The organism is Pedococcus ginsenosidimutans, from assembly GCF_039544395.1.
Taxonomy (GTDB): domain Bacteria; phylum Actinomycetota; class Actinomycetes; order Actinomycetales; family Dermatophilaceae; genus Pedococcus; species Pedococcus ginsenosidimutans.
Genome location: NZ_BAABLO010000013.1, coordinates 55,377 through 169,831, shown reverse-complemented (window position 1 = coordinate 169,831; position 114,455 = coordinate 55,377). Strand labels below are relative to the sequence as shown.

General features: G+C 72.9%; 102 protein-coding genes, 2 tRNA genes and 1 riboswitch (2 of these 105 cut by a window edge). Of the genes, 46 read left to right on the top strand and 58 right to left on the bottom strand.

Going from position 1 to position 114,455, the window contains the following annotated elements; genetic code table 11:
• Positions 1-152, top strand: the 3' portion of a protein-coding gene (locus ABEA42_RS17705; RefSeq protein ID WP_345505203.1) for a hypothetical protein. It extends 265 nt beyond the left edge of the window; 152 of the gene's 417 nt are visible here — the last part of the coding sequence; the start codon falls outside the window, past its left edge; the stop codon is at positions 150-152.
• A 27-nt stretch (positions 153-179) separates the two neighbouring features.
• On the opposite strand, the gene ABEA42_RS17700 is transcribed toward ABEA42_RS17705, so the two are convergent.
• Genes ABEA42_RS17700 through ABEA42_RS17685 form a run of 4 tightly spaced genes read right to left on the bottom strand, consistent with a single transcriptional unit; the run spans position 180 to position 5,058 of the window.
• Positions 180-1,499: a multidrug effflux MFS transporter gene (locus tag ABEA42_RS17700; protein ID WP_345505202.1), complete on the bottom strand. Its 1,320-nt coding sequence runs from the start codon at positions 1,497-1,499 to the stop codon at positions 180-182.
• A 52-nt stretch (positions 1,500-1,551) separates the two neighbouring features.
• Positions 1,552-1,755, bottom strand: coding sequence for a DUF6186 family protein (locus ABEA42_RS17695; RefSeq protein WP_345505201.1), 204 nt, complete (start codon positions 1,753-1,755; stop codon positions 1,552-1,554).
• Positions 1,752-2,282: a hypothetical protein gene (locus ABEA42_RS17690; RefSeq protein ID WP_345505200.1), complete on the bottom strand. Its 531-nt coding sequence runs from the start codon at positions 2,280-2,282 to the stop codon at positions 1,752-1,754. The genes ABEA42_RS17695 and ABEA42_RS17690 overlap by 4 nt, the downstream gene beginning before the upstream one ends.
• 49 nt (positions 2,283-2,331) lie before the next feature.
• A complete protein-coding gene (locus tag ABEA42_RS17685) occupies positions 2,332-5,058 on the bottom strand; it encodes a DNA translocase FtsK (protein ID WP_345505199.1) in 2,727 nt (908 codons plus the stop codon).
• A 340-nt stretch (positions 5,059-5,398) separates the two neighbouring features.
• Positions 5,399-5,511: riboswitch (SAM riboswitch) on the top strand.
• A gap of 41 nt (positions 5,512-5,552) precedes the next feature.
• Between ABEA42_RS17685 and ABEA42_RS17680 the strand changes: the two genes are divergently transcribed.
• Positions 5,553-6,995 carry an aminotransferase class V-fold PLP-dependent enzyme gene (locus tag ABEA42_RS17680; protein ID WP_345505198.1) on the top strand — a complete coding sequence of 481 codons (1,443 nt, stop codon included), beginning with the start codon at positions 5,553-5,555 and terminating at the stop codon, positions 6,993-6,995.
• 22 nt (positions 6,996-7,017) lie between these two features.
• Here ABEA42_RS17680 and ABEA42_RS17675 read toward each other — a convergent pair whose 3' ends face one another.
• A complete protein-coding gene (locus ABEA42_RS17675; RefSeq protein WP_345505197.1) occupies positions 7,018-8,703 on the bottom strand; it encodes a ribonuclease J in 1,686 nt (561 codons plus the stop codon).
• Positions 8,700-9,590: a 4-hydroxy-tetrahydrodipicolinate synthase gene (gene dapA / locus ABEA42_RS17670; RefSeq protein ID WP_345505196.1), complete on the bottom strand. Its 891-nt coding sequence runs from the start codon at positions 9,588-9,590 to the stop codon at positions 8,700-8,702. The genes ABEA42_RS17675 and dapA overlap by 4 nt, the downstream gene beginning before the upstream one ends.
• 149 nt (positions 9,591-9,739) lie before the next feature.
• Here dapA and ABEA42_RS17665 point away from each other — a divergent pair, with 149 nt between their 5' ends.
• The 5 genes from ABEA42_RS17665 (at position 9,740) to ABEA42_RS17645 (ending at position 12,750) form a co-directional block, all read left to right on the top strand.
• On the top strand, positions 9,740-10,531 hold the full coding sequence (locus ABEA42_RS17665) for a thymidylate synthase (RefSeq protein ID WP_345505195.1): 792 nt from the start codon (positions 9,740-9,742) through the stop codon (positions 10,529-10,531).
• A 63-nt stretch (positions 10,532-10,594) separates the two neighbouring features.
• Entirely contained in the window at positions 10,595-11,062 is a 468-nt protein-coding gene (locus ABEA42_RS17660) for a dihydrofolate reductase (RefSeq protein WP_345505194.1), read from the top strand.
• A 43-nt stretch (positions 11,063-11,105) separates the two neighbouring features.
• Positions 11,106-11,711, top strand: coding sequence for a GNAT family N-acetyltransferase (locus tag ABEA42_RS17655; protein ID WP_345505193.1), 606 nt, complete (start codon positions 11,106-11,108; stop codon positions 11,709-11,711).
• Positions 11,708-12,439: an AzlC family ABC transporter permease gene (locus tag ABEA42_RS17650; protein WP_345505192.1), complete on the top strand. Its 732-nt coding sequence runs from the start codon at positions 11,708-11,710 to the stop codon at positions 12,437-12,439. Before ABEA42_RS17655 ends, ABEA42_RS17650 begins: the two co-directional genes overlap by 4 nt.
• On the top strand, positions 12,436-12,750 hold the full coding sequence (locus tag ABEA42_RS17645; protein WP_345505191.1) for an AzlD domain-containing protein: 315 nt from the start codon (positions 12,436-12,438) through the stop codon (positions 12,748-12,750). Before ABEA42_RS17650 ends, ABEA42_RS17645 begins: the two co-directional genes overlap by 4 nt.
• A 31-nt stretch (positions 12,751-12,781) precedes the next feature.
• On the opposite strand, the gene ABEA42_RS17640 is transcribed toward ABEA42_RS17645, so the two are convergent.
• The 16 genes from ABEA42_RS17640 to ABEA42_RS17565 form a co-directional block, all read right to left on the bottom strand.
• Positions 12,782-13,150, bottom strand: coding sequence for a VOC family protein (locus tag ABEA42_RS17640; RefSeq protein ID WP_345505190.1), 369 nt, complete (start codon positions 13,148-13,150; stop codon positions 12,782-12,784).
• Positions 13,151-13,181: 31 nt separating this feature from the next.
• Entirely contained in the window at positions 13,182-13,547 is a 366-nt protein-coding gene (locus ABEA42_RS17635; RefSeq protein ID WP_345505189.1) for a hypothetical protein, read from the bottom strand.
• Positions 13,548-14,300: a 4-hydroxy-tetrahydrodipicolinate reductase gene (gene dapB, locus ABEA42_RS17630; protein WP_345505187.1), complete on the bottom strand. Its 753-nt coding sequence runs from the start codon at positions 14,298-14,300 to the stop codon at positions 13,548-13,550.
• Between the two features lie 98 nt (positions 14,301-14,398).
• Entirely contained in the window at positions 14,399-16,972 is a 2,574-nt protein-coding gene (locus ABEA42_RS17625) for an ExeM/NucH family extracellular endonuclease (protein ID WP_345505186.1), read from the bottom strand.
• Between the two features lie 129 nt (positions 16,973-17,101).
• On the bottom strand, positions 17,102-18,325 hold the full coding sequence (locus tag ABEA42_RS17620) for an NAD(P)/FAD-dependent oxidoreductase (RefSeq protein ID WP_345505185.1): 1,224 nt from the start codon (positions 18,323-18,325) through the stop codon (positions 17,102-17,104).
• Positions 18,326-18,490: 165 nt separating this feature from the next.
• The gene (locus ABEA42_RS17615; RefSeq protein WP_345505184.1) at positions 18,491-20,905 is read right to left on the bottom strand and encodes a polyribonucleotide nucleotidyltransferase; all 2,415 of its coding nucleotides are present in this window, start codon (positions 20,903-20,905) and stop codon (positions 18,491-18,493) included.
• Positions 20,906-21,084: 179 nt separating this feature from the next.
• Positions 21,085-21,354 carry a 30S ribosomal protein S15 gene (gene rpsO / locus ABEA42_RS17610; RefSeq protein ID WP_056884706.1) on the bottom strand — a complete coding sequence of 90 codons (270 nt, stop codon included), beginning with the start codon at positions 21,352-21,354 and terminating at the stop codon, positions 21,085-21,087.
• Between the two features lie 121 nt (positions 21,355-21,475).
• A complete protein-coding gene (locus ABEA42_RS17605) occupies positions 21,476-21,982 on the bottom strand; it encodes a helix-turn-helix domain-containing protein (RefSeq protein WP_345505183.1) in 507 nt (168 codons plus the stop codon).
• A gap of 294 nt (positions 21,983-22,276) precedes the next feature.
• Complete coding sequence (locus ABEA42_RS17600) at positions 22,277-23,434, bottom strand: acyltransferase family protein (RefSeq protein WP_345505182.1); 1,158 nt, start codon at positions 23,432-23,434, stop codon at positions 22,277-22,279.
• Positions 23,410-23,979: a GNAT family N-acetyltransferase gene (locus ABEA42_RS17595; protein WP_345505181.1), complete on the bottom strand. Its 570-nt coding sequence runs from the start codon at positions 23,977-23,979 to the stop codon at positions 23,410-23,412. The genes ABEA42_RS17600 and ABEA42_RS17595 overlap by 25 nt, the downstream gene beginning before the upstream one ends.
• 14 nt (positions 23,980-23,993) lie before the next feature.
• Positions 23,994-25,388, bottom strand: coding sequence for a dihydrolipoyl dehydrogenase (gene lpdA / locus ABEA42_RS17590; RefSeq protein WP_345505180.1), 1,395 nt, complete (start codon positions 25,386-25,388; stop codon positions 23,994-23,996).
• Between the two features lie 62 nt (positions 25,389-25,450).
• Positions 25,451-27,496, bottom strand: coding sequence for a penicillin-binding protein 2 (mrdA, locus tag ABEA42_RS17585; protein ID WP_345505179.1), 2,046 nt, complete (start codon positions 27,494-27,496; stop codon positions 25,451-25,453).
• Positions 27,497-27,534: 38 nt separating this feature from the next.
• Positions 27,535-28,023: a hypothetical protein gene (locus ABEA42_RS17580; protein WP_345505178.1), complete on the bottom strand. Its 489-nt coding sequence runs from the start codon at positions 28,021-28,023 to the stop codon at positions 27,535-27,537.
• Positions 28,020-28,853, bottom strand: a complete 834-nt coding sequence (gene mreC, locus ABEA42_RS17575) for a rod shape-determining protein MreC (RefSeq protein WP_345505177.1) — start codon at positions 28,851-28,853, stop codon at positions 28,020-28,022. The genes ABEA42_RS17580 and mreC overlap by 4 nt, the downstream gene beginning before the upstream one ends.
• A gap of 3 nt (positions 28,854-28,856) precedes the next feature.
• The gene (gene mreB, locus ABEA42_RS17570; RefSeq protein WP_425572114.1) at positions 28,857-29,900 is read right to left on the bottom strand and encodes a rod shape-determining protein; all 1,044 of its coding nucleotides are present in this window, start codon (positions 29,898-29,900) and stop codon (positions 28,857-28,859) included.
• Between the two features lie 50 nt (positions 29,901-29,950).
• A complete protein-coding gene (locus tag ABEA42_RS17565) occupies positions 29,951-31,210 on the bottom strand; it encodes an MFS transporter (protein ID WP_345505175.1) in 1,260 nt (419 codons plus the stop codon).
• Between the two features lie 68 nt (positions 31,211-31,278).
• Between ABEA42_RS17565 and ABEA42_RS17560 the strand changes: the two genes are divergently transcribed.
• Entirely contained in the window at positions 31,279-31,800 is a 522-nt protein-coding gene (locus ABEA42_RS17560) for a MarR family winged helix-turn-helix transcriptional regulator (protein WP_345505174.1), read from the top strand.
• A gap of 34 nt (positions 31,801-31,834) precedes the next feature.
• Here the strand turns inward: ABEA42_RS17560 and ndk are convergent, their stop codons facing one another.
• Positions 31,835-32,263, bottom strand: a complete 429-nt coding sequence (gene ndk, locus ABEA42_RS17555; RefSeq protein ID WP_345505173.1) for a nucleoside-diphosphate kinase — start codon at positions 32,261-32,263, stop codon at positions 31,835-31,837.
• Positions 32,264-32,307: 44 nt separating this feature from the next.
• On the opposite strand from ndk, the gene ABEA42_RS17550 reads away from it, so the two are divergent.
• Positions 32,308-33,000: a DUF998 domain-containing protein gene (locus ABEA42_RS17550; RefSeq protein WP_345505172.1), complete on the top strand. Its 693-nt coding sequence runs from the start codon at positions 32,308-32,310 to the stop codon at positions 32,998-33,000.
• Here the strand turns inward: ABEA42_RS17550 and ABEA42_RS17545 are convergent.
• Complete coding sequence (locus ABEA42_RS17545) at positions 32,906-33,298, bottom strand: DUF4233 domain-containing protein (protein ID WP_345505171.1); 393 nt, start codon at positions 33,296-33,298, stop codon at positions 32,906-32,908. The two genes, ABEA42_RS17550 and ABEA42_RS17545, sit on opposite strands and share 95 nt — an antisense overlap.
• Positions 33,299-33,473: 175 nt before the next feature.
• Here ABEA42_RS17545 and ABEA42_RS17540 point away from each other — a divergent pair, with 175 nt between their 5' ends.
• A complete protein-coding gene (locus ABEA42_RS17540) occupies positions 33,474-33,605 on the top strand; it encodes a hypothetical protein (RefSeq protein WP_345505170.1) in 132 nt (43 codons plus the stop codon).
• 150 nt (positions 33,606-33,755) lie between these two features.
• Here the strand turns inward: ABEA42_RS17540 and ABEA42_RS17535 are convergent, their stop codons facing one another.
• The gene (locus ABEA42_RS17535; protein WP_345505169.1) at positions 33,756-35,141 is read right to left on the bottom strand and encodes a bifunctional folylpolyglutamate synthase/dihydrofolate synthase; all 1,386 of its coding nucleotides are present in this window, start codon (positions 35,139-35,141) and stop codon (positions 33,756-33,758) included.
• A gap of 66 nt (positions 35,142-35,207) precedes the next feature.
• Between ABEA42_RS17535 and ABEA42_RS17530 the strand changes: the two genes are divergently transcribed.
• On the top strand, positions 35,208-35,537 hold the full coding sequence (locus ABEA42_RS17530; RefSeq protein ID WP_345505168.1) for an ArsR/SmtB family transcription factor: 330 nt from the start codon (positions 35,208-35,210) through the stop codon (positions 35,535-35,537).
• Positions 35,538-35,689: 152 nt separating this feature from the next.
• Here the strand turns inward: ABEA42_RS17530 and ileS are convergent, their stop codons facing one another.
• Positions 35,690-39,007, bottom strand: a complete 3,318-nt coding sequence (gene ileS / locus ABEA42_RS17525; protein WP_345505353.1) for an isoleucine--tRNA ligase — start codon at positions 39,005-39,007, stop codon at positions 35,690-35,692.
• A 582-nt stretch (positions 39,008-39,589) separates the two neighbouring features.
• Between ileS and ABEA42_RS17520 the strand changes: the two genes are divergently transcribed.
• The 7 genes from ABEA42_RS17520 to ABEA42_RS17490 all read left to right on the top strand — a co-directional run bounded on the left by ABEA42_RS17520 (position 39,590) and on the right by ABEA42_RS17490 (position 47,839).
• Positions 39,590-41,272 (top strand): hypothetical protein, encoded by a 1,683-nt coding sequence (locus ABEA42_RS17520; RefSeq protein ID WP_345505167.1) that lies wholly within the window; start codon positions 39,590-39,592, stop codon positions 41,270-41,272.
• Positions 41,269-42,159: a hypothetical protein gene (locus ABEA42_RS17515; RefSeq protein ID WP_345505166.1), complete on the top strand. Its 891-nt coding sequence runs from the start codon at positions 41,269-41,271 to the stop codon at positions 42,157-42,159. The genes ABEA42_RS17520 and ABEA42_RS17515 overlap by 4 nt, the downstream gene beginning before the upstream one ends.
• A 12-nt stretch (positions 42,160-42,171) precedes the next feature.
• On the top strand, positions 42,172-43,257 hold the full coding sequence (locus ABEA42_RS17510) for an energy-coupling factor transporter transmembrane component T (protein WP_345505165.1): 1,086 nt from the start codon (positions 42,172-42,174) through the stop codon (positions 43,255-43,257).
• The gene (locus ABEA42_RS17505; protein WP_345505164.1) at positions 43,254-44,993 is read left to right on the top strand and encodes an ABC transporter ATP-binding protein; all 1,740 of its coding nucleotides are present in this window, start codon (positions 43,254-43,256) and stop codon (positions 44,991-44,993) included. Before ABEA42_RS17510 ends, ABEA42_RS17505 begins: the two co-directional genes overlap by 4 nt.
• Positions 44,990-45,838 carry an ECF transporter S component gene (locus ABEA42_RS17500; RefSeq protein ID WP_345505163.1) on the top strand — a complete coding sequence of 283 codons (849 nt, stop codon included), beginning with the start codon at positions 44,990-44,992 and terminating at the stop codon, positions 45,836-45,838. The genes ABEA42_RS17505 and ABEA42_RS17500 overlap by 4 nt, the downstream gene beginning before the upstream one ends.
• Positions 45,835-47,190, top strand: a complete 1,356-nt coding sequence (locus ABEA42_RS17495) for an FAD-binding oxidoreductase (protein WP_345505162.1) — start codon at positions 45,835-45,837, stop codon at positions 47,188-47,190. Before ABEA42_RS17500 ends, ABEA42_RS17495 begins: the two co-directional genes overlap by 4 nt.
• 112 nt (positions 47,191-47,302) lie before the next feature.
• Positions 47,303-47,839, top strand: a complete 537-nt coding sequence (locus ABEA42_RS17490; protein WP_345505161.1) for an NUDIX hydrolase family protein — start codon at positions 47,303-47,305, stop codon at positions 47,837-47,839.
• A 168-nt stretch (positions 47,840-48,007) separates the two neighbouring features.
• Here the strand turns inward: ABEA42_RS17490 and ABEA42_RS17485 are convergent, their stop codons facing one another.
• The 3 genes from ABEA42_RS17485 to eccCa all read right to left on the bottom strand — a co-directional run bounded on the left by ABEA42_RS17485 (position 48,008) and on the right by eccCa (position 53,247).
• Positions 48,008-48,457 carry a hypothetical protein gene (locus ABEA42_RS17485; protein WP_345505160.1) on the bottom strand — a complete coding sequence of 150 codons (450 nt, stop codon included), beginning with the start codon at positions 48,455-48,457 and terminating at the stop codon, positions 48,008-48,010.
• 70 nt (positions 48,458-48,527) lie between these two features.
• A complete protein-coding gene (locus ABEA42_RS17480) occupies positions 48,528-49,289 on the bottom strand; it encodes a lysophospholipid acyltransferase family protein (protein ID WP_345505159.1) in 762 nt (253 codons plus the stop codon).
• A 34-nt stretch (positions 49,290-49,323) separates the two neighbouring features.
• Entirely contained in the window at positions 49,324-53,247 is a 3,924-nt protein-coding gene (gene eccCa / locus ABEA42_RS17475) for a type VII secretion protein EccCa (RefSeq protein ID WP_345505158.1), read from the bottom strand.
• Positions 53,248-53,497: 250 nt separating this feature from the next.
• Between eccCa and ABEA42_RS17470 the strand changes: the two genes are divergently transcribed.
• Positions 53,498-55,033 (top strand): ubiquitin family protein, encoded by a 1,536-nt coding sequence (locus ABEA42_RS17470; protein ID WP_345505157.1) that lies wholly within the window; start codon positions 53,498-53,500, stop codon positions 55,031-55,033.
• 7 nt (positions 55,034-55,040) lie between these two features.
• A complete protein-coding gene (locus ABEA42_RS17465) occupies positions 55,041-55,832 on the top strand; it encodes a hypothetical protein (RefSeq protein ID WP_345505156.1) in 792 nt (263 codons plus the stop codon).
• 30 nt (positions 55,833-55,862) lie between these two features.
• Here ABEA42_RS17465 and ABEA42_RS17460 read toward each other — a convergent pair whose 3' ends face one another.
• From ABEA42_RS17460 to ABEA42_RS17425, 8 genes are all read right to left on the bottom strand, one after another.
• Positions 55,863-56,321 (bottom strand): hypothetical protein, encoded by a 459-nt coding sequence (locus ABEA42_RS17460; RefSeq protein ID WP_345505155.1) that lies wholly within the window; start codon positions 56,319-56,321, stop codon positions 55,863-55,865.
• Between the two features lie 4 nt (positions 56,322-56,325).
• Complete coding sequence (locus tag ABEA42_RS17455) at positions 56,326-57,072, bottom strand: hypothetical protein (RefSeq protein WP_345505154.1); 747 nt, start codon at positions 57,070-57,072, stop codon at positions 56,326-56,328.
• Positions 57,069-58,010, bottom strand: a complete 942-nt coding sequence (locus ABEA42_RS17450; RefSeq protein WP_345505153.1) for a hypothetical protein — start codon at positions 58,008-58,010, stop codon at positions 57,069-57,071. The genes ABEA42_RS17455 and ABEA42_RS17450 overlap by 4 nt, the downstream gene beginning before the upstream one ends.
• A gap of 162 nt (positions 58,011-58,172) precedes the next feature.
• The gene (locus ABEA42_RS17445; protein ID WP_345505152.1) at positions 58,173-59,630 is read right to left on the bottom strand and encodes a WXG100 family type VII secretion target; all 1,458 of its coding nucleotides are present in this window, start codon (positions 59,628-59,630) and stop codon (positions 58,173-58,175) included.
• Positions 59,630-61,033 carry a S8 family peptidase gene (locus tag ABEA42_RS17440; protein WP_345505151.1) on the bottom strand — a complete coding sequence of 468 codons (1,404 nt, stop codon included), beginning with the start codon at positions 61,031-61,033 and terminating at the stop codon, positions 59,630-59,632. Before ABEA42_RS17440 ends, ABEA42_RS17445 begins: the two co-directional genes overlap by 1 nt.
• A gap of 29 nt (positions 61,034-61,062) precedes the next feature.
• Positions 61,063-61,695 carry a hypothetical protein gene (locus ABEA42_RS17435; protein ID WP_345505150.1) on the bottom strand — a complete coding sequence of 211 codons (633 nt, stop codon included), beginning with the start codon at positions 61,693-61,695 and terminating at the stop codon, positions 61,063-61,065.
• A gap of 150 nt (positions 61,696-61,845) precedes the next feature.
• Positions 61,846-62,124, bottom strand: coding sequence for a WXG100 family type VII secretion target (locus ABEA42_RS17430; RefSeq protein WP_345505149.1), 279 nt, complete (start codon positions 62,122-62,124; stop codon positions 61,846-61,848).
• 3 nt (positions 62,125-62,127) lie between these two features.
• Positions 62,128-62,427, bottom strand: a complete 300-nt coding sequence (locus ABEA42_RS17425; RefSeq protein WP_345505148.1) for a WXG100 family type VII secretion target — start codon at positions 62,425-62,427, stop codon at positions 62,128-62,130.
• Positions 62,428-62,642: 215 nt separating this feature from the next.
• Here ABEA42_RS17425 and eccD point away from each other — a divergent pair, with 215 nt between their 5' ends.
• The 5 genes from eccD (at position 62,643) to valS (ending at position 70,443) form a co-directional block, all read left to right on the top strand.
• Entirely contained in the window at positions 62,643-63,995 is a 1,353-nt protein-coding gene (eccD, locus tag ABEA42_RS17420) for a type VII secretion integral membrane protein EccD (RefSeq protein ID WP_345505147.1), read from the top strand.
• A 144-nt stretch (positions 63,996-64,139) separates the two neighbouring features.
• Positions 64,140-65,033, top strand: coding sequence for an LPXTG cell wall anchor domain-containing protein (locus ABEA42_RS17415; RefSeq protein ID WP_345505146.1), 894 nt, complete (start codon positions 64,140-64,142; stop codon positions 65,031-65,033).
• A gap of 136 nt (positions 65,034-65,169) precedes the next feature.
• Entirely contained in the window at positions 65,170-66,510 is a 1,341-nt protein-coding gene (gene eccB / locus ABEA42_RS17410) for a type VII secretion protein EccB (protein WP_345505145.1), read from the top strand.
• Between the two features lie 5 nt (positions 66,511-66,515).
• Entirely contained in the window at positions 66,516-67,748 is a 1,233-nt protein-coding gene (locus ABEA42_RS17405; RefSeq protein WP_345505144.1) for a S8 family serine peptidase, read from the top strand.
• Between the two features lie 73 nt (positions 67,749-67,821).
• The gene (gene valS / locus ABEA42_RS17400; RefSeq protein WP_345505143.1) at positions 67,822-70,443 is read left to right on the top strand and encodes a valine--tRNA ligase; all 2,622 of its coding nucleotides are present in this window, start codon (positions 67,822-67,824) and stop codon (positions 70,441-70,443) included.
• Here the strand turns inward: valS and ABEA42_RS17395 are convergent.
• The 3 genes from ABEA42_RS17395 to ABEA42_RS17385 all read right to left on the bottom strand — a co-directional run bounded on the left by ABEA42_RS17395 (position 70,374) and on the right by ABEA42_RS17385 (position 72,790).
• Positions 70,374-71,075 (bottom strand): hypothetical protein, encoded by a 702-nt coding sequence (locus ABEA42_RS17395; protein ID WP_345505142.1) that lies wholly within the window; start codon positions 71,073-71,075, stop codon positions 70,374-70,376. The two genes, valS and ABEA42_RS17395, sit on opposite strands and share 70 nt — an antisense overlap.
• 87 nt (positions 71,076-71,162) lie before the next feature.
• Positions 71,163-71,762 carry a maleylpyruvate isomerase N-terminal domain-containing protein gene (locus ABEA42_RS17390; protein ID WP_345505141.1) on the bottom strand — a complete coding sequence of 200 codons (600 nt, stop codon included), beginning with the start codon at positions 71,760-71,762 and terminating at the stop codon, positions 71,163-71,165.
• A complete protein-coding gene (locus ABEA42_RS17385; RefSeq protein ID WP_345505140.1) occupies positions 71,759-72,790 on the bottom strand; it encodes a sigma-70 family RNA polymerase sigma factor in 1,032 nt (343 codons plus the stop codon). Before ABEA42_RS17385 ends, ABEA42_RS17390 begins: the two co-directional genes overlap by 4 nt.
• A 302-nt stretch (positions 72,791-73,092) precedes the next feature.
• Between ABEA42_RS17385 and ABEA42_RS17380 the strand changes: the two genes are divergently transcribed.
• The 5 genes from ABEA42_RS17380 to ABEA42_RS17360 are packed head-to-tail and all read left to right on the top strand — an operon-like array spanning position 73,093 to position 77,336.
• Positions 73,093-73,830 (top strand): DUF4129 domain-containing protein, encoded by a 738-nt coding sequence (locus tag ABEA42_RS17380; protein WP_345505139.1) that lies wholly within the window; start codon positions 73,093-73,095, stop codon positions 73,828-73,830.
• On the top strand, positions 73,827-74,327 hold the full coding sequence (locus ABEA42_RS17375; RefSeq protein ID WP_345505138.1) for a hypothetical protein: 501 nt from the start codon (positions 73,827-73,829) through the stop codon (positions 74,325-74,327). The genes ABEA42_RS17380 and ABEA42_RS17375 overlap by 4 nt, the downstream gene beginning before the upstream one ends.
• Entirely contained in the window at positions 74,327-75,340 is a 1,014-nt protein-coding gene (locus ABEA42_RS17370) for an AAA family ATPase (RefSeq protein ID WP_345505137.1), read from the top strand. The genes ABEA42_RS17375 and ABEA42_RS17370 overlap by 1 nt, the downstream gene beginning before the upstream one ends.
• The gene (locus ABEA42_RS17365; protein ID WP_345505136.1) at positions 75,337-76,749 is read left to right on the top strand and encodes a DUF58 domain-containing protein; all 1,413 of its coding nucleotides are present in this window, start codon (positions 75,337-75,339) and stop codon (positions 76,747-76,749) included. Before ABEA42_RS17370 ends, ABEA42_RS17365 begins: the two co-directional genes overlap by 4 nt.
• Positions 76,746-77,336 (top strand): hypothetical protein, encoded by a 591-nt coding sequence (locus ABEA42_RS17360; protein ID WP_345505135.1) that lies wholly within the window; start codon positions 76,746-76,748, stop codon positions 77,334-77,336. Before ABEA42_RS17365 ends, ABEA42_RS17360 begins: the two co-directional genes overlap by 4 nt.
• Positions 77,337-77,408: 72 nt before the next feature.
• Here ABEA42_RS17360 and clpX read toward each other — a convergent pair whose 3' ends face one another.
• A complete protein-coding gene (gene clpX / locus ABEA42_RS17355) occupies positions 77,409-78,683 on the bottom strand; it encodes an ATP-dependent Clp protease ATP-binding subunit ClpX (RefSeq protein WP_345505134.1) in 1,275 nt (424 codons plus the stop codon).
• A 314-nt stretch (positions 78,684-78,997) separates the two neighbouring features.
• Here clpX and ABEA42_RS17350 point away from each other — a divergent pair, with 314 nt between their 5' ends.
• The gene (locus ABEA42_RS17350; protein ID WP_345505133.1) at positions 78,998-80,083 is read left to right on the top strand and encodes a TerC/Alx family metal homeostasis membrane protein; all 1,086 of its coding nucleotides are present in this window, start codon (positions 78,998-79,000) and stop codon (positions 80,081-80,083) included.
• Positions 80,084-80,122: 39 nt separating this feature from the next.
• Here the strand turns inward: ABEA42_RS17350 and ABEA42_RS17345 are convergent, their stop codons facing one another.
• From ABEA42_RS17345 to ABEA42_RS17335, 3 genes are all read right to left on the bottom strand, one after another.
• Complete coding sequence (locus tag ABEA42_RS17345; protein ID WP_345505132.1) at positions 80,123-80,788, bottom strand: ATP-dependent Clp protease proteolytic subunit; 666 nt, start codon at positions 80,786-80,788, stop codon at positions 80,123-80,125.
• A gap of 8 nt (positions 80,789-80,796) precedes the next feature.
• Entirely contained in the window at positions 80,797-81,450 is a 654-nt protein-coding gene (locus ABEA42_RS17340) for an ATP-dependent Clp protease proteolytic subunit (RefSeq protein ID WP_345505131.1), read from the bottom strand.
• A gap of 115 nt (positions 81,451-81,565) precedes the next feature.
• The gene (locus tag ABEA42_RS17335) at positions 81,566-82,816 is read right to left on the bottom strand and encodes an MFS transporter (RefSeq protein WP_345505130.1); all 1,251 of its coding nucleotides are present in this window, start codon (positions 82,814-82,816) and stop codon (positions 81,566-81,568) included.
• 62 nt (positions 82,817-82,878) lie between these two features.
• On the opposite strand from ABEA42_RS17335, the gene ABEA42_RS17330 reads away from it, so the two are divergent.
• Positions 82,879-83,952, top strand: a complete 1,074-nt coding sequence (locus ABEA42_RS17330) for a LacI family DNA-binding transcriptional regulator (protein ID WP_345505129.1) — start codon at positions 82,879-82,881, stop codon at positions 83,950-83,952.
• Positions 83,953-83,996: 44 nt separating this feature from the next.
• Here the strand turns inward: ABEA42_RS17330 and ABEA42_RS17325 are convergent, their stop codons facing one another.
• Positions 83,997-84,482 carry a hypothetical protein gene (locus tag ABEA42_RS17325; protein WP_345505128.1) on the bottom strand — a complete coding sequence of 162 codons (486 nt, stop codon included), beginning with the start codon at positions 84,480-84,482 and terminating at the stop codon, positions 83,997-83,999.
• A gap of 170 nt (positions 84,483-84,652) precedes the next feature.
• The gene (tig, locus tag ABEA42_RS17320; protein ID WP_345505127.1) at positions 84,653-85,990 is read right to left on the bottom strand and encodes a trigger factor; all 1,338 of its coding nucleotides are present in this window, start codon (positions 85,988-85,990) and stop codon (positions 84,653-84,655) included.
• A gap of 328 nt (positions 85,991-86,318) precedes the next feature.
• Here tig and ABEA42_RS17315 point away from each other — a divergent pair, with 328 nt between their 5' ends.
• From ABEA42_RS17315 to ABEA42_RS17305, 3 genes are all read left to right on the top strand, one after another.
• Positions 86,319-87,515, top strand: a complete 1,197-nt coding sequence (locus ABEA42_RS17315; protein WP_345505126.1) for a S53 family peptidase — start codon at positions 86,319-86,321, stop codon at positions 87,513-87,515.
• A gap of 93 nt (positions 87,516-87,608) precedes the next feature.
• Positions 87,609-89,033, top strand: a complete 1,425-nt coding sequence (locus ABEA42_RS17310; protein ID WP_345505125.1) for a dihydrolipoyl dehydrogenase family protein — start codon at positions 87,609-87,611, stop codon at positions 89,031-89,033.
• 110 nt (positions 89,034-89,143) lie between these two features.
• Positions 89,144-90,100 carry a zinc metalloprotease gene (locus tag ABEA42_RS17305; protein WP_345505124.1) on the top strand — a complete coding sequence of 319 codons (957 nt, stop codon included), beginning with the start codon at positions 89,144-89,146 and terminating at the stop codon, positions 90,098-90,100.
• Positions 90,101-90,152: 52 nt separating this feature from the next.
• On the opposite strand, the gene ABEA42_RS17300 is transcribed toward ABEA42_RS17305, so the two are convergent.
• Positions 90,153-90,223: transfer RNA gene (locus tag ABEA42_RS17300), tRNA-Gly, on the bottom strand.
• A gap of 90 nt (positions 90,224-90,313) precedes the next feature.
• Here ABEA42_RS17300 and ABEA42_RS17295 point away from each other — a divergent pair.
• Positions 90,314-90,387 (top strand) — tRNA-Pro (locus tag ABEA42_RS17295).
• Positions 90,388-90,509: 122 nt separating this feature from the next.
• On the opposite strand, the gene trmB is transcribed toward ABEA42_RS17295, so the two are convergent.
• Both trmB and ABEA42_RS17285 read right to left on the bottom strand, forming a co-directional pair.
• Positions 90,510-91,265 (bottom strand): tRNA (guanine(46)-N(7))-methyltransferase TrmB, encoded by a 756-nt coding sequence (trmB, locus tag ABEA42_RS17290; protein WP_345505123.1) that lies wholly within the window; start codon positions 91,263-91,265, stop codon positions 90,510-90,512.
• 86 nt (positions 91,266-91,351) lie between these two features.
• Entirely contained in the window at positions 91,352-91,900 is a 549-nt protein-coding gene (locus ABEA42_RS17285) for a hypothetical protein (RefSeq protein ID WP_345505122.1), read from the bottom strand.
• Positions 91,901-92,095: 195 nt separating this feature from the next.
• On the opposite strand from ABEA42_RS17285, the gene ABEA42_RS17280 reads away from it, so the two are divergent.
• On the top strand, positions 92,096-92,599 hold the full coding sequence (locus ABEA42_RS17280; RefSeq protein ID WP_345505121.1) for a DUF4395 domain-containing protein: 504 nt from the start codon (positions 92,096-92,098) through the stop codon (positions 92,597-92,599).
• A 92-nt stretch (positions 92,600-92,691) separates the two neighbouring features.
• On the opposite strand, the gene ABEA42_RS17275 is transcribed toward ABEA42_RS17280, so the two are convergent.
• The 3 genes from ABEA42_RS17275 to ABEA42_RS17265 form a co-directional block, all read right to left on the bottom strand.
• Positions 92,692-93,783 carry a PP2C family protein-serine/threonine phosphatase gene (locus ABEA42_RS17275; RefSeq protein WP_345505120.1) on the bottom strand — a complete coding sequence of 364 codons (1,092 nt, stop codon included), beginning with the start codon at positions 93,781-93,783 and terminating at the stop codon, positions 92,692-92,694.
• Positions 93,784-93,916: 133 nt separating this feature from the next.
• Positions 93,917-94,384 (bottom strand): ribose-5-phosphate isomerase, encoded by a 468-nt coding sequence (locus tag ABEA42_RS17270; RefSeq protein WP_345505119.1) that lies wholly within the window; start codon positions 94,382-94,384, stop codon positions 93,917-93,919.
• 16 nt (positions 94,385-94,400) lie between these two features.
• A complete protein-coding gene (locus ABEA42_RS17265) occupies positions 94,401-95,027 on the bottom strand; it encodes a mycothiol-dependent nitroreductase Rv2466c family protein (RefSeq protein WP_345505118.1) in 627 nt (208 codons plus the stop codon).
• 114 nt (positions 95,028-95,141) lie between these two features.
• On the opposite strand from ABEA42_RS17265, the gene pepN reads away from it, so the two are divergent.
• The 6 genes from pepN to ABEA42_RS17235 all read left to right on the top strand — a co-directional run bounded on the left by pepN (position 95,142) and on the right by ABEA42_RS17235 (position 103,216).
• On the top strand, positions 95,142-97,700 hold the full coding sequence (pepN, locus tag ABEA42_RS17260) for an aminopeptidase N (protein ID WP_345505117.1): 2,559 nt from the start codon (positions 95,142-95,144) through the stop codon (positions 97,698-97,700).
• On the top strand, positions 97,693-98,631 hold the full coding sequence (locus tag ABEA42_RS17255) for a mechanosensitive ion channel family protein (protein ID WP_345505116.1): 939 nt from the start codon (positions 97,693-97,695) through the stop codon (positions 98,629-98,631). The genes pepN and ABEA42_RS17255 overlap by 8 nt, the downstream gene beginning before the upstream one ends.
• A complete protein-coding gene (locus ABEA42_RS17250) occupies positions 98,628-99,026 on the top strand; it encodes a globin (protein ID WP_345505115.1) in 399 nt (132 codons plus the stop codon). The genes ABEA42_RS17255 and ABEA42_RS17250 overlap by 4 nt, the downstream gene beginning before the upstream one ends.
• 81 nt (positions 99,027-99,107) lie before the next feature.
• Positions 99,108-100,835 (top strand): glycoside hydrolase family 13 protein, encoded by a 1,728-nt coding sequence (locus ABEA42_RS17245; RefSeq protein ID WP_345505114.1) that lies wholly within the window; start codon positions 99,108-99,110, stop codon positions 100,833-100,835.
• 132 nt (positions 100,836-100,967) lie between these two features.
• A complete protein-coding gene (locus tag ABEA42_RS17240; RefSeq protein ID WP_345505113.1) occupies positions 100,968-101,762 on the top strand; it encodes a glycerophosphodiester phosphodiesterase in 795 nt (264 codons plus the stop codon).
• Positions 101,759-103,216 carry an MFS transporter gene (locus ABEA42_RS17235; RefSeq protein WP_345505112.1) on the top strand — a complete coding sequence of 486 codons (1,458 nt, stop codon included), beginning with the start codon at positions 101,759-101,761 and terminating at the stop codon, positions 103,214-103,216. Before ABEA42_RS17240 ends, ABEA42_RS17235 begins: the two co-directional genes overlap by 4 nt.
• A 33-nt stretch (positions 103,217-103,249) precedes the next feature.
• Here ABEA42_RS17235 and ABEA42_RS17230 read toward each other — a convergent pair whose 3' ends face one another.
• Both ABEA42_RS17230 and ABEA42_RS17225 read right to left on the bottom strand, forming a co-directional pair.
• A complete protein-coding gene (locus tag ABEA42_RS17230; RefSeq protein WP_345505111.1) occupies positions 103,250-103,876 on the bottom strand; it encodes a hypothetical protein in 627 nt (208 codons plus the stop codon).
• Positions 103,873-104,328: an acyl-CoA thioesterase gene (locus tag ABEA42_RS17225; protein ID WP_345505110.1), complete on the bottom strand. Its 456-nt coding sequence runs from the start codon at positions 104,326-104,328 to the stop codon at positions 103,873-103,875. Before ABEA42_RS17225 ends, ABEA42_RS17230 begins: the two co-directional genes overlap by 4 nt.
• A gap of 49 nt (positions 104,329-104,377) precedes the next feature.
• Here ABEA42_RS17225 and ABEA42_RS17220 point away from each other — a divergent pair, with 49 nt between their 5' ends.
• The gene (locus ABEA42_RS17220) at positions 104,378-106,498 is read left to right on the top strand and encodes a RecQ family ATP-dependent DNA helicase (RefSeq protein WP_345505109.1); all 2,121 of its coding nucleotides are present in this window, start codon (positions 104,378-104,380) and stop codon (positions 106,496-106,498) included.
• Here ABEA42_RS17220 and yczE read toward each other — a convergent pair.
• Positions 106,487-107,173, bottom strand: a complete 687-nt coding sequence (gene yczE / locus ABEA42_RS17215; protein ID WP_345505108.1) for a membrane protein YczE — start codon at positions 107,171-107,173, stop codon at positions 106,487-106,489. The genes ABEA42_RS17220 and yczE overlap by 12 nt on opposite strands.
• Positions 107,174-107,235: 62 nt before the next feature.
• Between yczE and yczR the strand changes: the two genes are divergently transcribed.
• Both yczR and ABEA42_RS17205 read left to right on the top strand, forming a co-directional pair.
• Positions 107,236-108,687 carry a MocR-like transcription factor YczR gene (yczR, locus tag ABEA42_RS17210; protein ID WP_345505107.1) on the top strand — a complete coding sequence of 484 codons (1,452 nt, stop codon included), beginning with the start codon at positions 107,236-107,238 and terminating at the stop codon, positions 108,685-108,687.
• Between the two features lie 64 nt (positions 108,688-108,751).
• The gene (locus tag ABEA42_RS17205) at positions 108,752-109,705 is read left to right on the top strand and encodes an acyl-CoA thioesterase (RefSeq protein ID WP_345505106.1); all 954 of its coding nucleotides are present in this window, start codon (positions 108,752-108,754) and stop codon (positions 109,703-109,705) included.
• A 30-nt stretch (positions 109,706-109,735) separates the two neighbouring features.
• Here the strand turns inward: ABEA42_RS17205 and treZ are convergent, their stop codons facing one another.
• The 3 genes in view from treZ to glgX are tightly spaced (at most 17 nt apart) and all read right to left on the bottom strand, a layout consistent with a single transcriptional unit that may run on beyond the window.
• Positions 109,736-111,562: a malto-oligosyltrehalose trehalohydrolase gene (gene treZ / locus ABEA42_RS17200; protein ID WP_345505105.1), complete on the bottom strand. Its 1,827-nt coding sequence runs from the start codon at positions 111,560-111,562 to the stop codon at positions 109,736-109,738.
• A complete protein-coding gene (treY, locus tag ABEA42_RS17195) occupies positions 111,549-114,038 on the bottom strand; it encodes a malto-oligosyltrehalose synthase (RefSeq protein ID WP_345505104.1) in 2,490 nt (829 codons plus the stop codon). Before treY ends, treZ begins: the two co-directional genes overlap by 14 nt.
• Positions 114,039-114,055: 17 nt before the next feature.
• Positions 114,056-114,455: the 3' end of a glycogen debranching protein GlgX gene (gene glgX, locus ABEA42_RS17190; RefSeq protein WP_345505103.1), read on the bottom strand. 1,766 nt of this gene lie beyond the right edge of the window; 400 of the gene's 2,166 nt are visible here — the last part of the coding sequence; its start codon lies off the right edge, out of view; its stop codon occupies positions 114,056-114,058.

Here is a 114,455-nt window from a genome sequence, read left to right as displayed (position 1 = left end):
CCGACCCGCAGACCTGCTGGCTGCTCGGGGTCGTGGCCGGGGCGCAGGGCCGGGCCGACCTGGTCAGCCGCCTCGGCTCAAGCGCCGCTGGCGGCGACTGCCAGGTGTACGCCGCGCGAGGCGCGCGCGGGCAGTCCCTCGACGGGGGCTAGGCGCCTCGTCGCGTCCCAGGGGGACGGTCAGGCCGGGACGACCCGTCCCCGCAGCGTCAGCGTCGCGACGACGAGTGCCAAGGAGGCCGTCAGCGCCATGACGAGGGTCATCGGGACGGCCGAGCCCGAGCCCATGGCGCCGATCAGCGGTGCCGCGGCCCCACCGATGACGAACTGTGCGGCGCCCAGCAGGGCTGCGGCCGTGCCCGCGGCCTCGCCGTGGCGCGTGAGCGCGAGAGCCGGCGTGTTGGGGAGGGTCAGGCCGCAGGCGAAGAGGATGAACCACAGCGGCGCCAGGATGAGGGGCAGGCCGCCGAAGCCGGTGGCGGCCGAGGTGAGCATGAGCAGCGCGGCGACGGCCCCGATGGTCACGCCCGCACGCACCAGCAGCCGCGGCTCGAACCGCCGCAGCAGGAACGGGTTGACCTGCGAACCGGTGAGGAACCCCAGCGAGTTGAGCCCGAAGACCAGGCCGAACTGGGCGACGCTCAGGCCGTAGATGTCCTGCAGGACGAACGACGAGCCGCCAATGTAGGAGAACAGCGTCGCGAACATCAGGCCGCTGATGAGCACGAGCCCGACGAAGGTGCGGTCGCGCAGCAGCGAGCCGTAGGTGGCCACCACCGGGCGGAAGGCCAGCCGGCGACGCCGGTGCACCGGCAGGGTCTCCCGCAGCGCGAACGACGCCAGCGTCACCATCATCGTCCCGGCGACGGCCAGCAGGACGAACACGCCTCGCCACGACGTGACCTGGAGGATCGCGCCACCGAGCGTGGGGGCCAGCACCGGGGCCAGGCCCATCACGAGCATCAGGCGCGACAGCATGGTGGCGGCAGCCGACCCGGCGAACTGGTCGCGCACCATGGCCATCGAGACCACGGCGACCGCGGCGTTGCCGAGCCCCTGCAGGACGCGACCGACGGTGAGCACCTGGATGGAGGGCGCGAACGCACAGAACACCGACGCCGCGATGTGCAGCGCGAGGCCCGCGATGAGCGGGCGCCGACGACCCACGGCGTCGGCGAGCGGCCCGACGAGCAGCTGGCCGAGCCCCATACCGAGAAGGATGCCGGTGAGGGTGAGCTGGACGGCCGACTCGGACGCACCGAGGTCGCGGGTGATCGCGGGCAGCGCCGGCAGGTAGGTGTCGATCGTCAGGGGCCCGATGGCGATGAGCGCCCCGAGCACGAGGACGAACCGGACGTAGGCCCCGCCCGAGGGGGTGTCGTCGACGGGCCGCCCCGCAGCGGTGGCGGTCGGGTGGTCGTGGGTGCTGTCGTCGGCGCTGGTGTCGGTGAGGGTCTCGGTGAGGGTCTCGGGGGCTGCGGTCTCGGGGGCTGCGGTCACAGGGTGCGCAACGACGGGACGTGCACCATCCATTCCGTCGGGGGCGCCGGTCTCACGCGGCGAGCAGGAAGTGCCACCCGAGCCACCACCACACGAGCAGCAGGAGCAGCTGGCCCGCGCGGGTGCGCGCAGCCCTCCGCACGACGTCCGACACCCGTGGCACCAGGTCGGGACGACGCGATGCGACTGCCGCCAGGACCACGAGGCAGGTGAGCAGCGCGACGTTGGCCGCCGCGGTCAGGGCCCGGGTCGTCACCGCCGGCTCCCCCGCTCGGCGAGGGCCCGCAGGAGGACCCACCCGACCAGGACCCAGCCGACCGCCACGACCACCCGCACCGGCCGTCCCTCGAGCAGGGGGTCGACCAGGGTGCTCAGCGTCGGGTGGTCCGGGTTGTCTGTCTGCGCGTCCGGCTGGGAGAGCAGGTCACCCAGCTCGAGCAGGCAGCCGGCGAGCAGCGGGACGGTCCAGACCCAGGCGTGCGCGGTCGGCAGCCGCGGCGCTGGTGCGCCCTCCCCCGCCCGCAGCACCACCACGAGGCCCACCACGCCGACCGTGGCCAGCGCCAGCTGGACGGCCGGGGACGCGCGTGGCGCCACGGCCACGACGAGCCCCACGACCGCGGCCGCCACCGGCCCTGCCCACCTCCCGGACAGCCACGGGGGCGGCGTCCGTGGCGGCAGGTCGCGCCGCAGCAGCACGAGCATGAGGACGGCGGTGCCGAGGAAGACCGCCACGTCGACGGCGTTGGCCCGCGCGACGTGGACCACGGCGGCGCCCAGCACGATCCCCAGCGCCGGTCCGGGCCGGGCCCGGGGACGCCTCGGCGGAGACTCAGTCCCGGCCAGTGAGCTCCCAGGCGTCGGCCGGCTCCTCGACCTCCTCGCGGCCGGCGTACTGCGCCGCCACGGGGTCGTTCGCGTAGCGCGCGTCGGGCGCGTAGCCGGGCGAGTAGGTGCCCACGGAGACCTCGTCGGTCCGCTCGGCGTCGACCGGCGGGGCAGGAGCCACGGCGTCGGCCGGGGCCTGCCCGTCGAAGACCGGCTCGGGGTCGGGCACCTCGTCGCCGCGCATCAGCGCCAGCGTCGTGGGCAGGTCGTCCGGCTTCACGAGCACGTCGCGGGCCTTGGAGCCCTCGGACGGGCCGACGACGCCGCGCGACTCGAGCAGGTCCATGAGGCGACCCGCCTTGGCGAACCCGACCCGCAGCTTGCGCTGGAGCATCGACGTCGACCCGAACTGCGTCGTGACGACGAGCTCGGTCGCCTGCAGCAGCAGGTCGAGGTCGTCGCCGATGTCGTCGTCCACCTGCTTCTTCGCCGCGACGACGGTGACGTCCTCGCGGTAGCTGGGCTTGAGCTGGTCGGTGACGTGCTTGACGACGTCCTGGATCTCCGACTCGGTGACCCACGCGCCCTGCACGCGCATCGGCTTGCTCGAGCCCATCGGCAGGAACAGCGCGTCGCCCTGGCCGATGAGCTTCTCCGCGCCGGGCTGGTCGAGGACGACCCGGCTGTCGGCGAGCGAGGAGGTCGCGAACGCCATGCGCGAGGGCACGTTGGCCTTGATGAGGCCGGTGACGACGTCGACCGACGGGCGCTGCGTGGCGAGCACGAGGTGGATGCCGGCGGCCCGTGCGAGCTGGGTGATGCGGACGATCGACTCCTCGACGTCACGCGGGGCGACCATCATGAGGTCGGCGAGCTCGTCGACGATGACGAGGAGGTACGGGTAGGGCTGGATGACCCGCTCGCTGCCCGGCAGCGGCTTGACCTTGCCGGCCTTGACCGCCTTGTTGAAGTCGTCGACGTGCTTGAACCCGAACTGGGCGAGGTCGTCGTAGCGCGTGTCCATCTCCCGCACCACCCACTGCAGGGCCTCGGCGGCCTTCTTGGGGTTGGTGATGATCGGGGTGATGAGGTGCGGGATCCCCTCGTACGCGGTGAGCTCGACGCGCTTGGGGTCGACCAGGACCATGCGGACCTCGTCGGGCGTCGAGCGCATGAGGATCGAGGTGATCATGGAGTTGACGAAGCTGGACTTGCCGGCGCCGGTGGCTCCCGCGACCAGCAGGTGGGGCATCTTGGCCAGGTTGGCGATGACGTAGCCGCCCTCCACGTCCTTGCCGACCCCCATCACCATCGGGTGCTCGTTGCCGCGCGCCGCCTGGCTGCGCAGCACGTCGCCGAGGCTGACCTTCTCGCGGTCGGTGTTGGGGATCTCGATGCCGATGGCCGACTTGCCCGGGATCGGCGACAGGATGCGGACGTCGGCCGAGGCGACGGCGTACGCGATGTTCTTGGACAGGGCGGTGACCCGCTCGACCTTGATGCCGGGGCCGAGCTCGACCTCGTAGCGCGTCACGGTCGGGCCGCGGCTGAAGCCGGTGACCTGGGCGTCGATGTCGAACTGGTCGAGGACCTGGGTCAGCGCCTCGACGACGCGGTCGTTGGCCGCGCTGCGCGACTTGTGCGGCGAGCCCGGCTCGAGCAGCGCGTTGTCGGGCAGCGTGTAGGTGATGTCGCCGGCGAGGGCGAGCTGCTCGACGCGCTGCGGCAGCGGGGTGGTCGGGGGCGCCTCGAGGGCGACCTTCTCGACCACGGGCTGGCGCGCGGGCACGGCGGCCGCGGCGGCACCGGGTGCGAGGACGCCGGGGGCAGTGGGTCGCTTCTCACCGGGGCGCAGCCCCTTGCCGTCGGGGACGACCACGGCGGCCTTCTCGAACGCCTCGTCGCCGTCGAGCGGTCCCTCGGGCTCGATGACCCGACGGCGCCGGCGCGGCTTGTCCTCGACGACCTCGACCGGCTCCGGCTCGGGCATCCCGCGGTGCAGCAGGTGGTCACGCAGCTCGGCGAGCCGCTCGGGGATCATGTGGACGGGCGTGGCGGTCATGACGAGCAGGCCGAAGAACCCGAGCATGAGCAGGATCGGGACCGTGCCGTAGACCGACACCGCCGCCTCGAGCGGGCTCGAGGCGAGGAAGCCGATGATGCCGCCGCCCTCGCGCATCCCGTCGGCCCCCTGGGGAGGGGTCGGGATGCCCTGCGAGACGTGGGCGAGGCCGCAGGCGGCGAAGACGAGGGCACCGAGGCCGATCCCGATCCGCGACGTCGCCCCGTCGTCCTGGGGGGCACGCAGCAGCCGGATGCCGAGGAACAGCAGCAGGAGGGGCACGGCGTACGCGACGCGCCCGAAGGTGCCGGCCACGACTGCGTGGATGACGTCGCCGACCGAGCCCTCGAAGGCCCACCACTCACGGGCCGCGACGAGGATCGCGAGGCCGAGCAGGGTGAAGCCCACGCCGTCGCGACGGTGCTCCGGCTCGAGCTCGCGCGCGCTGCTCCCGACCCGCCGGACGGCGCCGCCGGCCACGTGCGCCATACCCATCCACGTGCCGCGGACGGCGCGCAGCGGCAGGGGCAGGCCACCACCGCTCGCCTTGCCCCGCGCGGGCTGCTTGCGGGGAGTGCTGGACCGACGGTTGGCAGGGCGCGTGGCAGTGCCCTTGCGCGCCTGCCCGGCCGAGGAGGAGCGCGTCGGGGTGGACGGACGTGTGGCCATGGTCCGCAGGCTACGCGACGGCCACACCGGACACACGCGTCACACGCGTCGCAGGCTGCTCAAAATGCCACCGCCGCTCTCCCCCGAACGGGTGAGGGGCGCGCATCACTTCGGACACGGACCGGTCCCAGCCCTGTGCACCGGGACGCGCCGGTGTCACTCTGGGGCTGCGTCTGGCGGGGCCTGCGCCGACGACCGCGGATCCTCACGGAGACCGCTGGGCGTCGGCGCAGGCGCACCAGCCCCGCCCTCTCCTCCGATCCCGGCACGTCTCAGATGACGGGAAGGTCCGTCCGCCTGCTGGAGGCGCCGCACGACGGCCGCTACCGTCGTCGACCAAGGTCATGAGTGTCAGCGCGTAGCCCCGGCTTGCTGACCAGCAACCCTCCACCGCGGTGGGGTGCTCCGGGTGACGACCGGGCCGTCTGCACCAGCAGCCGGCAAGCGCGGACCCGAGCCCAGCCCGGGTCCACCGGACCCAGGAGCTGATCTCCGTGTCGATAGCCAGCACCCCGCCCACCACCGTCGAGGGCACGCCGGCCGCAGCGGCCGTCCGCCGCACCGCTCCCCTGGCCCACGCCCGGGAGCACCTGCGCGCGGTCCCCTCCCTCCCGCTGCCGACCGCGGGCGACGCCGAGTCCCCGGTGGTGCCGGCGGTGCTGTCCGCCGGGCTGCCGGTCCCGACGCTCGACGGCCCCACCGACTACGCCAACTTCGACCACGCGGCGTCGACCCCTGCCCTGGTCAGCGTCAAGGCCGCCGTGGACACCGCGCTGCGGACCTACTCCTCGGTGCACCGCGGCAAGGGCTGGGCTTCCGCGGTCACGAGCGGCTGGTACGAGCAGGCCAGGGCCGAGGTCTCCGCCTTCGTCGGCGCCCGCGAGGGTGACGAGGTCGTCTTCACCCGCAACAGCACCGACTCCTTCACCCTGCTCGCGCGCTCGCTCCCCCGCGACACCTCGGTGTTCGTGTTCGAGTCCGAGCACCACGCCGCACTGCTGCCGTGGAAGGCGCGCCAGACGGTCCGCATCCCCGTGCCCGGCAGCGCCGCCGACGCGGTCGTCCTGCTCGAGGAGGCGCTGCGCACGCGGCACGGCCGGCACCGGCTCGTCGTCCTCACCGGCGCGTCCAACGTCACCGGCGAGCTGTGGCCGGTCCGCGAGCTGGCCGCCGTGGCCCGCCGCGCCGGCGCCCGGGTCGTCCTCGACGCGGCGCAGTACGCCCCGCACCGCCGGGTCGACCTCGACGAGCTCGGCGTCGACTACGTCGTGCTGTCGGGCCACAAGCTCTACGCCCCGTTCGGCGCCGGCGTCCTGGCCGGCCGCGCGGACTGGCTCGACGCCGCCGCGCCCTACCTCCCCGGAGGCGGCGCCACGAGGTCGGTGACCGAGCGAGGGGTGCAGTGGCACACCGGCTCCGCGCGGCACGAGGGCGGCAGCCCCAACGTCATCGGGGCGATCGCCCTGGCCGCCGCCTGCCACGCGCTGCGCGAGCACGCCGAGGCCATCGAGGCCCACGAGGACCGGCTCGGCAAGGCCCTGCTGGAGGGGCTGCGCGAGATCGACGGCGTGCAGACCTACTCGCTGTTCGGGGACGAGCACGAGCGGGTCGCCGTCGCGACGTTCACCGTGGACGGCCTCGACTCCTCGCTCGTCTCGGCCGCGCTGTCGGCCGAGCACGGCATCGGGGTCCGCGACGGCAAGTTCTGCGCCCACCTGTGCGTCGACACCCTGCTCGACGACCCGTACTCGGCGGGGCCGGACACCGCCGTGCGCGCCAGCATCGGCCTGGCCACCACCGCAGCGCACGTCGAGCGGCTGCTCACCGCGGTCGCCGACCTCGCCGCGCACGGGCCGCGGCACGAGTACGCGCACGGCAGCGAGGGGTGGGTGCCGGTCGACGACACCCGAGACCTGGCCCCCGCCCGCCCCTGGTAGGGCGGGCGGACCGCGGCCGGCGTCAGGCCTGGATGACGACCGGGATGATCATCGGGCGGCGGCGGATCTTGCCACCGACCCAGCTGCCGACCGCGCGTCGCACGACCTGCTCGAGCTGGTAGGAGTCGGTGACGCCGTTGCCGGTGGCGTCAGCGAGCGCCTGCTCGATCTTGGGGCGCACCTGGCGGAAGATCTCGTCGTCCTCGGCGAAGCCGCGGGCCTGGATCTCCGGGCCTGCCGCCACCTTCCCGGTGGCCGAGTCCATGACGACGATGACCGAGATGAACCCCTCGTCGCGCAGGATGCGGCGGTCCTTGAGCAGCGCCTCGTCGAACTCGCCGACCGACGAGCCGTCGACGTAGACGTAGCCGCAGTCGACCGCCCCGACGACCTTCGCCCTGCCGTCGACGAGGTCGACGACCACGCCGTCCTCGGCCAGCACCACGCGCTCGCGGGGCACGCCGGTCTGCACGGCCAGCTCGGCGTTGGCGACCAGGTGGCGCCACTCGCCGTGGACCGGCATGACGTTGCGGGGCTTGACGATGTTGTAGCAGTAGAGGAGCTCGCCGGCGCTGGCGTGCCCCGAGACGTGGACCTTGGCGTTGCCCTTGTGGACGACGTTGGCGCCCAGGCGCATGAGGCCGTTGATGACGCGGTAGACGGCGTTCTCGTTGCCGGGGATCAGCGAGGACGCCAGCAGGACCGTGTCGCCCTTGCCGACGTCGATGCGGTGGTCGCGGTTGGCCATCCGCGACAGGGCGGCCATCGGCTCACCCTGCGAGCCGGTGCAGATGAGGACGACCTGGTGGTCGGGGAAGTTGTCGAGCTTCTTGACGTCGACCAGGACGCCGTCGGGGACCTTGAGGTAGCCGAGCTCGGCCGCGATCCCCATGTTGCGCACCATCGAGCGACCCACCATGGCGACCTTGCGCCCGGCCTTCTCCGCGGCGTTGAGCACCTGCTGGACACGGTGCACGTGCGAGGAGAAGCAGGCCACGATGATGCGGCGCTCGGCGTCGCGGAAGACCTTGTCGATGGCCGGGGCGATGTCCTTCTCCGGGGTGGTGAACCCCGGGACCTCGGCGTTGGTCGAGTCGGTCATGAACAGGTCGACGCCCTCCTCACCGAGGCGGGCGAAGGCGCGCAGGTCGGTGAGGCGGTTGTCCAGCGGCAGCTGGTCCATCTTGAAGTCGCCGGTGTGCAGGATCGTGCCGGCAGGCGTGCGGACGAACACGGCGAGGGCGTCCGGGATCGAGTGGTTGACGGCGACGAACTCGCAGTCGAAGACCCCGAGCTTCTCGCGCATGCCCTCCTTCACACCCAGCGTGTAGGGCGTGATGCGGTGCTCCTTGAGCTTGGCCTCGACCAGCGCCAGGGTCAGCATCGAGCCGACGACGGGGATGTCCTTCTTGAGCTTGAGAAGGTAGGGGACGGCACCGATGTGGTCCTCGTGGCCGTGCGTCAGCACGATCGCCTGCACCTGGTCGAGCCGGTCCTCGATGTACTCGAAGTCGGGCAGGATCAGGTCGACGCCCGGCTGGTGGTCCTCGGGGAAGAGCACCCCGCAGTCGATGATGAGCAGCTGGCCCGCGTGCTCGATGACGGCCATGTTGCGGCCGACCTCGCCGAGGCCGCCGAGGGCCACGACGCGCACCCCGTCGGGGGCGAGCTTGGGGGGCAGGTTGAGCTCGGGGTGGGGGTGGCTCACAGCAGACCAGACTCCTTGAGTCCCGTACGGAGGATGTCGAGGTGCTCCGGCGGCGACTCCACCAGCGGGAGGCGCACCGTCGCGTGTTCGATGACGCCGAGCTCCACGAGCGCGGCCTTGGCCATGATGGCCCCCTGGGACGTGCTCATGATCGCGTCGACCGCAGGGACGAGCCGCCGGTGGATTTCGCGGGCGGTGGCCAGGTCGCCCCGGTCCACCGCCTCGATCATCGCGGCGTACTCGCGTCCGGCGACGTGGCCGACGACGCTGACGGTGCCCACTGCCCCGAGGGACAGCCAGGGCAGCGTCGTCGCGTCGTCGCCGGAGAAGTAGATGAGGTCGGTGGTCGCCATCACCTTGGTGGAGGCCCACGGGTCGCCCTTGGCGTCCTTGACGGCGACGATGCTCGGCACGGTGGCCAGCTCGCGCAGCGTCTCGGTGGTGAACGGGATGCCGGTGCGTCCGGGGATGTCGTAGAGCATCACCGGCAGGTCGGTGACCTCGGCGACCGCGCGGCAGTGCGCGACGACCCCGGCCTGGGTGGGCTTGTTGTAGTAGGGCGTGACGAGCAGGAGCCCGGTGGCACCGGCGTCCGCGGCGCGGCGCGCCATGTCGACGCTGTGCGCGGTGGCGTTGGAGCCCACGCCGGCGACGACCTCGGCCCGGTCGCCGACGGTGTCGGCGACCAGCCGCACCATCTCCAGGCTCTCGTCCTCGCTGAGCGTGGCGGACTCGCCGGTGGTGCCGTTGACGACGATCCCGTCGTGGCCGGAGGCGACGAGGTGCTCGGCCAGCCGGCGTGCGCCGTCGGTGTCGAGGCTCCCGTCCGGGCGCATCGGGCTGACCATGGCGGTCAGGAGTCGACCGAACGGTGAGGCTGTACTCATGACCGCAGGCTATCGCCCCGTGGCGGGAGCCCCGGTCCCCGGCGTGTGCGGTGGGCAGGAATGGCGCCATCCCTGCCCCCGGTGGCCGGATCCCTCCGCCCCGCGGTACGGCGCCACCCCGCGTCGGTGCGCGGTGTTAGGTTGCCGTCGTGCAGCAGTACCTGGACCTCCTCGACCACGTCATGACGCACGGGACGGACAAGTCCGACCGCACCGGCACCGGCACCCGCTCGGTCTTCGGCTACCAGATGCGGTTCGACCTCTCCGAGGGTTTCCCGGTCCTCACCACCAAGAAGCTGCACCTCAAGTCGATCATCGGCGAGCTGCTGTGGTTCCTGCGCGGCGACTCCAACGTCCGGTGGCTGCAGGAGCGCGGCATCACGATCTGGGACGAGTGGGCCGACGAGAACGGCGACCTGGGGCCGGTCTACGGCTACCAGTGGCGGTCCTGGCCGACCCCGGACGGCGGCCACGTCGACCAGATCGCCAAGGTCATCGAGTCGATCCGCACCAACCCCGACAGCCGGCGGCACATCGTCTCGGCGTGGAACGTCGCGGACGTCGACTCGATGGCGCTGCCCCCCTGCCACACGATGTTCCAGTTCTACGTCGCCAACGGCAGGCTGTCGTGCCAGCTCTACCAGCGGTCTGCCGACATCTTCCTCGGCGTCCCGTTCAACATCGCCTCCTACGCCCTCCTGACGATGATGGTGGCGCAGGTCTGCGACCTCGAGCCGGGCGACTTCGTCCACACCCTCGGTGACGCCCACCTCTACTCCAACCACGTCGAGCAGGCCCGACTGCAGCTCACCCGCACTCCCCTGCCGCTGCCCCGGATGCGGATCGCCCCCGGCAAGCAGATCGACGAGTTCGAGCTCGGCGACTTCGAGCTCGTCGGCTACGAGGCGCACCCGTCGATCAAGGCCCCCATCGCCGTCTGAGCAGCCGGCCCGGCAGCGTCCGGGCTGGTGGGCGGCACCGGGCCGCGGCCTACGCTGTCGTGCATGACGAACGTGACCCTCATCGCCGCTGTCGGCCGCAACGGCGTCATCGGCGCCGACAACGACATGCCCTGGCACCTGCCCGAGGACTTCGCGTTCTTCAAGCGCACGACCATGGGCCACCCGATGGTCATGGGGCGCAGGACGTTCGACTCGATCGGGCGCGTGCTCCCGGGCCGGCGCACGATCGTCGTCACCCGCCAGCGGGACTGGTCCCACCCCGACGTCGAGACCGCCCACTCCCTCAGCGAGGCGCTGGCGCTCGCCGGCCCGGCGACCGAGGTCTTCGTGTGCGGTGGGGGGCAGGTCTACGCCGAGGCCATGCCCTGGGCGCACCGGCTCCTGGTGACCGAGGTCGACCAGTCCCCCGAGGGTGATGTGAAGTTCCCCCCGATCGACCCGGCGCAGTGGCGGGAGACCGCCCGCGAGGACCGCGAGGGTTTCAGCTGGGTGACCTACGAGCGCACCTGAGGGGCCGGACGTCCCGCGCGGGCCGGGTGCGAGGATGGCGTCCATGAGCTCCGAGCACGACCACCCGCACGACCACACCCACCCGACCGGTCCCCTCGCCGACGCGAGCGTCCGCATCGCGCGTGAGACCGACGCCCCCGCCGTGGGGTTCGTGCAGGCGGTCGTGTGGCGCGAGGCGTATGACGGCGTCGTGCCGCCCGAGGTGCTCGAGGCGTTCGAGCCGCAGGCCTTCGCGAGCGCGTGGCGCCAGTCCCTGGCCAACCCGCCGCAGGGGGTCTACCGCCTGCTGGCGGCGTGCGCCGGGGACCAGGTCGTGGGCTTCGCCTCGATCGGGCCGAGCCAGGATCCCGACGCCGACGCGGCGACGGGTGAGGTCTCGGCCCTCGCCGTGCACCCCCAGGCCCGCCGGGCCGGGCACGGCTCGCGCCTGGTCAACGCAGCGGTGGACACCCTGCGCGGGGCCGGTGCCGAGTCCGTGCACGCGTGGGTGCTCGCCGGCGACGAGGCGACCCGCGCCTTCCTCGCCGCCTCGGGGCTGCACCCCGACGGCGCCTTCCGCGACCGCGTGGTCTCCCCCGCCGGCGACACCGCGCGCGAGGTGCGACTGGTCGCCGACATCCGGCCCGACGGGCCCGCCACCAGCCCGTGACCCTCGCCCTCGAACCGGCCCGCCGCCGAGCCGTCCTGCGGCAGTCGCTGTCCGTGGCCGTGGCCACCGGGGCCTACGGCGTGAGCTTCGGCGCCCTGTCCGTGGCGGCCGGGCTCGACCTCCTGCAGACGCAGGCCCTGTCGCTGCTGCTGTTCAGCGGCGGGTCGCAGTTCGCCTTCGTCGGGGTCCTGGCCGCCGGGCCGGCGGGGGCGCCCGCGGCCATCGCCACCTCGACCCTGCTCGGCGTGCGCAACGGCCTCTACGGCCTCCAGGTCGCACGACTGCTGGGCGCCCGAGGAGCCCGTCGCGTCGCGGCGGCCCAGCTCACCATCGACGAGTCGACGGCCGTCGGGGTCGCCCAGCCCGAGGCGGCTGCGGGGCGGCTCGGCTTCTGGGCCACCGGCGTCGGTGTCTTCGTGCTGTGGAACCTCACGACGCTCGTGGGCGCGCTCGCCGGCGACGCGATGGGAGACCCGCGCCGCTACGGCCTCGACGCAGCGGCGGCCGCTGCCTTCTGCGCACTGCTGTGGCCGCGGCTGCGTTCGGTGGACGCCTTCGCCATCGCCGCCCTGGCGGCGGTCGTGGCGGTCGTCCTCGCCCCGCACGCGCCAGCCGGGGTCCCGGTCCTCGTCGCGGCCACCACCGCCCTCGTCGCCGGTGCCTGGCGACGGGCCCACCACGACCCCGTGCCACCGCACCACTGGGCCGACGAGGAGGCAGGCCGATGAGCACGTGGACCGCGGTGCTGGTCGCGTCGGCCCTCGCCTTCGCGCTCAAGTACGCCGGGCACCTGGTGCCGGCTAGGTGGCTCGACGGCGACCGCACGACCCGCATCACCTCGGCGCTGCCCATCGCCCTGCTGGCCGCGCTCGTCGGCGTGCAGACTCTCACCTCGTCATCGGGTGCGGTCGTCGTCGACTCGCGTGCCGCCGCCGTGGGCGTGGCGGTCGTCGCCCTGCTGCTGCGGGCGCCGTTCATCGTCGTGGTGGTGCTGGCCGCCGCCGTCGCGGCAGGGCTGCGGCTGCTCGGCCTCCCCTGACGACGTCCGCCGACGGCGTCCCGTCAGCGGGTCACGGCCACTCGAGGGCGTCCTCCACGAACCGGTCGCCGGTCTGAATGCCCACGACGCAGAACACCACGCCGCCCGGGTCCTGCATGACGACGTAGCCCTGGCGCTCCTCCACGACCGTCGCGCCCAGCAGCCGGAGGCGGTGCACCTCCGCCGGCACGTCGTCGGACTCGATGTCGAGGTGGATGCGCGGGCCGCCGGACTCCAGTCGCTGCACCTCGAGGTTGAGGGTGCCCACCTCCCCGACGGAGGCGTACGCACCGTCGGGGCGCGGCCGCGTCCCCTGCACCCCCGCCCAGAACGCCAGGCTGGCGTCGTAGTGCTCGCCGTCGTGGTCGATGAGGACGATGCCGATGCGTGAACGGTGCATGGGCCCACCGTATGCCGCGCGGCGGCGCTGGTCAGCCCTGTTCGGCCTGCGAGGCCCGCGAGGCCCGCCAGGCCCGGACCGCGGCGCGGTAGTGCGCCTGTTCGCCCTTGCGGTCGCGGGCGACGCGGCACTCCTCGGCGCGCTCGAGCTCGCGCGCCCAGTCGCCGTGGGCGCCGGATGCGTTGGCCTGGGCCATCATCCGGGCCCCGTCCCGGGCCACCCGCACGAGCGGCAGCATCGCGGCCAGGGCGACCAGCGGCACGAGGATGACGGCGAGGCCGAGCAGCACCGCGACGGGGCGGCCGTCGGCGACGAGCTCGACACCGCGCCACCCGATCGTGGCCGCGTAGAAGGCGAGGACGACGAGCGTGACGAGGGCGGTGACCTTCTCGCGCACTCAGTCGTCCAGCCCGAGGACGTGCTCGAGCCCGACGGTGAGGCCCGGGTGGTCGCCGATGGCCCGGACCCCGGCCAGGACACCCGGCATGAACGAGCTGCGGTCGAAGCTGTCGTGGCGCAGGGTGAGCATCTCCCCCTCGCCGCCGAACAGCACCTCCTGGTGGGCGACGAGCCCGCGCAGCCGCACCGAGTGCACCGGCACGCCGTCGACCCGGGCGCCGCGCGCGCCACCGGGGTCCTGCGTCGTGGCGTCCGGCACGTCGCCGAGACCTGCCTCGGCCCGGGCGGCGCCGATCAGCGAGGCGGTCCGGGCCGCGGTGCCCGAGGGCGCGTCGACCTTGGCCGGGTGGTGCAGCTCGATGACCTCGACCGACTCGTAGAAGCGCGCCGCCTCCTGCGCGAAGCGCATCACGAGGATCGCGCCGATGGCGAAGTTGGGGGCGATGAGCACACCGACCCCCGGGTGCTCTGCGAGGGTGCCCCGCAACGACTCCAGCCGCGTGTCGTCCCAGCCGGTCGTGCCCACGACGACGTCGACCCCGCGGTCGACGCAGTGGGCGACGTTGCCCGGCGAGGCGTCCGGGACCGAGAACTCCACGACGACGTCCGCCCCGGCGAGGTCGCCGAGGTCGTCGCCCTGGTCGAACCGGCCCACGAGCTCGAGGTCGTCGGCCGCCTCCACGGCCCGGCACACCTCGCCGCCCATGCGTCCGGATGCCCCGATGACTGCCACCTTCGTCGTCGCGCTCACGTCCGCCAGCGTAGCGATGGCGGGCCCGACCCCGTGGGCCCGGACCCGCCATCGACGACTCCGTCGGTCCTCGCGACGTGGTCGCGGGGACGGACGTCCTACTTCACGAAGGCCTTGAGGCCGAGCACCACCGGGTCGTGGTCCGAGGACCGGTAGGGGCCCGGGTCGTGGAAGTCGGTCGAGTGGTAGTTGTACCGGCTGTACTCGAGCGCCACGGACTCACCGGAGTTGATGTTCCAGTGGTCGGCACCCGTGGACATCCTGAGCCCGGCCTCGTTGACGAGGATGTGGTCCAGCGAGCCCGACAGGCCGGAGAACGAGTACGAGTACCGGCCCGGGTCGAACGTCGAGCCCACGTCGGTGTAGCCCGCCTTGTAGAGGACGTCGAGCGGGTCCTCCATCGTGTAGGAGTTGTAGTCCCCGGCCATCACGATGGCCTTGGCGCCGTACTCCGCGGCGACGCCGGGCACCCAGTCGCGCAGGGCCTGCGCCTGCAGGATGCGGCTGGTCACCGAGGCACCCTGGCCGTCACCGCTGTCCTGGTCACCGGGGAAGGGGCCCGCCGATCCCTTGGACTTGAAGTGGTTGACCACGAAGAGGAACTTGTCGCCCTTGCCGGTCTTCTTCTTGAACGTCTGCGCGATCGGCTCGCGGGCGTTGACGAAGGCCTGGCCGTCGCCGCTCTGTTCGCCCAGCGCGCGGGAGCGGTCGACGCGCATCACGGTGGCCGGCTTGTAGATCATGGCCGTGGTGATGAAGTCCTGCTGCGAGGTGGGCGGCAGGTCGGTGGACGAGGGCACGAACGCCCAGGTGCCGGCGCCCGCCTTGGCGTTGAGCGCCGCGACGAGCCGCGACAGGGTCTCGTCGCGGGAGTGGCCGAACTGGGCCGAGTTCTCGACCTCCATGAGCCCGACGACGTCGGCGTCGAGCGCGTTGATCGCCGACACCTCCTTCTCCGTCTGCCGGGCGAGGTCGGCCGCGTCCCACGCGCCGCGCCGGTCGCAGCCGTCACGCACGGTGTCCCCGCTGCTGTCGCGGTCGTAGTAGGCGACGCAGGACGGGTCGGCGTCACCGAGGTCGGTGAAGTAGTTGAGCACGTTGAACGAGGCGACCTTGAGGTCCGGGGTGCCGAGCTGGCTCAGGTCCTTCTCGTCCGGCGCCGCGGTCCGGGTGTTCGCGAACGTCACCGGGGAGGTGGCGTTGTCCGGGCCGACGACCTGGGCGGTCGGCTGGAAGCGCCACAGGTTGAACCGGTAGTCCACGACCACGGGAGCCGTGAAGGTGGCGGGTGCACCGACGCGGACAGGCTTGGTCGTGGAGACGTAGGCCGGCGTCTTGTCCGCGTTGAGCAGGCACGGCACCGGTCGGGCACCGCACGTCGAGGCGGAGTAGCTGCTCGCCGTGAAGTTCGTCGAGGAACCGTCGTCGAGGGTGACCAGGCGCTTGGCGTTGTCGGCCACGACGGCGGCGGACTCGGCGCTGCCGGGCTTGGCCACCTCGGTGTTCTGCAGCAGCGGCGTGGTGCCGACCGCGAGGCCGACCTCGCCGTACTGGTTGGTGCCGAAGGTGTTGGTGACGGTGTAGGCGCCGGTGGGCTGGAACAGCATGCCCTCGATGGACTCACGAGCGCTGTCGCTGGTCGGCCACCCGGTGGTGAGCGCCTGGACGGGGCTGAACTCGCTGCCCGCGTCGACGACGTCGGACGCCGTGGTGGAGATCTCGGTGAGGCCGCCGAACTCGCTGACCCTGCCGGTCACCTTGACGAAGTTGCCGACCACGGCCTCGGGCGACAGCGTCCCGGGCTGGAAGACGTAGACGCCGTCCGACGCACCGTCGGTGCGCGGCTCGGGGCCGGTGCCCTGGGTCTGGAGGAAGAAGCCGTTGAAGCCACCGGTGGGGTACGCAGCGGTCACGACGCCCTCCACGGCGACCGTCTCACCGACGAGCGGCGAGGTCGCGCCGGGCCCCTGGACCTCGGCGATCGTCGCCGTCCGCGGCCCGGTGGGGGCCGGGGTGCACGCGTCACCACAGGCGGTCGGGCTCGGGGCCGCGAGGGCGAAGTCGGCCTTGTTGTCGGCGGTGTTCACCGGCGCGGGGGCGGCCTTGCGGGAGGCGCCCGAGGTCGCGCTGGTCGTGGCGGTGGGACCGGTCCCCGCGTAGTCGTTGGCCGCGGAGCCGAAGCCGACGAAGTCGACGACCTGCGGAAGCGCCGAGCAGGGGTTGGTGCCCGTCTTGATCGTGCAGCTGGGCAGCGGCTGGGCGGCGCTGACCAGGGCCACCTTGCCGGCGCCTGCGGCCATCGCGATCGAGCCGTCGACGTCGTAGGGCACCTCGGTGGTGCCACCCGCGCCGGCCCCTTCACGGACGACGTAGGTGGCCCCGGCCGGCAGCGTGCCCTTGAGCCCGGTGGCCTGGAAGCTCGTCCCCGTCGACGACGCGTACTGCACCGACCAGCCGTCGAGCTTCACCGGCGCCGTGCCGGTGTTGACCAGCTCGACGAAGTCGTTCTTGTAGGTGGCGCCGGTGTTGCCGCCTCCGCCGTACACCTCGTTGATCACGACACTGGCCGTCGGCGACGGTGCGGCCTGCGCACCCGTCGCCACGGAGACCACACCAGCGGTGAGCGCGATCGCGCCCGCCGCCCCCATCAGTTGCTTGCGGCGTTCGCGCACAGCAGTCCTCCACACCCGAGTTGTTCCCGAAGAAAGCGCCGCCCATGGATGCGGGCCCGGCGCCAAGGGTGCAGTCAAACATGGACAGATGCCCTTGAGGAGGTATGGAAGGCGTCCAGAAGGTAAAGGTCAGGTCAGGTTCTCCAGGGGCACATCGGCGTCGGCAAGTTTCGCCCGGTCGACCCGGGTGCGCGAGCGGATCAGGCCCTTGACGGCGTCGCCGACGTCCCACACGTTGACGTTCATCCCGGCGGTGACCACCCCGTCCCGCAGCCAGAAGGCGAGGAACTCCCGACCGGCCAGGTCGCCCCGGACCACGACCTCGTCGTCGGGGCTGCCGAGCCCGTGGTACTCCAGCCCCAGGTCGTACTGGTCGCTGAAGAAGAAGGGCAGCTGCGGCTCAGGACCCTGCTGGTCGAGCATGGCCGCGGCGACCAGGGCCGGCTGGTCGAGCGCGTTGGCCCAGTGCTCGACCCGGACCCGGCGACCGAGGAACGGGTGCTCGACGTTGGCGACGTCGCCGGCGACGAAGACGTCGGGGTCGCTCGTCCGCCCGACCGCGTCCGCGAGCACCCCGTTGTCGACCTCGAGGCCGGCCCCCTGCGCGAGGCCGACGTTGGGGGCCGCACCGATGCCGACGACGACCGTGTCGGCCGGCACCGTCGTCCCGTCGCCCAGCCGGACCCCGGCGACACGGCCGTCCTCCCCCGTGATCTCCTCGACGCTCACGCCGGTGCGCAGGTCGACGCCGTGCTCCCGGTGCAGGTCGGCGAACACCTGGGCCACGGTCGGCCCCAGGACGCGCACGAGGGGCAGGTCCAGGGTCTCCAGCACGGTGACGTCGGCGCCGGCCTCCCGGGCCGCGGCGGCGACCTCCAGCCCGATCCAGCCCCCACCGATGAGCACCAGCCGCTGCCCGGGGCGCAACGCCTCGCGGAGCCGGTCGCTGTCCTCGATGGTGCGCAGGCTGAGTACCCCGTCGAGGTCCGCCCCGGGCAGGGTCAGGCGACGAGGGGAGCTGCCGGTGGCCAGGAGCAGCCGGTCCCAGTGGAGTCGCTCGCCGCCCTCGGTCACGACCTCGTGGGCGTCGCGGTCCAGGGCGGCGACCACGGTGCCCGTGCGCACGTCCACGTCGTGGGCGGCGTACCAGTCACGGTCGTGGACGAACGCGTTGTCGAGGCCCTCCCCCGTCTTGAGGTAGTCCTTCGACAGCGGCGGTCGCTCGTACGGCAGGTGGTCCTCGCCCGCGAACAGCACCAGCCGCCCCTCGAAACCCTTGTCCCGCAACGCCTCGACGGCCTTGGCCCCTGCCAGACCCCCACCGACCACCACGAACGTCCGCTCATCAGCCATGGGCACAGCCTTCGACGCCCGGGGCCGGAGCGCAACCCCCGGGGCACCGCAGCCCCGGGACCGGGCGTCCCCTGACGCCCCTGACTCCCCTGACTCCCTGACGCCGAACGGGCCGGCACACCGTGAGGTGTGCCGGCCCGTTCGGGACGTGCTGTGGGTACTGCGTCAGCTGGCGTCCTCGGACGTGGCCGTGGCCGCGCCATCGGGGGCGTCGCCCTGCTCGCCCCGGTCGCCACGCTCGCCACCGCGACGACGGCGGTTGCGGCTGCGCCCACCCTCGCGACGCTCGCCGCGCTCCTCGCCGGACTCGTGCGAGTCGCCGGACGTGGCCTCGGCGTCGGTGGTGTCGTCACCGGCTGCGTCGGCAGGGGCGGACTCGCCACCCTCGCCCTCGGGCAGGACGGCGGCCAGCGACAGCTTGCCGCGCGGGTCGACCTCCTTGAGCTCGACCTGGACCTTCTGGCCCACGGCCAGGACGTCGTCGACGTTGTCGATCCGCTTGCCACCGACGAGCTTGCGCACCTCGGAGATGTGCAGCAGGCCGTCCTTGCCGGGCAGCAGGGAGATGAACGCACCGAACGTCGTGGTCTTGACCACGGTGCCCAGGAATCGCTCGCCGACCTCCGGCATCTGCGGGTTGGCGATGGCGTTGACCATCGCACGCGCCGCCTCGGCCGACGGGCCGTCGGTCGCACCGATGTAGACCGTGCCGTCGTCCTCGATCGAGATCTGCGCGCCGGTCTCGTCCTGGATCTGGTTGATCATCTTGCCCTTCGGCCCGATGACCTCGCCGATCTTGTCGACCGGGACCTGCACCGCGATGACGCGAGGAGCGAAGGGGCTCATCTCGTCCGGGGTGTCGATGGCCTCGTTCATGACGTCGAGGATGTGCAGGCGCGCGTCGCGGGCCTGGGTCAGCGCGCCGGCCAGGACCGACGCGGGGATGCCGTCGAGCTTGGTGTCGAGCTGGATGGCGGTGACGAACTCGCGCGTGCCGGCGACCTTGAAGTCCATGTCACCGAACGCGTCCTCGGCGCCGAGGATGTCGGTCAGCGCGGCGTACTGCGTCTGGCCGTCGACCTCGTCGGACACCAGGCCCATGGCGATGCCGGCGACCGGGGCGCGCAGCGGCACACCGGCGTTGAGCATCGACAGGGTCGAGGCGCAGACCGAGCCCATGGACGTCGAGCCGTTGGAGCCGAGGGCCTCGGACACCTGGCGGATCGCGTAGGGGAACTCCTCACGCGTGGGCAGCACGGGCATGAGCGCCCGCTCCGCCAGCGCGCCGTGGCCGATCTCGCGGCGCTTGGGCGAACCCACCCGACCGGTCTCACCGGTGGAGTAGGGCGGGAAGTTGTAGTTGTGCATGTAGCGCTTGCGCGTCACCGGGGAGAGGGTGTCGAGCTGCTGCTCCATGCGGAGCATGTTGAGCGTGGTGACACCCATGATCTGGGTCTCGCCGCGCTCGAACAGGGCCGAGCCGTGCACGCGCGGCAGGACCTCGACCTCGGCGCCGAGGGCGCGGATGTCGGCGAGGCCACGGCCGTCGATGCGGACCTTGTCGCGCAGGATGCGCTGGCGGATGAGCTTCTTCTGCACGGAGCGGTAGGCGGCGGAGATCTCCTTCTCGCGCCCCTGGAACTCCTTGCCCTCACCGGCGAGGGAGGCCTTGGCGGCCTCCTTGATCGCGTCGATGCGCTCCTCGCGCTCCTGTTTGCCGGCGATGGTGAGCGCCTGCGTCAGGTCGTCCGAGGTCGCGGCCTCGACGGCGGCGTACGCGTCGTCCTCGTAGTCGAGGAAGATCGGGAACTCCTGGACGGGCTTGGCGGACTTGCTCGCCAGCTCGGCCTGGGCCTCGCAGAGGACCTTGATGAACTTCTTGGAGGCCTCGAGGCCCTCGGCGACGACCTCTTCGGTCGGGGCCTGCTTGCCCTCGTTCTTGACCAGGTCCCAGGTGGACTCGGTGGACTCGGCCTCGACCATCATGATGGCGACGTCGTCACCCGCGATGCGGCCGGCGACGACCATGTCGAACGTCGAGCGCTCGATGTCCGAGAAGTTCGGGAAGGCGACCCACTGGCCGTCGATCAGGGAGACGCGGACGCCACCGATCGGGCCGGAGAAGGGCAGACCCGAGATCTGCGTGGAGGCGCTGGCCGCGTTGATGGCGAGCACGTCGTACTGGTGGTCGGGGTTGAGCGCGAGCACCGTGATGACGACCTGGACCTCGTTGCGCAGGCCCTTGGTGAAGGTGGGGCGCAGCGGGCGGTCGATCAGGCGGCAGGTGAGGATCGCGTCGGTGGAGGGGCGGCCCTCACGACGGAAGAACGAGCCGGGGATCTTGCCCGCGGCGTACATCCGCTCCTCGACGTCGACGGTCAGGGGGAAGAAGTCGAATCCCTCGCGCGGGCTCTTCCCGGCGGTGGTGGTGGAGAGGAGCATCGTGTCCTCGTCCAGGTAGGCGGCGACGGCGCCGCCGGCCTGCTTGGCCAGGCGTCCGGTCTCGAACCGGACCGTGCGGGTGCCGAACTTGCCGTTGTCGATGGTGGCTTCGGCGAACTGGATCTCTGGACCCTCCATTGGGCCCTCCTTCTGTATCTCTCAACATCCACGCGCATCGTCGTTGTGCGCGGGCTTCCTTCTGGTGGTGCTGGGTGGTGCGTGCACGCGACTGCGCGTGCAGGTCGTACCGGGCCGGTGTCGGAACCGGCCCCATGCGACAGGGACGGCCCTCGTGGAGGACCGTCCCTGTCGGATGTTCAGCGGCGCAGACCGAGGCGCTTGATCAGCGAGCGGTAACGCTCGACGTCGACGCTCTCGAGGTAGCGCAGGAGCCGGCGGCGCTGGCCGACCAGCAGGAGCAGGCCGCGGCGGCTGTGGTGGTCGTGCTTGTGCTGGCGCGAGTGCTCGGTGAGGTCGAGGATGCGCTGCGTCAGCAGGGCGATCTGGACCTCCGGGGAACCGGTGTCGCCCTCGTGCGTGGCGTAGTCGGACATGATCTTCTGCTTGACGTCGGTGCTCAACGGCATGGGTCGACACTGCTCCTTCGTGGAATCGTTGCGCGGTGCCTCAGGGCTGGTTCACCTGGGCGCTCTGGATCCGCGGCCGGTCTACGGCGGTCCCAAGGCTACCAGCGGCCCACGGCCCGCCCTAATCGTCCTGTCCGACGCTCCGAGGACCCGCTGCCCTCCTCGCTGCCCGCGCCGCGCGCAGTCGCTGCTGTCTCAGGGCGAGCTCGAGGGTCGTGGGGTGCTCCCGGTCGCCCACGTCCTCGGCCGGGCCCTGCGCAGTGCCCCTCAGGTGGTACCAGGCCCGGGGCGGGTGGCGGTCGTACCGCGGTGACCTGATGGCCTCTCGCGGCAGCCGGTCCGGAGGCTGGACCTCGAGGTGCGCGGGAAAGCGTCGACCTGCATTGTCGCGCACTGCGTCCTCGGGGAAGGGCAGAACCTCGTGCCCGGCGTCGTCGAGCACGGCCAGCCGCAGGCCCGCGAGCGACAGGGCCCCGGCGAGCACCTGCTCGGGCACTCGTCGGGCTCCGCGCTCGTAGCTGGCCAACGTCGAGTGGGCGAGACCCAGCCTCTGGGCCATCTCGCGCTGGCTCAGCCGCGCTCGCCGCCGAGACCTGACCAGGTACCCCGCCAGTTCCAGTTCCCCCACTGTTGCCCCCGTCCGCTGAAGGCCTTCTCCAGAAGCCCTCGGGGACCACGATCGCGCCAGGGTCTGACAGCGCGGCTCCAGTGACCCCGCCACTGCCCGCCCCTGGTGCGGCGGACGGCGCCAAGGGGTGGTGAGCCGGACCTACGTCACTGGGCACGGAACGCGCTCAGTGACGTAGGTCCGCGGTTACCGCCCGGTTGCTCGGGACGCGGGTCGCGTCCGTCCAGCTTGCCCGTCGGCGGCCACCACGGACGGGGTGCCGCGAGCAGTTCCGCACCCAGCCCGGCTGTGTGGTCAGGTGCGGGCGTAGAGGCGGCGGCGGGCCGGGCGCTCGACGGCCACGTGCAGCAGCCACGCCGCGGCGCCCAGGGCGGCGATGACGGCGAGCAGCGCGAGGGCGGCCGACCACCAGGCGTCGTCGCCCCACTGCCGCAGGCCGCGCACGACCGGCTGGAGCAGGTAGTGCGTCATGTACAGGCAGTAGGAGGCCTCCCCCGCCGCCACCATCCACGTGGTGGAGAGCCAGCGCGCCGTCCAGCCGGAGGACGCCGCCAGGGCCGCGACCGACACCCCGAGCACGGGCGCCATCCAGTAGTCGCCCGACGAGGCGCCGGGCACGAGCGCGACGACGAGCAGCCCGAGCGGGAGCAACGGCAGCAGCCGGCGCAGCGAGCGGCCGCCCCGTACCCAGGCCAGGCAGAGGAACGCGCCGCCGAGGAACTCCCCGAGGATGCGGACGAAGAACAGGTGCTCCAGGTTGCCGTTGGGCAGGGCGAACAGGGCATAGGTACCGAGCATCGCGGCGTACGCGAGCGCCGCGAGCGGGAGGAACGTCCGCGCCCGTCGGACCCTGCCGACGGCCAGGAACAGCAGCGGCGACAACAGATAGGCGAACCACTCGGAGCTGATCGACCAGGCGGGGCCGTTGAAGCTGGGCCGGTCGTTCCACCAGTTGTGCACCATGAACAGGTTCTGGACGTAGGCCTCCCCCGTGCGCCGGTGACCGCCCTCACCGACGCCGAGGGCGCCGGCCGCGACGGCCATCGCCAGGTCGACGTGGAGCGTGATGACGTGCACGGGCCACACTCGCGCGAACCGGTTCTGCACGAAAGCCCGCGTCCTGCGCCAGGAGAACGAGCGGAGCACGTCGGCGTAGTTGTACGCGAGCACGAAGCCGCTGAGGGGGAAGAAGAGGTCGACGCCGAGGTACCCGGCGGCGAGGAGCCGGTCGAACGGCGCCAGCCAGGGGGCGAGCGCCTCGAGGTCGGTCCGGTAGTGGAAGAGCACCACCCACAGCGCGGCGAGCGCCCGCAGGCCGGTGAGGGCCGGGAGAGGAGGCCTGCGGCGAGCTGCCGGCGGGCGGGCCGGGGCCCGGTCGGCCGCGGCGACCGGCTCGACTCCGGCCTCGACCTCCGGGGCGCCCGGGCTCAGGACTGCCCTCCCGCGGGCCACTCGTCGGCGAGCAGGGCGTAGACGGCGAGGTCTGTCCACCGCTCCTTGAACCAGGACGCCTTGACGAAGACCGCCTCCCGCCGCATGCCCAGGCGTTCGCAGACGCGCGCGGACGCGGTGTTCTCGGGTTCGAGCTGGGCCCAGACGCGGTGCACGCCCACCTCGCGGAACGCCGCCTCGGTGATCGCGCGGGCCGCCTCGGTGGCATACCCCTGTCCCGCGACGTCGGGGGCGAACACCCAGCCGATCTCCGCCTGCCGTTCGTCCTTGCCGTCGAGCCCCTCGAGCAGGATGAGCACGTCGCCGATGACCCGGCCGTCGAGCTCGACCGCGAGGGTCAGGTTCGGCGAGGTCAGTTCGATGCGCCCGGCGGTCGCCCGTTCCGCGACCAGGTCGGCGACCTGCTCGCGGGTCTTGGGCTCACCCGGGATGTAGCGGACCACCGACGCCACCGACCGGTAGGCGAAGACGTCGTCCTCGTCGCCGGGGCGGAAGCTGCGCAGGGTCAGCCGCTCGGTCGTGATGGGCAGGCTGACGCGGGGCACGGGACCGGACTCGCTCAGAGGTTGATCATGTGGCCGGCGATGCCCTCGACGGCCTCCTTGACCGCCTCGGACAGCGTCGGGTGGGCGAACACGTTGCGCGCCACCTCGTCGGCCGTGAGATCCCACTTCTGGGCCAGGGTCAGCGCGGGCAGCAGCTCGGTGACGTCGGGGCCGATGAGGTGGGCGCCGATGATCTCGTTGTGCGTGGCGTCGGCCACGACCTTCACGAAGCCGACGGCGTCGCCGAGCCCCATCGCCTTGCCGTTGGCCGAGAACGGGAACTTGGCGACCTTGACGTCGTAGCCCTTGTCCTTGGCCTGTGCCTCGGTGTAGCCGAACGAGGCAATCTGCGGCTGGCAGTAGGTGGCCCGCGGGATGAAGTCGTACTCGACCGGCATGGTCTCGGCGCCGGCCATCGTCTCGGCGGCGACGACGCCCTGGGCCTCGGCGGTGTGGGCCAGCATGAGCTTGCCGGTCACGTCACCGATCGCGTAGACGTTCTCGACGTTCGTGCGGCAGTGGTCGTCGATGACGACGGCACCGCGCTCGGTGGCGACCCCGATGTTCTCCAGGCCGTAGCCCTCGAGGCGCGGCGCGAAGCCGATCGCCTGCAGGACCTTGTCGGTCTCGATGACCTTCGACTCGCCGCCGGCGGCCGGCGACACCGTCACCTTGACCTTCTCGCCGCTGTCGTCGATCGACTCGACCTTCGTCGAGAGCATCACCGTGATGCCGAGCTTCTTGTAGTGCTTGAGCAGCTCCTTGGAGACCTCGGCGTCCTCGGTCGGCACCATGCGGTCGAGGAACTCGACGATCGTCACGTCCACGCCGAAGTTCTTCATCACGTAGGCGAACTCGACGCCGATGGCGCCCGAGCCGGCGATGACGATGGAGCCCGGCAGCTGGTCGGTGAGGATCTGCTCCTCGTAGGTCACGACGCGGTCGGACAGCGTCGTGCCGGGGATCAGGCGCGTCGTCGCACCGGTCGCGATGATGAGCTTGTCGAAGGTGATCGACTGCTTCTCACCGGAGTTCAGCGCCACGTCCATCGACGTGGGGCTGGTCAGGGTGCCCCACCCGTCGATCTCGGTGATCTTGTTCTTCTTCATGAGGAAGTGGACGCCCTTAACGATGCCGGACGACACCGAGCGCGAGCGGGCGTGCGTGACGCCGTAGGACATCGTGGCGTCGCCCTCGATGCCGAACTTGTCCTTCTCGTGCTGGAGGATGTGCGACAGCTCGGCGTTGCGCAGCAGCGCCTTGGACGGGATGCACCCGACGTTGAGGCAGACACCGCCCCAGTACTTGGACTCGACCACCGCGGCCCTGAGGCCGAGCTGCGAGGCGCGGATCGCCGCGACGTACCCACCAGGACCAGCACCGAGAACAACGACGTCGAAGTCAGCCATGGTGGCAGCCTACTGAGTGCCCCGACGGGGTCTCACCTCGGCCGGGACGAGCGGGGATCCGCCTACGGGGACGGCAGGGTACGGAGCACGTCGTGGATCTCCCGTGCGGCAGGGGCCGCGGTGGTGGCCCCGGTCCCGCCCTGGGCGACGACGACGGCGACGGCGTACCGCGGCCGGTTCGCCGGGGCGTAGGAGACGAACCACGAGGTGTCCTGCGCACCGAACACCTCCGCCGTGCCGGTCTTGCCGGCGACCGGCCACTGGCGCAGCGGGAACCCGCGGAACGCCTCCTTCGCGGTGCCCTCCTCCACGACCCCCTGCAGGGCGTCGTGGAGGAACGCCAGCGTCCCGGCGGGCAGCTGCACACGGCTCGTCAACGGCGCCGGCAGCGGCTGGAGCCGTCCCCCGGGAGCCTCGAAACCCGCGGCGACGCGAGGGGTGACCAGGGTGCCCCCGTTCGCGATCGCGGCGTACACACGCGCCATCTGCAGCGGCGTGACGGTCGTGTCGCCCTGGCCGATGGCGAAGTTGGCCGCGTCCCCGGCGCGGAACTGGAAGCCGGTCCGGCAGTTCTCCACCGCCAGCTGCTCGAGGTAGGCCGCGCGGCCCGGGTCCTTGGTCGCGACCTCCGGGTAGCCGGACCGGGCCCGTGCGCAGGTGTCCGCCCTGGTCGCCTCCCACGTCCGCAGCTTCCACGCCCGGTCGGGGATCCGGCCGGCCTGCTCGTCGGGCAGGTCCACCCCCGTGCGGCTGCCGAGCCCGAAACCGGTGGCCGCCGCGACGAACGGGTCGGCCGCGTCGGTCCGCGCCGACAGCCCACCCTGGGCCAGCCACGACCGGTAGGCGAAGTCGTAGAAGATCGTGTCGCAGGACACGACGATGCCCTTGCGCAGGCTGATGGGCCCGTAGGCACGGGACTCGAAGTTGGCGAAGCGCCGCGTGCCGATCGTGTAGCTCGAGCTGCAGTCGTAGGTGCCGCGCAGCGAGTTCCCGGCGGCCACGGCCGCGGGGAGGCTGACGACCTTGAAGGTCGAGGCGGGCGGGTAGGCGCCTGCCGTCACGCGGGACACCAGGGGCGTCCCGGCGGCGGCGTCGGTGAGGCCGGCGAGGTCGCGGGTGGAGATGCCGCCCGTCCACACCCGGGGGTCGTACGCCGGGTAGCTTGCTGCCGCGACGACCGCGCCGGTGCGCACGTCGAGGACCACCGCGGCGCCGGAGTCGGCGGCGAGCCCGCGCCGGTGCGCGGCGGCCGCCGCGTCGCGCAGGGCCCGCTCGGCACCTGCCTGGACCCGGGCGTCGAGGTTCGTCACCAGGTCGCTCCCGGGGACGGCGGGGGTGCTCGAGACCACCGAGGTCGCGACGCCACGCGGGTCCACGGCCACGGTCTCGCGGCCGGGCACCCCCCGCAGCTGGGCGTCGTACTGCTCCTCCAGGCCGGCGCGTCCCACCAGGTCGAGGTCGCCGACCAGGCCGCCGGAGCGGGCCACCTCCTCGGCGTCGGAGCGCCCGAGGTAGCCGAGGACGTGCGCCGCGTTGACCGACGCCACCGCCGGGTAGTCGCGCACGGGCAGAGCAACGACGGCCACGCCCGGGAACAGGTCGGGACGCTCGAGCAGGCCCAGGGCCAGCCGGGGGTCGGCGCCGGTGACGAGCGGCACGGGGACGTAGGCCGACCCGCCCCAGCACACCGGCGCGGCCGGGGCACCGGGGGTGCCGCAGAGCTGGGTGCGACCCCAGAGCTGGGCGACGGGCAGGTGCAGGGCCGCTGCCACGCGGGCCACGAGCGCGTGCCCGCCGTCCGGGGCGTCGGCCAGCACCTTGCGCGAGACGGTCACGACGGTCTCGGTCGTGTTGTCCACGAGCGGGGTGCCGTGGCGGTCGAGGATCCTGCCGCGGACGGCGGCCTCGACCACCGTCCGGGTGTTCACGGTCGTGGCGGCCCGGGCGTAGTCCTCGTGGTCACCGACCTGGACCTGGCCGAGCCTGCCGAGCAGGGTGCCCATGAGGCTGAGGGCGACCAGCCCGAACACCCAGACCCGGGCCAGGTGCTGGTCGGGGCGCCGGAGGGTCCCGCCCACGGCCAGTGCGGGGGGCTGTGGGCGGACCACCCGCGCACGCCTGCGCCCCACCCACGGGCGACGCACCCTCACGCCGGCCGCCCCGCGGCGAGGCGGCGCTCGGCCCTGACGAGCACGGGCACGACGAGTGCGCACAGGGTGGTGGTCAGCACGAACGAACCTGCCACGGTCGGCAGCGACACCGGCGCGCCCGTGGCCACCGCCACCGCGACCCGGCACGCGGCGAGCACGGCCGAGGCGGCGCCACCGACCGCTGCGACCCAGCCCCACGGGACCACCCCCTCACGGCGTCCCGCGCCGGCGAGCAGCCCGCACGCGGCATACGCCAGCGCCCCGGTGCCGAGCACGGCCGCACCGGGAGGGACGAGGTCGACCACCCAGCCGGCGGCGAGCCCGAGGAGCAGGCCGCCGCCGGTGCCTGAGCGCAGGGCCCCGGCCACGACGACCGGCAGCACCAGGTCCGGCAGCAGCACCGACGTCCGCGAGCCGAGGGTGGCGAGGGCCAGGGCGGCCACGAGGACGAGCACCGCGCGCAGCAGGGCGGCCGGCGCGCTCACCCGGCGGCCCCGGTCGCAGGGGTACGGGGCGTGGTGCGGGGCGACCCGACGAGGACGCCCACGACGTCGAGGGCTGCCAGGTCCGCTGCCGGGGTGACGGAGGCGCCCGGCACGAGCTGGGCCGGGTCGGTGTCGACGCCGGCCACGGTCCCCACCCGCAGCCCGCGTGGGAACGGACCGCCGTCGAGGCCACCGAGCGTGGTCACGGCGTCCCCACGCGTGAGGCGACCACGCTGGACGGCGCTGAGGTCGAGCTGGCCGGCCGGGCGCCGACGGCTGCCCTGGGCGCCGCTGCCGACCGACCCGAGGACGCCGGACGGCGACACCCTGACCGACACGGTGAGGTCGGCGGCACCGAGCAGCAGCACGTCGGCCGTCCACGGCGACACCGAGACGACGCGTCCCACGAGCCCGTCCGCGTCGACCACGGCGACGTCGGCGCGCACGCCGTCCCGCGAGCCGGCGTCGATGGTGACCCGCTCCGGTCCCCCGGCACCGACCCGTCCGACGGCCACGACCCGTGCCGCGACGAACCGGCGGCTCCGGGTCTCCGGCGCCGCGAGCAGCCGGGCGTACGCCGCGGCCTCCAGGCCGTGCGCGCGGTCGAGGTCGGCGTCGGTGGCGGTCCTGACCGAGTCCCGGGCAGCTGCCGACGGCCCGGAGCCCGTGCCGCGTGACACGAGCCGTTCCAGCGGGCCGAGGACGGCGCCTCCGGCGGCACGTACCGCGCCGGGGCCGGGCGCTCCGGCCAGGTCGAGGCCGGCGGCGACCACGGTGAGCGCGACCAGGGCTGTCGCGAAGCGGCGCGGTCGGGTGTCGGGTCGGGGCATGGGTCAGAGACGGCGCGAGTCGACGAGCACGCGCTCGAGGGTCCCGAACTCCTCAACGCACCGCCCGGAACCCCGCACCACCGCGCGCAAGGGGTCGTCGGCGACGCGGACGGGCACCCCGAGCTCGTGCCGCAGCCGCTCGTCGAGGCCGGTCAGCAGGGCTCCCCCGCCGGTGAGGGTGACCCCGCGGTCGAGGACGTCGCCGGCGAGCTCGGGCGGACAGACGTCCAGGGTGGCCCGCACCAGCTCCACGACCTGCAGCAGGGGACCCTCGATGGCCCGGCGCACCTCGCTGCTCGTGACCGTCACGGTCTTGGGCAGTCCGGTCACGAGGTCCCGCCCGCGGACGCGGGTGCTGGTCTCCTCGCGCAGTGGGAACGCCGACCCGACCGCGACCTTGATGTCCTCGGCGCTGCGCTCGCCCAGCAGCAGGGAGTACTCGCTCTTGACGTGGGCGATGATCGCCTCGTCGATCTCGTCGCCGCCCACGCGCAGGGAGCGCGAGGTGACGATGCCGCCGAGGCTGATGACGGCCACGTCCGTGGTGCCGCCCCCGATGTCGACGACCATGGAGGCCGCCGTGTCGTTCACCGGCAGGTCGGCGCCGATCGCAGCAGCCATGGGCTCCTCGATGACGTAGACGCGGCGGGCACCGGCCCGCACGGCGGCGTCCTCGAGGGCACGCCGCTCCACCCCGGTGACCTCACTGGGTACGCACACCACCATCCGGGGACGGAACAGCCGCGACGGGCGCACCTGGTCGACGAAGTAGCGGAGCATGCGCTCGGTGACGTCGGCGTCGCTGATGACCCCGTCCTTGAGCGGGCGGACCGCCCGGACGTGGCCGGGCGTGCGCCCGAGCATCTCCTTGGCGCGCGTGCCGGCGGCCAGCAGGGACGACGTGCCGGCCTCCACGGCGACGACCGACGGCTCGTCCAGGACGACACCGCGGCCGCGCTCGTAGATGAGGGTGTTGGCGGTCCCGAGGTCGATCGCGAGGTCCCTGCCCAGCGACGTCCAGCTCCTCGTCGTGCCCACGGCCGCGATGCTACGCGGGGCGCACGGAGCCGCCCGGTCGCCGCGCCGGTGGGGTGCCGTCAGGCGACGAGCTGGGCGGTCTCCACCGGGCGAGGGGCAGCCGCCGGGGCCTTGAGGACCGCCCGCAGCCGCCAGGCCCCGAACACGGCGAGCAGGCTGATGGCCACGTGGACGCCGATGAACAGGCCGCCCAGGCCCGCACCCAGGATGACGCCTGCCACCAGCGGCCCCACGGCGGAGAACCCGGTCTGCAGGGCGGTGAACATCCCCAGGGTGGTGCCGACCAGGCCCGACGGCGCCAGGCTGGCCGTGAGCGGGTTGAGCACGGGTGCGTACATCGTCTCGCCGACGGCGAAGATGCCGAAGGTCGTCACGAAGAGCACGGCGGACAGCTCGGGGGCCAGCGAGGCCGCGGCCAGCACGAGCCACGAGAGCGTCCAGATGGCCCCGACGCCCATGAGCAGGGCCGCGCCACTGCGACGCGCGGTGAGGCGCACGACGAGCATCTGCAGGGCGATGATGACGACGCAGTTGACGGCGGCAGCCAGGCCGATCGTCGTCTCCTCGACGTGCAGCACGGTGAGGGCGTAGGCCGGCAGGCCGGACTCGAACTGGGCGTAGAAACCGAGCGCGAGGGTCACGGTGACCAGGGCCGTCCAGCGCAGCGCCGGGATCGACCAGACAGCGCGCAGGGCCTCGCGCGGACCCGCCGTACGCGTGGTGTCGCGGACCAGCTCGGAGTCCTTGCCCATGCCCGGCTCGCGGCCCCAGCGCGCCAGCCCGGCGACGACGAGCAGGGCACCGGACAGGAGGAACCCGGCCGCGGCGGTGACGAAGGCCGGCCACATGCCGTCGTGGCTGTCGAGGTCGACGACGTACCCGGCGGCGAACGCGCCCACGGCCATGCCCAGGGCCTGGCCGGTGAACTGCCAGGCGAAGACGCGGCGGCGGTCCTTGCCGCCGACCCAGCGCAGCACCAGCACCGACTGGGCAGGACCCGCGGCGGTGATGCCGAGGCCGAATACGAACATCCCGACGAGGAACGCCGTCGGGCTGTCGGCCCAGACCAGCGAGGCCGCACCCGCTGCGGCGACGACCTTGGACGCGACCGCGACGAGCACGGGCGACAGGCGGTCGGCGAGCCGGCCGCCGATCGGCGCTGCCAGCAGGGCGCCCACGGAGAACAGGCTGGACGCCGCGGCGGCGACGAGGGAGCCCCAGCCGCGCGTGGTGGCGGCGTAGGCGTACTGGTAGGGCAGGACGGTGCCCCAGCCGAGCATGGCCACGGCGGAGGCGAGGATCAACAGACGGGTGCGCATTGCTTGGTCAACAGTTCTTCGAGTTCAAATATTTCGATTTCGAAAGACTAGCATGCGAGGATGACGCCATGGCAGCGAGGAAGCGGCAGGCCCGCACGGTCCGGGAGCAGTACCAGGACGCGGTGGCCAGCTACGTGGCGGCAGGCGGCGACGAGTCGGTGCAGCGCGTCATCACGGCGGTCAACTCACTGAGCCACAAGCTCGACCAGTGGTACACGCGCCAGCTGGCCGACCTCGACCTCTCCCACGGCGAGTGGTCGGTCATCGCCTTCCTCGCGACGTCCGAGGGCGCCCCGGTCACCCCGACGCAGCTCGCGGACGCCGGCAACGTGGCGGCCTCGTCGATGACGCACCGGCTGGACAAGATGACCGAGCGCGGGCTGGTCCGCCGCTCCCCCGACCCCGCCAACCGCACCCGGGTCCTGGTCGAGCTGACGAGGCAGGGGTGGGAGCTGTTCGAGGCGGCGGTGCGCGAGGCCAACGTCGTGGAGTCGGACGTGCTCGCGGGGCTCAAGCGCGAGGAGCGCGACCAGCTGGCCGCGCTCCTCGAGGTGGTGATCAGCGGCCTCGACGACGTCGAGACCGGCTAGGACCCGCGGACGGTGGGCGCCGCGGGCCGGGACGTCAGAGGCCGGGGAACCAGATCGCGATCTCGCGGGCGGCCGACTCCGGGGAGTCGGAGCCGTGCACGATGTTCTCCTGCACCTTCTTGCCCCAGTCGCGGCCGAGGTCGCCACGGATCGTGCCCGGCAGCGCCGCCGTCGGGTCGGTTGCGCCGGCGAGGGCTCGGAAGCCCTCGATGCAGCGGTTGCCCTCGATGACGATCGCCGTCACCGGGCCGCTCGACATGAACTCCACCAGCGGCTCGTAGAAGGGCTTGCCCTCGTGCTCGGCGTAGTGCTCCGCGAGCTGCTCGCGGGTGGGGGTCGTCACCGCGAGCGCGGCGAGGGTGTAGCCCTTCGCCTCGATGCGGCGCAGGACCTCGCCGGAGAGGCCGCGGGCGAAACCGTCGGGCTTGACCAGGACCAGGGAACGTTCGATCTGCGTCGTCACGCGCGTCAGCCTACCCAGCCGCAGGCACCCGCTAGCGTCGCGGTGTGCGAGGGACGGGTGGGCGCGGGCGGGCGGTCCCGTATGCCGCATGGCTGGCCCAGCCGGGCTACCTCGCCGCCGAGGTCCTGCTCGCCTTCCTGGCCGGCGTCCGCTACTCCCTGGCCGACGACACGATCAGCGCCCTCGGCACCGGCTGCAGCTCCCCCGCGGCATCCGGCTGCTCGTCGGCGCCGTGGGCCATGAACGTCGTCTTCGTGGCGTTCGGCGCCCTCCAGGCGCTCGGTGCCACACCCCTCCTGCGCACGGGCACCCCGCGGGAACGGGTGGTCGGCTGGCTCTGGGTGGTCGCCGGGACCTTCTCGGTCGGCGTCGGCCTGGCGCCGGTCGACGCCCACCCGACGCTGCACTCCGTGGTGGCGCTGCCGGTCTTCGTGGCCCAGCCGCTCGCCCTGCTCCTGCACGCGCGGTGGCTCGCTACGGGGCGGATCCGGGTGGTCGGGACCGCGCTCGGGGTGGCGGCGGTCCTCGGGGCCGTGACGTTCGCCGTCCTGCTCGGCGCGGACCACTGGTCCGGCGCCGCCGAGCGGCTCGCCATCTGGCCGGCCAAGCTGTGGCTGCCGCTGGCCGCCCCACTCGAGGCGCTCAGGTCGCGGCGGCTTCCCGCTCCCGCCGGGCCTGCTCCCGCTCGACCCGGTGGCAGACCACCAGCGAACCCACCCACAGCACCAGAAAGATGAACCCGACGACGACCATCGCGGGGACCACGAACCCGGCGGCGAAGGTGGCGGCCTGGATGAGCCAGCCCAGGGTCACGCCCCACGGCCTGCGCATGAGCCCGGCGGCGAGGAAGCACAGCACCGCCAGCCCGACCCCGACCCAGAGCCACGCGCTCCCGGTCGCATCGCCCCGTGCGTCGGCGATCCCCCGGGCGACCAGCGCCCCGAGGAACACCACGATCCCCTGCCCCGCCAGCACCGTGGCCAGCATGCGCCAGGTGAACTTGCCGAGGCTGCCGTAGAGGACGACTCCCTTCACCGGCGGTTCCGTCCGTTGTCCCGGAACTTGGTCAGCAGCCAGAACGCGACGGCGACCAGGGCCACCAGCAGGACCAGCTTGGCGAGAGGGGTCATGGGACGAGGGTATTCGGTGCCGACGGGCGTAGTGTCAGTGCACGGAGCCACTCAGGCTTCCTAGCGCTGGGAGCACAGCCATGGCCGACAAGTCACCCCGACAACACCTGGCCAAGAAGGCGAGCAAGTCCATCAAGGAGAAGCGCGCCGAGAAGCACGCGAAGGCCGACGCCAAGAACCACAGCGACGTGGGGTCGATCGGCAAGAAGTAGCCGACCCCCGGGGTGGGCTCCTCACGGCGCCCGCCCCGGACCACCCCGCGTACGCCGCACCGGACCGCGTACGCCGCGCCGGACCGCGTACGCCGCGCCGGACCGCGTACGCCGCCCCGGACCGCCTGCGCCGCCCCGGGACGCCGCGCCTCAGACCGCGGTGCTGCCCAGCAGCATGCGCACCTCGGCCGCCGTGGTCACCGAGCCGGTGGCCACGACCCCGCCGCTCATGCCGCCCTCGTCGGCCAGCCCGGCGGCGACGTCGAGGGCGTCCGGCAGGTCCTGGACGACGGTGACCCGGTCGTCGCCGAAGATGTCGCGGGCGAGCTCGCCGAGGTCGTCCGGGCGCATGGCCCGCGGTGAGGTGGTGCGCGAGACCACGACGTGGTCGAAGACCGGCTCGAACGCCTCGAGCATCTCCGTGGCGTCCTTGTCCTTCAGGATGGCCACGACACCGACGACCTTCGCGAAGGTGAAGGAGTCCTCCAGCGCCTGCCGCAGCGCCAGCGCGCCGGCCGGGTTGTGGGCAGAGTCCACGATGACCGTGGGCGAGCGGCGCACGATCTCGAGGCGGCCGGGCGAGGCAGCGCGCGCCAGCCCGGCCCGGACGATGTCGGGGTCGAGCCGCTGCTCCCCACCGCCGAGGAAGGCCTCGACCGCGGTGAGTGCCAGCGTGGCGTTGTGGGCCTGGTGCGCGCCGTGCAGCGGCAGGAACAGGTCCTCGTAGTCACCACCCAGGCCGCGCACCGAGATCTGCTGCCCGCCCACCGCCACCTCGCGGCTCAGCAGCCCGAAGTCGTTGCCCTCGAACGTCATCCGCGCGCCGACCTCCTGCCCGCGCTCGACGAGCACCTGGGTGACGTCGGGCTCCTGCGTCCCGATGACGGCCACCGCGTCGGTCTTGATGATCCCCGACTTCTCGGTGGCGATGTCGACGACGTCGTTGCCGAGGAAGTGCTGGTGGTCGAGCGAGATCGGCGTGACCACGGCGACCGAGCCGTCGGCGACGTTGGTCGCGTCCCAGCTCCCGCCCAGGCCCACCTCCACGATGGCGACGTCGACGGGGGCGTCGGCGAACGCGGCATAGGCCACGGCCACGAGCACCTCGAAGTAGGTCATGCGCGGGCCGCCCTCGGCGAGCGAGCGCGCGTCCACCATCTCCACGAAGGGCAGCACCTCCTCGTAGGCGGCGAGGAACTTCTCGGCGCTGATCGGCTCCCCCGCCAGCGCGATCCGCTCCCGGACGCTGTGCAGGTGGGGTGAGGTGAAGCGCCCGGTCCGCAGGCCCATCTCGGTGAGCAGCGTGTCGATGATGCGGGTCGTCGACGTCTTGCCGTTGGTGCCGGTGAGGTGGATGACCGGGTAGGTGCGCTGAGGGTCGCCGAGCAGCTCCATCACCGCGGCGATCCGGTCGAGGCTCGGCTGGAGGTCGTGCTCGGGTGCGCGGGCGAGGATCGCCTCCTCCACCTCGCGCATGCCCTTGACGAGCTCGAGCTTGCGGGCGGCTTCTCGCTGGGTGGCATCGGGGGCAGGCATGCGCCCATCATCCCTGCGGCGACCACTCGTTGACATGTGACCAAATAGTCACCTAACGTCGACGGGGTGCAGGACGACCTCGTGTTCAAGGCCCTGGCGGACCCAACCCGGCGCCTGCTGCTCGACACCCTCCGGGAGCGGGGCGGGCGCACCCTCGGCGAGCTCGAGGAGGTCGTGGTCGAGCACACGCCGATGACGCGGTTCGGGGTCAGCAAGCACCTTCGCCTGCTCGAGGAGGCCGACCTCGTCGTGACCGTGCGCCGCGGCAGGGAGAAGCTCCACCACCTCAATGCGGTCCCCATCCAGCAGGTCCACGCCCGGTGGACCGCCAAGTACACCGAGGACCGGCTCACGACGGTCGTCACCCCCGAGCACGAGCCCGAGGGGCAGGCCTGAGCCCTCCGCCCACCGCGCCCCACCGCGCTGGGCGGTCTTTGCGGGATCCGGCGGGCCTGGACCCGCCGGATCCCTCAAAGACCCCGGTGCCGCGCGACGGCTGGGTACGGCGCGGAGCCGGTCGCCCGGCCGCCGCGCCGTACCGCTGCGCGTCAGCCCAGCTTCATCACCTTGATGCGCACGGGCTCACCGTCGCCGACGGTCGCCTGGGCGACGTCCGCCCGCTCGGGCAGCGCCTCCAGCTGCGGCGCGCTGCCGAACTGGGTGGCGAGCGTCTCCTCGACGATCAGCGACTGGTGGGCGACCGTGGCCTCCCACACCGCCTGGCTGCCCGTGACCGTCAGCGAGATGCGGTCGGTGACCTCGAGCCCCGCGTCGCGGCGAGCCTGCTGCACGGCGCGGACGACGTCCCGGGCCAGGCCCTCCTGGGCGAGCTCGGGCGTCACCTCTGTGTCGAGCACGACGAACCCGCCACCGGGCAGCATCGCCGTGGCCTGCGACCCGCCCTGGGCGCCGGCGTCGACCACCGTCTCGAGGGTGTACTCGCCCTCGACGAGGGCGAGCCCGCCGGAGGTGACGGTGCCGTCCTCGGCCACCGACCAGTCGCCGGACTTGCTGCCCTTGATGGCCTGCTGCACGTCGCGTCCCAGTCGGGGGCCGGCAGCGCGGGCGTTGACCGTGAGCCGCTGCGTGATGCCGAAGTCGGACTGGCTGGCCTCGCTGATGTCGCGCAGCGTCACCGTGCGGACGTTGACCTCGTCGGCGACGATCGCGCCGAAGTCCTTCAGGGACAACGCATCCGGGACGACGACCGTGAGGTCGGCCAGCGGCAGACGGGTCCGCAGGCCACTGGCCTTGCGCAGTGAGGACGCCACGGAGCAGACCTCGCGCGCACGGTCCATGCCTGCGACGAGGGCCTCGTCGTGCGGCAGGTCGGTGGCGTCCGGCCAGTCGGTGAGGTGGACCGAGCGCCCACCGGTCAGGCCGCGCCAGATCTCCTCCGTGGTCAGCGGCAGCAGCGGTGCGGCGACCCGGCAGACCACCTCGAGGGCGGTGTAGAGGGTGTCGAAGGCCTGCTCGGCCCCCGATCCCCCGCCAGTGCCCGTCCCCGCGCCGGCGCCGGTGTCCCAGAACCGCTCGCGGGAACGGCGGACGTACCAGTTGGTGACGACGTCGAGGAACCCACGCGTCGTCTCGCAGGCGTTGGCCACCTCGTAGCCGTCGAGCTGGTCCTGCATCGTCTGCACGTACTGGCCGAGCTTGGCCAGCAGGTAGCGGTCGAGCGGGTCGGTGGAGGCCGTCGACCACTTCGCCTCGTAGCCCGCACCACCGTTGAAGGCGTTGGCGTACAACGAGAAGAAGTACCAGGTGTTCCACAGCGGGATGAGCACCTGGCGCACCCCGTCACGGATCCCCTGCTCCGTGACGACGAGGTTGCCGCCGCGCAGGATCGGGCTGCTCATGAGGAACCAGCGCATGGCGTCGGCCCCGTCACGGTCGAACACCTCGCGCACGTCGGGGTAGTTGCGCAGCGACTTGCTCATCTTCTGGCCGTCGGAGCCCAGGACGATGCCGTGGCTCACGCACGACGAGAACGCCGGGCGGTCGAACAGCGCGGTCGCGAGGATGTGCAGCGTGTAGAACCAGCCACGCGTCTGGCCGATGTACTCGACGATGAAGTCGCCCGGGAAGTGGTGCTCGAACCAGTCGGCGTTCTCGAACGGGTAGTGCACCTGCGCGAACGACATGGAGCCGGAGTCGAACCACACGTCCAGGACGTCCTCGACCCGGCGCATGGTCGACTGCCCGGACGGGTCGTCCGGGTTGGGCCGAGTCAGCTCGTCGATGAACGGCCGGTGCAGGTCCTTCACCTCGACACCGAAGTCGCGCTCGAGCTCCTCGAACGACCCGTACACGTCGACGCGCGGGAACTCGGGGTTGTCGGACTTCCAGACGGGGATCGGGCTGCCCCAGAAGCGGTTTCGCGAGATCGACCAGTCGCGGGCGTTCTCCAGCCACTTGCCGAACTGGCCGTGCTTGACGTGCTCGGGCACCCAGGTGATCTGCTCGTTGAGCTCGAGCATGCGCGCCTTGATCTTGGTGACCTCGACGAACCAGCTCGAGACCGCCATGTAGATCAGCGGCTGCCGGCAGCGCCAGCAGTGCGGGTAGGAGTGGTCGTAGGTCTCGCGGCGCAGCAGCACCGTGCCCTCGGTCACCGCACCCGTCTCCCCCTCACCGCGCGTGCGGTTGCGGAGGTGCTCGATGACCATCGGGTTGGCGTCGAAGACCTGCACGCCCTCGTAGTCGGTGACCGGGTAGGTGAAGCAGCCGTCCGGGCCGACCGGGATCACCGGCTCGATACCGGCCGCGTCGGTGACGAGCTTGTCCTCCTCACCGAAGGCGCCGGCGGTGTGGACCAGCCCGGTGCCGTCCTCGGTCGTGACGAACTCTGCCGGGAAGACGCGGTGCGCCTTGTCGTGGCCGAGGTAGTAGTCGAAGGGCGGCGTGAACGAGCGGCCGACGAGGTCGCTGCCCTTGAGCCGCTCGACGACCCTCGACTGCGGATCCTTCTCGTCCGGCCCGAACAGGTCCTTGGCGTAGGCCGCGAGCCGCGCCTCACCGATGACGTAGCGCTGCGTCGTGCCGGTGACGTCGGACTCCACCACGACGTAGTCGATGTCGGGCCCGACCATGATCCCCAGGTTCGCCGGCAGGGTCCATGGCGTGGTCGTCCAGACCAGGGCCAGCTCGCCCGTCTCCAGACGCAGGCCCACGGTCACCGCAGGGTCCTGGCGGTTCTGGTAGACGTCGTCGTCCATCCTCAGCTCGTGGTTGGACAGCGGCGTCTGGTCGTTCCAGCAGTAGGGCAGCACGCGGAAGCCCTCGTAGACCAGGCCCTTGTCGTGCAGCTGCTTGAACGCCCAGATGACCGACTCCATGTAGTCGGGCTCGAGCGTCTTGTAGTCGTGGTCGAAGTCGACCCAGCGCGCCTGACGGGTGACGTAGTCGCGCCACTCGTCGGTGTACTTGAGCACCGAGCTGCGGCAGGCCGCGTTGAACTTCTCGATGCCCAGCTCGAGGATCTCGTCCTTGGTCTTGATGCCGAGCTGGCTCATCGCCTCGAGCTCGGCGGGCAGCCCGTGGGTGTCCCAGCCGAACCGGCGCTCGACCCGGCGGCCGCGCATCGTCTGGTAGCGCGGGATGAGGTCCTTGACGTAGCCGGTGAGCAGGTGGCCGTAGTGGGGCAGACCGTTGGCGAACGGAGGCCCGTCGTAGAAGACGAACTCGTTGTCGCCGTCCTCGCCGGCCGAGCGGTTCTCCACCGACGCGATGAAGGTGCCGTCCTCGTCCCAGTACCTGAGGATGCGCTCCTCGATCTCGGGGAACCTCGGGGAGGCGGTCACGCCCTGTGCGGGGGTGGCGGCGTCGCTGCCTGGGGTGGCGCTGGAGACCTTGGGGTAGGCCATGGTGTCGGCGGTCCTCACGTCGTTCGTGCTGCTTCGCACGAGGACGACGGCGCCGGGCTGTCCCGGCGACACCGCGGTGCCACCTCGCTTGCCGCAGTCGCGTGCCGGGGGCACGCGGCGTACGACCGCTCTTGCCGAAGGCGATGACGGGCCCACCCGTCCGGTTCTAGTGGGGACCGTCGCGCGCGGCGGTCCTGTTCTTCCGGAGGCTCACCGGTGATGGCCGGGTCGACGCCTGTGGGGCCAGTCTAGCGGGCCGTGGGCGAGGTCACGCGCGAGCAGGCGGTGGGCCGCGCGGGCAGGTGTAGGGTGAGCCCGTTGCCTTCGGGTGACACCACGACGCGCCATCAGGGGAAGCCGGTCCAAGTCCGGCGCTGACCCGCAACCGTAGGCCACCCGCGAGGGTGGCGAGCCGGAATGCCTGGAGCGCGGAGCGGCTCCATTTCCGTCGAGGTACGCGGGGCGGAGCCCGGACACCAGGTCCGAGGCCGCCCCCCGTTGTCGCGCGAGCGACGCGGGGGTCTTGTCTTTCTCCAGGTGCCGGTGCACCCGTCGCGACACCGCTCGCATTGAAGAGGCACCATGCACCGCACCACTGTCAGCGCCCGTCCGGCCGCTGCGTTCGCCCTGGCCCTCGCCGCCAGCCTGGTCGTGCCCGGCACGGCGTTCGCCGCCACGACCGACCCCACCACCACGCCGGTGACCACCACACCGCCGAGCACGAGCACCACGTCCGGCACGTCGTCCACCGGCACCACGACCGGCACGTCGACGACGTCCGGCCCGACCGCGAGCGGCTCGACCACGAGCCCCTCCAGCACCACCGCACCGCCGACCACCGCCTCGACCACCGGGCCGACCACCGCCTCGACCACCACGTCGAGCACGACCACGGCGGCTCCGAAGGTCCGCGCCCGCAGCGCCAGCCCCTCGGCCTCGGTGGACACGGCCATGGGCGTGACAGTCCCGTTCGGCCTCGCGAGCGGGGCGGGCTCGGCCCGCGTCGCCGGCGGCACCGCCGAGCAGGCGGGGTACGCCGCCGGCTTCATGGTGCGCACGCTCGCCGGCAACGAGGACCACTACAACTACCCCGGGGGCGAGTCCTTCGACGGAGGCAACACCGTCGACGCGATCCTCGGCCTCGACGGGGCGGGCCTCGGGAGGACCGAGGCCGATGCGGCCTTCGCCTACCTGAGGAAGAACGTCGGCGGCTACATCGGCACCGACTACTCCTCGCTCTACGCGGGCCCGACCGGCAAGGTGCTCGTCGCCGTCGTCGCCCACGGCGGCGACCCTCGCGACGTCGGCCCGAAGCACGTCGACCTGCTCGCGCAGCTGCAGTCCTCGCTCGGCGCGGCCGAGCCCGGCCGCTACTCCGACCTCCCGGTGACCGGCTGCGGGTACGACCCGTGCGACTACTCCAACACCATCGGCCAGGCGCTCGACATCATCGGCGTCGGACGGGCCACGGGGTCGGCGCCGAAGGAGGCCGTCGACTACCTGCTGGCCCAGCAGTGCACCGACGGCGGCTTCCGCGGCGAGCTCGCGGCAGCCGGGGGCGCCTGCACGAGCGACCTCGACGCAACGGCCTTCGCTGCCCAGGCCGTGACCGGCCTGCGTGGCGCTGACGACGCGGCAGCCACGCGTGCCCTGGCGTTCCTCGCCGGGAAGCAGGCCGCCAACGGCGGGTTCCTCAACGGCGACGGCCAGTACAACGCCAACACCGCGGGTGTCGCGGCCCAGGCGTTCGCGGCCGGTGGCCGCCGTGCCGAGCTCGCGCTGGCCCAGGGCTTCCTGGCCTCCCTGCAGCTCGACTGCCGGGCCGACGAGAGCCTGCGCGGCGGCGTCGCCTTCACTGCCGCGGACCGCGCGATCCTCACGTCGACCCCGACGACCGACAAGCAGAAGACCGCGTTCGACGACGCGGTCGACCGGGCCCTGCGCGCCACGCCGCAGGCCACCCTGGGGCTGGCCGGCGGCGACCTCCTCGGCGTCAGCGTCGACGGCGCCAGCACCGCGGTCCCGGCAGAGGACTGCCCGACCGCCCCGACGTCGACGACCTCGACCGCCACGACGTCGACCGCCCCGGCCGGCAGCACCACCGCGGCCGCCGCACCGGTCGCGACGCCGGCGGCCTCGGCGGCACCGGGCGCGCTCGCCTTCACCGGGGCCGACGTCGCCCTGACGGCCCTGCTCGGGCTGGTCCTGCTCCTGCTGGGTGCGGCCGCCCTGGTCCTGGCCCGGCGCAAGGGCGCGCACGCGTGATCCGCGCCCTCGCCCGCCTCATCGCAGCCGCCGCCCTCGTCGCGGCCGGTGGCCTCACCCTCCCGGGTGGGGCCGCCCGGGCCGCCGCCGGGGCCTGCTCGGGGACCACCGGGGTCACCGTGGTCATCGACTACGGGTCCTCGTCGGCCACCCTGTGCGCCGCCGACTCCTCGAGCGCCATCCGGGTCCTGACCTCGGTCGCGTCGGTCACCTACCCGCCGCAGTACCAGGGGACCGTGGTCTGCCAGATCAACGAGGTGCCTGCCCAGACGTGCCCCCGGATGCCCCCGGGCAACGCGTACTGGGCGTTCTTCCACGCCCCTCGCGGGGGTTCGTGGACCTACAGCAGCAGCGGGGTCGCGAGCTACGACCCGGCCCCCGGCACCGTGATCGGCTTCGCGTTCGGCGCCGGTGGAACCCCGAGCTCCGCACCGCCGGCGCCCACTCCCACCTCGACCCCGAAGCCGAGCCCCAGCCCCACGCCCAAGCCGCCGTCGAGCACGTCCAGCACGCCGCGAAGCACTCCGCCGCAGCCCACGTCCACCGGCGGTGGCACCCCGGGCCGGGGCGCCACCACCCCGCAGGCGCGCAGCACCTCGGCCACGTCGCCCGGGTCCGGCACGTCGACGCACGGTTCGGGCACGACGGGTACGGCGACGAGGTCCGCCACCACGCGGGCCACCACCTCCGCGACCGCGACGCCGGGGCAGCCGGCCTCCTCCGCCGGCGGGCAGCCCTCCCCCACCAGCGACGACCAGGCCCCCCAAGCGGCCGAAACCACCGACGACAGTGGCTCGCCGACGACCCTGCTCGCCGGGCTGGGCCTCGTCGGTGTGGTCGGGGCCGGTGCCGCGTACCTCACCCTGCGCCGCCGCGCGCACGGCTGACCGCCACCCACCATGCCGTCCCTGCTGCCCACCGCCCTGCCTCGCCACCTCCACCCGGTGGCGTGGTGGGTGTGGGCCGTGGGGCTGGCCGTGGCCTGTTCGGGGACGACGAACCCGTTGCTGCTGCTGCTCGCCGTGAGCGTGGCCGCCCTGGTCGTCGCGGCGCGGCGCGGCTCCTCACCCTGGGCCCGCGCCTTCCGCCTCTACCTCCTCCTCGGGGCGTGGATCGTCGTGCTGCGGGTGCTGCTCCACGTGCTCGTCGGCTACAAGGTCGGCCAGACCCGGCTCTACACCCTGCCCAGCGTCGACCTCCCGGGCATCACCCTGCTCGGACCGCTCTACCTGGAGGGGCTGCTGGCGGCGGCGGTCGAGGGACTGCGCCTCGCCTCGCTCATCGCGTGCATCGGGGCGGCCAACGCCCTGGCCAACCCCAAGCGCCTGCTGCGGGCGCTCCCGGGCGCCCTCCACGAGATCGGCACCGCCGTCGTCATCTCGGTCACCGTCGCACCGCAGCTCGCCGACAGCGTGCACCGCGTCCGCCGCGCCCGGGTGCTGCGCGGTGAGGGCGGCCGCGGGCTGCGGTCCGTGGGTCGCGTGGCGCTGCCGGTGCTCCAGGACACCCTCGACCGGTCGCTGCTGCTGGCCTCCGCCATGGACTCGCGCGGTTACGGCCGCCGGCCCGAGCAGGCCGCCCGCGCCCGCCGCCTCACCGGCGCCCTGACGCTCACCGGCCTGCTCGGGGCCGCGGTCGGCACCTACGGGCTGCTCGACGCGACGGCTCCTGCCGCCGTCGGCCTGCCCATGCTCGCCGCGGGGGTCGTGCTCTGCGGCGTCGGGCTGGCAGTCGGCGGCCGGGCCGTGCAGCGGACCGCCTACCGGCCCGACCCCTGGGCCTGGCCGGAGTGGCTGGTCGCGGGCTCGGGGATCCTCGCAGCGGTCCTCGTCCTGCTCGTGGCCCACCGCCAGCCGTCCGCGGTCGTGCTGCCGCTCGCCCCGTTGCGACCGCCGGCGCTGCCGCTGCTCGCGGTCGTGGGCCTGCTCGCCGCGGCGCTGCCGGCGTTCGTCGCCCCTGCTCCCCCGGTCAGGGGCACCCGATGAGCGGCGCACACGCACCGGCCGTCGTCTTCGACGCGGTGACGGTCCGGTACGCCGACAGCCCGGCTCCGGCCCTGCGGTCTGCGTCGTTCGTGGTCGAGGAGGGCGAGCTCGCCGTCGTGGCCGGGCGCACCGGCGCCGGCAAGTCCACCCTGCTGGGCGCCGTCAACGGCACGGTCCCGCACTTCACCGGTGGCCACCTCTCGGGCAGGGTCACGGTCGCGGGCCTGGACACACGCACCCACCGGCCGCGCGACCTGGCCGACGTCGTGGGCGTCGTCCGCCAGGACCCGCTGGCCGGGTTCGTCACCGACACGGTCGAGGAGGAGCTGGCCTACACCCTCGAGCAGCTCGCGGTCGCCCCCACCGCCATGCGGCGCCGGGTCGAGGAGGTGCTCGACGTGCTGGGGATCGCCGACCTGCGCGACGCCCCCCTGTCCGACCTCTCCGGTGGCCAGCAGCAGCGCGTGGCCATCGGGTCGGTCCTCACCGCTGGTCCCCGTGTCCTCGTCCTCGACGAGCCCACCTCGGCCCTCGACCCCGCCGGCGCCGAGGAGGTGCTGGCGACCCTGTCGCGGCTGGTGCACGACCTCGGGCTCACCGTGGTGGTCTCCGAGCACCGGCTCGAGCGGATCGTCGGGCTGGCCGACCACCTGCTGCTCGTGCACGACGACGGCACCGTCACCGACGGCGAGCCGGCGGCGCTGCTCGCCACGGCGCCCCTGGCACCGCCCGTGGTGCACCTGGGCCGGTGGGCCGGGTGGGACCCCCTTCCCCTCACCGTCCGTGCAGCCCGGCGCGAGGCGCGCGACCTGCGCACCGCGCTGGAGACGTCCACGCCGCCTCCGGGTCCCGCCGTACCCGCACCGCCGGCTGCCGCCCCGGTCCTGCTCGAGGGACTCGGCATCAGCGTCCGCCACGGTGACGTCACCGCCGTCGACGGCATCGACCTGGGCCTGGCCGGCGGCGAGGTGGTCGCCCTCATGGGTCGTAACGGCTCCGGCAAGTCCTCGCTCCTCTGGGCGCTCCACGGCACCGGACCGCGCAGCGCCGGGGCGGTAGAGGTCCGCGCCGGGGACACCACGGTCGACCCGTCCCGCGAGTCACCGGCGCAGCGGCGTCGGCACGTCGGGCTCGTCCCGCAGAGCGCCGGTGACCTGCTCTACCTCGCCACGGTCGACGCCGAGTGCCGCCAGGCCGACCACGAGGCGCGGGCCCCCGCAGGAACGGCCCGCGGCCACCTCGACCGCCTGGCGCCCGGGATCCCGGGCGACCGCCACCCGAGGGACCTCTCCGAGGGGCAGCGCCTGGCCCTGGTCGTCGCCGTGCAGCTCACGGCCGCCCCGGACGTCCTGCTGCTCGACGAACCCACCCGTGGCCTCGACTACCCCGCCAAGGAAGCCTTGACGCGCCTGCTGCGCCGCCTCGCGGAGGACGGCGCCGCCGTGCTCGTCGCGACCCACGACGTCGAGTTCGCCGCCGGCGTCGCCGATCGCGCGGTCGTCATGGCCGGTGGTGCCGTCGTCGCCGACGGCCGGGCCCGTGACGTCCTGTGCGACTCCCCCGCGTTCGCCCCGCAGGTCGCCAAGGTGCTCTCCCCCCAGCGCCTGCTCACCGTCGCGGAGGTGCGCCGGGCCTTCGCCGCGCCCCCGTCCGCCGATGGTGCCCGCGACCTCGGCGGGGCCGGCGGCGGTGCCGGCGGCTCCGCGCCGTACCCCGTGCTCGGAGGCAGACGGTGAACGGCTCCCGCCTCGGCGCCGTCGCCCTGCGCCCCCGCTCGACCATCGCCCTGCTCCTGGTCTCGGTGGTGGGCGTGCTGGCCTTCCTCTGGCCGCTGTTCGCCAGTGCCGACTCCCGCCTCGGACACAGCACCGACGCCCCGCTGCTCTTCGCCCTCCTGCTGCCCCTGCTGCTCGCGGTGGTGCTCTTCGAGATCAGCGAGGGCGGCCTCGACGTCAAGGCCGTGGCGATGCTCGGCGTCCTGTCGGCGGTCGGCGCGGCCCTGCGCCCGCTCGGTGCCGGGACCGCGGGCCTGGAGACCGTCTTCTTCCTCCTCGTGCTCGGCGGCCGCGTCTTCGGTCCCGGTTTCGGTTTCGTCCTGGGGTCCACCACGCTCTTCGCCTCCGCCCTGGTCACCGGGGGGGTCGGCCCGTGGCTGCCCTACCAGATGCTCGGCGCCGCCTGGGTCGGGCTCGGTGCGGGGCTGCTGCCGCGGGTCCCCGACCGGTGGGAGGTGCCGCTGCTGGCGGTGTACGGCGCGCTGGCAGGGCTGCTGTACGGCGTGGCCCTCAACTTCTCCTTCTGGCCGTTCTCGACCGGACTCGGCAGCCACCTGTCGTTCGTGCCCGGCGCCGCCCCCTGGGACAACCTGCGCCGCTTCGCAGTCTTCTCCCTCGCGACCTCGGCCTGGTGGGACGTCGGGCGGGCCGTCACCAACGTCGTCCTCATCGCCGTCACCGGCCGTGCGGTGCTCGCGACCCTGCGACGAGCCTCGCGGCGCGCGGCGTTCGACGCGGAGGTGCGGTTCGACGCCGAGGTGGGGCTCGAACCCGAGCCGGCACCGCGGCATACGCTGTCGGCGTGACCCTTCCACCATCGCTGCTGGACCGATCCGTCACCGACCCGGACGTCAAGGCGACCTACGCCGTCGACGAGTCCGTGGGTGCCATCGCGCCGGACACCTTCGAGGTGGTCCGCGCCCGTGACCTCGGCGACGTGGTCGACGTGCTGACGCACGCGCAGGCCACAGGCACACCCGTCGTGCCGCAGGGTGCGCGCAGCGGGCTGGCCGGCGGCTCGGTCGCCCTGCGCGGCGGCATCGTCCTCAGCCTCGCGGGCCTCACCGACATCACCGAGCTCGACCCGGTCGAGGCAACGGCCGTGGTCCAGCCAGGGGTCCTCAACGCCGACCTCAAGGCGGCCGCCGCCGCAGAGGGCCTGTTCTACCCACCGGACCCCGCGTCGTCGGCGTTCTGCACCATCGGCGGAAACGTCGCCACCAACGCCGGCGGCCTGTGCTGCGTCAAGTACGGCGTCACCGCCGACTATGTGCGAGGGCTGCAGGTGGTCCTCGCCGGCGGCGAGGTCATCCGGACCGGGCGCAGGACCGCCAAGGGCGTCGCGGGCCTCGACCTGACCGGGCTGTTCGTCGGCTCCGAGGGCACCCTCGGCGTGGTCACCGAGGTCGTCGTCAAGCTCGTGCCCGCCCCGGACCCGGCCCTGACGGCACTCGCGACGTTCGGCTCGCTGTCCGCGGCCAGTGACGCGATCGTCGCGCTGCGCCGCGAGCGCCACCGGCCGAGCCTGCTCGAGCTGCTCGACGACGTGTCCATCGCGGCCGTGCAGGCCGTCTCCGACTTCGGCTTCCCCGGCGACTGCGCCGCCGTCCTCATCGTGTCGGCCGACCGCCCGGGGCACACCGGGGAGGACATCGCCCGCTACGCCGGGCTGCTCGAGGCGGCGGGCGCCACCGAGGTCGCCGTCGCCGACGACGCGCAGGAGAGCGACGCCCTCCTCGCCGGGCGGCGGGCACTGCACCACGGGCTCGTGGCCAAGGGGACCCACTTCATCGAGGACGTGTGCGTGCCCGTCCAGCGGCTGACCGAGCTCATCACCGCCGGCCACGAGATCGCCGCGCGCACCGGGGTCGAGATCTCGATGTCGGGGCACGGCGGCGACGGCAACCTGCACCCGTCGTTCTTCTACGACCCCGCCGACGAGGCCAGCCGGCACCGCGCGGAGGAGGCGTTCGGCGAGCTCGTCGCGGTGACCCTCTCGATGGGCGGCACCATCACCGGGGAGCACGGGGTCGGGTCGCTCAAGGCCCGCTGGCTGCCCGACGAGGTGGGGGCTGCCTCGCTCGAGCGCCAGCGCGCGGTCAAGGCGCTGTTCGACCCCCGAGGCATCCTCAACCCCGGCCGCGTCTACTGGTCCTAGCGCCTCACGGGCGTCCGCCCAGCTCCGGCGGCCCACCGCCGGGCAGGTGCAGCGGCTCCGGCCAGTGGGGCGGCGACGCCTCGAACCCCACCGGGCTGGTAGAAACGAGGACATGAGCCACCTCGAACTCGACCGCAGTGAGTCCTGGCTGTCCCACGAGGAGCTCGACGCCGCACGACAGCGGGTGCCGATCCTCTACGTCGACGCCGTACCCGTCCGGGTCGACGACCGCGGCGTCCTCACCGCGGTCGGGCTGCTCCTGCGGGCCTCCGACGGGCAGATGAACCGCGAGCTCGTCTCGGGTCGGGTGCTCTACCACGAGCGGGTGCGTGACGCGCTGGTGCGCCACCTGGAAAAGGACCTCGGGCCGATGGCGCTCCCCCAGCTCCCGGCGAGCCCGCAGCCGTTCACCGTGGCCGAGTACTTCCCGACCCCGGGTGTCACCCCGTTCCACGACCCCCGCCAGCACGCGGTGTCGCTCGCGTTCGTCGTCCCCGTGCAGGGTGACTGCCGACCCCAGCAGGACGCGCTCGACCTGGCCTGGCTCACGCCGCAGGAGGCCATGGCGCCCAGCCTGCTCGCCGAGATGGACAACGGCCACGGCGTCCTGCTGCGCCAGGCGCTGGCCCACCTCGGCCACCCCGTCTGACCGGGGGCCGCACGCCACCACTACTGGCGCGACGTCCGTCCTGGTGGCGAGGAGGAGCCAGTCGCCACGACTATTGCCACCACGCCGGACCCGGTGGCACCAGGTGCTCCTCCGTGTCCGGCCACGCCGCCGGCCCCACGAGTTCGCGGTAGGGCCGGACGGCAGGCGTCAGCTCTTCTTGATGCTGAGGCTGAGGTCCTTGTCGAGGACGAGCAGCTTGACCTCGGTGCCGTTGCCCGAGGCCGTGATGGTGCCGGACCCGAGCGAGTCGCTCCACGACTTGGCGCTGACGGCCCAGCCCGCACCGGGCAGGGCCGTGACGAGGCCGTCGTACGCCTTCTTGCCGTCGGGCACCGTGTAGTCGGCGATGGTGAGGGTGTCGCTCTGGACGGCGTCGCCCTGCGCCTTCGCCCCGTCCGGGAGCGGGAACCCGTCGGGCAGCTCGGCCGCGGCGCCGGCGCTGCTCGAGCTGGAGCCGGAGCCGCTGGGAGCGTTGCTGCTCGAGGCGGGCCGGCTGGCCTGCACCGTCGTGTCGGCCGAGCCGCCGGAGCCCCCTGAGCAGGCCGCGAGCGCGGCCACGGCGCCCAGCCCCACGATGGTGGTCACGAGTCGGTTCATGGTGTTTTCCCCCTTGTGTCGGTATTGCCCGACTCACCCTAGGGGGTGTGCGGTGACGCTGCCCGCAGGCTCAGCCGGAGCGGCGACGCTGGCTGCGCACCCGGTTGGCGCGGTCGACGCGGTCGAGCTCGTCGGCCTCCTCGATGGTGGGCGCCGTACCGCCGAGGCGCGCAGGCAGCAGGTGCTTCTCAGAGTCCGGCCACGCCGGGTAGGCCGCCTGGTCGGCGTCGAGCTGCAGCTGCATCACCGCCTTCATGCGCTCGGTGACCGCGGCGGCGTCCTCGTCCTTGCCGACGGTGATCGGGGCGCCGACGGTGATGAGCAGGGGGAACCCGTGCCGGCCCATCCGCTTGGGCTGGCCCTTGGTCCACACGCGCTGCGATCCCCAGATCGTGGTCGGCAGCAGCGGCACCCCGGCCTCCTGCGCCAGCCGCGCCGCCCCCGACTTGAACGCCTTGAGCTCGAAGGAGCGCGAGATGGTGGCCTCGGGGAAGACGCCCACGATCTCGCCACGGCGCAGCGCCGACAGCGCGGTCGCGAACGACTCGGTCCCGGCCTCGCGGTCGACGGGGATGTGCTTCATACCCGTCATGAGCGGGCCTGCCACCGGGTTGGACCAGATCGACTGCTTGGCCATGAACCGCACCAGCCGCCCCACCTCGACCCCCACGAGACCGGCGTAGGTGAAGTCGAAGTAGCCGGTGTGGTTGATCGCCATGACGGCGCCACCGAGCCGCGGCACGTTCTCGAGGCCGTTGATGCGGATCTTGAGCCCCTGGGCGGCGAAGAGCCCGCGGGCGGCGCCGATCACGGTGCGGTAGACGGGTTCCATGCGCCCACCCTAGGGGTCGTCGGCTGAGTGGTTGCTACCCGTGCCTCGACGGCGTCCACGCGAGCTGGACGACGTTGTTGCCGGTCTCGCGTGACACGAGGCGACCACGGCCGGGCACCGCGGGCACCGCCTTGATGTTGCCGATGAGCGGACCCTCGTCGGGGCTGCCCGACAGGAGGATCCCGGGGGTCGCGAGGTCGCGCAGCGTCTGCATGACCTGCTCGTACGACGCGCGGGCCGCACCGCCGGAGCGACGGGTCAGCACGAGGTGGAGCCCGACGTCGCCGGCCTGCGCGAGCAGCGGGACCAGCGCGGCGAGCGGGCTGCCGGACGAGGTGACGACCAGGTCGTAGTCGTCGACGAGGACGAACACCTCGGCGCCGCTCCACCACGACCGGTTGCGGAGCTGCTCGGGCGTCACGTCCGGGCCCGGCAGCCGGCTGCGCAGGTATGCCGCGAGCTCCGGGATGTTCGCGAGCGCCTGGTCCTCGGTCGTGAAGTAGTCGCGCAGGTACTCGTCGGGGATCTCCCCGAGCAGGGACCGGCGGTAGTCGACGGCGAAGATCTGCGCCTGCTCGGGCGTGTAGAGGCGCATCACCTCGTGAGCCACGGTGCGCAGCATGCCGGTCTTGCCCGAGTCGCTGTCGCCGAAGAGGTAGAGGTGCGGCTCCTCCACGACGTCGAGGCCGATCGGCGCGAGGTTGCTCTCGTCGATGCCGAGCAGGATGCGGCGGTCGCCAGCACCTGCCATCTCCCGGACCCGGTCCAGCCGGATCTCGTCGGGCAGCAGGCGCAGCTTGGGGCCGGCCGGGCCCTGCCACGCCGCGTTGACCCGGTCGACCATGTCGTCGACACCGGAGCCGAGGCTGCCGACGTCGCCGCTGCCGTCGATGCGCGGGATGGCGGACAGGAAGTGGTGCCGGGTGGCCTCGACGCCGCGGCCCGGGCGTCCCTTGGGGACGTTGGCAGCGACCTTGCGGTCGATCTCGGAGTCGCTCGGGTCACCGAGGCGCAGCTCGAGCCGGGTGCCGAAGACGTCCTTGACGGCGCTGCGGAAGTCCATCCAGCGGTTGGTCGTGGCCACGAGGTGCAGGCCGAAGGTCAGGCCGCGGCCGGCGAGCTCCTGGATCTCCATCTCGAGCTCGTCGAACTCGGCGCGGATGGTGGGCCAGCCGTCGACGACGAGGAACACGTCGCCGTACCCGTCGTCCGCCCGTCCCTCTGCGCGCCGGCGCCGGTAGGTCTCGATCGAGTCGATGCCCTGCGCGCGGAAGTAGGCCTCGCGCTTGTCGACGATGCCGCGCAGCTCGGCGAGCGTGCGGCGCACGACGTCGGGCTCGTTGCGGCTCGCCACGCCCGCGACGTGGGCGAGCTTGACCAGCGGCGAGAAGGTGCCGCCGCCGAAGTCGAGGACGTAGAACTGGGTCTCCAGCGGCGTGGTCGTCAGCGCGAGCGAGGTGACCAGGGTGCGGGCCAGGGTGCTCTTGCCGCTGCGCGGCCCGCCCACGATGGCCACGTGGCCGGCGGCGCCTCCGAGGCCGACGCTGAGGGTGTCGCGGCGCTGCTCCAACGGGCGGTCGACGATGCCGATCGGCACGACGAGCGACCCGGCGTCACGCCAGCGGCGCGAGACGAGGCCGAGCTCGGGGTCCGGGGCGAGGTCTCCCATCAGGGTGTCGAGGGCGTCGGGGACGTCCAGCGGCGGCAGCCACACCTGGTGGGCGGGACGGCCCTTGCCGCGCATCTTGGACACCGCGATGTCGAAGGTCGCGCGGTCCTCGCGCGGTCCGGCCTCGATGACCTGCGGCTCCGGGGTGTCGTTGAGACGAAGGACCGGTGCGGCCGAGAACGGCACGATGTCGTTGGTGGCGCCCGTCCGGTCGCTGGCCGCCCGGCGTCGGGCCGGCGGCGGGCCGGAGACGTATGCGGCCTTGAACTTGATGAGCGTCGTCTGGTCGGGCTTGAGGTAGCCCAGACCCGGGACGGCCGGCAGCTCGTAGGCGTCGGGGACACCGATGACGGTGCGGGACTCCGCGGCCGAGAAGGTGCGCAGGCCGAGGCGGTAGGACAGGTGCGACTCGAGGCCGCGCAGGCGACCTTCCTCCAGGCGCTGGGAGGCGAGCAGCAGGTGCATCGACAGCGAGCGGCCGAGGCGACCGATCGCGACGAAGAGCTCGACGAACTCGGGGCGCGCGTTGAGCAGCTCGCTGAACTCGTCGGCGACGATGACGAGCGCGGGCAGCGGCTCGAGGTCGGCTCCGGCGGCGCGGGCCTTCTCGTAGTCGGTGACGTTGGCGAAGTTGCCCGCCGAGCGCAGCAGCTCCTGGCGGCGGACCATCTCACCGTGCAGGGCGTCCTGCATGCGGTCGACGAGGCTGAGCTCCTGGCCGAGGTTGGTGATGACCGCCGAGACGTGCGGCATGTCGGCCATCCCGGAGAAGGTCGCGCCGCCCTTGAAGTCGACGAGCACGAAGTTGAGGGCCTCCGAGGAGTGCGTCATCGCGAGCGCCAGGACCAGGGTGCGCAGGACCTCGGACTTGCCGGAGCCGGTCGCACCGATGACCAGGCCGTGCGGGCCCATGCCCTGCTGGGCGGACTCCTTGATGTCGAGGGAGACGACCTGCCCCTGCGCGCCGAGCCCGATGGGCACGCGCAGCCGGTCGCGCTGCAGCCGGGGGCGCCACGCCGCCTCTGGGTCGTAGTCGCGGACGTCCCCCAGCCCGAGGAGGTCGACGAGCTCGGTCGAGCTGGTCATGGCGTCGCGGCGCTCGGGCTCCGCGCCCGCGTACAGGGGTGCGAGCCGCCGCGCGGCCGCCTCGGCCTGAACGATGGAGAGGGAGTCGGCGAAGCCCTGCGCGGGCTCCGAGGTGACGGTGATGATCTGCATCGGCACCCGGCCGGCGTAGGGGCCGGACTGCTGCGGCTGGCCCAGGGCGAGTCGCATCCGGCCCTCCTGGCCGAGCTCGTCCCACCGCTCGGGCAGGTGCAGCACGGTGATGCCCATGACGCCCTCGTCGGTGACGATGGCGTTGCCCGGCGGGACCTCGCCGCCGTCGACGACGATGAGCACGTGCGGCAGGGTGCGCTGGTCGGCGCGACCGAAGCGCGGGCGCTCCGACAGGTCCGCCGGCAGCATCGGCTCGAGGTCGGCGAGGGAGGTGGCGACCATCCGGGCCGGCCCGACGCCGTCCCGCTCACGCTGGCTGTGCGCGTGCGGCAGCCACTTGACCCACTCCCACTCGGGCAGCGACTCCGCGGCCGTGACCACGGCGATCTGGAGCTGGTCGGGGGCGTGCTGCGCGGCCGCGGCGGTCATGATGGCGCGTGCCAGCGAGCGCACGGGCTCGGCGTCACCCGTCACCTCGAGGCGCGAGAAGAACGGCAGCGACACCGACGCCGGGAGGTCGGGCTGCACGCGGTGGGTGGACATCAGGCGGTGCAGCGCCGAGGCGGCCACCGGGTCGAGCTGCGCCATCGGCGGGGTGTCCGGTGCCTCGAGCGTGATGCACAGGGGCTGGTTGGTGCGGCCGAACCGCACCCGTAGGAAGTCGTCGTCGCTCGCCGAGCGCTCCCAGACCCGGGTGCGCTCCTCGCAGAGGGCGGCCAGGGCCTCGGGCGAGGGGTTGTTCCACAGGGCGGCCGCGCGCTGGCGGTTGGCCGCCTCCCGCACGGTCTCGCGGACCTCGCCGAGGTAGGCGAGGTACTCCCGGCGGGCCTCACTGATCCCCGCGGCGTGCTGCTGCCGCTGGCGGTAGCCGTTCACCCCGACGAAGCCGAGGGAGGCGATGAGGAACATGCCGGCAGCGATGTAGGCCTTGGCGCTGGGCTGGGACAGGGCGACGAACGCGATCGACCCCACACTGCCGAGCATCGGCACGGCGTTCATGAGCAGGGAGCTCGCGCCCTCGCTCGGCGTGATCTCCGGAGGGGGCTGGAGCACGATGCGGCCGGAAGGCACTTCGGGCGCCTCTTCGCGAGGTCCCCTCCGCAAGGTCACTGACATGGTGGTGTGCGCCCTCCTCGGCGTGTAGGCCCGTCCCGCCGTGTCACCTGGCCTCCCCCGTCGTCGGCCGGCTCACGTCCACAGCAGGCCAAACGTACCGTGTCCGACCGGGACGAAGGGCGCAGGCGCGTACTCACGGGACAATCAGGCACTATTGTTCGCGGGGAGTCCGCTGGGGAGCGACGCGAGAAGGGGAGGGCCGAGGGTGAGTGACGAGTCGTCGCACCGTATCTCGCTGCTCGCCGACGACCGGCGCTACGACCTCGTCGCGCCGGCCAACGCGCAGGTGGGCGACCTGCTCGCCGCCCTGGGCATCGCCCCGCGCAACAGCCCCTATGCCGTGGCCACCCCGGCCGGGCGGGTCATCGCCCTGGGCGAGGTCCTCGGCGACGCCGTGCCCGAGGGCACGCTCCTGACGGTCATCCGGGCCACCACCCACGAGGTGACGCGCGACGTCCTCAACCTCGACCGCTCGGCCGTTGCCGGTGGAGCCCGGTCCCCCGAGGGCCAGGGCGGCCGCTACACGCCGCCGTCGGAGGCGACCATCGCCCGGCGAGAGCTGAGCGAGGTCACCCGGCGCCGCGACGAGCTGGCCGTCCCGGTCGAGTCGGGCGCTGCGGCGCCGGTGTCCACGTCCCCCGCGGTGACGACGGCTCCCGTCGCCACCGACACCCTCCTTCGCTGGTCTGGCGCCGGCCTGGCCGCGGTCGCCGTCGCGCTCCTCGGGACCGGCGCGTTCCGCGACCACTCGACGCCGGACGTCGTCCTAGCCGCCGTCACCGCGGGGGCTCTGTTCCTCGCGGGGCTCGCCCTGGCGACCGACGCCGACGGGTCCCCCGCCGCGCGGCTCTCCCGGCTGGCCGCCCCCGTGTTCGGCTTCGGCGCCGGGCTCGCCCTGCCCGTGGCCGACTCCCCCAGCTCCGGGCGCATCGCCGTGGTCGCCGCCTGCACCCTGGCCACCACCTTGGCGGGGGTCGCCCGCATCACCGGTGGCCCGGCCGACCGGGCGTCCCGCGCGGCCCTGACGACCCTGGCGGGGGTGGGGGCCCTCGGCGTCGTCGGTGTCGTCCTGGGGTGGCCGGCCTACGCGGTCGCGGCGGTCGCTGCGGGCCTCGTCCCGGCAGCCACCCGGCTGCTGCCCTCTGTGGGCTTCGAGGTGCCGGACGAGCAGCTCGTCGACGTCGAGCGGCTCTCCACGACCATCTGGACCGCCCGCGAGCAACGACGGGGGCGGTTCCGCCGGCTGCGGCCCACCGAGATCGACGGCGTCTTCCTCGCGGCCCGCGAGACCGTGGCGGCCGGCACGGTCTGGGCCTGCCTGGTCGCCCCGGTGGCCCTCGCGGTGCTCGTCGCCACCCCGGGACGCTCCGCCTGGTCCGCCTGGGGCGCCGTCGGCCTGTGCGGCGCCGTGACGACGTCCATGGGCCTGCAGTCCCGCACCGTCCGCGACCGACTCCCCCGCTTCGCCCTCCTCACCGCCTCGGCCGCGGCAGCCCTGCTCGGCACGTATGCCGCGGGGCAGCGGCTCGGCACCGGCGCCGGTCTCGGGCTGGTGCTGTCCGCCGTCGTCCTCGGGGTCGTGGCCATCGCCTCAGCCATGGCCCTGGCCCGGGGCTGGCACTCGACGCGCCTCTCCCGCCTCGCCGACATGCTCCAGGGCCTCGCGGTCGTGCTGAGCCTGCCGACAGCGGCCCTGGCTGCCGACGGGTTCGAGGCCATGCGACGGATGACCTCCGGGTGAGCGCGACGTGAGCAGCGACGGACAGCCCCTGACCCGTACGACGGACGACAGCCCCGACCGATCCGACAGGGCTTCGGCGGCCGACGGCGCTGCCGGCACCACCCGGGGCGGCGCGGCCGAGAAGCCCTACCGCGGCATGCGGCTGTGGGGCCGGGTCCTGCTCGTCCTCGCGGCCCATGCGACGCTCTTCGCCGCCACCTGGTGGTCGCTGCACCCGCGAGTGGGCGACCACAACACGGTCCCGGGGCGCGTCAACCTGCTGCTCACCGCAGCCGCCGCGGTCGTGTTCTGGCTCGTGCTGCTGCAGGTCAGCTCGAAGGTGCCGTTCAAGGCCCTGTGCGTGCTGTTCCTCCTGGTGCCCTTCGCGACGTTCCTGGTCCAGTACGCGGGCTTCCGGCTGTGGACCACCGAGGTGGTGCAGACCCGCGGGGAGGTCGTCGTCACGCAGTCGGACCGGTTGTTCAACGGCTCGAGCCGTGTCTGGGTCCGCGACGCAGAGGGGGCCGAGACGACGGCCTGGTCGACCATCGGCGAGCGCGGCGTCAACGACTACACCTTCGCCACCATCGCCGTCGGCCAGCGCTACCTGCTCACCGAGGACCCCACGGGGCTCTCGGTGCCCAGGATCCAGCCGCTGGGCTACGACCCGGCGGACTACCGCGACGACGCCTGGCGCTGGTCGGCGGTCGCGCTCCTGCCCGTGCTGCTCACCGAGGCGGCATGCGTGTCGGCGCTGACCCGGCGCCGCAGCCAGCTCGAGGCCATGGACGACAAGCCGACGCGGCGCCGCACCGCCTGACCCACCGCACCAGCGGCGCGGCCAGGCGGGTCAGTCCAGCGTCGGCAGCGGCCGCGCCTGGATGCGGGCGACCTGCTCGCGGATCTCGCGCAGGTGGGCCTGGGCCGCGCCGTACGCCACCTGCAGGTCCTGCGCCGAGTCCGCGTCGCTGTCGAGCTGCTCGCGCTGGTACTCCGCGATGGCCTCGGTGTGCTCGGCGGCGGTGCGGCGCAGGTTCTGCGCAGCGGTCGAGTCGTCCGCGCCCAGGGCGATGGCGCCGGGCGAGGTCTCCCCGAGGTCGATCCGCCGCTGGATCTTCTGCCAGTCGGGACCGAGCTCGCCGGCGCGCGCCTTCTTCGCGCGCTCCTCGTCGCCCTCCTCCGCCTTGCTGAGGTAGTCCTGGTGCTCCTTGATCGCCTCGCGGGTCTCCTTCTGGATGTCCTCGGAGATGCTCTGGATCTCCCCGAGCATCGCCCGGACCTGGGCGATCATGCGGTCTGCCTCGCTCATCTGCTCACACCCCGAACTGGTTCCTGGCCGCGCCGTCCATGTGCGTGGCGTTGATGGCGGCTGCGGTGCCCGCGACCGTGGCGAGCGCGACCTTGATCGCGTGCATGATGTTGATGACGGCGTAGATGGCGTCGATGGCCTTCTCGATCGCGTCGAGGACCCTGCGCAGCAGCGTGATCGCGCGGTCGAACTTGGACCAGAAGCTGCGGATGTGGATGGCGATGTCGGCAGCACCGACCAGCCAGCCCACGACCGGCACCGACGCCTCGATGACGAGGCGCTCGAGGATGTCGCTGAGGAACGAGATGAGCGTCCCGATCCCGAGGGCCGCCGACTTGGCCACCTCGATCAGGCTGCCCGTGAGCTCGCCGATGAGGTCGCAACCCTCCGAGTACGTCGTGTAGTTCTTGCCCAGCGTCACCATCTGGGTGCGGAAGGCGTCAGCTGCCTCCCCTTCCCAGACGTCGAGGGTGTTGGTGCTGAGCGCGGTGAAGTTCTCGCCCACCCCGGTGCACATCTTGCCCGCGATGCCCCAGCCGGCCTGGGCCTGGCCCATCAGCCCCCAGTCGCCGCACAGCGGCTTGACGAGCTCGTAGACGGGGTCGACGTTGAACGCCGACCGGCAGAACCCGAGCAGGTGCCCGATCAGGAAGCCGCAGCTGGACTCGAACTCCTCGACGAAGTCGTCACCGGGCGGCACGGTGGGCGTGCACATCAACGACGACGGGTCGACCTTCTCGACGACGCTCACCACGTGCCTCCCTTGTCCTTCGTGGCCCACTTGATGGCACCGTCGTTCTTCGGCCCGGCCTCTGCCTGCCGCACGGCGTTCTGCTGGTCCTCGACCTCGTGGAGCCGGTCCCACGTGTCGTGCAGGCCCTCGGCCTCGCCCACGACAGCCCCGGGCAGCTGGAGCACCTTGGTCGCGGTGCCGAACCGGCCCGCGTCCTTGTCGGTCATGGCCCCGGCGGCCGGGCTGCGCGAGCCGCGGTCGTCCTCGCGCCCGGGGAGGTGGTTGCGGGCCCAGTCCTGGCCGTTCTCGTAGGCCTCGCGCTGGCGGCGCCGTAGCTCGTTGCCCCGCTCCGTGGCCGTCATGCCGTCCATGCCGTGGGACCAGTCGTTGAACCGCTGGGTGATCTTGCGCTGGATCCAGTACTTCGGGTCCGTCGCGTCGGCCAGGTCGTGGTCGCGGTCCTTGACCTTCCACAGGTTCTTGACGTTGCTGTGCAACGGCTGGGTCAGCTTGTCGCCGGTGCCCACCCAGTCCTTGAACTGCTTCATGAAGTCGAACGGCCCACCGCCCTTGCCGCCGCCCCCGGGGCCCCCGATCGGCGCACCGGGCTGCACGGTGCCTCCACGCGGCGCCTCGTACGGTGCGTTGATGCCCTGCTTGGCGGCGATCCGCTCGTAGGCGGCACGGTCCCTGGCGACGAACGTGCTGCGCGTCGCGGCGGTCTTCTCCGAGCAGACTGCGGCGATGGTCGCGCCGTTGGACATGCCCTGCGTGCCGGCGTCGTACGCCCCCCGGTAGTGCCCCTCGAGGAGCCCGAGGACGCCTGTGAAGGCGCCCTGGGCCCCGCAGTTGGCCCGGACGAAGCTCCCGACGCCCTGCATGTGGGTCTGCTGCCGGTCGAAGACCTGCCCGATGAGGTCCATCTGGGCGATCTCGACCTTGATCTGCGGTGCCATGCGTTACTCCCCCTGTCTGTCCAGCCCTGTCTGTCCAGCCCTGTCTGTCCAGCCCTGTTCCAGCCTTGTATCCAGCCCTGTGCCGAGTCCGTGTCCAGCCCGTGTCCATCCCCGGAGCGAACCCCGTGACCAGCCAGGCCCGCCGGGCCGGCGCCGCCTGCCCTACTCCCAGACGGAGTCGCTGGCCTCGGCCTCGTCGTACCAGTTCTCCTGGTCCTCGTGGGTGAGGAACTCCCGGTCGCGCTTCTCCTCCTCCGAGCCGCCCCGGCCCGAGGCGCCACCGGCGCCCACGGCGCCACCGCGCCCACCACGACCGGAGGCAGCCCCCGAGCCGCGGCCACCCGCGGCAGAGCCCTGTCCACCGCCGACGACCGACGTCCCGCTGCGACCACCCTGGGCGCCGTCGAGCTTGGGCACGCCGTACTTGCCCGACGCGGACGCGCCGCTGAGGGTCGAGCCGCGGCCGCCCGCACCCGACGCACCGCCACCGCCCGCGGGGACCATGCCCCCGCGGCCGCCCGCACCGCCGCCGGCCGGAACGGCTCCCCCGCCGGCGCCCGTGCCCCCGGCCACCGCAGAGGTGCCGCCGAGGCCGCCGAGCGCACCGCGGGCCGCTCCTCCGGCGGCTCGGGTCGCGGCGGAGAGGCCGCCGCTACCGCCGCGCAGGGCGCTGAGGCCCGCGCCGCCTGCGACCATCCCGATGCCTCCGACCGCACCGGCCAGGCCCGAGCTGCCGCTCACACCACTTTGGCCGCCGAGGCCGGCGGCGGAGGTGGTGCCGTTGACGGTGCCGGACGGGACGGAGCCCGAGACGGTGCCGTCGACGCTGGTCGAGTAGTCGTAGTCGACCGTGCCGTGGCCGTCGTAGGTGCCGTCGTCGGGGATGATCTGGGGAAGCGTCGGGTCCTGCGTGACGGGCTCGTACCCGGTGCAGGTGACCGTCGGGGTGAAGCCCGTGGAGCCGATGGTCGGCACGGGCCCCGCGTTGCTGCCGGAGTACCCGGTCCCGCCGGTGCCACCGCCGGACGGCACGCCGCCTCCACCGCCGGATCCCCCACTGCCGCCGCTGGGGGGCAGCGTCGTGCTGCTGCGGTTGTAGTCGTCCTTGGCGTCGACGGGCAGCGCCTGCGTCGCGACGGCCATGTCGACCTTGAGCTTCTTGAGGGCGGCCTCGGCAGCCGCCTCGCGGGCTGCCTCCTGCTGGGCGACCGCCGCGTCGTAGGCGCCCTGGTCGAACTTCTTGCCGACGGGCCCGGAGCCGTCGAGGCCCTCCTGCCGCACGTAGGCCTGGCGGTCCGGGGACGTGTCGACCGTCTCCACCTGGGTCGCCAGGGCCGTCTGCGCGGTCTGGACCGCGGTGTTGGCCGAGGTGAGCGCGGTGTTGACCTCCCGCAGGGCCTTGGCGTGGTCCTTGAGGTTGGTCACCAACGTGTCCATGGCGGCGTAGGCAGCCGTGGCGCCCTCGCCCTCCCAGTCCATCGAGAGGTCGTTCTTGGTCGACTTGATGCTCTCGACGAGGCGGTCGATGTCATCGGCGGCGAGGTCCCACTCCTGGGCCTGCACCCCGATGTCCTTGGCTGCCTGGTTGATCTTCCTGAGCTCGGCTTCCTTGGCGCCCATCAGCTCTCCTCCCCTGTTGTGTGCACCGGGGTCGTCCCGGCTCCCCTGCGACTGACTGCGACTGCGCCGCCCACGGCGGCGACGACGAGGACCGCGAGCAGGACCCACACCCATGCGGGCATGCCCTGGTCGGGGGTCGTCTGGTCCTGCGTGCTGCCCTGCGCCTGGGTCCGGCCCGGCGCTGTGGTGCGGCTGCTGCTCGACGCCGTGGCGGTCGGCGTGGACGACGCCTGCCCGCCCCCGAGCGCCCCGGCGGCGACCTCCTGCGCCGTGGGGCCGACCGGGTGGTCGGCCCGCAGCAGCGGGTTGGTGTCCGGGTAGGTCGCCGGGTCGACGCCGACGAGGTCGGCCGGGTCGAAGATGCCCCACCCGAAGCCGGTCCTCGACGCGTCCTGGATGGTGGGGAAGCCCGAGCCGACGCGCCGGTAGGCGTAGATCCAGCCCTTGGTCCCGTTGGTGCTCGTCCCCTGGCGCATCCCGGGGTGGCGCAGCGCCGCCTGCAGGACCTGGTTGGCGGTGGCGCGGGGGTACTTGGACCAGTAGGCGGCGAGGCCGCCGGCCACGAGCGGCGCGGCGTACGAAGTGCCGTCGACGAGCGCCCCCTGGCCCACCCAGGTGCTGCCCCGGTGCTGGCCGAGGACGAGCCCCATCCCGGGGGCGCAGAACGCGATGCCGTAGGCGTGGTCGTTGGCGCCGCGGGGGTCGAGCTGTCCCTTGCGGTCGCAGCCGTTGACGGCCACGACCCCGTTGTAGCCGGCGGGGTAGCTGAGGAACCCGTCGCCGGTCGCGGCGACCACGATGGCACCGGCGTGCTGCGCCATGAGCACCGCCTGCTTGGTGTCGTCGTCGGTGCCGCTGCCGCCGAAGCTCAGGTTCACGACCTTCGCCCCGTCCTTGAGTGCCTGCTTCATCGCCGGGAGGATCGCCTCGGTGGCGTTCTCGTCGACCGACAGCTGGCACCGGTTGGGGTCACCCACGCCGAGGCTGTAGTGGCGCAGCGTCACCTTGGGCGCGATGCCCCTGACGCCCGGGGTGCCGCCGGACGAGGCCCCGGTCCCCACGATGACCTGCGCGATCTGGGTGGCGTGGTCGGCGTCCTCGCCCGTGGCCGTGGCCTTCTGCTTGCAGGGCGTGGCGACGGAGGCGACCTTGCCCCTGACGTCTGCCGCGTTCGGGTCGATGGTGCCGTCGAGGACCGCGACGGTGATGCCCTGGCCGGTGGCCCCTGCCTTCGCGAGGTCGTCGAAGCCCATGGCGGACGGCCACCACGGAGCCGGGTTCGCCGCCCGGGCGCTGGACGGCGCCAGCGCCGACCCTGGGGTCGCCAGCACCGGCGCCGCGAGCAGGCCGAGGCCGACTGCCGCCGCGAGGGCGGGTCGCACGATCCGGCGGGTGGGTGTCACGGGTGGTGCCTCCTGGTCGGGGACGTCGGTCAGCGAGAGGCCTGGAAGGACTGGTCGCCCTCCGGGGCGGCCGGCGGCCCCCCGGGGTTGACGAGGTTGTCGCCGCTGGTGTCGGTGCTGGCCGGCGGCACGGCGTTGTCGGTGCCCTGTGCACCCGACCCGCCGGACGCGTGGTCGGCACCCGCGCGGTTGGCGTCCTGCGTCGCCTGCTCCTGGAGCCGCTCGGCGTCGCGGGCCTCCTGGGTCTCGTTGGCCTTGGTGTTGCGTTCGGTGCTGTGCAGCGCCGGCTCGGCGTTCGGGGCGGCCAGGGCGGCGAAGACCTCGCCCGCCTGGTTGTCCCGGTCCTCGAGGTGCTTGGCCACCTGGAGGAGCTTGGCCTGGTAGTCCTTCACGTCCTGCTCGATGCCCTGGAGCGTCTCCTCGTAGATCTTCTTCGCCGCGGCGTACACGGAGCCGAACTCACGGCAGGAAGGGATGTCGGAGAACGAGGACGCGTCCAGGGTCGTCCCCACGACCTTCGAACGGCTCGTGCTGGCCTTGTCGGTCCAGTCGGCCCCGCGGTTGTGGGCCAGCGTCCGGATGATCTCGAAGTCGGCCTTGAGCTTGCCGTTGGTGTAGCGGTAGCCCTGCAGCTGCTGCCTGTCCTCGTAGGGCAGTGCCATGTCTTCTCCCCCTGGTCGTGTCCCGTGGGCCCCCTGTGGCCTGCGGGCAAGTCTGCTGGTGCGTGTCGTGGCCGTCGCGTCGGGCCAGTGGTCGCGGCACGTGCCGGAGCCCGCGGGGTGCGGGCTCCGGCACGACCGTGGCGACTGGACCTACTGGAACAGGCCGGCGGACTTCTTGTCGCCGTCCCGGTAGTCCTCGTTGCTGGTCTCGACGGCCTGGCCGATCTCCGCCAGCACCTGCTTCATGTCCGTGATGGCCTGGGTCCACTTCTGCTTGGCCTGGGTGTAGGCCTCCTTGGCAGAACCGTCCCACTCGCTCTTCAGCGGCGAGAGCGCCTGGTCCATGTCGTTGAGCTTGCTCTCGATCTTGCCCGCGCCCTGGGCGATGTCGCCGGCAGCTGCGCTCAGTCCTCCGTGGTCAACCAGCATGGCTCACATACCCCCGTACTTGTTCTTCATGGCCGACGCGGCGTTCTCGTCACGCTCGGTGAAGGTGCTCTGCGTCTGGCGCAGGTTCTCCTCGAACGTGGACAGCGCCGCGATGATCTTGTGCGAGTCCTCCTTCCAGCGGGTGAAGGTCGCCTGGAACGACGAGGCGCCCTGGCCCTTCCACTGGTGCTGCAGACCCTGCAGGCGTCCCTCGAGGGACTTCAGCTCACCATCGAGCTGACCCCTGTAGTCGCTGACGATTCCGGCGCCTTTATTGAGTACGCCATCTCCAGCAGCAAGCATGGTGCCTCCCAACTTCCACTTGTGGCCCCCCGTCGGGGCACGCTTCTCCCACTCGTGACCTCATGGGACCGGACCTGGAAAGAACGTCCCCCCGAGGTCCGATTTGAGAGAGTAGCAACGTTTGGTATGGCGCAACATGGGGAGAACTCCCCCCCTATGCTGCGTGTCGGCCCCCACCGGGGCCTTCGAGACATTTCGTCACCGGGAGGGGCCTCGTGACCGTGAGCACCGGCAGCACTGGCAGCAGCACCGCTTCGCTCATCCGACTGTCGGTCACGGCGGGAACCCGCCGGGCCGACCTCGGGCTGCCCGGCGGCATACCCGTCGCCGAGCTCGTGCCCGAGCTGGCCCGCGAGCTCGGGCAGCTCGACCCGGGCACCGCGAGCCGGGGCTTCAGGCTGGTGCGCCACGACGGCATGCCGGTGGAGCCCGACCGCAGCCTTGCCGCCCAGGGCATCGAGGACGGCTTCGTGCTGTCCCTCGAGCCGGCCGGCGACCCGGTCGAGCTCAAGGTCTACGACGACGTCGTCGAGGCCGTGGCCGACCTGGTCGAGTCCTCGTTCGCCCCGTGGACGCCGGAGAACAGCGCCCGTACCGCGCTCGGCGCGGCGGTGGCCCTGTTCACGGCCGGCGTCGTGGCCCTGTTCACGGCCCGCACCACCGGCCTGCTGGTCGTCGGGGTCGCGGGTGCGGTGGCCGTCCTGCTCGTCGTCGCGGCGGCGGTCCTGTCCCACGCCCGCCGCCAGCCGATGTCCGGCGCCGCCCTGGCGCTGGTCGCCTGCCTGTACGCCGCGGTGGCCGGGTTCGCGGTGCCTGCCGACGGCAGCGTGTGGGCCGAGCCGCTGCTGTTCGCCGGGGCCACGACCACCCTCATCGGCGCCCTGGGGCTCGCCGTGGTCCGCGACCACCGCCCGGCTGTGGCGGTCGGGCCGACCACCGGCCTCGTCATGGCCGTCGCGGGGGCGCTCGTCGCCTACGCGGGCCTGCCCGTCGGTGGCGTCGCGGCGTTCGTCCTCGCCGTGGCGGTCATCGCCGGCAACCTGATCCCGTGGTTCTCGGTGTCCTCGAGCCGGCTCACGACGCACCCGCCGCGGACCGAGTCCGAGATCTTCGCCGACGCCCCCGCCGTCGACAGCCGGGCGGTGCGCCGCCAGGTCGTGGCCGGGCACGACCTGCTCCTCGGTCTCTCGGTGTCGGCCGGGCTGGTGTCCCTGCTCGCCGCTCCCTTCGTGGCGGCCGCCGGGTGGGTCGGCACCGTCCTCGGGGCCGTCGGTTTCAGTGCGGTCCTGCTGCGCACCCGCCACAGCCGTACGCGGGCGACCGTCCTCGTCGCGATGGTGGTGGGCATCCTCGGCCTGGCCGTCGTCGGAGTGAGCGCCGCCCTGAGCCACCCGGACTGGCGCCCGCTCATGGGTGTGGCGCTGGCCGCGGCCGCAGCGGTCGTGGTGGGGCTCGCCCTGGTCGCGCCCCGCGCCCGGGTGCGGCTCGGCCGGGTCGCGGACGCCGTCGACGGGGTCTGCCTCGTGGCCGTCCTGCCCCTCGCGGCGCTGGCCGCACACGTCTTCTGAGGCACCCCGGCCCGGGGTCGAATCCAGACTCTTGGGGTTTATGTGCCACTCCACGGCAATTCCCCTAGAATCGCTCGCGACTCGCCCCGGGGGCGAACCAGGGGTAGGCCAGTCCACGCACGACATGTCCAGGGGGACCCACACGTGAACCACACTCGGCGCACGCTTGCGCTCGTTGCATCTGTCCTGGCCGGTTCCGGCCTGGTGCTCATCGGCCAGCAGTCGGCCCAGGCCGAAGGGGCCACGCCCTGCGTGACCACGACGATCGCCCCGGCCGCGCTCGCCACGGCGACGGCAGCACCGTCCGCGGCCGCGGACGCCGCGTCCCTCGAGGGATCGGTGGACGCCGCCACTGCCGACAGCTCCGCCGCAGCAGCTCCGCAGGCCTGCGCCCCGTCGCCGGCCGCCACGGCCGAGGCCACGGCCGAGGACGCCCCGGACAACCCGCTGTGCAACCTGCCCGGGCACCGCCTGTGCGTCGAGCTCCCCACGACGATCCCGGACCTGCCCACCGAGACCGACACGTCCGGCTCGAGCACGACCCAGCCGACGGACGACCCGTCCACCACGACCACGACGAGCTCCGCCCCGACCGGCACCGGCCCGGTCGTCCCTGACCCCGGCAACGGCGGCGGGAACAACGGCGGCGGCAACTCCGGCGGTGGCAACTCCGGCGGTGGCAACGGGAACGGCAACGGCAACAACGGGGGCGGGAACGGCAACGGGAACAACGGCGGCGGCAGTGCCCCGACCGGCACCTTGGGCACCGGCCCGGTGGCCGTCGAGGGCAACGTCGGCAGCCGTGACAACTGCGGCGCCCTCGAGTGCGCCAACCAGGACTACGCGGACGCCGTCGCCACCCGGACGCAGCAGAACGCCGCGGTCCCGTCGGCAGCGGCCGCCGGGTCCTCCTCCCTCGCCCGGACCGGTTCCGACATCTCGACCATGGGCACCTACGCCGGCGGCCTGCTCATCGCCGGGGCGCTGCTGCTCGGCGCCCGTCGCCGGCTGGTGCCGGGGTACGCGCGCCGGCACTGACCGGGGCGCACCCCGAGCCCACCGACGGCACCACCGGGTGGCCCGTCGCGTCGACGGGCCACCCTCACCACGCACCCGGATCCACCCCTAGGGTGTCCCGGGTCGGACCAACCACCGCGAAAGGCAGGAACCGGGCGTGGCCACGAAGAAGGATCTGGTCGAGGCCCAGGCCTTCAGCCGGCGCAGGCTGACGACGGCTTTCGTCGCGGGGGCCCCGGGCGGCCGCGAGGTCGAGCCCCAACGGCCCCTGCGCGCCATCGTGGGTGGCATCGCGGTGACCGTGCTGCTCGGGGTCGCAGGGCTGGTGACCGGTGCGCTGAAGCCCAGCCTCCCCAACGGCTGGGACGACAACCACCTCGTCATCGCGAAGAAGAGCGGCGCCCGCTACGTCGCCATCAAGAAGACGCTCTACCCGGTCATCAACACCACCAGTGCGCGGCTGCTCATCGCGGCCGGCTCGTTCGACGTCGTGACCGTGGACGACGACAAGATCGCGACGACGCCCCGGGGCGCAGCCATCGGCATCCTGGGGGCACCCGACTCGCTGACGCCCTCGGCACGGCTGACCCGCACCGGCTGGGTGTCGTGCCTCGCGCAGGACGGCGCGACCCGGACCGTCGTCGACCCCACAGCGAAGAGCACGGCGGCAGCCGGTTCGGCCACGGTGGTCACGACCGCCGGCGGTGTCTTCGTCGTCACGGGGCAGACCCGCCTGCCCGTCGCTGCCGGCGCAGCTGCCTCCGTGCTGCGCCAGCTGCGGCTCGACGCCTCGACCCCCATCCCGGCGCCGGCCTCCTGGACCAGCCTGTTCCCCCAGGGCCCGACGCTCGGGCCGCTCACCATCCCCGACGCGGGCAAGGCCCTCCCCGGCCTGCCGCCCGGCGCCGTCGTGGGGTCCGTCCTCGCGGTCAAGGACAGTGGCGAGACCCCTCGCCGCTACGTCGTGCTGCCCTCCGGGGAGCTCGCGCTGCTGTCGCCGTTCGCCTACGCGCTCTACCAGATCGGCACCGGCCAGAAGATCGGTGCCGACCTGCAGGTGACCCCGGCCGAGATCGCCGCGCTGAAGACCACCGACCGCTCCATCGTGCCCTCGCAGTGGCCGGAGCAGCTCCCGCAGGCGCTCGACGCCGCCCCGTGCGCCACCCTCACCTCCGGACCCAACACACTCCCCCAGACCGCGCTCAGCACCGCGCCGAAGGTCGAGCCCGGCGACGGCCGCGTCACCGAGGTCGCCGCGGGGTCGGGAGCCCTGGTGCGGGCGATCGGCGACAACATCATCAACCGCGGGCCGGTGCTGGTCGTCGACCAGACCGCCACGGCCTACACCGTGGAGGGCGGCGACGACGTGCTGGGCCGCCTCGGCTACTCCGCCAAGGACGTCGTGCCCGTCCCGCAGCCGTGGGTCGACCTGTTCCGCTCCGGTCCGACGCTCAGCGTGGCCGCCGCCCAGGGCGCCATCTCCACCGGCTCCAAATGACGCCCGTGACCCGTCGCCCCCGGCTCGGTCGAGCGCTCACCGGTGGCATCGCCGCCGCACTGGTCGCCGGCAGCGGACTCGCGGTGGCCACCGCCTCCCCCGCCGCCGCGGCGCAGTGCACCGACGACAAGACGGTCTACGTCAAGGAGGAGCCGCCTGCCCTGCAGCGCCTCAACGCGCGGTACGCCTGGACGCTCGCGACCGGCAAGGGCGTGACGGTCGCGGTCGTCGACTCGGGCGTCGACGCCCGCAACGCCCACTTCAAGGGCGCCCTCACGGCCGGGAAGTCGTTCGTCCCCGGCCTCCGGCCCACCACGGACGCCGTCGGCCACGGCACTGCCATCGCCGGCCAGATCGCCGCGCGGGTCGTCTCGGGCTCCGGCGTGATCGGGCTGGCACCGGAGTCCAAGGTCATGCCCGTGCAGGTCTTCTACGCCGACGACGAGCGGAGCCGCCAGGACGGCGTGGGCCCGCGCCCCGACCGGATCGCCGTCGGCATCCGCTACGCCGCCGACCACGGCGCCAAGGTCATCAACGTCTCCATGAGCACCCCCACGAGCAACAACGCCCTGCGCTCGAGCGTCGAGTACGCCACGAGCAAGGGCGCGCTCGTCGTCGCGTCGGCCGGCAACCGCAACGTGTCCGAGAACAAGAGCGACGGACCCCGCTACCCCGGCGCCTACCCCCAGGCCGTGGCCGTCGCGGCGGTCGACCGGGGCGACTTCGTCGGGCAGGGCTCGATCCACGGGCCGCACGTCGACGTCGCCGCGCCCGGCACGAGCATCCTCACCACCTTCAAGGGCGCCGGCGACTGCGTCCTCGAGGAAGAGGAGGAGTCGACCAGCTTCGCGACCGCGTACGTCAGCGCGGCGGCGGCCCTGCTCGCGGAGCGCTTCCCCACCGAGGGCCCCGCAGGCTGGAAGCACCGCCTCGAGGCGACCGCCTCCCGGGACCAGCGGGCCAACCGCGACGACTCCGCCGGCTGGGGGCTCATCCAGCCCTACGAGGCCCTCACCGCCCTCACCGACGGCAGCGTGAGCGGGCCGGTGGCCCCCGGGGCGACCCGGCCGCCCGTCGCCGCGGCGCCCAAGCCCGCCCTCGACCTGCGCGCCGTGCCCGACCCGCACTCACCCGAGCGCACCGCCGCGCTGTGGTGGTCGCTGCTCGGGGTGAGCGCCCTCGTCGCGCTGGCCCTCGGCGGTGCGCTGCGGCCGGCCCGCCGGCGCCGCGCCGCCTGACCGCCCGCGCGGACCCACCAGTACCCGCACCACCGGTTGGTCAGCGCACGAACCGGGATGGGAAGATCACGCCATGACCGACGCACCCTCCACGCCGCGCGCTGCCACGATCCCCGACAAGCCCTCCATCGACGGGCTCGAGGACACGTGGTCGCAGGTATGGCGCGAGGAGGGCACCTACGCCTTCGACCGGGCTGCGGCCCACGAGCGCGGGCGCTCGGCGGTCTTCTCCATCGACACCCCTCCCCCCACCGCCTCGGGCTCGCTGCACATGGGTCACGTGTTCTCCTACACGCACACCGACTGCATGGCGCGCTACAAGCGGATGGCGGGGTTCGAGGTCTTCTACCCGATCGGCTGGGACGACAACGGCCTGCCGACCGAGAAGCGGGTCCAGAACTACTACGGCGTCCGCGGCGACGCCACGCTCCCCTACGTCGAGGGTTTAGAGCCCCCGCACCGCGGTGACGCCAAGAGCCTCAAGGCTGCCGACACCCTGCCGATCTCGCGCCGCAACTTCATCGAGCTCTGCGACGAGCTGACGGTCAAGGACGAGGAGGCCTTCGAGAGCCTGTTCCGCCGCATGGGCTTCTCGCTCGACTGGGACATCTCCTACCGCACCATCGACGACCACTCCCGGGCCACCGCGCAGCAGGCGTTCCTGCGCAACCTCGCCCGGGGCGAGGCCTACCAGTCCGAGGCGCCGGGCCTGTGGGACGTCACGTTCCAGACCGCCGTGGCCCAGGCCGAGCTCGAGGCTCGCGACTACCCCGGCGCCTACCACCGCGTCGCGTTCCACGGCGCGGACGGCCCGATCCACATCGAGACCACCCGCCCCGAGCTCATCCCGGCGGTGGTGGCCCTCATCGCCCACCCCGACGACGAGCGGTACGCCGCGCTGTTCGGCACCACGGTCACCTCGCCCCTGTTCGGGGTGGAGGTCCCCGTCGTCGCCCACCCGGCGGCCGAGCCCGACAAGGGCGCGGGCATCGCCATGTGCTGCACCTTCGGCGACCTGACCGACGTGCTCTGGTGGCGCGAGCTGCAACTGCCGACCCGTTCGATCATCACCCGCTCCGGCCGGATCCAGCAGGAGGTCCCCGAGTGGGTCGCCGGCGGTCCCGGTGAGGCGCTGTTCGCCGAGCACGTGGCGGGCCGGACGACCTTCAGCGCCCGCGAGGCGATCGTTGCCGCGCTGCGCGAGTCCGGCGACCTCGACGGGGAGCCGAAGGCCACCCAGCGCAAGGCCAACTTCTACGAGCGCGGCGAGAAGCCGCTCGAGATCGTCACCTCCCGGCAGTGGTACATCCGCAACGGCGGGCGCGACCGCGAGCTCAATGCCGAGTTCATCGCCCGCGGCCGCGAGGTCGACTTCCACCCCGCCTTCATGCGCGCCCGCTACGAGAACTGGGTGAGTGGGCTCAACGGCGACTGGCTCGTCTCGCGCCAGCGGTTCTTCGGTGTCCCGATCCCCGTGTGGTTCCCGCTCGACGACGCCGGCGACCCGGTCTACGACAAGCCGCTCGTGCCGTCCGAGGACGAGCTGCCCGTCGACCCGGCCGCCCAGGCCCCGTCGGGCTACGACGAGTCGCAGCGTGGCGTGCCGGGTGGGTTCGTCGGCGACCCCGACATCATGGACACCTGGGCCACGTCCTCCTTGACCCCGCAGATCGCCGGGCGCTGGCGCGACGACCCCGAGCTGTTCGCCGACGTCTTCCCGATGGACGTCCGCCCGCAGGGGCACGACATCATCCGGACCTGGCTGTTCTCGACGCTGGTGCGCTCACACCTCGAGTTCGACTCCGTGCCGTGGCACCACGCCGCCCTGTCCGGCTGGATCCTCGACCCCGACCGCAAGAAGATGAGCAAGTCCAAGGGCAACGTCGTCACGCCCGAGGACGTCGTCAAGGAGCACTCCGCCGACGCCGTCCGCTACTGGGCGGCCAGCGGCCGCCTCGGTGCCGACGCGGCGTACGACACCGGGCAGATGAAGGTCGGCCGGCGCCTCGCGATCAAGGTCCTCAACGCCACGAAGTTCGCGCTCTCGTTCGGGGAGGTGGACGGCGACCTCACGGCGGCGGTGACGAACCCGCTCGACGTCGCCATGCTGGCCGAGCTGCGGGACGTCGTCTCGAAGGCCACGGCCGGGTTCGAGTCGTGGGACCACACGCGTGCGCTCGAGGTCACCGAGACGTTCTTCTGGACCTTCTGCGACGACTACCTCGAGCTCGTCAAGGACCGCGCCTACGGCGGCCAGGGCGACGAGGCCGCGGCCTCGGCCCGCGCGGCGCTGCGCACCGCGCTCGACGTGCTGCTGCGGCTGCTCGCCCCGTTCCTGCCCTACGTCACCGAGGAGGTCTGGTCGTGGTGGCACGAGGGCTCGGTGCACCGCGCCGCGTGGCCGACCGTCGAGGACCTCGCCGCGGGTGAGGGGGGCGACCCGGCCGTCCTCACGGCGGTCGGCGAGGCCCTGGCTGGGGTCCGCAAGGCGAAGTCGGAGGCCAAGGTCGGCATGCGCGCCGAGGTCGCCTCGCTCGTCCTCGCCGGTCCGGCCGCGTGGACCGGCCGGGTGCAGCAGGCCGAGGCCGACCTGCGGGCAGCCGGTCGCATCACGGCGACCCCGACCTACGCCGAGGCCGAGACCCCGGAGGTCCGCGACGCCGAGCTGATCCCGGTGGAGAAGCCGAAGGCCTGAACCCGCCGCAGCCCGTCCGGCTGCACGGTGAACCAGGGGACGTCCCAGCCGGCGATGCCCAGCTGGTGCCCGGCGAACCGTGCCTCGTCCAGCGTGGTGACCTGCCCGCTCGCGGGGTCGTAGACGTCGAGCGAGCGGTCGCCGTCGCCGGGCAGGACCAGGGTGACGTGCCGGGGAAGGGTCGCGCTGCCGATGTAGAGCAGGGCGGGCTCACCGTCGGCGACCACGTCCACCAGCGAGCGGTGCGCCGCCCCCAGGGCGGCGGCCCGCAGCTGGCGGACGACGCGGAGCTCGTAGGTCGTCCCCTTGCGGGCGGCGCCGAACTCGAGCTCGGCCCGGGCGCCCCACGGAGGGGTGCCCAGCGCGTGCGGCCACGGCAGGTTGAGCCGGCCCCCGGCCCCGCGCAGCGCGTTGGTCCGTGACATCACGACCCGTTCGTAGGCAGCGAAGCGCTCCTGCTCGGTGGCGCCGGCCGGGGCATCGCCACGCGGCCCCTCCCCCGTGGTGATCCACCGCGCGAAGGCAGGGTTGACGAGCATCCGGGCGACCGTGAGGCAGGCGGACCCGCAGGTGACCGGGCTCTGCTGGACGGGCCCGGTGTCACCGACGCGCAACCGGAAACCCGAGGCCATGGCCCCATCCTCGCCGGTGGCGGCACACGGCGTCCAGCACCGGGTCAGCCACCCCGGCACCGCGGTCGGGCGGTGGGGCGAGCACGCTCAGCGCGACAGGGCAGCGGCCTCCCGCCGGCCCGCCCGGGCCAGCAGGTGCGCCTGCGGCGACGCCGACCAGGGGACGGCCGGCGGCTCCCCGAAACGCCCGGGGCGGTCCGCGTCGGTGATGTGGTCGCGAGCGGTGGGCCACAGGTCGAGGGCGAGCCCGGCCGGGACCGGGAGGTCCGCCCCCAGCGACTGGGCCACGTCCCACGCGTGCAGGGTGATCTCCAGGGCGCCGACGGCACCGAGGACCTCGCGCGCGAGCCAGGCGTGGCCGAGCTCCACCGGCCCGTCCTGCGCCGGTACCCACCGCGCGACGAGGCTGCAGGCGCGCTGCCGCACGCTGGTGAGCAGCACGTCGGCCTCGCCGTGACCGGGTACGGGCGCGAGGGCGAGGCGGGTCGCGCCGGCGGCCTCGGCCAGGGCGGCCAGCGAGTCGTCCATGTGGACGAGCAGATCGCGCAGGTCCCACTGCGCGCACGGGGTGGGGCGCGCCAGGTCGGCCTCGGTCACCCCGGCGAGGCAGCCACGGGCATAGCCGACCGCACGGTCCAGCAGCTCGACCGCCCGCGGGGCCGTGGCAGGGGCCCCGGGCAGCGTCACGGTGCCCCGGTGCCGACGACGTGGTCCGCCGGGAGCGATGCCGGCAGCCCGAAGGTGGCGAACAGGTCGGGGTCGAAGAACGCCGCCACGTGCTCCACCTGGCCGCCGCGCAGCGTGAGGACCTGGAGGTGGAACGGGGCGAACGTCCCGTCGGGCTGGCGCATGTAGAGGCCGTAGGCGGGCTGCCCGTTCGCGGTCGTGGCCACCATCGGCATGTCGTGGACGCCGCCGGGGCACTGCGTGTCGATGAGCCTGCCGATGTCCTGCGCCCCGGAGTACCACCCGGTGAACGGCGGCATCTCCCAGACGGCGTCGGCGGTCAGCATCCCGACGATGGCCTGGATGTCCTTCTCCCAGAAGGCCTTCACGTAGCGCTCGAGCATCGCCTCCTTGGCGGGGTCGAGGGTCGTGGCCATCGTGTCCTGGCTGACGTCGGCCTTCGCGAGCTGCGCGTGGGCACGTTGCAGCGCGCTGTTGACCGCCGCCTCGGTGGTGGCGAGGGCGCCGGCCACCTCCGAGGCCTTCCAGCGCAGCACGTCACGCAGGATCAGCACCGCCCGCTGGCGGGCCGGCAGGTGCTGCAGGGCGGCCACGAACGCCAGCCGGATGCTCTCGCGCTCGGCGACGATGGTGGCGGGGTCGCTGGACTCGCCGGACACGAGCGGGTCGGGCGCGGGTTCGAGCCAGGTGATCTCGCTCGACTGGGCGAGCTGGTCCCCCGGGCTGCTCGCCGGGGCACCGAGCCCGGTGGGCAGTGGCCGCCGGTCCTTGCCCTCCAGCGCCGTCAGGCACACGTTGGTGGCGATGCGGTACAGCCAGGTGCGGACCGAGGACCGCCCCTCGAACCCCTCGAACGACCTCCAGGCGCGCAGGTAGGTCTCCTGCACCAGGTCCTCGGCATCGTGGATGGAGCCGGTCATCCGGTAGCAGTGGGCGGTCAGCTCGCGACGGTAGCCGTCGGTCAGCTCCGGGAAGGCCGCCTCCGCCGGGCGTTCCCTGACCACGGCCGTGTCGTTGCTCGCCGTCATCGCATCCTCCTGGTCGGTCCCCCCTGCGCGAGCCGCCGCGCCGGGCTGTTCTCGGTCCCACCCTAGGCACGGGAGGGCCACACGAGGACAGACCCGGACCGGAACCGAAAGTCATCGGCCGGCCTCCGACGAGGTGTGGACCGGTCCCGTCAGCCGCCCGGTGGCGGCCCGCCGTGACGGGTCCGCAGGGAAGTGCCGCCGGAAGGGTCCGCACGGAAGGGCCGCCGTGAAAGATAACGAAATGTCACCCATTCCCTGCCCTTCCTGCAGACACCCGCCGAGTCTGCCTAGGGTCGAGCACCATGACGCGACGAGACCGGCTGCTCCTCGGCGGCGGCGGGGCGACCCTGCTGCTCGCCGCGTGGGTCTCCGCCTCAGGACCCGTCGCCATCTTCGCCCGTCGCGACCTGTCCGGATACGAGGCGCCGGCGCCCGGTGAGGACTACGGCACGACGCAGGCCGGCCGTTCCCAGGGCGAGAAGCTGTCCTCGGGGATCCCCGGACGGGAACAGCCGCTGTTCGTCACCGTCATGACCTGGGCCTTCGAGATCGCACTGGCCCTGGTCGTGCTGGCCGTGCTCGTGGCCGGGGCGCGTGCCCTGCGCCAGTGGTGGCAGACCCGCGACGAGCCTGCTGACGTGGTGCCAGCGGGCAGCATCCTGCCGGAGGCGGTCCTGCGCGGCGCCGAGGAGGGTGAGGAGCTGCTCGCCACCGGCACGCCGGCCAACGCGGTCGTGGCGGCCTGGGTGGCGCTGGAGTCCGCCGTCCGCTCGGCCGGCATCCGTGAGGACGACACCCTCACCTCGACCGAGCTCGTCACCACGGTGCTGCGCTCGTGGTCGGTGGAGCGGGCCCCCCTGGACACCCTGGCCGCCCTCTACCGCGAGGCGCGCTTCTCCACCCACCCGGTGGGCGAGGACATGCGCACCCGGGCCCGGGCGGCCCTTCAGCAGGTGCAGTCCGACCTGCGTCGCGTGCACGGGAGTGGCTCCCGGGACGGGGCACCGGTGCTGGCGGCACGCCGGGGCGGGCAGGCATGATCCGCAGGCTGGCCGGACTGAACGCGGGGCCCGCGGTGCTCCTGGCCCTGGCGGTCGTCCTCGTCGTCGGGGCCGTCACCACCAGCGTCCCCGCACTGTCGAGCGCCGGGCTCATCCTGGCCTGTGTCGCCCTCGTCGCCGCGATCGCGGTGCTGGTGCAGGGCCTGTGGCAGTCGCGGACCCAGACCGACTGGTCACACACCTTCACCACCCCGGCCCAGCCCCGCGGGGTCGACACCCGCCTCGGCCGTCTCGCCGGCGACGTGCGCGCCGCCTCAGCCGGTGACGCGGACGCCGGAAGGCGGCTGCACGCCGTCCTGTCGGCGCTGGCCGTGGACCAGCTGCGGCTGCGCCGCGGCCTGTCCCTCGCCGACGACCCGGACGCGGCCCGCGCCGCCCTCGGGGCCGACCTCACCGCATACCTCACGCAGCCCCCGCCGAGCCGGTTGCCCGGCGACCGGCTCGAGGCGTTCACCACCACCCTGGAGGAGCTCTAGTGACGCAGTCCACGACCCCGACCACCACCCTGGCCCTGGACCAGGTCTCGGCCCGCGCCGGCGAGATCCTCGCCGAGGTCGAGCGCGCCGTCGTCGGCAAGCGCCAGAGCCTCGAGATCGTCCTGGCCGGTGTCCTCGCGGGTGGCCACGTGCTCATGGAGGACTTCCCCGGGCTCGGCAAGACCCTCGCGGCGCGCTCCTTCGCCCAGGCCCTCGGGCTGGACTTCGCCCGCGCGCAGTTCACCCCCGACCTGCTCCCGAGCGACCTGACCGGCTCGTTCCTCTACGACCAGCGCACCCACGAGTTCACCTTCCGCCACGGCCCGCTGTTCACCGGCCTGCTGCTCGCCGACGAGATCAACCGCACGCCCCCCAAGACCCAGTCCGCGCTGCTCGAGGCGATGCAGGAGGGCCAGGTCACCGTCGAGGGCGAGACGTTCCGGCTCCCCCGGCCCTTCCACGTGCTCGCCACGGCCAACCCCGTCGAGTACGAGGGCACCTACCCGCTCCCCGAGGCCCAGCTCGACCGCTTCCTGCTGCGCGTGAGCTTCGGCTACCCCACCGCGCCGCAGGAGTGGGACGTCCTGCAGCGACGCATGGATCGGCGCCAGGAGGCGCAGGAGGTCGCCCGCGTCACCGACGCCGCCGGCCTGATCGAGATGCAGCAGGCCGTGGAGACCGTGACGGTCGACGAGGGCGTCGGCCAGTACTGCGTGCGGCTCGCCGCGGCGACGCGCACCCACCAGAACCTCCTCATGGGCGCCTCGCCGCGCGGCTCCCTCGCCCTGCTGCTGACCTCGCGGGCGTACGCCGTCCTGCGTGGTCGCGACTACGTCACGCCCGAGGACGTCAAGGCCGTGGCGCACGCGTGCCTGGACCACCGCGTCACCGTCCGCCCGGAGCTGTGGATGAACGACGTGTCGGCGGCGAGCGTGGTCGACAACGTGCTGTCGTCGGTGCCGACGCCCGCGGCGACCGGCTCCTCGGCCCGCACCGGCTTCGAGCGCCCGTGAGCGGAGCGGCTGCGTCCGGTACGGCGCACGAGCCGCAGGCCGCGGGGACCCTCCTGTCCGCGCGGTGGCGGGTGACGCCCGCCCACGTCCGCGCCCTCGGCCTGGGGGTCCTGCTCGTGGTCCTCGGCGTCGTCCTGCGCCGCCCCGACGCCCTCGTGCTGGGGGCGCCGCTGCTGGTGGTCGCCCTGTGGTCCAGCGCCCGTCGACCCACGACGGCTCCCGTGCTCAGGGTCCGCACCACCCAGCCCCTCCTGCGTGAGGGGCAGGCCACCGTGTGGCGCGCGACGCTCGAGCCGACTCCGGACGTGGAGGAGGCAGGCCTCACGCTGCTGCCCACCCCGCACACGGCGTACGACCCCGGCTCACGGTCGGTCGCCGTGGCGGTCGACAACCACTCCGCCGAGCCCGCCGTCCTGGCCGTCGCCTGCCGCAGCACCCGGTGGGGGCACCGCCGGCTCGGCCCGGCCACGGTGGCCCTGACCAGCGCGCTCGGGGCGTTCCGCTGGGAGCCCGAGCCGGTGTCCCTCCCGGCCGTCCCGACGGTCCCGCTGCCGGACAGCTTCACCGCACGGGTCGCCGTCCCGCACCCCGACGGCCTCGTCGGCCAGAACCGGTCGCACCACCCCGGCGACGGCGGGGAGCTCGACCAGATCCGGCCGTTCCGCTTCGGCGACCGGCTGCGCCGGGTGCACTGGCCGGTCTCGGCGCGCACCGGCCAGCTCCACGTCACCGCCACGCACGCCGACCAGGACACCGAGATCCTGCTGCTCGTCGACGCGATGCACGACATCGGGCGCAGCGAAGGCGTGGACGGATCGGGAAGCAGCCTCGACAACGCAGTGCGCGCCGCCGGTGCCGTCGCCGAGCACTACCTGCGCGCCGGCGACCGGGTCGGCCTCATCGTCCTCGGCGCCCGCGACCTGCCACCGGTGACCGCGGCCGCGGGTCCCAACCACCTGCGCCGCCTGCTGGACGCCCTGGCCCGGACGACGGTGGCCGACGGCACGGTCAGCGACGAGAAGCGCCTGCGGTCCCAGCTGCGGCACCACGTCTCGGCCGGCACGCTCGCGGTCATCCTCACCCCGGCGGTCTCCCCCGACGTCCTCGCCCATGCCGTCGGCCTGTCCCGTCGCGGGATCTCGGTGGTCACCGTCGACACGCTCCCGGCGGCGCTGGCGACCCCCGACATCCCCACCGAGCGCCTCGCCGACATCGCGGCCACCGCCCACGACCACCCCGCCGAGACCAGGCTGGCGTGGCGGCTGCGGCTGCTCGAGCGCTCTCGTGAGATGGCCCGTGCCCGCGAGGCCGGCGTCCCCATCGTCCCGTGGGCCGGCCCGGGCACCCTCGACCTCGTGCTGCGCGACCTCGGTCGGCGCTCGCGTGCCCCGAGGGTGGTGAGCCGGTGAGCACCCCCACCACCGTATCCACGGCCGGGCCGTCCGGCCGGCCGTCCGACCGCCTCGTCGGGCCGATGGCGCTGTCGCGGTCGCAGGCCACCGTGCGGGGGCTGCTCGTCGCCGCCTCCCTCGCCCTGGTCTGGCTCACGCTCGTCGCGGCACCGCACGGGCTGGTCGTGGCCGCCGTCGCGCTCGTGCCGCTCAGCGTGTGGGCCGCGTGGCGGCCCGAGTCGCCCTGGGCGACGGTGCTCGTCGCGGCGCTCGTCCTGCACTGGGTGGCGACCGTGCCCGTGCCGTCGGGCGCGGGCGCGTGGCTGCGGCTCCTGGCCGCCGCGTGGCTGGTGCTCACCGTCCACCTGTGCGCGGCGTTCGCCGCGAGCCTGCCGCCCAGCGCGCCGATCCCCCGGGCTGCGCTGCGCCGGTGGGCGCGGCGCGGCGCCGTCGTCGCGGCCGTCACCCTGCCCATCTGGGCGCTGGCCCTCGTCGCCGGGGAGCAGGGCGTGGCCGGCGAGGTGGGGCTCACCTACGCCGCGATCGCGGCCGCTGCCGTACTCGCCCTGGCCGTCCACCTGCTGTCGCGCGACGACCGCGGCTGACGCCGCACCTCTCGTCCCTACGCGTGAGGGGCCGCCCGGAGGTCCGGGCGGCCCCTCACGGGTGTCGGTGGGTCAGGCGGAGCGCTTGCGCGTGCGCTTGGGCTCCTCGTCGCGGCGGACGATGGTCGGCAGGACGTTGTCCTTCACGACCTCCTCGGTGACCACCACGCGGGAGATGCCGTCGTCGCTGGGGACGTCGAACATCACCGGGAGCAGCACCTCCTCCATGATGGCGCGCAGGCCACGGGCACCGGTGCCGCGCTTGAGCGCCGAGTCGGCGATCGCCTGCAACGCCTCGTCGGTGAACTCGAGCTCGACGCCGTCGATCTCGAACATCTTCTTGTACTGCTTGACCAGCGCGTTGCGCGGCTCGGACAGGATCGTCACCAGGGCCGACTGGTCGAGCGGGCTGACCGTCGTGATGACGGGCAGGCGGCCGATGAACTCCGGGATGAGCCCGAACTTCATCAGGTCCTCCGGCATGACCTCACCGATCGAGTCCGCGAGGTCCTTCGGGGTGTGCAGCTCCGAGCCGAAGCCGAGACCCTTCTTGCCGTTGCGCGACTCGACGAGCTTTTCCAGGCCGGCGAACGCGCCGCCGACGATGAACAGCACGTTGGTCGTGTCGATCTGGATGAACTCCTGGTGCGGGTGCTTGCGACCACCCTGCGGCGGGACCGAGGCGGTCGTCCCCTCGAGGATCTTCAGCAGCGCCTGCTGCACGCCCTCGCCGGAGACGTCACGGGTGATCGAGGGGTTCTCGCTCTTGCGGGCGATCTTGTCGACCTCGTCGATGTAGATGATGCCCGTCTCGGCCTTCTTGACGTCGTAGTCGGCGGCCTGGATGAGCTTGAGGAGGATGTTCTCGACGTCCTCGCCGACGTAGCCGGCCTCGGTCAGGGCCGTCGCGTCGGCGATGGCGAAGGGCACGTTGAGCATGCGCGCCAGGGTCTGGGCGAGGTAGGTCTTGCCACAGCCCGTCGGGCCGATGAGCAGGATGTTGGACTTGGCGATGTCGACGGACTCGACGTCCTTCTTCGCCGTGGCCTCCCCGGCCTGGATGCGCTTGTAGTGGTTGTAGACCGCGACGGCGAGCGCCTTCTTCGCGACGTCCTGCCCCACGACGTAGTTCTGGAGGAAGTCGAAGATCTCCTTCGGCTTGGGCAGCTCGTCCAGGCCCAGCTCGGAGGACTCGGCGAGCTCCTCCTCGATGATCTCGTTGCAGAGGTCGATGCACTCGTCGCAGATGTAGACACCCGGACCCGCGATGAGCTTCTTGACCTGCTTCTGGCTCTTGCCGCAGAACGAGCACTTCAGCAGGTCGCCGCTCTCTCCCATGCGTGCCACGTGGCGTCCTCCGGTCCGTTCCGTTCGCATGCTGCCCGGGACGAGCAGCACCGGCCCCGACGCTACAGCGCCGAGGGCCTCCTACGCTCCATTGAAACCGCCGAGTCGGGCCCGAGTCAGCCTTGTCCGCTGAGGGCGGACAACCCGCCGAGTTGGTGGGCCGGCCCCGCGCCGGTACCCTGTGCACCACGAGGGGAGTACTTCCCTGAGCCGCTCCGGTCAGTACGAGCACCCCATGGTGCTCCCGGACGGCGCCGCGGCCCACGGGCCCGGTGAAGGAGACCTCGGACGGATCGACCCGCCCGAGGAACCCCATGACCACTGCGCTCCCCCACACCCTCGTCGCCGCCTCAGCCGACCCGGCCACCGGCGCCTCCATCGGCACCCCCATCCTGTGGGCGGTGAGCATCGCCGGCGTCGCGTTGCTCGTGCTGCTCGACTTCCTGCTCACCCGACGACCCCACGCGGTCTCCATGAAGGAGGCCGTGGGCTGGTCCGCGTTCTACATCGCCCTCCCGGTCGCCTTCGGCGGCTACCTCTGGTCGCAGCACGGCAGCACGGTCGGGGTCGAGTACTACACGGGGTACCTCGTCGAGAAGTCCCTGTCGGTCGACAACCTGTTCGTCTTCATGCTGCTCCTCGCCGCGTTCGCGGTGCCCAGGGAGCTGCAGCAGCGGGTCCTGCTCATCGGGGTGGTCGGGGCACTGGCGCTGCGCGGCGTGTTCATCGCGCTCGGCGCCCAGATGCTGCAGACGTTCGACTGGACGTTCCTGCTCTTCGGGGCGGTGCTGCTCGCCACCGGCGTCAAGCTGCTCAAGGACGCCCTGTCCGGCAAGGACCACACCATCGACGTCTCCAGGATGCGCAGCGTCCGGCTGCTGTCGAAGGTGATGCCCGTCGAGGACGGCTACCACTCGACCGCCATGACCGTCCGCCGCGCCGACCGCCACGGCGGACGCCGTGCCCTGACGCCGCTCGCCCTGGTCACCGTGGCCATCCTCGCCACCGACATCGTCTTCGCGGTCGACTCGGTGCCGGCCGTCTACGGCATCACCGGCGACCCCTACCTCGTGTTCGCGACCAACGCGTTCGCGCTGCTCGGCCTGCGCGCGCTCTACTTCGTGCTCGAGGGCGCGCTGTCGCGCCTGGTCCACCTCGGCTTCGGCCTCGCGGCCATCCTGGGGTTCATCGGCGTCAAGCTCGTGCTGCACTGGGCCCACGGCGTCTGGGCCGGCGCCCCGCAGATCCCCACGCTGGTCTCCCTCGGGGTCATCGTCGGCATCCTCGCCCTGGTCACGGCCACGAGCCTGGCCGCCACGCGCGGCGCCGGCTCCGCGACCGACGAGGGCGGGGACGACGATGCCGCCCGCTCGGAGCCCCACGCGGCGCGGGGGCGGTGAGCGGGCGGCATACGCCGGTGCGCCGTACGGCGCGGACCGTCAGTCGTCGAGCGTGGCCTTGCGCGAGCCGAGCACCTCGTCGATGAGGCCGTACTCCTTGGCCTCCTCGGCGGACAGGATCTTGTCGCGCTCGATGTCGTTGCGGACCTGCTCGATGGTGCGACCGGTGTGGCCGGCCCAAGTCTCCTCGAGCCAGGTGCGCATGCGCAGCACCTCGTTGGCCTGGATCTCGATGTCGGACGCCTGGCCGTAGTCACCACCGGCGAGTGCCGGCTGGTGGATGAGGATCCGGGCGTTGGGGAGGGCGAAGCGCTTGCCCTTGGCCCCGGCCGACAGCAGCACCGCGGCCGCGGAGGCGGCCTGGCCGATGACGAACGTCTGCACGTCCGGACGGATGTACTGCATGGTGTCGTAGATGGCCGTCATGGCCGTGAACGAGCCACCGGGGCTGTTGATGTACATGAGGATGTCGCGGTCGGGGTCCTGGGACTCCAGCACGATCAGCTGGGCGATGACGTCGTCGGCGGACGCGTCGTCGACCTGCACCCCGAGGAAGATGATGCGGTCCTCGAACAGTTTGGTGTAGGGGTCGAGGCGCTTCATGCCGTAGGAGGTGCGCTCCTCGAACTGCGGCAGGATGTAGCGGCTCGAGGGACCGGGCACATGGAGGCCACCGTGCATCGCGGGGTTGGTGTTGTAGTTCATCGGGGTCCTCACTTGTCCCCGGTGACGGGGTTGTCGTCGGTTGCGCTGCGGCCGCCGGCCTGGGAGGCGCTGCTGAACACGTGGTCGACGAAGCCGTACTCCTTGGCCTCCTCGGCGCTGAACCAGCGGTCACGGTCGGAGTCGAGCTCGATCTGCTCCTTGGTCTGACCCGTGTGCTGGGCGATGAGCTCGGCCATCTGGTTCTTGACGTAGAGCATCTGCTCGGCCTGGATCTTGATGTCCGAGGCGGTGCCGCCGATGCCGCCCGAGGGCTGGTGCATCATGACGCGGGCGTGCGGCGTGGCGTAGCGCTTGCCGTGGGTGCCCGCGGAGAGCAGGAACTGCCCCATCGAGGCAGCCATGCCCATCGCGACGGTGGCGACGTCGTTGGGGATCCAGTTCATCGTGTCGTAGATCGCCATGCCCGCGGAGATCGAGCCGCCCGGGCTGTTGATGTAGAGCCAGATGTCCTTGCTGGGGTCCTCGGCGGCGAGCAGCAGCAGCTGCGCGCAGATCGCGTTCGCGTTGTCGTCGCGGACGTCCGAGCCGAGGAAGATGATCCGCTCCTTGAGGAGTCGGTTGTAGATGTGGTCGTCCAGACCGCCTTGCGGGCCCTCGCCCGCACCGACGATCTTCTGTGGCGTCTCGGCGCTGCTCACCATGTCTCTTTTCCCTTGGCATCCATGCTTGACAGTGACCCTAACGCGGACGTGGTGGGCGTAAGTCCCCGATCCACGCCGTGTTCGCCCTGAGCGCACACCACGGGTGGGGGCCGTGTCAGGCGTGGACGCTCTCGGAGCGCTCGGTGGGGACGTCGCGCAGCTCGCGTGTCTGCGGGATGACCAGCATCGCGAGCACCACCATCGCGGTCACCGCCATGAGGGAGCGCAACACGGTGAAGTGGTCGCCCAGGAAGCCGAGCAGCGGGGGTCCGGCGATGAACGCGGTGTAGCCGATGGTGGCGACGACCGACATCCGGGCCGCGGCGCGGGCGGGGTCGTCGGCCGAGGCGCTGATGCCCACCGGGAAGCCCAGCGAGGCGCCGACACCCCAGATGGCCGCGCCCACGTAGGCGAGCACCGTGCCACCGAAGATCACCAGGAGCGAGCCCACCGCGGCCATGACGAAGGTGACGCGCAGTACGGGAACCCGCCCGTAGCGGTCGAGCAGCCCGGTGCCGACGAGGCGCCCCGCCGTCATGAAGGACAGGAACGCCGCGAGCGCGAGCACGCCGGCCCAGCGCGGCAGGTCGTAGCCCTCGGAGAAGGCCACGGAGATCCAGTCGTTGGCCGTGCCCTCGGTGAAGGCAGCAGCCAGCACCACCAGCCCGATCATCAGGGTGCGGGGCTCCAGCCACGCCGAGCGCGGCTTGGCGGGCCGGGCGGCCTCGGTACCGGCTTCCTCGTCCCCGGCCTCCACCGCACGCGGCAGGAAGGAGCGAAGGGCCCACAGGGCGACGGCGGCAGAGAGCAGCAGCACCCCGCCGAAGTGCACGAGCAGCGGCACCTCGGCCCACGACATGCCGGCGCCGACGAGGGCGCTGAGCACGGTGCCGCCGGAGAACGCCGCGTGGAAGTGCGGCATCACCGTCCGGCCGAGCAGCCGCTCCACCGCGGCGCCCTCGAGGTTCATCGAGACGTCCCAGAGCCCCACGCCCATGCCGACGAAGTAGAGGCCCGCCGTCACGACCCAGCGGGACTCCACGAGGTCGACCCCGGCTGCGACGACGAGCAGTCCGACGAACGAGACCACCATGCCGGTCACGACGGCTCGCGCAGCACCGATCCTGTCGGCGACCCGGCCGGCCGAGGGCAGCGCGGTGAGCGAGCCGGCGGAGGCCGCGAAGAGCGTCAGGCCGAGCTGCCCCGCCGACAGGCCGAGCGCCGCCTTGGCGTCGGGGATGCGGGCGGCGAACGAGGCGAACGCGACGCCGGCGAGGGCGAAGACGACGAAGACGGCGTTGCGGGCCGCGACGACGCGGGCGCGGTCCAAGGAGGTGGAGGAGGCGGCGGAGGTGGAGTGGTTCACGAAAGGCTTTCCGGCGAGCAGTCGAATCGATTCGATCGAATCGTTTCGATAGTGTGTCGCGCATGGCCCCCGACCGTCAACCCCGCGCCACCCTGCGTGCCGTCGCCGAGGCCGCCGGCGTCTCCACGTCGACGGCCTCGCTCGCCTTCAGCGGCAAGGGTCCGGTGGCCGCGGACACGGTCGAGCGGGTGCTGGCCGCGGCTGCACGCCTCGGCTACACCGGCCCCGACCCGCTCGCCTCGTCACTGCGCCACGGCCGCTCCGGCATCGTCGGCGTGGTCGTCGAGGGACGGCTGCTGCACGCGTTCCGCGACCCCTTCGCCGTGAGCGTCCTCGACGGGCTGTCCCAGGTGCTCGACGAGGTGCCCGCGGGGATGCTCCTCATCGCCCAGCACGCCGGTGCCCCCGAGAAGGCCATCCCCCAGCTGGCCGGCACGGCCCTGGACGCCGTCGTGTTCTCGCTCTGCGGCCCGGACGACAACCCGGCCGTCGACCACCTCGCGGCCCGCGGCATCCCCATGGTCGGCGACGGCTCCCCCGCCGACGAGCGAGTCGTCCAGCTCGCGCTGGACAACCGCGGGGCCAGCGCCGCCGTGAGCCGTCACCTGCACGAGCTCGGTCACCGCCGCGTCGCCCACCTCATGATGCCGCTGCGCCACGACAGCTCCACCGGCCTCGCGCGGCGGGCGGTGCTCGAGGACGCCGAGTTCGCCGACAGCCGCGACCGGGCGCTCGGCTTCCTCGACGTGTTCCCGGACGCGGCCCTGCTGGCCCAGACCTCCCTGCCCGACGTGGAGCAGGGGGCGGCCGCCGCCCGCCTGCTGCTCGACCGCCCGCGGGGACAGCGGCCGACGGCCGTGGTCGCGCAGTCCGACCTGCTGGCGATGGGCGTGGTGCGCGCCGCGGACGAGCTCGGCCTGCGCGTGCCCGAGGACCTCAGCGTCACCGGGTTCGACGGCGTCGAGCTGCCGTGGTTCGCGGGCACGCTGACCACGGTCGACCAGCACGGCGAGCAGAAGGGTCGCAGGCTCGGCGAGCTGCTGCGCCGCATACTCGACGGGGAGCGGCCGCAGGACGAGGTCCAGGACACCGACCTGCGCCTCGGGACGACGACCGCCCCACCCGCTGGCGACTGACCGCAGGTCGGACTGCAGGACCTGCGCCCCGCCTCGCCCGGGGGTCAGGCGTCGATGGTGGCGCCGACCGCGGGCGACCCGGCGGCTGCTGCCGTCCCGTCCTGCGTCGTTGCGGCCGGGACGGGTTCGGCCGCCGGGACCGGTTCCGCGGCCGGCGCGGGCTCGGCGACGAGGTGGACGGTGATGTAGTGGCCGGAGTCGTCGACCGTGACCGCTCCCTCGAACTCCATGAGGCTGTCCGTGCACCCGACCGAGTGGGCCTCCCACTTGGTCTCCATGGCGACGACCCCCCAGAGGCGCTCGACCCCGACACCGGCCTCCCACGGCGCGACGTCGTCGGCGCACCGGCACACGCCGATCACCATCTGGTCGGGGTCGTCGGTGCGACCCAGCTCCACCTCCGCGAACAACCTGCTCGCCCGCAGCGACCGTTCCAGCGCGGCCTGCAGCGCCGCGGCGTGGTGCGGGTCGGCCCGGTGGGCGTTCTCCTGCACCGCCAGCCGCAGCTTGTGGAAGGAGGTCATGTCCATGAGGACAAGGGTCGGGTCAGCCCTCGTCGGACAGATCCCGCAAACGACGTATGCCGCGCCCCGGGATCCGGGGCGCGGCACACGTTTGCCTGCGGTTGACCTGTGACGGTCAGGTGACCGGCCCGGTCGCGGTCCTGCGTCAGGACGGGCGGCCGGGCCGTCGGACCACGTCAGTCGTGGTCGTGGCCCTCGTGGTCGTGGGCCTCGTGGTCGCCCTCGGCGAGCTCGGAGGCGACGTCGGTGGCCGTGACCTCGCTGAGGTCGATCTCGGCGCCGGTGGTGTCGACGACCTTGGCCTGCTCGAGCACGGTGGCGAGCGCCTTGCGGCGGGCGACCTCGGCGACCATGGCGGGGACCTGGCCCTGCTGGTCGATCGCCTGGGCGAACTGGTTGGGGTCCATGCCGTACTGCTGGGCCGACATCACGAGGTACTCGATGAGCTCGGGCTGCTCGACCTTGACCTCGGCCTTCTCGGCGATGGCGTCGAGGAGGAACTGGGCCTTGAGGGCCTTGCGGGTGCTCTCCTCGACCTCGGCGCGGTGCTCGGCGTCCTCGAGGCGGTCCTCGCCCTCGAGGTGGGCGTGCACCTCGGCCTCGACGATGCCGTCGGGCACGGGGATGTCGACGGTCTCGAGCAGGTGCTCGAGGACCTTGTCGCGGGCTTGGACGCCCTGCTCGAACTTCGCAGCCTTCTCGGCCTGCTTGGTCACGTCGGCGCGCAGCTCCTTGAGCGTGTCGAACTCCGACGCGAGCTGGGCGAAGTCGTCGTCGAGCGCGGGCAGCTCACGGACCTTGACCGACTGCACGGTCACGGTCACGTCGGCGTCCTCGCCCTCGTGGTCGCCACCGGCCAGGGGCGCGGTGAACTTCTTGGTCTCGCCGGCGGCCATGCCGACCAGCGCCTCGTCCATGCCCTCGAGCATGTTGGCCGAGCCGACCTCGTAGGAGATGCCCTTGACCGAGTCGATCTCCTCGTCGCCGATGGACGCATCGAGGTCGACCGACACGAAGTCACCGGTCTCCACGACGCGCTCGACGCCCTTGAGGGTGCCGAAGCGCTCCTGCAGGGCGATGAGCCGCTCCTCGACGTCCTCGTTCGACGCCTTGGCCTCGTCGACCTCGACGGTGATGGCGCTGAAGTCCTCGGGCAGCTCGACCTCGGGACGGACGTCGACCTCGACGGTGAACTTGAGCTCCTGGCCGTCCTCGGCCGGCACCTCGGTCACGTCGACCTCGGGCTGGCCGATGGGGCGCACCTTGTTGTCCTCGACCGCCTGGCCGTAGAACTGCGGGAGCGCCTCGTTGACGGCCTCCTGCAGCACGGCGCCACGGCCGACCCGCTGGTCGATGATCCGGGAGGGGACCTTGCCCTTGCGGAAGCCGGGCACCTGGATCTGGGAGCCGATGGTCGCGTATGCCGCGTCGAGGCTGGGCTTGAGCTCCTCGAACGGGACCTCGACGGTCAGCTTGACCCGGGTCGGGTTGAGGGTCTCGACGGCACTCTTCACTGCGGGGTACTCCAGGTTCAGGTGGGCAACAGGAAAGGCCCAGTGCGCCGGCGGAGGGCGCGCGCGGGCCAAAAACCCATGGTAGCCGGTGCGGGGGCGGGCTCCGAACCGAGCCGTCGTCGCAGGTCAGGGGGCACGCCACAGCGGGGCGGTCGACCGCCATGACATCCGTCACGACTTTCCGCAAAGTCTTGGCCACCCACGGGCCATTTCTTCGCAAGGTCACGAGCCCCGTCGTGAAAACCATTGCCACGCAATGGATGTCGACTGCAGGGTCCGACATGGGCGACATCGGTCGCCTATCCCCCCACACCAGGAGAATCCACGCATGCGCAAGCAGATCCTCTCCGTCGCGCTGGCGGCCTCGGCATCCCTGGGGCTCGTCACGACCGCGGTCACCACCGCGTCGGCGGCTCCCTCGGCCAAGAGCCACGCCGCCCGCGTCTGTGCCACCCCCTCGTCCCCGACCGTGGCGGCCTGCCACGCGATGAAGCTGACGGACGACACCGGCCGGGCCGTCAGCCCCTCCGGCCGGGCCGTCACGCCGCAGGCCATCTCCGGGAAGACCCCCGCCGACATCCAGAGCGCCTACAAGGTCGCCGGGCTGTCCGCGGGCGGCCGCACCGTGGCCATCGTCGACGCCTACGGCTACCCGAACGCCGAGCGCGACCTCGGCGTCTACCGCTCGCAGTGGGGCCTGTCGTCCTGCACCACCGCGAACGGCTGCCTGCGCATCATCAACCAGACCGGCGGCACCTCGCTGCCCCGCTTCAACAGCGGCTGGGCCGGAGAGCAGGCCCTGGACCTCGACGCCGTGTCGGCGACCTGCCCCTCGTGCAAGATCGTCCTCGTCCAGGCCAACAGCGCCAGCCTGACCGACCTCGGTGCGGCGGTGAACACCGCGGCCAAGCAGGCGGGCGTGGCGGCGATCTCCAACAGCTACGGCGGCGGCGACCTCGCCGACAGCTCGTACGGCGCGGCGTACAACCACCCCGGCATCGCGGTGACCGCGTCGACCGGCGACAACGGCTACCAGGGCGGCAGCTTCCCCGCCTCCTCGCACTACGTCACGGCGGTCGGCGGCACCTCGCTGGTCAAGGACTCCTCCGCCCGCGGCTGGTCGGAGTCGGCGTGGAACGGCGCCGGTTCGGGCTGCACCACCCTCAACGCCGCCCCGTCGGGCCAGACCTCGGCCATGACGAGCTGCTCGGGCCGCGCCATCGCCGACGTGTCGGCCGTGGCCGACCCCAACACCGGCCTCGCGACGTACGCGCCCACCACCCAGAGCTCCTCGTCCTGGGCGCAGTACGGCGGCACGAGCCTGTCGGCCCCGATCGTGGCCTCGGTCTACGCGCTCAGCGGCAACACCGCCGGGTACGCGAACACGCTGCCCTACGCCCACACCTCGGGCCTGTTCGACGTGACCTCGGGCTCCAACGGCACCTGCGCCTCCTGGTGCACGGCCAAGAGCGGCTGGGACGGCCCGACCGGCCTCGGCACGCCGAACGGCACCTCGGCCTTCTGACAGGCACCACACCGCACCACCGACGGCCCCGGGCACCCGCCCGGGGCCGTCGGCCGTCGCGCGCTGCGACGCGGCCCCGCCTAGGTTTGACGCATGAGCCAGCACGAGCAGCAGCCCCTGGACTTCGACGTCGTCGTGGTCGGCGCCGGTCCCGTCGGGGAGAACGTGGCCGACCGAGCCCACAAGGCGGGCCTCACCGTCGCCATCGTCGAGAAGCACCTCGTCGGCGGTGAGTGCAGCTTCTACGCCTGCTCCCCCAGCAAGGCCCTGCTGCGCCCCATCCACGCCACCCGTGCGTCGCAGCGGGTGCAGGGGTCGGAGGGTGCGCGGCTCGACCCGCAAGGGGTGCTGGCGCGTCGCGACGCGTGGATCAACCGGCTCGACGACAGCGGACAGGTCGGCTGGCTCGACCACGTCGGCATCACGCTGCTGCGCGGCGAAGGGGTCCTCACCGGCCCGCGGGCGCTGGAGGTCGACGGCCGCCCGGTCACGGCACGCCACGCCGTGGTCCTGGCCACGGGCACGACGCCGACGGTGCCCCCCGTCCCCGGGCTGCGCGAGGCCAAGCCGTGGACCAACCGTGAGGCCACCACCTCACGACGCATCCCCGACCGCCTGGCCGTGCTGGGTGGCGGGGTCGTGGCCTGCGAGCTCGCCCAGGTCTACGCAGCCCTCGGCTCGACGGTCACCGTGGTCGAGCAGGCCCCCGGGCTGCTCGGGCGCAACGAGGAGTTCGCCGGCACGGCCGTGAAGGAGGCGCTGGAGCGCGACGGGGTGGACGTCCGCGTCGGCACCGCAGCCGAGTCCGTGTCGCGGCTGGGGCCGACCGGCGAGGTGACGGTCCACCTCGAAGGGGGCGGGACCGTCGTGGCCGACGAGCTGCTCGTCGCGGTGGGCCGGACCCCCGCCACGAAGGGGCTGGGCGTGGAGTCGGTGTCCGGCCGCCTGACCGACGCGGGGTACGTCTCGGTCAACGCCCGCATGGAGGTCGAGGGGGTCGAGGGCGACCGGCCGTGGCTGTACGCCGTCGGCGACGTCAACGGCATCGCGCTGCTCACGCACATGGGCAAGTACCAGGCCCGCGCCTGCGGCGACCTGGTCGGCGCCCGGGCAGCGGGCCGGGAGCCCGACGCGGACCGCACGACACCGTGGGCCGACGACCTGGGTGCGCCGCAGGTGGTGTTCACCGACCCCGAGGTGGCGGCCGCGGGGCTCACCGAGGCCGAGGCCCGCGAGCACGGGCTGCGCATCCGCGTCGTGGACCTCCCGATGGACAGCGCTGCCGGCTCGGGTCTCCAGGCGGAGGGCTACCAGGGGCAGGCGCGCATCGTGGTCGACGAGGACGCCGGGGTGCTCGTGGGGGCGACCTTCGTCGGCCAGGACGTGGCCGAGCTCGTCCACGCAGCCACGGTCGCCATCGTCGGGAAGGTCCCGCTGGCGACGCTGTGGCACGCCGTGCCCTCCTACCCGACGATGAGCGAGATCTGGCTGCGGCTGCTCGAGGAGTACGGGCTCTGAGCCCGACGTACCCCGCGAAGCTCCGTCATCGGTAGGACCCACACGGGACATTTCGCCCGGTACCGTCCGGACCAGCCCCCACGAGGGGAAGGCCACCGAAGGGATCCTCCATGCGCGTCCGCACCTCGCTCCGTCTCGGCGTCCTGTCCGCCGCCGCGGTCCTCCTGCTCGGCACCGCCTCCGCCACCGGCACGGCCACTGCCTCCGCCCGCTCCGCCTCCCCCGGCGCCGCCGCCTGCAGCCCCGACGCGACGAGCGCGGCACGTGTCATGAAGGGAGCCACGGCCAACGAGCCGGCGCTCTACTCGACCAACGAGGCCAAGGCGTACGGCGTCCTGCAGGACCGGCCCACCCTCCCCGCGGGCAGCGTCCGCATCCCCACCGTCTTCCACATGGTGTCCGACCACGCCAACACCCCGGCCGAGAAGGCGCGCTGGGAGAAGCTGATCGCCGCGCAGATGAAGGTGCTCAACGACTCCTACTCGGGCGCCACCGCCGCGGACGCGGCCGACACCCCGTTCCGGTTCGACCTCGAGCAGACGACGTGGACGGTCAACCCCGCCTGGTACACCGTCGTGCCCGGCAAGAACGAGCGCGACATGAAGAAGGCCCTCTACACCGGTGACGCGCGGACCCTCAACGTGTACGCCGCGGACATCGGTGGCGGCCTGCTCGGCTGGGCCTACTTCCCGAAGGGCTACAACCACGGGCGCGACTTCATCGACGGCGTCGTCATGCTCGACGAGTCGATGCCCGGCGGGACCGCCGGCAAGTACTCGCTCGGCGACACCCTCACCCACGAGGTCGGTCACTGGCTGATGCTCGAGCACACCTTCGCCCACGGCTGCTCCGCCTCCGGCGACTACGTCGCGGACACCCCGCGCGAGGCGACGGCGCAGTTCGACTGCCCGACCGGCGCCGACACGTGCAGTGCGCCCGGCCTCGACCCGATCCACAACTTCATGGACTACACGCAGGACTCCTGCATGGACATGTTCACCCACGGCCAGGCCGACCGGATGAGCGACGCGTGGCTGCAGTTCCGCGCCGGCGGCGGCAAGGGCTGACCTGCGCCACGACGACGAAGGGCCCCACCACGGTGGGGCCCTTCGTGCTCGGAGCGGGTGACGAGAATCGAACTCGCGTAGCTAGTTTGGAAGACTAGGGCTCTACCATTGAGCTACACCCGCACGGCGTGACAGCCCCTCCGGAGGAGCGGCTGGTCCGGGGCGTTAGCCTAATGCCCGCGATCGCGTGGGCCGAAATCGGCTCGCCGTCCACGGGGTATGGCGCAGGTTGGTAGCGCGTCCGCTTTGGGAGCGGAAGGCCGCCGGTTCAAATCCGGCTACCCCGACAGCAGACCGGCGCCGTCCTTGCGACTTCTTGCCCGCTCGGCACCATCAGCGCCCCGTTTTGCGGTCTCGGCGGTGCTTCCCGGGCAAGAAGTCGGGCTGGTCCGGTTCGCGCGGCGTCCGGCTACGCCGTCAGCACTGCCCGGAACTCGGCGACTACCCGTCCCGCGGCGAGGCCCTTCGCCTCGAAGCCGTCGGTGGGCCGCCACGAGGGCCGCTCCCCCTCGGTGACCGTGAACCGGGCGTCGGCCGCGAGCTCGGCCCGGGCGTGGTCGGCGTACACGGGGTGGTCGGTGGCGACGAGCAGGTGGCCACCGGGCACGAGCCGCGACGCCACGAGGTCGAGGGTGTGCCGCGCGAGGAACCGGCGCTTGCTGTGCTTGGCCTTGGGCCAGGGGTCGGGGAAGAACAGGTGCACCGCGGCAAGCGTGGTGACGGGTATGCGCTGCTCGAGCAGGAGCACCGCGTCGCCTTGGTGCGCCCACAGGTTGGTGAGGTCGCGGCGTTCGGCCTCGGCGAGCATCCGCGCGAGGGCGGGGGTGAACACGTCGACGGCGACCAGGTCGTGGCCCGGGTGGGTCTCGGCGTAGGCGAGCGCGGCCGCCCCGTGACCGCACCCCACCTCCAGGACCACCGGCGCCTCGCGACCGAAGGCCGCGGCCGGGTCCAGCGGTCCCTCCGGGAGCGCGTGGGGGGGGAGCAGTCGCTCCATCCGTTCCCGGGTGAGGGGCGACAGGCGTCCTCGCCGCGCGGCGTACGACCGGACCCGCCCACGCACCTCGCCGTTGCCGTCACCGAACGGCTCACCGAACTCCTCGTCGAACACCGGCCCCACCTCCACCCCGTTCGCTTCGGAGGCAGCCGTCCCTGGAGTCTTCACGCGCCAAGCCTACGAACGCCGGCTCAGGCCCGAGGAGCGGGACTGGCCCCCTGCGGTGACAGACCAGCCCCACGGGTCGACGGCTCCTACTCGTACAGCTGCGCCGCGATGCTGTTGATGGTGGCAGTGCCGTCGTCACTGCCGTTGATGTCCGACCCCTCGACGTAGAGCACCTCACGGCCGTCGAGCCACCTCGCCGGGTCGAGCGGCGTCCTGACGTGGCCAGGGGTCACGCACTGCCTCCACGTGTGGATCGTCGAGAAGTGACCCTCACGGTAGTTCGACCACATGAGGAAGTGCGGCCCGCCGGGATCGGTCTCCCCGGCCTGTTCGGGGTAGTCGCCGAATATCTCCTCGTTCGCCTCGAGAGGGTCGTCCATCCCGAACCGAGCAGTCAGGCAGACCTTCGAGACGCTCGCGAAGGACCTGCCGAAGTCAACGGTGATGCGGACCGAGTCCCACCGTCCGACGTGGAACGGGTAGCCGACGGAGGACCGGGCGACCGTGTGCGCGGCTGGCCTGCCGAGCCCTGCTGCAGGGCCGGCCACAGCCGGCCCTTGGGACGCCGCCACCGCCAACACCCCGCTCACGGTGCCCACCACCGCGCCCACGGCGATCCGCTTGCTCGTCCTCATGGCATGCCTCCTGTGCAGTCCCAACCCTCGTGGCGAGTCTGTTGGCTGGACGAGGGGAGGAGCAGGGGCCATAGGTCACGACCTCGGCGGTTATGGCCCGTTGCGGTGGGCCACCAGGCCCTGGGCTGAGGGCGCGAGCGCCCGAGGAGCGGGACGCTGGAGATAACTGTCGCTTATGTGTTCCATAATGGCGGCATGCGTATCTCCCGCTTCCCCAACATCGTCGACGAGGTCGCCGTCCGCCTCATCGCCGGGGTCGTCCTCGTGCTCGGGGTCGTGGTCCTCGCCACCCAGCAGTGGTGGCTCTACCTCGTGCTGGCAGCCGACTTCGTGCTGCGTGCCGGCTGGGGACCCTCCGCGAGCCCCATCGCCCACCTGGTGCGCCGGTGGATCCGTCCGCGCGTCAGCGCCGCTCCCCGCTACACCGCCGGCCCGCCCAAGCGCTTCGCCGCGGCGATCGGCGCTGTCCTAACGGTGGCTGCGAGCGTGCTGTGGCTGGCCGGCGCCACCCTGCCCGTGGTGGGCATCGGCGTGGTCATGGTCGTCTTCCCCGCCCTGGAGTCGCTCGCCGGCGTGTGCGTCGGCTGCATCGTGTTCGGGTGGCTCATGCGGCTCGGCGTGATCCCCGAGTCGGTCTGCCTCGAGTGCGCCGACATCAGCCGCCGCACCACGGCCCGTCAGGGCGCTGCCGCGGCCTGACGGGGGCCCACTCGCGGGCACCGCTGGCCGGCCCGCCTATGGGCACTGGGGCCAGCCGGCCCGCGGGCACCCCCGCCCAGCATGCCAGTGCGTCAGCGGCGCCAGACCAGGACGGCGGCCCGGTCGTCGGTCTCGCCCGCGCGGGCGGCGGCGCACATCTTGGCAGCCATGCCCTCGAACCCGCGGCTGATCATGCGCTCGGCGGTCCCGAGCATCCGGTCGATGCCGTCGCGCAGGTCGCGGTTACGGACCTCGATGACGCCGTCGGTGTAGAGCAGCAGCGCGTCGCCGCGCCCCAGCCGACCGGTGACCCTCGGGAAGGTCACCGCCTCGGCGACACCGAGCACGGGTCCCTCGTCACCCTCCAGCACCTGCCAGCGACCCGAGCCGGCCGAGAACTTCACCGGCGGCGGGTGGCCGGCCGAGGCCAGGCTGTACTCCCCCGTCGACAGGTCGATCATGGCGTGCGCCGCGCTCGCGAAGCCCTCGTCCCACTGCTGGCGCAGCAGGTAGCCGTTGGACGCCGAGAGGAACTGCTCGTACGGCAGCGACCCCAGCAGGCCACCGAAGGCGCCCGACAGCAGCAGCGAGCGCGTGCCGGCGGCGATGCCCTTGCCGGACACGTCGACCAGGGCGAGCTCGAGGACGTCGCCCTCTCGGCTCGTGACGAGGAAGTCGCCCGAGAAGGAGTCGCCGTAGGCGGAGAGCACCGAGAGCTCGGCACCCCAGCCGGGCGGCAGCTCGGGCAGCTCGCCCTGGGTGCGCAGGCGGTCGCGCAGGTCCACGAGCATCGACTCGCCGAGGTTGCCCTGCACCCCGAGCCGGGCCCGCGACGCGGCGACCCAGAACATGATGACCATGATCGTGAGCAGGACCGCGTACGCACCCCACAGGGGGACGGTGCCGTGGCGGTACAGGACGATGAACACCCCGGTGAGCAGGATGGTGGCGTCCACCAGGGCCAGCCACTTCGGTGGCAGGAACAGGCCGGACAGCACCGCGATCGGCAGGTAGGCGGAGAACGGCACCGACGAGACGTGCACCATCGTCCAGCAGAGCAGGACGTTGGCCACGACGAGCACGAGGGCGGTGCCACCGGTGGTCCAGCGGTTGAACCGCGTCCTGGTCCGCTGGAGTCGCGTCAGGACGGAGCGACGCGCGAGGACCGTCCTGCCTTCGTCCACGTGTGCGAGATCCTTCGGCCTGGTCCGGAGTGCAGGGACACCCGACATGGTCATGGGGTGGACTGGCCCCGATCCCAGTCCTGCCTCAGCAGCCTAGCGAAGCGGTGCGGCACCCCACCGGCGTTTCCCCGGATCAGGGCATCGGCGGCAGGCCGCCGTCGTGCTCGTAGGCGGTGACCATGTCGATGCGCCGCACGTGGCGGGGCGCATCGGAGAAGTCCGTGCCGAGGAAGACCCGGACCATCGCCTTGGCCTCCTCGACGGTGTTCATCCGTCCGCCGATGGAGATCACCTGCGCGTCGTTGTGCTCCCGCGCCAGCCGGGCCAGCTCCTCGTTGTAGCAGAGCGCGGCGCGGATGCCCTTGACCTTGTTGGCAGCCATCTGCTCGCCGTTGCCCGAGCCCCCGAGGACCACGCCGCGCGAGCCGGGGTCGGCGGCAACCGCCTCCGCAGCCCGCAGCACGAACACCGGGTAGTCGTCCTCGGCGTCGAAGGCGTGGGGACCGTGATTGGTCACCTCGTGCCCCTCCGCCTCCATGAACGCGACGAGCTCGCCGAGCACGTCGTAGGCCGCGTGGTCGCCACCGATGTGGACTCGCATGTCTGTGCCTCCGGGGTCAGTCGAAGATGGGGCCGACGGTGCGGCTGCGCTTGAGCTCGAAGAAGCCGGGGGTGCCGGCCACGAGGACGCAACCGTCCCACAGCCGCGCCGCCGCCTCGCCCTTGGGGGCCGGGCTCACGACGGGACCGAAGAACGCCACGCCCTCGACCGCGACGACCGGCGTGCCCACGTCGTCGCCGACGAGGTCGATGCCCCGCTGGTGGCTGGCCCGCAGGCGGTCGTCGTGCTCGTCGGTGTCGGCGTACTCGGCGAGCTCGACCGGCAGGCCGACCTCCTCCAGGGCGGGGACGATGACCTTGGCGTAGTCCTTCTCGCCGCCGAGGTGGATCCGGGTGCCCATGGCGTCGTAGAGGGGCTTGACGACCTTGTCGCCGTACTCCTCCTTGGCCGCCATGATGACGCGGACCGGACCCCAGGCGCGGTCCATCATCGCGCGGTACTCCTCGGGCAGGTCACGGCCCTCGTTGAGCACGGCCAGGCTCATCACCGACCAGGTCACGTCGACGGGGCGGACCTGCTCGACCTCCATCATCCACCGGGACGTCATCCACGCCCACGGGCAGAGCGGGTCGAACCAGAACTCGGCGGAGGTACGGGACGCGGTCTTCTCGGTGGCACTCACCCGCACAATCCTGCCACTGGCGGCCAATCGCCGCTAAAGGGGTCTCCGAGCCCCCTCCCGACCGTGCGAGGATGGCGCCCTCCCCTGCACATTCGCACCTACAGGAGCAGTCTGTTGCCTGGCAAGAACCTGACCCGCGACGAGGCGGTCACCCGCGCCGCGCTCGTGGCCGTCGACCACTACGACGTCGCGCTCGACCTCACGACGTCGGACACCACGTTCCGTACGACCACGACCGTGACGTTCACGGGCCAGGAGGGCGGCCAGACCTTCGTCGACCTCATCGCCCCGTCGGTGGAGGCCATCACGCTCAACGGCGAGGCGCTCGACCCCGCGACCCACTTCGACGGCGTCCGGATCACCCTCCCCCGCCTGGCGGAGCACAACACCCTGACGGTCGACGCCACCGCCGCCTACATGAACACGGGCGAGGGCCTGCACCGCTTCGTCGACCCGGTCGACGACGAGGTCTACCTGTACTCCCAGTTCGAGGTCGCCGACTGCCGCCGCATGTTCACGGTGTTCGAGCAGCCCGACCTCAAGGCCACCTACGCCTTCACCATCACCGCCCCCGCGCACTGGGAGGTCGTCTCCAACGCGCCGACCCCCGAGCCGACGCCGGTGCGTGACGGTGTGGCGACGTGGGCGTTCCCCACGACCCAGCGCATGTCCTGCTACATCACCGCGCTCGTGGCCGGCCCCTACGCCGTCGTGCGCGACGAGGTGCAGACCCGGCGCGGCACCGTGCCGCTCGGCATCTTCTGCCGCAAGTCGATGCTCGAGCACCTCGACGCCGACAACGTGTTCGACTGCACCAAGCGGGGATTCGCGTTCTTCGAGAACGAGTTCGACTGCGAGTACCCGTTCGAGAAGTACGACACGCTCTTCACGCCCGAGTACAACATGGGCGCGATGGAGAACGCCGGGGCCGTCACCGTCAACGAGACCTACGTGTTCCGGGCCAAGGTCACCGAGGCGATCATCGAGCGCCGCGCGCTGACCCTGCTGCACGAGCTCGCGCACATGTGGTTCGGCGACCTCGTCACCATGAAGTGGTGGAACGACCTGTGGCTCAACGAGTCCTTCGCCGAGTGGGCGTCGACCACGTGCCAGTCCGAGGCCACCGAGTGGGAGTCCGCCTGGACGACCTTCGGGATCAGCGAGAAGGCCTGGGCCTACCGCCAGGACCAGCTGTCCTCCACGCACCCGATCGTGGCCCCCATCCGCGACCTCGAGGACGTCGAGGTCAACTTCGACGGCATCACCTACGCCAAGGGCGCCTCGGTCCTCAAGCAGCTCGTGGCCTACGTCGGCCGTGAGCCGTTCGTCGCCGGCCTGCGCGCCTACTTCGCCAAGCACGCGTGGGGCAACACGACCCTGCAGGACCTGCTCGGTGAGCTCGAGGCCACCTCGGGGCGCGACCTCGGCACGTGGTCCAAGCTCTGGCTCGAGACGGCCGGGGTCAACACCCTGCGCCCCGTCGTCGAGACCGACGACCAGGGGCTCATCAGCTCCGCGGTCATCGAGCAGACCAGCCCCGCCGAGCACCCCACCCTGCGACCGCACCGCCTCGCCGTCGGCCTCTACTCCGTCGAGGAGTCCGCGGATGGACCGCTGCTCGTGCGCACCGACCGCCTCGAGCTCGACGTCGACGGTGCCGAGACCGCGATCGCCGAGCTCGTGGGGCGCCCGGTGCCCGACCTGCTGCTCGTCAACGACGAGGACCTGGCCTACGCCAAGATCCGCCTCGACGAGCGCTCGCTCGCGACGGCCCTGGCGCACCCGCGCGGCTTCCAGGACAGCCTGCCCCGAGCCCTCGTGCTCGGTGCCGCCTGGGACATGACGCGTGACGCCGAGATGTCCGCGCGCGACTTCGTCGACCTCGTGCTGGCCTCCCTGCCCGGCGAGACCAACTCCACGATGCTGCGCACCGTCCTCGCCCAGCTCTCGTCGGCCGCGCGCCTCTACGTCGCGCCGGCCCACCGTGACGAGACGCTCGCCGTGGTCACCGCCGGCCTGCGCCGGCTCGCGGAGGCGGCCGAGCCCGGCAGCGACGCGCAGCTCCAGCTGCTCAGCGCGTACGCCGCGGTGCAGCGCGGTGGCGACGACGCCGCCTGGCTGCGTGGCCTGTTCGACGGCACGACCACGCTCGAGGGCCTGGCGGTCGACACCGAGATGCGCTGGACCCTGCTCACGGCGCTGGCCGGCACCGGCGCGGCGACGAGCGCGGAGGTCGACGCCGAGCTGGAGCGCGACAACACCGCCACCGGGCGTGAGCGCGCAGCGCGTGCCCTCGCGGCGATGCCCACCGAGGAGGCCAAGGCGAAGGCCTGGCAGGACGGCGTGGAGGACACCTCGCTGCCCAACTCGGTCGTCGAGGCCATCGGCCTGGGCTTCACGACGGCCCGCGACCCCGAGCTGCTGCGGCCCTACGTCGAGCGCTACCACGGCGCCCTGCTGGACATCTGGGAGTCGCGCACCCACGCGATCGCCGAGTCGATCCTGGTGACCTACTACCCCACCGTCCTCGCCGACCAGCACCTGCTCGATGCCTCGCAGGGCTGGCTCGACGCCAACGCCGACGCCCCGGCCGGGCTGGTGCGCCTGGTCGCCGAGAACCGCGACGGCATCGCCCGCGCCCTGCGCGCCCAGGCCCGGGATGCCGATGCCTGAGTCGTTCCTCACGGCCCTGACCGAGCTGACGCCCCACAACGCGTGGGAGTGGTTCCGCCACGAACCGCTGAAGATCGTCGTCGTGGTGCTCGCCGCGGTGGTGTTCCGCTGGGTGCTCCTGCGCTCCATCGGCCGCGTCGTCCAGGTGACGATGGCCAAGGCGGACGCCCGGCGCTCCCGTGAGCCGGGTCGCGCCGGCCGAGCCGGTCGCGCGATCGCCCAGGCCGCGGGGATCGACCGCGAGCGCCACCGCCAGCGGACGCTCACCATGGCGTCCCTGCTGCGCAGCATGGTCACGTTCTTCGTGGGCCTCGTCACGATCCTGACGGTCATGCAGATCATCGGGCTGCCGCTGGGGCCGCTGCTGGCGTCGGCCGGTGTCGGTGGTGTCGCCCTCGGCTTCGGCGCGCAGAGCCTGGTCAAGGACTTCCTCTCGGGGATCTTCATGATCCTCGAGGACCAGTACGGCGTCGGCGACGTCGTCGACACGGGCGAGGCGGTCGGCACCGTCGAGGAGGTCAGCCTCCGGGTCACCCGGCTGCGCGACGGCAGCGGCGTGGTCTGGTACATCCGCAACGGCGAGATCGTCCGGATCGGCAACAAGAGCCAGGGCTGGTCGACGGCCATCGTCGACCTCCCGGTCTCCTACGAGGAGAACCTCGAGAAGGTCATCCCGCTCATCCGCTCGGTGGTGCACGAGATGGACCTGTCCCCCGACTGGCAGGCGGCCCTGCTCGAGGAGCCCAACGTCGTCGGCGTCGAGTCGATCACCGGCAGCGTCGTCACCATCCGGGTCATCGCCAAGACCGCTCCGGAGCAGCAGTACGGCGTCTCGCGCGAGATCCGTGAGCGCGTCAAGGTCGCGTTCGACGCCCACGGCGTGAAGGTGCCCGTCATGACGCAGTACGGCCCGTCCGGCGGTCCCCGGTGACCGCCTCCGGCCAGTTCGGCAGCTTCTACGAGCAGGTCGGCGGGCACGAGACGTTCCGCCGGCTCGTGCACGAGTTCTACCGAGGGGTGGCCGAGGACCCCGCGCTGCGCGCGCTGTACCCCGAGCAGGACCTCGGCCCCGCCGAGGAGCGCCTGCGGCTCTTCCTCGAGCAGTACTGGGGCGGTCCCACGACGTACTCCGAGCAGCGGGGCCACCCGCGGCTGCGGATGCGGCACCACCCGTTCAAGGTGACGCCGGCGCAGCGCGACCGGTGGCTGCGGCACATGATGGCCGCCGTCGACACCCTCGGCCTCGCGCCCGCGGACGACCTGCTGCTGCGCGACTACCTCGAGCGCGCCGCGCACAGCCTGGTCAACTCCCTCGACGAGGAGTGATCGCGTACGCCCCGCCCACTTCGCAAGACGACGCAATACCGGTTTCCTCCGCCGGGGTCTCATGCCCCACCATGGTTGCCCGTGACTGAAACCCTCTCCTCGACGGTGAGCCCGACCGGCTCCACCCACCTCATCCACCCGGCCGACTCGGCCGATGCCGCCTGGTGGCGCCACGCGGTGATCTACCAGATCTACCCCCGCTCCTGGGCGGACGGCGACGGCGACGGCATCGGTGACCTGCCCGGCGTGACCGCCCGGCTGCCCTACCTCAAGGCGCTCGGGGTCGACGCGGTCTGGTTCAGCCCCTTCTACACCTCCCCGCAGGCCGACGCCGGGTACGACGTCGCCGACTACCGCGACATCGACCCGCTCTTCGGCACGCTGGCCGACGCCGACGCCATGGTCGCCAAGGCGCACGAGCTCGGGCTCAAGGTCATCGTCGACCTCGTCCCCAACCACACCAGTGACGAGCACGTGTGGTTCCAGCAGGCGCTGGCGGCCGCCCCGGGCAGCCCCGAGCGCGACCGCTACGTCTTCCGCGACGGCAAGGGCGAGCACGGCGAGCTGCCCCCGAACGACTGGCACTCGGTCTTCGGTGGCGACGGGTGGACCCGTGTCACCGAGGCGGACGGCACCCCGGGCCAGTGGTACCTGCACCTGTTCGACACCAAGCAGCCCGACCTCAACTGGGACAACCCCGAGGTCGGCGACGAGTTCGAGTCGATCCTGCGCTTCTGGCTCGACCGCGGCATCGACGGCTTCCGCGTGGACGTCGCCCACGGCCTGGTCAAGGAGCCGGGGCTGCCCGACTACGACGTCGAGCAGCACATCCTCGACGGCGAGCTCAAGCCCGGCGCCCCCGTCCCGCCGATGTGGGACCAGGACGGCGTGCACGAGGTCTACCGCCGCTGGCGCAAGGTGCTCGACAGCTACGGCGAGCCCGACCGCATCCTGTGCGCCGAGGCGTGGGTCCGTCCGCAGGAGCGGGCGGTGCGCTACGTCCGCGCGGACGAGATGCACCAGGCGTTCAACTTCGACTTCCTCAAGGCCCAGTGGACCGCCGAGGACCTCCGCGCGGTCATCGAGTCGTCCCTGTCCGCCGCGGACTCGGTCGGCGCCCCCAGCACCTGGGTGCTGTCGAACCACGACGTCGTCCGGCACGCGTCGAGGCTCGGTCTGCCCGTCGGCGAGCGCCAGCCGAACGGCATCAGCGCGACCGCCCCGCAGCCCGACCGCGAGCTCGGCCTGCGTCGGGCCCGGGCCGCGTCGGCACTGATGCTCGCGCTGCCCGGCGGCGCGTACATCTACCAGGCGGAGGAGCTCGGCCTGCCCGAGTCGACCGACATGCCCGGTGAGTTCCGCCAGGACCCGACCTTCATCCGCACGCAGGGCAAGGAGATCGGGCGCGACGGCTGCCGCGTGCCGATCCCGTGGGAGAAGGACGCCCCGTCGTTCGGCTTCGGCCCGAGCGACGCGACCTGGCTCCCCCAGCCGGCCGTGTACGGCGAGTACGCCGTCGACCAGCAGGACGGCGTCGAGGGCTCGACGCTGGAGCTGTACCGGGCGCTGCTCGCCACCCGCCGCGAGCGCTCGCTCGGCGTCGGTGGGCTCGCGGTGGTCGAGGGGTACGGCGACGACGTCGTGGCCCTCGCCAACACCGGCCAGGCTGGCGGCGCGACCCTGGTGCTCACCAACCTCGGCGCCTCGCCGGTCGCCCTCCCCGAGGGTGCCACGGTCCTCGTCTCGTCCGGCCCGCTGGCCGACGACGGCTCGGTGCCGACCGACACCACGGTCTGGGCCGCCGTCTGACGTCCCCCTCCCCCTCCCCTTCGGCGACAAAACGCCGGTTGCCCGCCACACCTCGGGTTGTCTACCCGTGGTTCACCGGGCAACCGGCGTTTTGCTGGGGAGACCCAGCGCGACCCGGGGCAGACTGGTGCGGTGAGAGCGGCCGACTTCGCGTACTTCGACGCGCCCACCCCCATCGGCCTGGCACACCGCGGCGGCGCCAAGGTGGCGGCGAACCTGCACCTGGAGAACACGATGGCCGCGTTCCGCCACGCGGTCGACCTCGGCTACCGCTACCTCGAGACCGACGTCCACGCGACCCGTGACGGCCGGGTCGTCGCGTTCCACGACCACGTCCTCGACCACGTCACCGACCATCAGGGTCGGATCGCCGAGCTCCCGTGGGCGGCGGTGCGCAATGCCCGCGTCGGTGGGAGCGAGGCCATCCCCCTGCTGTCCGACCTCCTCGAGGAGCTCCCGGACGCGCGCCTCAACATCGACGTGAAGGCGGCCGGTGCCATCGAGCCGCTGGCTGCCGTCGTCCGCGCGCACGACGCCGTCGACCGGGTCTGCATCGGCTCGTTCTCGCGCACCCGGCTGCGCGCCGTACGGTCCCTGCTCGGGCCGGCCGTCGCCACGGCGGCAGGCCCGTCCGAGGTCGGCGTGCTGCGCTTCGCCCCCCGCCTCGTGGCCGACTGGCTGCGGTCCCCCGCCGCGGTGCTGCAGGTCCCCACCGGCCACGTCGTCGGGGGCCGGCGCCTCGACCTCGTGACCCCTGCCCTGGTCGACCGCGTGCACTCCATGGGCAAGCACGTGCACGTCTGGACCATCGACGACGCGGCCGAGATGCACCGGCTGCTCGACCTCGGGGTGGACGGGATCGTCTCGGACCGCATCGACACGCTCGCGGACGTCCTCGCCGAGCGCGGCGTACCGTTGGGGCAGTGAGCGCGACGACTCCCCGCCCGGCGAGCCAGGACGCCGACCTCGCGCAGGGTGGGCGGCCCGACCTCGACCACGCCTCTACCGCCCCCTCTCCGGGCGGTGTGTTCGACCCCGCCTACGCCCTCGTGTCGCTCGCGCTGGTGGCGCTCATCACCGTCATCGCGTTCGAGGGCATGGCGGTCTCGACAGCCATGCCCGCGGCGGCCCGGGAGCTCGACGCCGTGCGCTCCTACGGGCTCGCGTTCTCGGTCATGCTCACCACCCAGCTGCTCGGCATCGTGCTCGCCGGCGTCTGGTGCGACCGGTCCGGGCCCCTGCCGTCGCTGTACCTCGGGCAGGTGCTGTTCGCCGTCGGCTGCGGCGTGTGCGGCTCGTCGACGGGGTTCGGGGTGTTCCTCGCCGGACGCGGCGTGGCGGGCCTGGGGGCCGGGCTCATCATCGTCGCGGGCTACGTCGTCATCGGCCGCGCCTACCCGGAGTCGTTGCGCCCCAAGGTGTTCAGTGTCATCTCGGCCGCCTGGGTGCTGCCCTCGCTGCTCGGGCCGCCCATCTCGGCCTGGGTGACCACCACCTTCTCCTGGCGCTGGGTCTTCTGGCTCGTCGTGGTGCCGGTCGTCGTCGCCATGGTGGCCGTCGTCGCGCGCCGCGGCCAGATCCGCGCCGCCGACGAGGGGGTCGAGGCCTCGGGTCGGGACCACCGCGCGCACGCCAGGGCCGCCTGGTCCGGGCTCCTCATCGCCGCCTCGGCAGGCGCCCTGCAGTGGGGCACGCACGACCTCGCGCTCAGGTGGTCGGTCCAGGGCGTCGTGGCCCTGGTCGGCGTGGCCGGGATCGCGGCGACCGCTCCCCTGCTGCTGCCGAAGGGCACGTGGCTCATGCGGCGTGGGCTGCCGTCGGTGATGGTCGCGCGCTTCCTGTTCACCTGCTCGTTCTTCGGGACCATCACCTACATCCCGCTCATGCTCGTCAACGAGCGCGGGCTGTCGCTCGGCGCGGCAGGGACGATCCTCGCGGTCGGCTCGCTCGGGTGGTCGGCGGGCTCGTGGGTGCAGGGTCGTGACCGCTGGTCCGGGCGTCGGCACCGGCTCGTCTCGGTCGGCGGCGCGCTGCTCACCGGCGGTCTGCTCGCGGTCGTGGCGATCACCCACTTCGGCTGGAACCCCTACCTCGTGGCCGTCGCCCTCGTGGCCTGCGGGACGGGCATGGGCCTCGGCACCGCCAGCCTCTCCGTGCTGTCCCTGCTGCTCACCCCACCGGCAGACCACGGCTCGACCTCGTCGTCGCTGCAGCTCGCCGACGTGCTCGGCTCGGTGCTCGGGATCGCCGCAGCCGGAGCGGTCTTCGCCGCGCTCCACACGCAGGCCGGTCGGGACGTGCCGGTCTACGTCGCCATGTGGCTGGGGCTCAGCGTGGTGTCGGCCCTGGTCGTCGTCGCCGGGCGCCGCATCCGCACCTGACCGCGGCGCCTGAGAGCACCGGAGGCGCGCAGGTCAGCGGACGAGGACGTGGCCGGCCCGTGTGGACAGGCGGGTCCACCGGCCGTGGGTCCACACCGTCACCTCCGACCCGGGGGCGGCGAAGCCGAGGGCGTACGCCGCGAACGCGCCTCCCGCCGGTACCGGGGGCGTGGTGGTCGTGAGCCGACCCCAGACGTGCCTGCGCAGCGCCGCCACCGCGGCACCGCCCGCATCCGCCGGCGAGCCCGAGGCGACCTGGGCGATCCCCTCGCGCGCCACGGCGTACACCTCCTCGGCGGTGAGGGCGCCCACGCGCTCCCAGCCGGCGCGGGGCGGCGCCATCGCGGCCCAGCCCACGCTGACCGTCGTGGGGGGCACCGACAGCGTCGTGCCGCCCTCGCGGGCGAGCCGGTCGGTGACGGAGGCGAGGGAGACCGTCGTGTCGAGCTCCGCGGGCTCGGCGAGCGGCATGGCCCGCAGGCCGATCACCGCGCCCTCCCCCATGAGCCCGCTGCCGGGAAGGACACCGACGTACGCCGCGAGCGTGGTGCCGCTCGCCTGGAGGCGTACGGCACCGTCCTCGTCGGCGGCCTTGGCCCGGGCGACGTAGGTGCGCAGGTCGTCCAGGCCCCGGGCGTCGGGGAATTCCAGGACCGTCACCGACGCCGCCACCGGAAGGGGACCGGCTCACCGGAGCGCTCCTCGAGCATCGCCCGTAGGTCGGGCGCCATGCGCCTCGGCGTCGAGGTCGCGAAGTCGTAGAGCACGAGGGTCGTCTCCGCGCGTGCGTAGACCGTGTCGTCCCCGGCGTGGCCGTCGCGCACCTCGTAGGCGAGGTCGAAGCCGGCGCCGCCGATCTTGGTCGCCCACATCTCGACGACGATCGGTGGCACCCGGAACAGCAGGGGCGCGAGGTACTCGATCTCGTGGCGAGCGACGAGGATCCCCTCGGCCAGCACCGAGCGGTCCTGCCCGAACCACTCCTCGAACCCGATGACGCGGGCGTCCTCGAGCAGGCGCAGGAACTGCACGTTGTTGACGTGGCCGTAGGCGTCCATGTCGCTCCACCGCAGCGGCACGTTGACCCGGTAGCGCTCGCGGGGCTCGTCCATGGGGGCCATCCTGTCAGGGCTGTCGTGGCGGCGGCATACGGTGGTCACCATGGAGACGACGACCGCAGGCCTCGACCTGCGCACCCGGGCCACCGACGTCCTGCGCCGGCTGGTGGGGCGGGCGGACGCCGACTTCCGCGACGGCCAGCTCGAGGCGGTGCAGTCGCTGGTCGGTGAGCGCCGCCGGGTCCTCGTCGTCCAGCGCACCGGGTGGGGCAAGTCGGCGGTCTACTTCGTCTCCACGGCGCTGCGCCGCCAGGAGGGTGCCGGGCCCACCGTGATCGTCTCCCCCCTGTTGGCGCTCATGCGCGACCAGGTGGCCGCGGCCGAGCGCGCCGGCATCCGGGCGGTGACGATGAACTCCGCCAACGCCGACGAGTGGGGCCGGGTGTCCGCCGCCCTCGCCGCCGACGAGGTCGACGTGCTGCTCGTGAGCCCGGAGCGGCTCAACAACCCGCGGTTCCGCGACGAGCAGCTGCCCGACCTGGCCCGCCGCTGTGGCCTGCTCGTCGTCGACGAGGCGCACTGCGTCTCCGACTGGGGCCACGACTTCCGCCCCGACTACCGGCGCATCCGCGACCTGCTCACCACCCTGCCGTCCGACACCCCGGTGCTGGCGACCACCGCCACGGCCAACGCCCGCGTGGTCACCGACGTCGTGGAGCAGCTCGGCGCCGGTGGGCACGACGTCGTGACGCTGCGCGGTGGCCTGGCGCGCGACTCGCTGCGCCTCGGCGTCATGCGCCTCACCTCCCCCGAGCAGCGGCTGGCCTGGCTGCTCGCCCACCTCGACAGCCTGACCGGCAGCGGCATCGTCTACACCCTCACCGTGTCGGCCGCGGAGGACGTCGCCGTGGCCCTGCGCGAGGCCGGCCACGAGGTGCGCGCCTACACCGGGCGCACCGACCCCGCCGACCGCGAGCGCCTCGAGGCGATGCTGCGCGACAACCAGGTCAAGGCGCTCGTGGCGACCTCGGCCCTCGGCATGGGGTTCGACAAGCCGGACCTCGGGTTCGTGCTCCACCTCGGGGCGCCTTCCTCGCCCGTCGCCTACTACCAGCAGGTCGGTCGCGCCGGGCGTGCCACCGAGCGCGCCGACGTGCTGCTGCTGCCCGGGCCCGAGGACAAGGACATCTGGTCCTACTTCGCCTCCGCGTCCATGCCGCGCCAGGAGCAGGCGGACGCCGTCCTCACCGCGCTCGCACAGTCGGCCAAGCCCCTGTCCACGGTGGCGCTGGAGGCGGTCGTCGACATCCGGCGCACCCGCCTCGAGCTGCTGCTCAAGGTCCTCGACGTCGACGGCGCGGTCCAGCGCGTCCCCGGCGGCTGGACCGCGACGGGCCAGCCGTGGACCTACGACGCCGAGCGCTACGAGCGGGTCAGCGCCGCTCGGGTGCGCGAGCAGGACCTCATGCTCTCCTACGAGCAGTCCGGCGACTGCCGCATGGCCTTCCTCCAGGAGTCGCTCGACGACGACACGGCCGTCCCCTGCGGCCGGTGCGACTCGTGCGCAGGCGGGTGGTTCCCCACCGAGATCCCCGACACCGCGGTGACGACGGCGCGCGGTCGCCTCGAGCGGGCCGGCGTCGAGCTCGAGCCGCGAGCCCAGTGGCCGTCGGGCATGGACCGCCTCGGCGTCCCCCTCAAGGGCAGGATCGCTCCCGACGAGGCCATGGAGCCGGGGCGGGCGGTCGCCCGCCTCACCGACCTCGGGTGGGGCCAGCAGCTGCGCACCCTCCTGCGTGGCGAGGACGCCCCGGCCCCGGCCGAGCTGCTGCGGGCCTGCGTCCCGATCCTGCGCGACTGGAGCTGGTCCGAGCGCCCGGTGGCCGTCGCGAGCATCCCCTCCCGTACGCGTCCCCAGCTCGTCGAGTCGGTGGCCCGGGGACTCGCGGAGATGGGGCGCCTGCAGTGGCTCGGCACCCTCGACCTCGTCCACGACGGTCCCACCGGTGAGGCCGGTGGCAACAGCGCGTTCCGGCTGGCCGGGGTCTGGGGGCGGCTGGCAGCCGGGCCGGAGATGCGGACTGCCCTGGCCGGCCTCGACGGTCCGGTGCTGCTCGTCGACGACCTCGCGTCCTCGCGGTGGACGCTCACGGTGGCCGCCCAGGAGCTGCGGCGGGCCGGGGCCCCGGGCGTCCTGCCGTTCGTGCTGGCCCTAGAGGCCTGACTCCGCAGCGCCGACCGGAGCAGCACGGCGGTCGGCGGGGACCTCGAGCGGGACGGTGAACAGGGGCAGGAAGAGCTGCACGGTGGGACCGATGAGCACGGCGTAGAGCACTGTGCCGATCCCGACGACGCCGCCGAGCAGGAACCCGACGACGAGCACGGTGACCTCGATCGACGTGCGCACGAGCCGGAAGCTGCGGCCGGTCCGGCGCACGAGCCCGGTCATCAGGCCGTCACGCGGGCCGGGACCGAACTGGCTGCCGATGTACAGCGCCCCCGCGAGGCCGTTGGCGAGGATGCCGCCGACGAGGAGCAGCACGCGCAGCACGAGGGACGACGGCCGGTCGAGCACCGCGAGGGTGGCGTCCGTCGTCAGGCCGATGACGACGACGTTGGCGACGGTCCCGAGCCCGGGCACCTGCCGCAGCGGCACCCACAGCAGGAGCACCGCCACCCCGACGATGATGGTCACGGTGCCGAAGCTCACCGGGAGGTGCCGCGCGATGCCGTAGTGGAAGACGTCCCACGGGTCGAGGCCGAGGCCGGCCCGGATGAGCATGCCCATCGACATCCCGTACAGCGCCAGCCCCGCGAACAGCTGGACGAGGCGTCGGGTCGTGTTGCCGGCGCGCAGCTGTTGCAGTGGCGTCATCGGCGTGAGGGTGGTGCGCGTCATGGATGCCATCGTGGTGGCCGGTGGCCTGTTTTCCGATAGCCAATTGTGCCAAAGTGGTCTGCATGTCTCTCCGTGCGCTGTCCGCTGCCCGGCTGCGACCGCTGCTGGGTGCGGCCCTGGACACCAGCCCGGCGTACCGCGGCCTTGCCGACGCCGTGCGCCTGCTCGTGGCCGATGGACGCATCCCCGCCGGCACGCGCCTGCCGAGCGAGCGCGACCTCACGACGGCCCTCGGGGTGAGCCGCACGACGGTGAGCCGGGCGTACGCCGAGCTGCGGGAGCGCGGGTACCTCGAGTCCCGCCAGGGCTCGGGCAGCGTGGCCGTGCTCCCGGGTGACGCCGCGGGACGGCGGGCCGGCGCTCCCCTGCAGCCCACGACCGACCAGCTCGACGGTCCCGTCATCGACCTGACGTGCGCCTCCATGAGCGCCCCACCCGGGACGGTCGCCGCCTACGAGCGCGCGCTCGAGCAGCTGCCCCGCTACCTCGCGGGCACCGGCTACCACCCCCTCGGCCTACCCGCCCTGCGAGAGGTCCTGGCGTCCGACCTCACCGCCCGCGGCCTGCCCACCGACGCCGAGCAGGTCATGGTGACCAGCGGAGCGCTCGCCGGTGTGGCCATCGCGGCCCGGGCCCTGCTCTCCCCCGGTGACCGCGTCCTGCTCGAGAGCCCGACGTACCCGAACGCCATCGAGACGCTGGGTCGGTCGGGCGCACGGGCCGTCCCACTGCCGATGGGGGTGGACGGCTGGGACCTGGACACCGCGGAGGCGACGTTGCGGCAGACGGCGCCCCGGGCGGCATACCTCGTCCCCGACTTCCACAACCCGACCGGTGCCCTCATGTCCGAGGAACAGCGCTCCCGGCTGGGGCGTGCACTGGGGCAGACGCGCACCGTCGCGATCGTCGACGAGACGCTGGTCGAGCTCGCGCACGACCCCGGCCTGGCCATGCCTAGCCCCCTTGGGGCCCACCACGGCCGCACCGTGACCGTCGGGGGCGCGAGCAAGACGTTCTGGGGTGGGTTGCGCGTGGGGTGGCTGCGCGCGCCGCGCGACCTGGTGCCCGCGCTGGTGACCGCGCGCCTCACCCTCGACCTCGGCAGCCCGGTGATGGAGCAGCTGGTGCTGCTCGACCTGCTGGCGCACCGCGACACCATCCTGCCCGCGCGCCGCGAGGCGGTCGTCGCCTCCCGGGACGCCCTCGTGGGCGCGCTGCGGACACGGCTGCCCGAGTGGCGCTTCACCGTGCCCCAGGGCGGCCTGTGCCTGTGGGCCGAGCTGCCCGAGGCGTTGTCGACGCCACTGACGGTCGCGGCCGACCGGCGCGGCGTGGTGCTGGCGCCCGGGCCGCAGTTCGCCGTCGACGGGGGCATGGAGCGCTTCCTGCGGATCCCCATCACCGGGCACGCCCCCGAGGTCGTGGCCGAGGCGGTCGACCGGATCGCCCTGGCCTGGCAGGACACCGTCACGAGCCGACCGGTCGGGCGGCGCCGGTCGCCCCTGGTCGCGTGAGCGGTCCACCGGCGGGCGAGATCCTCCCTCGGACGCTCGCCGGGACGACCCCTAGGCTCTCGGTGTGACCATCGACGGCCCCGCCTCCCCCGACCCGCTGACGGACCTCCTCGACACCCTCCACCTCGAGGAGCTGGGGACCGCGCGCATCACCGTCGAGGGGGCCGACGGCGGCGAGAGCATCGACCTCGGCGAGTCCGGGGCCACGGTGTTCTTGGGTCGCAGCCAGAAGATGCCGCACGGGCGGGTGTTCGGCGGCCAGGTGCTGGCCCAGTGCGTCATGGCGGCCGGTCGCACCGTGGCCGACATCGACGACGGCGACGGGGTGCGCACCATCCACTCCCTCCACGGCTACTTCATGCGGCCCGGGGACGACACCAAGCCGATCCGGTTCGCGGTCGAGCGGATGCGGGACGGCCGGTCGTTCTCCACGCGCCGCGTCCACGCCATCCAGGACGGCCTGCCCATCCTGTCGATGATCACGTCGTTCCAGGAGCACGCCGGCGGCCTCGACCACCAGGACGCCATGCCGCAGGTGCCCGGCCCGGAGACGCTGCCCGCCCTGTCAGACCTGTACGGCGCGGTGGACCACCCGGCGGCGCGGCACCTCCTGCGCCGGCCGGTGGAGCTGCGCCACGTCGAGGGCGACGTCTTCGCCGAGCCGGGGCCCGAGCAGTCGGCCCACCAGAGCGTGTGGCTCAGGGCGGTCGGCGAGCTGCCCGACGACCCGCTGGTGCACGCGGCCGTGCTGGCCTACGCCTCCGACTACACCCTCCTCGAGCCCGTGATCCGCCGTCACGGGCTGGCGTGGAGCGACCGACGCCTGCGACCGGCGAGCCTCGACCACGCGATGTGGTTCCACCGCCCGGCGCGGGTCGACGACTGGATCCTCTACACCCAGGAGTCGCCGTCGGCTTCCGGCGGGCGCGGTCTCGGGCTGGGACGCATGTTCGCGGCCGACGGCACCCTCGTGGCCACCGTCGCCCAGGAGGGCATGGTCCGCGTCAAGCAGTCCTGAGCGACCGCACCCGCGTGGGCGTGGTTGCGCTCAGCCGACGCGGACGACGGCGGCCGTGCGGGGTGGCAGGTACAGGGCCTGCGGCTTGAGCTTGGTCTGTGACGGCTCCCAGGCGAGCACGACCTCACTCGGCTCGGCGTCGAGCGGGACGGTCCACCTCGACTCGGCGAGGTTGACCACGGTGCGCAGGTCGGCCCGCCGCATCACGAGCCACTGGTCGCGCTCGTCGAAGTCGAGCTGCACCCCGTCGAGGCGTCCGTCGGTGAGCTCGTGCCGGTGGCGCCGCAGCGCGATCAGGTCGCGGTACCAGCGCAGCATCCGTGCGTGCTCGTCAACCTCGAGCTCGTCCCAGCGCAGCTTGGAGCGCAGGAACGTCTGCTCGTCCTGCGGGTCCGGCACGTCCTGCGCCGCCCACCCGTGCGACTCGAACTCGCGCCGGCGGCCCTCGGTGACGGCCTGCGCCATCTCCGGCTCCTCGAAGTCGGTGAAGAACTGGAACGGCGTGGTGGCTCCCCACTCCTCCCCCATGAACACCATCGGCGTGAAGGCCGAGGTCAGGTAGAGGGCCGCACCAGCCGCCTGCATGCCTGGCCCGACGAGGGCCGAAATCCGTTCTCCCACAGCGCGGTTGCCCACCTGGTCGTGTGTCTGCAGGTAGGCGACGAAGCGCCGGGCGTCGACGACGCCGGGGTCGACGGGCGCGCCCCACTCCTGGCCGCGGAAGCTGGACCAGGTGCCGTCGTGGAGGAAGCCGCGGGTCAGCGTCTTGGCCAGCACCGCCACGGGTCCGCCCTCAGGCATCGCGCGGCAGTGCCCGGCGAAGTCGGCGTAGTAGCCCTGGGACTCCCCCGTGAGCGTCACGTGCAGGGCGTGGTGCACGTCGTCGTCCCACTGGGCATCCATCCCGCGGCCCCCGTCGGCGGTCGCGGTGACCATGACGGGGTCGTTGAGGTCGCTCTCGGCGATGAGGTGCAGCGGGCGCCCCAACCGTTGCGAGAGGTCGCCCACCTCGTCGGCGAGCTGGGCCAGCACGTGGGTGGGCGAGTCGTCGCGCAGCTCGTGCACGGCGTCGAGGCGCAGCGCGTCGACGTGGAAGTCCTCGAACCAGCGCAGCGCGTTGTCGACCATCCACCGGCGCACCGGGCCGCTGTCGGGGCCGTCGAGGTTGAACCCCGAGCCCCACGGCGTGTGGTGCGCGTCGGAGAAGTAGGGCCCGAACCGGGAAAGGTAGTTGCCGACGGGTCCGAGGTGGTTGTAGACGACGTCGAGGCAGACGCCGAGCCCGACGCCGTGGCAGGCGTCGACGAACCGCTGGAGGGCCTCGGGGCCGCCGTACACGTCGTCCACCGCCCACGGGCCGACCCCGTCGTAGCCCCAGTTCCGGCGCCCGGGCCAGACCGCGAGCGGCATGAGCTCCACCACGTCGACGCCGAGCTCGACGAGGTGCCCGAGCCGCTCGACCGCGGCGTCGAGGGTGCCCTCGGGGGTGAAGGTGCCGACGTGCAGCTCGTAGACCACGGCACCGAGGACGCCCTCCCCGTGCTGCGGTCCGGCCCACGTCGCGTCGTGCCAGGCGAAGTCGCGGGGCTCGAACCAGCGGCTCTCGCGGTGCACGCCGTACGGCTGCCACGCGGACCTCGGGTCGGGCGTGAGCTCACCGCCGTCGACGCGGAACCCGTAGTCGAGGGTGTCGCCGGCCGGGAGCCGGGCGGCCCACCAGCCCTCGGGGCGGCGTTCCAGGGCGGTGCGCTGCGACGGCTGGCCGTCGAGGGTCCACTCGACCTCCACACCGTCGGCGTGGGGTGCCCAGACGGTCAGCTCGGGCTGCGGGTCGGTCTGCTGCTCAGGCGATCTCATCACGACCCAGCGTGCCATGACGGACGAGCAGGGCGACGGGGAGGTCGGCCAGCACCCGGGCCAGCCTCACCCCGGGGCGCCCCTCCACCGAGACGACAGCGCGCCCGGTGAACAGGTCGTGCCACTCCCCCTCGGGTACGGCGACGTGGGCGTCCCCCCAGCCGTCGCCCAGGCCCTCGCTGAGACGCGTGACGACCGCGATCACCTGCGTGCCCGTCTCGTCGCCACGCCCCACGGCCAGGGCGTGGTCGCTCGTGGTGGGTACGGGGGTGTAGGTCGCGTGCTCCCCGGTGAACCACTGCGCGTGGTGGTGCCGCAGCCGCAGGGAGCGGGAGGTGACGAGCAGCTTCTCGTCGTCGAGGTCGCGAGGCGTCTCTCCGCGGTCCAGGCGGGCCAGCCGCTCGCGCCGTACGCCGTAGTCGACGGGACGACGGTTGTCGGGGTCGACGAGCGAGAGGTCGACCAGCTCGGTGCCCTGGTAGACGTCCGGCACCCCGGGCACCACGAGCTGCAGCAGCTTCTGGCCGAGGATGTTGACGCGCGTCGCCGCCGCGGTGCGGTCGACCCAGGACTGGCAGTGGGCCACCAGCGCCGGCTGGGTGACCAGGGCGGTGACGAACGCCTGGACGTCCTGCTCGTAGGCCTCGTCCTGGTCGGTCCACGTCGTGTGGCGCTTCGCCTCGCGGATCGCCTTGGTGGCGTATGCCTGCAGGCGTTCGGCGCTCACCGGCCAGGCACCGACCGCGGTCTGCCACAGGAGGTACTCGGTGGCGGGGTCGAGGCGCGCCCCGCGGTGGGGCGCTGCGAGCCGGCGCCCGGTGGTCAGCCAGGTGCGCCAGGCAGCGGAGAGCTCGGACACCACGGCGAGCCGTGCGCGCACGTCCTCCGAACGCTTGGTGTCGTGGGTCGACAGCGTCGTCATGGTGGTGGGCCACGTCGCCAGCTGGCGGGCCGCGAACTCGTGCAGCTCGTCCGGGGAGATGCCGACCCGCTCGGGGTCGCCACCCACCTCGTTGAGGGAGGTCAGCCGCGCGTAGCGGTAGAAGGCCGTGTCCTCGATGCCCTTGGCCATCACCGGCCCGCAGGTCTGCTGGAAGCGCACAAGGAACTCCCGCTGGGCGTCCTCGGTCCCGGCCTGGGCCTCCGGCAGGCGGCCGCCACGGGCGAGCTGGGCGATGGTGCTCACCGACAGCTGGTCCGGTCCGGCGACCGCGGTGATCGCGCGCGACTCCGCGGCGTTGAGCACGGCCGCCTGGTCGCCGCCGGCCGGTTCGTCCACGCCGAGGTAGGCGCGGTAGCGGTCCATCGCCACGAGCAGCGCCTCGAGGGCCCGGCGCAGCGAGTCCTGGTCGTGCCAGGGCAGCACGCGGGCCACGAGCCGCATGAGCCGGTTGACCTCGGCCGCCTGCACCTCCCTGACGACCTGCCGCTTGGCCTCGACCACGATGTCGCCGAGGTCCTCGGGGTGGCCGACGACCTGGGTGAGCAGGTCGGTGAGCGGGCCCTTGCCCGCGGGGTCGACGAAGACCCCGCCGACGCGCAGCAAGGTGTCGTAGCCGGTGGTGCCCGCGCAGCGCCAGTCGTCCGACAGCTCCTCGTGGCCCTCGAGGATCTTCTCCGCGACGACCCACGCGTCGCCGGTGGCGTCGGCCAGCCGGGCGAGGTAGCCACCGGGGTCGGCGAGGCCGTCCGGGTGGTCGATGCGGAACCCGTCGACGAAGTCGGAGCGGTGCAGGTAGAGCAGCAGCCGGTGCGTCGCGTCGAACACGTCCTGGTCCTCGACCCGGATCGCCGCGAGCGTGGTCACGTCGAAGAAGCGCCGGTAGTTGAGCCGCTGGCCACCCTCGCGCCAGTCGCACAGGAGGTAGTGCTGCGCCTCGACCAGCTCGGCGACCGGCAGGTGCTCGGTGCCCTGCCGCACCGGGAACACGTGGTCGTAGTAGCGCAGGACCGCCTCGTCCCCGCGCACACCACTGTCGTGGGCCACCGAGAGCTCGTCGTCGGCGAGCACCTTCTCGAGCGGTGCGCCCAGCACCGGGACCAGCACCCGGTCGTCCTCGGCGGCCCAGTCGACGTCGAACCAGTGCGCGTACTCGGACCCACGGCCGTCCCGCAGCACCGACCACCACTGGCGGTTCAGCCACGCGGGCGTCGGCGTCGTCATGTGGTTGGGGACGACGTCGACGACGACCCCGAGGCCGTAGAGCGACAGGGTGCGCGACAGCCGCACCAGCTCGGTGCCGCCGCCGGCCTCCTCGTTGACCACGTCGTGGTTGACCACGTCGTAGCCGTGCGTGGAGCCCGGGCTCGGCTGCAGCACCGGGGACAGGTAGGCGTGCGAGACCCCCAGGGCGTCGAGGTAGCTCGCCTGCTCGGCGGCGTTGTCGAACGTGAACCCGCCGTGCACCTGGAGCCGGTAGGTCCCCGTCGGCACCACCTTCCCGGGCCCGGGACGGTGAGGGGCGCCACGCTGCATACCGATCTCCTGCGAGGTCATCGGCGGGCGACGGCCGCCCCGGCTGGCGACCCCGAGCTGACCGGACGCGGGCACCGGAGCACCACCGTGCTGCGCCCCCGGGCGGTGACGGAGTCGCCGGGCTTGTACTCGGTGGCCTCCACCTCCTGGGCGGTGGTGTCGAGGACAGTCACCCAGCGGTCGCCGTAGTCGACGTGGGGCAGGACGAAGGGGATCTCCTCGCTGTGCGCGTTGAAGATCACGAGGAAGTGGTCGTCGATCGTCTGCTGCCCCCGGGTGTCGGGCTCGGGGATGGTCTGGCCGTTGAGGAAGACCATCATCGAGCGCGCGTAGCCGTTGGCCCAGGACTCCTCGTCCATGTGCTGGCCGCCGGGCTCGAACCACGCGATGTCGCCCACGGCGCTCTCGCCACCGTGG

Bases quoted from the DNA above. Each gene is read 5' to 3' on its own strand.
- ABEA42_RS17685 (WP_345505199.1), bottom strand. From the start codon at position 5,058: ATGGCCACACGTCCGTCCACCCCGACGCGCTCCTCCTCGGCCGGGCAG.
- dapA (WP_345505196.1), bottom strand. From the start codon at position 9,590: ATGAGTACAGCCTCACCGTTCGGTCGACTCCTGACCGCCATGGTCAGC.
- ABEA42_RS17660 (WP_345505194.1), top strand. From the start codon at position 10,595: ATGACGAACGTGACCCTCATCGCCGCTGTCGGCCGCAACGGCGTCATC.
- ABEA42_RS17655 (WP_345505193.1), top strand. From the start codon at position 11,106: ATGAGCTCCGAGCACGACCACCCGCACGACCACACCCACCCGACCGGT.
- ABEA42_RS17645 (WP_345505191.1), top strand. From the start codon at position 12,436: ATGAGCACGTGGACCGCGGTGCTGGTCGCGTCGGCCCTCGCCTTCGCG.
- ABEA42_RS17640 (WP_345505190.1), bottom strand. From the start codon at position 13,150: ATGCACCGTTCACGCATCGGCATCGTCCTCATCGACCACGACGGCGAG.
- ABEA42_RS17620 (WP_345505185.1), bottom strand. From the start codon at position 18,325: ATGGCTGATGAGCGGACGTTCGTGGTGGTCGGTGGGGGTCTGGCAGGG.
- ABEA42_RS17615 (WP_345505184.1), bottom strand. From the start codon at position 20,905: ATGGAGGGTCCAGAGATCCAGTTCGCCGAAGCCACCATCGACAACGGC.
- rpsO (WP_056884706.1), bottom strand. From the start codon at position 21,354: ATGCCGTTGAGCACCGACGTCAAGCAGAAGATCATGTCCGACTACGCC.
- lpdA (WP_345505180.1), bottom strand. From the start codon at position 25,388: ATGGCTGACTTCGACGTCGTTGTTCTCGGTGCTGGTCCTGGTGGGTAC.
- mreC (WP_345505177.1), bottom strand. From the start codon at position 28,853: ATGCCCCGACCCGACACCCGACCGCGCCGCTTCGCGACAGCCCTGGTC.
- ABEA42_RS17565 (WP_345505175.1), bottom strand. From the start codon at position 31,210: ATGCGCACCCGTCTGTTGATCCTCGCCTCCGCCGTGGCCATGCTCGGC.
- ABEA42_RS17560 (WP_345505174.1), top strand. From the start codon at position 31,279: ATGGCAGCGAGGAAGCGGCAGGCCCGCACGGTCCGGGAGCAGTACCAG.
- ABEA42_RS17540 (WP_345505170.1), top strand. From the start codon at position 33,474: ATGGCCGACAAGTCACCCCGACAACACCTGGCCAAGAAGGCGAGCAAG.
- ABEA42_RS17535 (WP_345505169.1), bottom strand. From the start codon at position 35,141: ATGCCTGCCCCCGATGCCACCCAGCGAGAAGCCGCCCGCAAGCTCGAG.
- ileS (WP_345505353.1), bottom strand. From the start codon at position 39,007: ATGGCCTACCCCAAGGTCTCCAGCGCCACCCCAGGCAGCGACGCCGCC.
- ABEA42_RS17520 (WP_345505167.1), top strand. From the start codon at position 39,590: ATGCACCGCACCACTGTCAGCGCCCGTCCGGCCGCTGCGTTCGCCCTG.
- ABEA42_RS17510 (WP_345505165.1), top strand. From the start codon at position 42,172: ATGCCGTCCCTGCTGCCCACCGCCCTGCCTCGCCACCTCCACCCGGTG.
- ABEA42_RS17505 (WP_345505164.1), top strand. From the start codon at position 43,254: ATGAGCGGCGCACACGCACCGGCCGTCGTCTTCGACGCGGTGACGGTC.
- ABEA42_RS17490 (WP_345505161.1), top strand. From the start codon at position 47,303: ATGAGCCACCTCGAACTCGACCGCAGTGAGTCCTGGCTGTCCCACGAG.
- ABEA42_RS17485 (WP_345505160.1), bottom strand. From the start codon at position 48,457: ATGAACCGACTCGTGACCACCATCGTGGGGCTGGGCGCCGTGGCCGCG.
- ABEA42_RS17480 (WP_345505159.1), bottom strand. From the start codon at position 49,289: ATGGAACCCGTCTACCGCACCGTGATCGGCGCCGCCCGCGGGCTCTTC.
- ABEA42_RS17460 (WP_345505155.1), bottom strand. From the start codon at position 56,321: ATGAGCGAGGCAGACCGCATGATCGCCCAGGTCCGGGCGATGCTCGGG.
- ABEA42_RS17450 (WP_345505153.1), bottom strand. From the start codon at position 58,010: ATGGCACCGCAGATCAAGGTCGAGATCGCCCAGATGGACCTCATCGGG.
- ABEA42_RS17445 (WP_345505152.1), bottom strand. From the start codon at position 59,630: ATGGGCGCCAAGGAAGCCGAGCTCAGGAAGATCAACCAGGCAGCCAAG.
- ABEA42_RS17435 (WP_345505150.1), bottom strand. From the start codon at position 61,695: ATGGCACTGCCCTACGAGGACAGGCAGCAGCTGCAGGGCTACCGCTAC.
- ABEA42_RS17430 (WP_345505149.1), bottom strand. From the start codon at position 62,124: ATGCTGGTTGACCACGGAGGACTGAGCGCAGCTGCCGGCGACATCGCC.
- ABEA42_RS17425 (WP_345505148.1), bottom strand. From the start codon at position 62,427: ATGCTTGCTGCTGGAGATGGCGTACTCAATAAAGGCGCCGGAATCGTC.
- valS (WP_345505143.1), top strand. From the start codon at position 67,822: ATGACCGACGCACCCTCCACGCCGCGCGCTGCCACGATCCCCGACAAG.
- ABEA42_RS17395 (WP_345505142.1), bottom strand. From the start codon at position 71,075: ATGGCCTCGGGTTTCCGGTTGCGCGTCGGTGACACCGGGCCCGTCCAG.
- ABEA42_RS17385 (WP_345505140.1), bottom strand. From the start codon at position 72,790: ATGACGGCGAGCAACGACACGGCCGTGGTCAGGGAACGCCCGGCGGAG.
- ABEA42_RS17380 (WP_345505139.1), top strand. From the start codon at position 73,093: ATGACGCGACGAGACCGGCTGCTCCTCGGCGGCGGCGGGGCGACCCTG.
- ABEA42_RS17375 (WP_345505138.1), top strand. From the start codon at position 73,827: ATGATCCGCAGGCTGGCCGGACTGAACGCGGGGCCCGCGGTGCTCCTG.
- ABEA42_RS17350 (WP_345505133.1), top strand. From the start codon at position 78,998: ATGACCACTGCGCTCCCCCACACCCTCGTCGCCGCCTCAGCCGACCCG.
- ABEA42_RS17345 (WP_345505132.1), bottom strand. From the start codon at position 80,788: ATGAACTACAACACCAACCCCGCGATGCACGGTGGCCTCCATGTGCCC.
- ABEA42_RS17340 (WP_345505131.1), bottom strand. From the start codon at position 81,450: ATGGTGAGCAGCGCCGAGACGCCACAGAAGATCGTCGGTGCGGGCGAG.
- ABEA42_RS17330 (WP_345505129.1), top strand. From the start codon at position 82,879: ATGGCCCCCGACCGTCAACCCCGCGCCACCCTGCGTGCCGTCGCCGAG.
- ABEA42_RS17325 (WP_345505128.1), bottom strand. From the start codon at position 84,482: ATGGACATGACCTCCTTCCACAAGCTGCGGCTGGCGGTGCAGGAGAAC.
- ABEA42_RS17315 (WP_345505126.1), top strand. From the start codon at position 86,319: ATGCGCAAGCAGATCCTCTCCGTCGCGCTGGCGGCCTCGGCATCCCTG.
- ABEA42_RS17310 (WP_345505125.1), top strand. From the start codon at position 87,609: ATGAGCCAGCACGAGCAGCAGCCCCTGGACTTCGACGTCGTCGTGGTC.
- ABEA42_RS17305 (WP_345505124.1), top strand. From the start codon at position 89,144: ATGCGCGTCCGCACCTCGCTCCGTCTCGGCGTCCTGTCCGCCGCCGCG.
- ABEA42_RS17285 (WP_345505122.1), bottom strand. From the start codon at position 91,900: ATGAGGACGAGCAAGCGGATCGCCGTGGGCGCGGTGGTGGGCACCGTG.
- ABEA42_RS17280 (WP_345505121.1), top strand. From the start codon at position 92,096: ATGCGTATCTCCCGCTTCCCCAACATCGTCGACGAGGTCGCCGTCCGC.
- ABEA42_RS17270 (WP_345505119.1), bottom strand. From the start codon at position 94,384: ATGCGAGTCCACATCGGTGGCGACCACGCGGCCTACGACGTGCTCGGC.
- ABEA42_RS17255 (WP_345505116.1), top strand. From the start codon at position 97,693: ATGCCTGAGTCGTTCCTCACGGCCCTGACCGAGCTGACGCCCCACAAC.
- ABEA42_RS17225 (WP_345505110.1), bottom strand. From the start codon at position 104,328: ATGGACGAGCCCCGCGAGCGCTACCGGGTCAACGTGCCGCTGCGGTGG.
- ABEA42_RS17220 (WP_345505109.1), top strand. From the start codon at position 104,378: ATGGAGACGACGACCGCAGGCCTCGACCTGCGCACCCGGGCCACCGAC.
- yczE (WP_345505108.1), bottom strand. From the start codon at position 107,173: ATGACGCGCACCACCCTCACGCCGATGACGCCACTGCAACAGCTGCGC.
- yczR (WP_345505107.1), top strand. From the start codon at position 107,236: ATGTCTCTCCGTGCGCTGTCCGCTGCCCGGCTGCGACCGCTGCTGGGT.
- treZ (WP_345505105.1), bottom strand. From the start codon at position 111,562: ATGAGATCGCCTGAGCAGCAGACCGACCCGCAGCCCGAGCTGACCGTC.
- treY (WP_345505104.1), bottom strand. From the start codon at position 114,038: ATGCAGCGTGGCGCCCCTCACCGTCCCGGGCCCGGGAAGGTGGTGCCG.